The 115,343-nt window shown below is 42.0% G+C and carries 89 protein-coding genes, 1 tRNA gene and 1 pseudogene (1 of these 91 running past the window's edge); 42 read left to right on the top strand and 49 right to left on the bottom strand.

The genetic code is table 11. The features are described 5' to 3' along the window. From LC608_RS08445 to psbM, 5 genes are all read left to right on the top strand, one after another. A protein-coding gene (locus tag LC608_RS08445) for a hypothetical protein (RefSeq protein ID WP_229553103.1) crosses the window boundary here: on the top strand, positions 1 to 240 show its 3' portion. It extends 213 nt beyond the left edge of the window; 240 of the gene's 453 nt are visible here — the last part of the coding sequence; its start codon lies beyond the left edge, outside the window; the stop codon is at positions 238 to 240. 233 nt (positions 241 to 473) lie between these two features. After that, a complete protein-coding gene (tgt, locus tag LC608_RS08440) occupies positions 474 to 1,622 on the top strand; it encodes a tRNA guanosine(34) transglycosylase Tgt (RefSeq protein WP_229553102.1) in 1,149 nt (382 codons plus the stop codon). Positions 1,623 to 1,707: 85 nt separating this feature from the next. Beyond that, entirely contained in the window at positions 1,708 to 1,845 is a 138-nt protein-coding gene (locus LC608_RS08435; RefSeq protein WP_006195022.1) for a photosystem II reaction center protein K, read from the top strand. A gap of 185 nt (positions 1,846 to 2,030) precedes the next feature. Continuing rightward, complete coding sequence (locus LC608_RS08430) at positions 2,031 to 2,327, top strand: 2Fe-2S iron-sulfur cluster-binding protein (protein ID WP_190732583.1); 297 nt, start codon at positions 2,031 to 2,033, stop codon at positions 2,325 to 2,327. A 160-nt stretch (positions 2,328 to 2,487) separates the two neighbouring features. After that, on the top strand, positions 2,488 to 2,604 hold the full coding sequence (gene psbM, locus LC608_RS08425; protein WP_100901506.1) for a photosystem II reaction center protein PsbM: 117 nt from the start codon (positions 2,488 to 2,490) through the stop codon (positions 2,602 to 2,604). A gap of 77 nt (positions 2,605 to 2,681) precedes the next feature. Here the strand turns inward: psbM and LC608_RS08420 are convergent, their stop codons facing one another. The 7 genes from LC608_RS08420 to psbZ all read right to left on the bottom strand — a co-directional run bounded on the left by LC608_RS08420 (position 2,682) and on the right by psbZ (position 9,120). Further along, positions 2,682 to 3,533, bottom strand: a complete 852-nt coding sequence (locus LC608_RS08420; RefSeq protein WP_229553101.1) for a universal stress protein — start codon at positions 3,531 to 3,533, stop codon at positions 2,682 to 2,684. Positions 3,534 to 4,058: 525 nt separating this feature from the next. Then, entirely contained in the window at positions 4,059 to 5,630 is a 1,572-nt protein-coding gene (locus tag LC608_RS08415; RefSeq protein ID WP_229553100.1) for an alkaline phosphatase, read from the bottom strand. A gap of 408 nt (positions 5,631 to 6,038) precedes the next feature. Beyond that, positions 6,039 to 7,304: a glutamate-5-semialdehyde dehydrogenase gene (locus LC608_RS08410; protein ID WP_229553099.1), complete on the bottom strand. Its 1,266-nt coding sequence runs from the start codon at positions 7,302 to 7,304 to the stop codon at positions 6,039 to 6,041. A 4-nt stretch (positions 7,305 to 7,308) separates the two neighbouring features. After that, positions 7,309 to 7,716: a hypothetical protein gene (locus LC608_RS08405; RefSeq protein ID WP_100901502.1), complete on the bottom strand. Its 408-nt coding sequence runs from the start codon at positions 7,714 to 7,716 to the stop codon at positions 7,309 to 7,311. Between the two features lie 254 nt (positions 7,717 to 7,970). Then, positions 7,971 to 8,042: transfer RNA gene (locus LC608_RS08400), tRNA-Gly, on the bottom strand. A gap of 123 nt (positions 8,043 to 8,165) precedes the next feature. Then, on the bottom strand, positions 8,166 to 8,744 hold the full coding sequence (ribH, locus tag LC608_RS08395) for a 6,7-dimethyl-8-ribityllumazine synthase (RefSeq protein WP_094346524.1): 579 nt from the start codon (positions 8,742 to 8,744) through the stop codon (positions 8,166 to 8,168). Between the two features lie 187 nt (positions 8,745 to 8,931). Beyond that, entirely contained in the window at positions 8,932 to 9,120 is a 189-nt protein-coding gene (gene psbZ / locus LC608_RS08390; protein WP_229553098.1) for a photosystem II reaction center protein PsbZ, read from the bottom strand. 571 nt (positions 9,121 to 9,691) lie between these two features. Between psbZ and LC608_RS08385 the strand changes: the two genes are divergently transcribed. After that, entirely contained in the window at positions 9,692 to 12,418 is a 2,727-nt protein-coding gene (locus tag LC608_RS08385; protein WP_229553244.1) for a CBS domain-containing protein, read from the top strand. Positions 12,419 to 12,473: 55 nt separating this feature from the next. Here LC608_RS08385 and LC608_RS37215 read toward each other — a convergent pair whose 3' ends face one another. The 3 genes from LC608_RS37215 to LC608_RS08370 form a co-directional block, all read right to left on the bottom strand. After that, positions 12,474 to 12,764, bottom strand: coding sequence for a type II toxin-antitoxin system HicA family toxin (locus tag LC608_RS37215; protein WP_308189851.1), 291 nt, complete (start codon positions 12,762 to 12,764; stop codon positions 12,474 to 12,476). Further along, positions 12,692 to 12,916, bottom strand: a complete 225-nt coding sequence (locus LC608_RS08375; protein ID WP_229553096.1) for a type II toxin-antitoxin system HicB family antitoxin — start codon at positions 12,914 to 12,916, stop codon at positions 12,692 to 12,694. The genes LC608_RS37215 and LC608_RS08375 overlap by 73 nt, the downstream gene beginning before the upstream one ends. Positions 12,917 to 13,020: 104 nt before the next feature. Continuing rightward, on the bottom strand, positions 13,021 to 13,764 hold the full coding sequence (locus LC608_RS08370; protein ID WP_229553095.1) for a Uma2 family endonuclease: 744 nt from the start codon (positions 13,762 to 13,764) through the stop codon (positions 13,021 to 13,023). 493 nt (positions 13,765 to 14,257) lie between these two features. On the opposite strand from LC608_RS08370, the gene abc-f reads away from it, so the two are divergent. From abc-f to LC608_RS08345, 5 genes are all read left to right on the top strand, one after another. After that, a complete protein-coding gene (abc-f, locus tag LC608_RS08365; RefSeq protein WP_229553094.1) occupies positions 14,258 to 15,883 on the top strand; it encodes a ribosomal protection-like ABC-F family protein in 1,626 nt (541 codons plus the stop codon). Between the two features lie 151 nt (positions 15,884 to 16,034). After that, complete coding sequence (locus tag LC608_RS08360) at positions 16,035 to 16,361, top strand: DUF6825 family protein (protein ID WP_229471514.1); 327 nt, start codon at positions 16,035 to 16,037, stop codon at positions 16,359 to 16,361. Between the two features lie 215 nt (positions 16,362 to 16,576). Next, positions 16,577 to 18,262, top strand: a complete 1,686-nt coding sequence (locus tag LC608_RS08355; protein ID WP_229553093.1) for an AarF/ABC1/UbiB kinase family protein — start codon at positions 16,577 to 16,579, stop codon at positions 18,260 to 18,262. A 28-nt stretch (positions 18,263 to 18,290) separates the two neighbouring features. Next, positions 18,291 to 19,016 carry a Stp1/IreP family PP2C-type Ser/Thr phosphatase gene (locus LC608_RS08350; protein WP_229553092.1) on the top strand — a complete coding sequence of 242 codons (726 nt, stop codon included), beginning with the start codon at positions 18,291 to 18,293 and terminating at the stop codon, positions 19,014 to 19,016. Between the two features lie 660 nt (positions 19,017 to 19,676). Next, on the top strand, positions 19,677 to 19,874 hold the full coding sequence (locus tag LC608_RS08345; RefSeq protein WP_041565841.1) for an NblA/ycf18 family protein: 198 nt from the start codon (positions 19,677 to 19,679) through the stop codon (positions 19,872 to 19,874). Positions 19,875 to 20,337: 463 nt separating this feature from the next. Here LC608_RS08345 and LC608_RS08340 read toward each other — a convergent pair whose 3' ends face one another. From LC608_RS08340 to LC608_RS08320, 5 genes and pseudogenes are all read right to left on the bottom strand, one after another. Next, positions 20,338 to 21,891: a serine/threonine-protein kinase gene (locus tag LC608_RS08340; protein WP_229553091.1), complete on the bottom strand. Its 1,554-nt coding sequence runs from the start codon at positions 21,889 to 21,891 to the stop codon at positions 20,338 to 20,340. Between the two features lie 340 nt (positions 21,892 to 22,231). Further along, positions 22,232 to 23,813: pseudogene (locus LC608_RS08335) on the bottom strand (group II intron reverse transcriptase/maturase). Positions 23,814 to 24,985: 1,172 nt separating this feature from the next. Further along, a complete protein-coding gene (locus tag LC608_RS08330; RefSeq protein WP_229553090.1) occupies positions 24,986 to 25,999 on the bottom strand; it encodes a glycosyltransferase family 2 protein in 1,014 nt (337 codons plus the stop codon). Between the two features lie 214 nt (positions 26,000 to 26,213). Continuing rightward, positions 26,214 to 26,660, bottom strand: a complete 447-nt coding sequence (locus tag LC608_RS08325; RefSeq protein WP_229553089.1) for a hypothetical protein — start codon at positions 26,658 to 26,660, stop codon at positions 26,214 to 26,216. Positions 26,661 to 26,778: 118 nt separating this feature from the next. After that, positions 26,779 to 28,068, bottom strand: a complete 1,290-nt coding sequence (locus LC608_RS08320; RefSeq protein WP_229553088.1) for an anhydro-N-acetylmuramic acid kinase — start codon at positions 28,066 to 28,068, stop codon at positions 26,779 to 26,781. A 712-nt stretch (positions 28,069 to 28,780) separates the two neighbouring features. Here LC608_RS08320 and LC608_RS08315 point away from each other — a divergent pair. The 4 genes from LC608_RS08315 (at position 28,781) to LC608_RS08300 (ending at position 34,292) form a co-directional block, all read left to right on the top strand. After that, positions 28,781 to 29,584, top strand: coding sequence for a hypothetical protein (locus tag LC608_RS08315; protein ID WP_229553087.1), 804 nt, complete (start codon positions 28,781 to 28,783; stop codon positions 29,582 to 29,584). Positions 29,585 to 29,848: 264 nt separating this feature from the next. Then, the gene (tnpB, locus tag LC608_RS08310) at positions 29,849 to 31,084 is read left to right on the top strand and encodes an IS200/IS605 family element RNA-guided endonuclease TnpB (RefSeq protein ID WP_229553086.1); all 1,236 of its coding nucleotides are present in this window, start codon (positions 29,849 to 29,851) and stop codon (positions 31,082 to 31,084) included. 174 nt (positions 31,085 to 31,258) lie between these two features. Continuing rightward, positions 31,259 to 32,674, top strand: a complete 1,416-nt coding sequence (locus LC608_RS08305) for a folate/biopterin family MFS transporter (RefSeq protein ID WP_229553085.1) — start codon at positions 31,259 to 31,261, stop codon at positions 32,672 to 32,674. Positions 32,675 to 32,795: 121 nt separating this feature from the next. Then, positions 32,796 to 34,292, top strand: a complete 1,497-nt coding sequence (locus LC608_RS08300; protein WP_229553084.1) for a carotenoid oxygenase family protein — start codon at positions 32,796 to 32,798, stop codon at positions 34,290 to 34,292. Between the two features lie 227 nt (positions 34,293 to 34,519). On the opposite strand, the gene kdpC is transcribed toward LC608_RS08300, so the two are convergent. The 4 genes from kdpC to kdpA all read right to left on the bottom strand — a co-directional run bounded on the left by kdpC (position 34,520) and on the right by kdpA (position 39,695). Then, positions 34,520 to 35,122: a K(+)-transporting ATPase subunit C gene (gene kdpC / locus LC608_RS08290; protein WP_229553083.1), complete on the bottom strand. Its 603-nt coding sequence runs from the start codon at positions 35,120 to 35,122 to the stop codon at positions 34,520 to 34,522. A gap of 43 nt (positions 35,123 to 35,165) precedes the next feature. Beyond that, the gene (kdpB, locus tag LC608_RS08285) at positions 35,166 to 37,271 is read right to left on the bottom strand and encodes a potassium-transporting ATPase subunit KdpB (RefSeq protein WP_308189850.1); all 2,106 of its coding nucleotides are present in this window, start codon (positions 37,269 to 37,271) and stop codon (positions 35,166 to 35,168) included. A gap of 67 nt (positions 37,272 to 37,338) precedes the next feature. Next, positions 37,339 to 37,545: a hypothetical protein gene (locus tag LC608_RS08280; protein ID WP_229553082.1), complete on the bottom strand. Its 207-nt coding sequence runs from the start codon at positions 37,543 to 37,545 to the stop codon at positions 37,339 to 37,341. Between the two features lie 464 nt (positions 37,546 to 38,009). Continuing rightward, entirely contained in the window at positions 38,010 to 39,695 is a 1,686-nt protein-coding gene (gene kdpA / locus LC608_RS08275) for a potassium-transporting ATPase subunit KdpA (RefSeq protein WP_229553081.1), read from the bottom strand. Positions 39,696 to 40,325: 630 nt separating this feature from the next. Here kdpA and LC608_RS08270 point away from each other — a divergent pair. Both LC608_RS08270 and LC608_RS08265 read left to right on the top strand, forming a co-directional pair. Continuing rightward, positions 40,326 to 41,429 (top strand): sensor histidine kinase KdpD, encoded by a 1,104-nt coding sequence (locus LC608_RS08270; protein ID WP_229553080.1) that lies wholly within the window; start codon positions 40,326 to 40,328, stop codon positions 41,427 to 41,429. A 105-nt stretch (positions 41,430 to 41,534) separates the two neighbouring features. Beyond that, positions 41,535 to 42,209 (top strand): response regulator transcription factor, encoded by a 675-nt coding sequence (locus tag LC608_RS08265; protein ID WP_229553079.1) that lies wholly within the window; start codon positions 41,535 to 41,537, stop codon positions 42,207 to 42,209. On the opposite strand, the gene LC608_RS08260 is transcribed toward LC608_RS08265, so the two are convergent. Both LC608_RS08260 and priA read right to left on the bottom strand, forming a co-directional pair. Further along, positions 42,206 to 44,113 (bottom strand): Ig-like domain-containing protein, encoded by a 1,908-nt coding sequence (locus LC608_RS08260; protein WP_229553078.1) that lies wholly within the window; start codon positions 44,111 to 44,113, stop codon positions 42,206 to 42,208. The two genes, LC608_RS08265 and LC608_RS08260, sit on opposite strands and share 4 nt — an antisense overlap. A 1,033-nt stretch (positions 44,114 to 45,146) precedes the next feature. Continuing rightward, positions 45,147 to 47,798, bottom strand: coding sequence for a primosomal protein N' (gene priA / locus LC608_RS08255; protein WP_229553077.1), 2,652 nt, complete (start codon positions 47,796 to 47,798; stop codon positions 45,147 to 45,149). Positions 47,799 to 48,597: 799 nt separating this feature from the next. Between priA and LC608_RS08250 the strand changes: the two genes are divergently transcribed. Next, positions 48,598 to 49,770, top strand: coding sequence for an RpoD/SigA family RNA polymerase sigma factor (locus LC608_RS08250; protein WP_229553076.1), 1,173 nt, complete (start codon positions 48,598 to 48,600; stop codon positions 49,768 to 49,770). Positions 49,771 to 50,094: 324 nt separating this feature from the next. Further along, the gene (locus tag LC608_RS08245; protein WP_229553075.1) at positions 50,095 to 50,601 is read left to right on the top strand and encodes a GNAT family N-acetyltransferase; all 507 of its coding nucleotides are present in this window, start codon (positions 50,095 to 50,097) and stop codon (positions 50,599 to 50,601) included. Positions 50,602 to 50,819: 218 nt separating this feature from the next. Here the strand turns inward: LC608_RS08245 and LC608_RS08240 are convergent, their stop codons facing one another. Both LC608_RS08240 and LC608_RS08235 read right to left on the bottom strand, forming a co-directional pair. Then, complete coding sequence (locus LC608_RS08240; protein WP_229553074.1) at positions 50,820 to 51,044, bottom strand: hypothetical protein; 225 nt, start codon at positions 51,042 to 51,044, stop codon at positions 50,820 to 50,822. 42 nt (positions 51,045 to 51,086) lie between these two features. Beyond that, positions 51,087 to 51,509, bottom strand: coding sequence for a hypothetical protein (locus LC608_RS08235; RefSeq protein WP_229553073.1), 423 nt, complete (start codon positions 51,507 to 51,509; stop codon positions 51,087 to 51,089). 358 nt (positions 51,510 to 51,867) lie between these two features. Here LC608_RS08235 and petJ point away from each other — a divergent pair, with 358 nt between their 5' ends. Continuing rightward, on the top strand, positions 51,868 to 52,203 hold the full coding sequence (gene petJ / locus LC608_RS08230) for a cytochrome c6 PetJ (protein ID WP_229553072.1): 336 nt from the start codon (positions 51,868 to 51,870) through the stop codon (positions 52,201 to 52,203). A 491-nt stretch (positions 52,204 to 52,694) separates the two neighbouring features. Here petJ and LC608_RS08225 read toward each other — a convergent pair whose 3' ends face one another. Beyond that, positions 52,695 to 53,321, bottom strand: a complete 627-nt coding sequence (locus LC608_RS08225; RefSeq protein WP_229553071.1) for a Uma2 family endonuclease — start codon at positions 53,319 to 53,321, stop codon at positions 52,695 to 52,697. A gap of 185 nt (positions 53,322 to 53,506) precedes the next feature. Here LC608_RS08225 and LC608_RS08220 point away from each other — a divergent pair, with 185 nt between their 5' ends. Together LC608_RS08220 and LC608_RS08215 are read left to right on the top strand one after the other, a co-directional pair. Next, entirely contained in the window at positions 53,507 to 55,600 is a 2,094-nt protein-coding gene (locus LC608_RS08220; RefSeq protein WP_229553070.1) for a TonB-dependent siderophore receptor, read from the top strand. Between the two features lie 405 nt (positions 55,601 to 56,005). After that, positions 56,006 to 56,302 (top strand): hypothetical protein, encoded by a 297-nt coding sequence (locus LC608_RS08215; protein WP_229553069.1) that lies wholly within the window; start codon positions 56,006 to 56,008, stop codon positions 56,300 to 56,302. A 17-nt stretch (positions 56,303 to 56,319) separates the two neighbouring features. Here the strand turns inward: LC608_RS08215 and LC608_RS08210 are convergent, their stop codons facing one another. Next, positions 56,320 to 56,478, bottom strand: coding sequence for a hypothetical protein (locus LC608_RS08210; RefSeq protein ID WP_229553068.1), 159 nt, complete (start codon positions 56,476 to 56,478; stop codon positions 56,320 to 56,322). Between the two features lie 122 nt (positions 56,479 to 56,600). Between LC608_RS08210 and LC608_RS08205 the strand changes: the two genes are divergently transcribed. Further along, positions 56,601 to 56,990 (top strand): hypothetical protein, encoded by a 390-nt coding sequence (locus tag LC608_RS08205; RefSeq protein WP_229553067.1) that lies wholly within the window; start codon positions 56,601 to 56,603, stop codon positions 56,988 to 56,990. A gap of 236 nt (positions 56,991 to 57,226) precedes the next feature. Here the strand turns inward: LC608_RS08205 and ptsP are convergent, their stop codons facing one another. After that, a complete protein-coding gene (gene ptsP, locus LC608_RS08200; protein ID WP_229553242.1) occupies positions 57,227 to 59,743 on the bottom strand; it encodes a phosphoenolpyruvate--protein phosphotransferase in 2,517 nt (838 codons plus the stop codon). A 94-nt stretch (positions 59,744 to 59,837) separates the two neighbouring features. Further along, positions 59,838 to 61,034: a phosphodiester glycosidase family protein gene (locus LC608_RS08195; protein WP_229553066.1), complete on the bottom strand. Its 1,197-nt coding sequence runs from the start codon at positions 61,032 to 61,034 to the stop codon at positions 59,838 to 59,840. A gap of 606 nt (positions 61,035 to 61,640) precedes the next feature. Between LC608_RS08195 and eis the strand changes: the two genes are divergently transcribed. Continuing rightward, a complete protein-coding gene (gene eis / locus LC608_RS08190) occupies positions 61,641 to 62,819 on the top strand; it encodes an enhanced intracellular survival protein Eis (protein WP_229553065.1) in 1,179 nt (392 codons plus the stop codon). Positions 62,820 to 63,056: 237 nt separating this feature from the next. Beyond that, positions 63,057 to 63,317 carry a hypothetical protein gene (locus LC608_RS08185; RefSeq protein ID WP_229553064.1) on the top strand — a complete coding sequence of 87 codons (261 nt, stop codon included), beginning with the start codon at positions 63,057 to 63,059 and terminating at the stop codon, positions 63,315 to 63,317. A 43-nt stretch (positions 63,318 to 63,360) separates the two neighbouring features. On the opposite strand, the gene LC608_RS08180 is transcribed toward LC608_RS08185, so the two are convergent. Together LC608_RS08180 and LC608_RS08175 are read right to left on the bottom strand one after the other, a co-directional pair. Beyond that, on the bottom strand, positions 63,361 to 63,681 hold the full coding sequence (locus LC608_RS08180; RefSeq protein WP_229553063.1) for a hypothetical protein: 321 nt from the start codon (positions 63,679 to 63,681) through the stop codon (positions 63,361 to 63,363). Further along, complete coding sequence (locus LC608_RS08175; protein WP_229553062.1) at positions 63,678 to 63,896, bottom strand: transposase; 219 nt, start codon at positions 63,894 to 63,896, stop codon at positions 63,678 to 63,680. Before LC608_RS08175 ends, LC608_RS08180 begins: the two co-directional genes overlap by 4 nt. Positions 63,897 to 64,668: 772 nt before the next feature. Between LC608_RS08175 and LC608_RS08170 the strand changes: the two genes are divergently transcribed. Further along, entirely contained in the window at positions 64,669 to 65,991 is a 1,323-nt protein-coding gene (locus LC608_RS08170) for a serine hydrolase (RefSeq protein WP_229553061.1), read from the top strand. A gap of 68 nt (positions 65,992 to 66,059) precedes the next feature. Here the strand turns inward: LC608_RS08170 and LC608_RS08165 are convergent, their stop codons facing one another. Further along, positions 66,060 to 68,342 carry a cytochrome-c peroxidase gene (locus LC608_RS08165; protein WP_374108383.1) on the bottom strand — a complete coding sequence of 761 codons (2,283 nt, stop codon included), beginning with the start codon at positions 68,340 to 68,342 and terminating at the stop codon, positions 66,060 to 66,062. A gap of 281 nt (positions 68,343 to 68,623) precedes the next feature. Between LC608_RS08165 and LC608_RS08160 the strand changes: the two genes are divergently transcribed. Then, the gene (locus LC608_RS08160) at positions 68,624 to 69,547 is read left to right on the top strand and encodes a DMT family transporter (protein ID WP_229553060.1); all 924 of its coding nucleotides are present in this window, start codon (positions 68,624 to 68,626) and stop codon (positions 69,545 to 69,547) included. Positions 69,548 to 69,942: 395 nt separating this feature from the next. Then, positions 69,943 to 71,718, top strand: a complete 1,776-nt coding sequence (locus LC608_RS08155) for an alpha/beta hydrolase (protein ID WP_229553059.1) — start codon at positions 69,943 to 69,945, stop codon at positions 71,716 to 71,718. 150 nt (positions 71,719 to 71,868) lie between these two features. On the opposite strand, the gene LC608_RS08150 is transcribed toward LC608_RS08155, so the two are convergent. Next, positions 71,869 to 72,177 (bottom strand): type II toxin-antitoxin system RelE/ParE family toxin, encoded by a 309-nt coding sequence (locus LC608_RS08150; protein ID WP_229553058.1) that lies wholly within the window; start codon positions 72,175 to 72,177, stop codon positions 71,869 to 71,871. Further along, entirely contained in the window at positions 72,174 to 72,440 is a 267-nt protein-coding gene (locus LC608_RS08145; RefSeq protein WP_229553057.1) for a type II toxin-antitoxin system ParD family antitoxin, read from the bottom strand. The genes LC608_RS08150 and LC608_RS08145 overlap by 4 nt, the downstream gene beginning before the upstream one ends. Before the next feature lie 309 nt (positions 72,441 to 72,749). Between LC608_RS08145 and LC608_RS08140 the strand changes: the two genes are divergently transcribed. The 5 genes from LC608_RS08140 (at position 72,750) to LC608_RS08120 (ending at position 79,844) form a co-directional block, all read left to right on the top strand. Next, positions 72,750 to 75,131 carry an ATP-binding protein gene (locus LC608_RS08140; protein ID WP_229553056.1) on the top strand — a complete coding sequence of 794 codons (2,382 nt, stop codon included), beginning with the start codon at positions 72,750 to 72,752 and terminating at the stop codon, positions 75,129 to 75,131. Between the two features lie 52 nt (positions 75,132 to 75,183). Further along, positions 75,184 to 75,639 carry a response regulator gene (locus tag LC608_RS08135; protein ID WP_229553055.1) on the top strand — a complete coding sequence of 152 codons (456 nt, stop codon included), beginning with the start codon at positions 75,184 to 75,186 and terminating at the stop codon, positions 75,637 to 75,639. Between the two features lie 277 nt (positions 75,640 to 75,916). Further along, positions 75,917 to 77,674, top strand: coding sequence for an ATP-binding protein (locus tag LC608_RS08130; RefSeq protein ID WP_229553054.1), 1,758 nt, complete (start codon positions 75,917 to 75,919; stop codon positions 77,672 to 77,674). A gap of 360 nt (positions 77,675 to 78,034) precedes the next feature. Beyond that, a complete protein-coding gene (truB, locus tag LC608_RS08125; RefSeq protein ID WP_229553053.1) occupies positions 78,035 to 78,919 on the top strand; it encodes a tRNA pseudouridine(55) synthase TruB in 885 nt (294 codons plus the stop codon). A 76-nt stretch (positions 78,920 to 78,995) separates the two neighbouring features. Then, positions 78,996 to 79,844 carry an alpha/beta fold hydrolase gene (locus LC608_RS08120; RefSeq protein ID WP_229553052.1) on the top strand — a complete coding sequence of 283 codons (849 nt, stop codon included), beginning with the start codon at positions 78,996 to 78,998 and terminating at the stop codon, positions 79,842 to 79,844. A gap of 170 nt (positions 79,845 to 80,014) precedes the next feature. On the opposite strand, the gene LC608_RS08115 is transcribed toward LC608_RS08120, so the two are convergent. The 5 genes from LC608_RS08115 to carA all read right to left on the bottom strand — a co-directional run bounded on the left by LC608_RS08115 (position 80,015) and on the right by carA (position 84,447). After that, a complete protein-coding gene (locus tag LC608_RS08115; RefSeq protein WP_229553051.1) occupies positions 80,015 to 80,317 on the bottom strand; it encodes a DUF1816 domain-containing protein in 303 nt (100 codons plus the stop codon). 86 nt (positions 80,318 to 80,403) lie between these two features. After that, entirely contained in the window at positions 80,404 to 81,564 is a 1,161-nt protein-coding gene (gene rlmB, locus LC608_RS08110) for a 23S rRNA (guanosine(2251)-2'-O)-methyltransferase RlmB (protein WP_229553050.1), read from the bottom strand. A 92-nt stretch (positions 81,565 to 81,656) separates the two neighbouring features. Then, a complete protein-coding gene (locus tag LC608_RS08105; RefSeq protein ID WP_229553049.1) occupies positions 81,657 to 82,136 on the bottom strand; it encodes a Mini-ribonuclease 3 in 480 nt (159 codons plus the stop codon). Between the two features lie 576 nt (positions 82,137 to 82,712). After that, complete coding sequence (locus LC608_RS08100; protein ID WP_199326607.1) at positions 82,713 to 83,063, bottom strand: STAS domain-containing protein; 351 nt, start codon at positions 83,061 to 83,063, stop codon at positions 82,713 to 82,715. Positions 83,064 to 83,280: 217 nt separating this feature from the next. Beyond that, a complete protein-coding gene (carA, locus tag LC608_RS08095; RefSeq protein WP_229553048.1) occupies positions 83,281 to 84,447 on the bottom strand; it encodes a glutamine-hydrolyzing carbamoyl-phosphate synthase small subunit in 1,167 nt (388 codons plus the stop codon). Positions 84,448 to 84,695: 248 nt separating this feature from the next. Between carA and LC608_RS08090 the strand changes: the two genes are divergently transcribed. Continuing rightward, positions 84,696 to 85,751, top strand: a complete 1,056-nt coding sequence (locus tag LC608_RS08090) for a TIGR02281 family clan AA aspartic protease (RefSeq protein ID WP_229553047.1) — start codon at positions 84,696 to 84,698, stop codon at positions 85,749 to 85,751. Here LC608_RS08090 and trpD read toward each other — a convergent pair. The 3 genes from trpD to LC608_RS08075 form a co-directional block, all read right to left on the bottom strand. Next, positions 85,681 to 86,796, bottom strand: a complete 1,116-nt coding sequence (gene trpD, locus LC608_RS08085) for an anthranilate phosphoribosyltransferase (RefSeq protein WP_229553046.1) — start codon at positions 86,794 to 86,796, stop codon at positions 85,681 to 85,683. The genes LC608_RS08090 and trpD overlap by 71 nt on opposite strands. A gap of 80 nt (positions 86,797 to 86,876) precedes the next feature. After that, on the bottom strand, positions 86,877 to 87,758 hold the full coding sequence (locus tag LC608_RS08080; protein ID WP_229553045.1) for a DNA adenine methylase: 882 nt from the start codon (positions 87,756 to 87,758) through the stop codon (positions 86,877 to 86,879). Between the two features lie 271 nt (positions 87,759 to 88,029). Then, positions 88,030 to 88,941 carry a restriction endonuclease gene (locus LC608_RS08075; protein WP_229553044.1) on the bottom strand — a complete coding sequence of 304 codons (912 nt, stop codon included), beginning with the start codon at positions 88,939 to 88,941 and terminating at the stop codon, positions 88,030 to 88,032. A 233-nt stretch (positions 88,942 to 89,174) separates the two neighbouring features. Between LC608_RS08075 and LC608_RS08070 the strand changes: the two genes are divergently transcribed. Further along, on the top strand, positions 89,175 to 89,354 hold the full coding sequence (locus LC608_RS08070; RefSeq protein ID WP_229553043.1) for a high light inducible protein: 180 nt from the start codon (positions 89,175 to 89,177) through the stop codon (positions 89,352 to 89,354). Positions 89,355 to 89,563: 209 nt separating this feature from the next. On the opposite strand, the gene LC608_RS08065 is transcribed toward LC608_RS08070, so the two are convergent. The 4 genes from LC608_RS08065 to LC608_RS08050 all read right to left on the bottom strand — a co-directional run bounded on the left by LC608_RS08065 (position 89,564) and on the right by LC608_RS08050 (position 96,811). Next, complete coding sequence (locus LC608_RS08065; RefSeq protein WP_229553042.1) at positions 89,564 to 90,655, bottom strand: hypothetical protein; 1,092 nt, start codon at positions 90,653 to 90,655, stop codon at positions 89,564 to 89,566. Positions 90,656 to 90,827: 172 nt separating this feature from the next. After that, positions 90,828 to 93,803, bottom strand: a complete 2,976-nt coding sequence (locus LC608_RS08060) for a molecular chaperone (protein WP_229553041.1) — start codon at positions 93,801 to 93,803, stop codon at positions 90,828 to 90,830. Between the two features lie 218 nt (positions 93,804 to 94,021). After that, positions 94,022 to 94,216 (bottom strand): aspartate aminotransferase, encoded by a 195-nt coding sequence (locus tag LC608_RS08055; RefSeq protein ID WP_229553040.1) that lies wholly within the window; start codon positions 94,214 to 94,216, stop codon positions 94,022 to 94,024. 54 nt (positions 94,217 to 94,270) lie between these two features. Next, on the bottom strand, positions 94,271 to 96,811 hold the full coding sequence (locus LC608_RS08050; protein WP_229553039.1) for a proteasome protein: 2,541 nt from the start codon (positions 96,809 to 96,811) through the stop codon (positions 94,271 to 94,273). Positions 96,812 to 97,957: 1,146 nt separating this feature from the next. On the opposite strand from LC608_RS08050, the gene LC608_RS08045 reads away from it, so the two are divergent. Together LC608_RS08045 and LC608_RS08040 are read left to right on the top strand one after the other, a co-directional pair. After that, positions 97,958 to 100,753: a PAS domain-containing protein gene (locus tag LC608_RS08045; RefSeq protein ID WP_229553240.1), complete on the top strand. Its 2,796-nt coding sequence runs from the start codon at positions 97,958 to 97,960 to the stop codon at positions 100,751 to 100,753. A gap of 295 nt (positions 100,754 to 101,048) precedes the next feature. Beyond that, positions 101,049 to 101,771 (top strand): cyclase family protein, encoded by a 723-nt coding sequence (locus LC608_RS08040; RefSeq protein WP_229553038.1) that lies wholly within the window; start codon positions 101,049 to 101,051, stop codon positions 101,769 to 101,771. Positions 101,772 to 101,912: 141 nt separating this feature from the next. Here the strand turns inward: LC608_RS08040 and LC608_RS37490 are convergent, their stop codons facing one another. Next, positions 101,913 to 102,110, bottom strand: coding sequence for a transposase (locus LC608_RS37490; RefSeq protein WP_374108381.1), 198 nt, complete (start codon positions 102,108 to 102,110; stop codon positions 101,913 to 101,915). A 40-nt stretch (positions 102,111 to 102,150) separates the two neighbouring features. On the opposite strand from LC608_RS37490, the gene LC608_RS08035 reads away from it, so the two are divergent. Next, positions 102,151 to 102,543, top strand: coding sequence for a transposase (locus LC608_RS08035; protein WP_229553037.1), 393 nt, complete (start codon positions 102,151 to 102,153; stop codon positions 102,541 to 102,543). Positions 102,544 to 102,607: 64 nt separating this feature from the next. Here LC608_RS08035 and LC608_RS08030 read toward each other — a convergent pair whose 3' ends face one another. Both LC608_RS08030 and LC608_RS08025 read right to left on the bottom strand, forming a co-directional pair. Further along, positions 102,608 to 104,776, bottom strand: coding sequence for a serine/threonine-protein kinase (locus LC608_RS08030; RefSeq protein WP_229553036.1), 2,169 nt, complete (start codon positions 104,774 to 104,776; stop codon positions 102,608 to 102,610). A 285-nt stretch (positions 104,777 to 105,061) separates the two neighbouring features. Then, entirely contained in the window at positions 105,062 to 106,756 is a 1,695-nt protein-coding gene (locus LC608_RS08025; protein WP_229553035.1) for a serine/threonine-protein kinase, read from the bottom strand. Between the two features lie 209 nt (positions 106,757 to 106,965). On the opposite strand from LC608_RS08025, the gene LC608_RS08020 reads away from it, so the two are divergent. After that, positions 106,966 to 108,480, top strand: coding sequence for a phenylacetate--CoA ligase family protein (locus tag LC608_RS08020; protein WP_229553034.1), 1,515 nt, complete (start codon positions 106,966 to 106,968; stop codon positions 108,478 to 108,480). A gap of 44 nt (positions 108,481 to 108,524) precedes the next feature. Here the strand turns inward: LC608_RS08020 and cax are convergent, their stop codons facing one another. Then, positions 108,525 to 109,646 (bottom strand): calcium/proton exchanger, encoded by a 1,122-nt coding sequence (gene cax, locus LC608_RS08015; RefSeq protein WP_229553033.1) that lies wholly within the window; start codon positions 109,644 to 109,646, stop codon positions 108,525 to 108,527. A 698-nt stretch (positions 109,647 to 110,344) separates the two neighbouring features. Between cax and LC608_RS08010 the strand changes: the two genes are divergently transcribed. Together LC608_RS08010 and LC608_RS08005 are read left to right on the top strand one after the other, a co-directional pair. Next, positions 110,345 to 110,623 carry a hypothetical protein gene (locus LC608_RS08010; protein WP_229553032.1) on the top strand — a complete coding sequence of 93 codons (279 nt, stop codon included), beginning with the start codon at positions 110,345 to 110,347 and terminating at the stop codon, positions 110,621 to 110,623. 236 nt (positions 110,624 to 110,859) lie between these two features. Further along, positions 110,860 to 111,027, top strand: a complete 168-nt coding sequence (locus LC608_RS08005) for a hypothetical protein (RefSeq protein WP_229553031.1) — start codon at positions 110,860 to 110,862, stop codon at positions 111,025 to 111,027. Positions 111,028 to 111,134: 107 nt separating this feature from the next. Here the strand turns inward: LC608_RS08005 and LC608_RS08000 are convergent, their stop codons facing one another. Further along, positions 111,135 to 114,818, bottom strand: coding sequence for a HEAT repeat domain-containing protein (locus LC608_RS08000; RefSeq protein ID WP_229553030.1), 3,684 nt, complete (start codon positions 114,816 to 114,818; stop codon positions 111,135 to 111,137). A gap of 154 nt (positions 114,819 to 114,972) precedes the next feature. Here LC608_RS08000 and LC608_RS07995 point away from each other — a divergent pair, with 154 nt between their 5' ends. Then, entirely contained in the window at positions 114,973 to 115,233 is a 261-nt protein-coding gene (locus LC608_RS07995; protein ID WP_229553029.1) for a hypothetical protein, read from the top strand. Positions 115,234 to 115,343: the final 110 nt, after the last annotated feature.

The following is a 115,343-nucleotide window of genomic DNA, read 5'->3' as shown; positions in this document are numbered from 1 at the left end:
GCGCTATATCTGAATGTTTGTAGTTTTGATTACTTGGAACTCAAACAGTCGTCGCAACAAGAAACCTATTTTGATTTGATGCAAGAAGGAGTGTGTCTGCGGTTGATTCCCCGCTCAACCCCCCTACAAGAGCGACGAGAGCGAACCTTCAATGTCAGCGCCATAGAAGCGATGATGGAGCAAGTCCTCTCAGCCAGGTGGGATGCAGAAATTGACGATGACTGTTCTGATTCTTTTTAAATAACAATTAGTACAGGATATACTCGTAAAATTGGTAACTAGGTTAAAAGTGAACGCTTAAGTGTTCACGAAAACTCAATTGCCAGTTTTTATTTTTGTCCATAATTTAGCCAAATAATATTAATCTTGCCCTAATACCATTTGGTTTTATGGCTGCTAGTTATGGATTTCTGAAACTCTTTACCAATTAGCGTTTCACAATCCAAAATCTAAAATCTAAAATCCAAAATGGTATGAGTGCGAATTTTTCCTTTGAATGTCTTGCTTGCTGTAGTCAGACAAAAGCTAGAGCAGGAGTGTTTTTCACTCCTCACGGTGTCGTAGAAACCCCCAGATTTATGCCAGTGGGAACGCTGGCGAATGTCAAAACTATCACCCCAGCCCAGCTACGAGATACTGGGGCGCAAATGATCTTATCGAATACTTATCATCTTCACCTACAACCAGGGGAAGCGATCGTGGCTGGGGGTGGCGGGTTACACAAATTTATGGGTTGGAATGGCCCAATGCTCACAGATTCGGGTGGGTTTCAGGTGTTCAGCTTAAGCGAGATGCGGAAAATTACTGAAGAAGGCGTTACTTTCCGCTCACCCCATGATGGACGAATTATTAACTTGACACCAGAGCTATCCATTGAGATTCAAAATACTTTGGGGGCCGATGTGATTATGGCCTTTGATGAGTGTCCGCCTTACCCAGCGACTCGCCAAGCGGTTGAAACTGCAACTGAGCGCACTTATCGCTGGTTAGAGCGCTGCATAACGGCTCATCAACGCAGTGAACAGGCGTTGTTTGGGATTGTGCAAGGGGGCGTATATTTGGATTTGCGTTGTCGTGCGGCGGAAGCTTTGGCTAAGTTGGATTTGCCCGGATATGCCATTGGTGGCGTGAGTGTGGGAGAACCGCCAGAAATGATGGCTGAGATTGTGAAAGTGACAGCACCGCTTCTACCGGCTGAAAAGCCGCGTTATTTGATGGGTGTCGGTACTTATCGGGAAATGGCGATCGCCATCGCATCTGGTATAGATTTATTTGATTGCGTCATTCCCACCCGTTGGGCGAGACATGGTACAGCGATCGTGCAGGGCGGACGCTGGAATTTAAAAAATGCTAAGTTTCGTGAAGATTTTACGCCATTAGATGAAACTTGCCCTTGCTACACTTGCCAAAATTTTAGCCGTGCTTACATATCTCATTTAGTGCGATCGCAAGAAATTTTAGCTTATACCTTGTTAAGCATTCACAACATTACCGAACTAATTCGCTTTACGCAGCATATTAGAGAAGCAATATTGAGCGATAGCTTTGTCACAGAATTTGGTCACTGGCTAAACTCATCTGAATCAGCACCAGATGAAGAGGAAATTGCAAATGACAAATAACTATTGACCAATGACCAAGACCCAAAGCATGTTAAGATATTTGTCAAATATGAACGCTGTGTTGGATAGTTGGATTTAAACAAACATGGAAGCAGCACTTTTATTAGCAAAACTGCCTGAAGCATACCAAATCTTTGATCCTTTGGTGGACGTTCTCCCAGTCATCCCCGTATTCTTCTTGTTGCTTGCTTTCGTTTGGCAAGCAGCCGTGGGATTTAGGTAAGTTAATCTATTTTTCAATTTATAGGACAGGTATAGTACCTGTTCTATTTTTTTGTGGTGCTATATTTGATAAAGTTAATATTTATTAATATTTTGTAATGATTTAATATAATAAATAAGATGTGAATCAAGCCATGTCAATATGAAGCCTTGAAAGCCAAGCTTAGAGTCAAGGAGGAATCAGTTATGGGTAATATCAAATTCGTTAAAGAGAATAAAGAAGTAGTGGCGGCAGATGGTGCCAATCTCCGGCTCAAAGCGATGCAAAATGACATTGATATATATAAATTCATTGGTAAAATGACCAATTGCGCTGGTAATGGTCAATGTGGTACTTGCGTTGTCGAGATAGTCGAAGGACTAGAAAATCTTTCCCCCCGCACAGATGTAGAAAATCGCAAATTCAAAAAAAAGCCGGAAAATTACCGCCTTGCCTGTCAAACTTTAGTGAATGGCTCAGTCAGTGTAGTCACCAAGCCTTAAGTTCTCAAATCTGCCACTGCTTCAATTTGTATCCACTCAGTAGTCAAAATACTTACCAAAATTAAGTTTCCTGATTTTGAATTTTGAATTGGTATAACTGTGTCGTCGATGATGCTATCCTAATGTTGTTGACTGGAAATTTAAGAGAGGTTTTCTTGCCATGCAAGTTAATGACCTGGGGTTCGTAGCGAGCATTTTGTTCGTACTAGTCCCCACTGTGTTTTTACTAATTCTGTACATCCAAACTGCTAGCCGCGAAGGTGGAAAAGATAATTAAGAGTTTGTGTATCAAATAAAGAACCCCTGCACCAGTAGTGTAGGGGTTTTTATTTATCAACCACTAATATTTTGACTTTAAGCGATCGTCCGCGCCAGCAATACCGGACAAGTGGCATTGACTCGAACATAGTCAGACAAGGAAGATCCGATGAGTCGGTCTATATCAACAAAACTCTTAGCGATGGATGGACGACGATCTGGAGAACCGAGCAATAATAAGTCTATATTCAACTCCTCTGCCAACCGACAAATTTCTTCACCAGGTTTGCCACTGCTGATATAAGAACGAGATCGGATGCCCTGTTTTTGGGCTTCTGCAACTGCGGCTGCTAAAACTGGATTTTTGTTTGAACTAACTTCAGCTATTTCCGATTTTTTGCCGCCTAAATCTGTGGTAATATTTGCCAAAATTAACTCGCCGCCCTGAATATCTCGCAATAAAAACAGTGCCAATTTCAAAGAGTTTTTTGCGGAATCAGAGTTGTCTATGGCCACCATAATGCGCTTAATTCTTTTGACATAAATATCGTCTTTTACCAGCAACATGGGGCGAGAAGATAGCTGGAAAACATATTGACTGACTGAGTTCGATAAAATGGATTGCAGCCGCTTAAGTCCGCGTGAACCCATAATAATCAAGTCAGCGTCGATTTCATCAGCTACTTGGCAAACAACATCTTTCGGGTCACCTTCGCGCAAAATTGAAGAAACCTGGCTAGGATCTAAGTTCAAAGTTTGAATGGCATTAGCTAAAATTTTACCGCCATTTTCCCATTTAGCTGTCATGGTAGCAGCAGTATTTTGTGCCTGAACAACATGCAAAATTGTCACTTTTGCAGATTGAATTGAAGGAATTTCTCTTAGGGTTTTGAGCATTTCTTCTGCATGTCCCAATCCCGATACAGCCAGCAAAATTTTTTCTATCATTTTACGTGATTGTTGTTAAGTTTACTTTAGTTGTCGCTGTTATTACTTGGCTAAGGTCAGATTTTTACCGCCTTGCTCAACAACCTAGTCAGTAACTTGGCACAAATAAACTTTCTTTTTTAGTATTTAACACTCAAACAAATGACAAAGTATAAAAAGCTCAACAAATGTTTAAGTTCATTTGCACCTATTTACTTAAGACGATCAACTAGACTGCAATTATTAAGCATAGTGTTAATTTAACTTGGATAACCTAACCAATTATGATGTTATTTATCATTTTTTATCTATATAGATTGACTTTTGTTAATTATAAGTTAGTTAAGTATTGCAAAGAAATGCCAAAATAACTCTTCAAAAAGATTTATTTACTGTAAGCCGATACGCTTGGGTTAAGGAAATTTATTTGTTGAAGGACTATAAAGACCTCTCCCTGGTTTTACTACGTAAAACCCTCCCTCTCCCAGTCGCAGAGGGAAAGACTTGAACTTTAGTTGGACTCAGGGAGGGTTTATCGAACTTCCCTTAACTTAGATGCGCTCCTGGTTGTCCGTTTTGGACTACAAATGAAGCTAGGGTTTTGATAGAGGCATTCAAATCAATGATGCTTGATACAACACGGTAGTCACTTTGCCAGCGTTGTGGGGTAAGCTTACAGCGCACGTATCCCCGGTAAGCACCATCAAAGAACTTAGTATGGGGATTGTTGGGTAGGGCAGCTTGAACTGGTGCGATGGATTGAGTGGGAAAGTCAGAGGTAATTGAAGTTCCTACAAACTCAGTGGCTACCGTCGGTGAGTTTGGGTTATTAAAATCAAGCTTCAGGTCATGTACCCAACTAGAATGGATGTCTCCGGTAATCACCACTGGATTAGAAGGTTGACGCTGGTTTAGAAAACTCAAGAGTCGATTACGTGCAGCCACGTAGCCGTCCCACTGATCCATATTAAATACACCTGTACCTGGATTGCTATTAAAATTGTACTGCCCAAGCATGGTCTGTTGAGCAATCACATTCCAGCGCGATCGCGACTGATCTAACCCTTTTCGTAGCCATTGCTCTTGCTCTGAGCCGGTCATGGTAGCATTTGTATCAAAAGCTTCGGGGCAGCGAGGCTTTAGTTCATCATTACAAGGTTGATTAGTGCGGTACTGCCTGGTGTCTAGGACATTGAACTCAGCTAAATTACCGAAAGTGAACCGTCGATAAAGCAGCATATCTGGGCCGTTGGGCAATGAAAACCGACGCAGAGGCATGTGTTCATAATAAGCCTGGTACGCATTAGCTCGCCGTTTCTTGAAAGCCTCTTGGGTTTGGTTATCTTCGGGGGCTAAGTTGGCGTAGTTGTTGTCAACTTCATGATCATCCCAAGTGACAATCCAGGGGAAGACAGCATGAGCAGCTTGGAGATACGGGTCAGTTTTGTAGAGGGCGTGGCGATCGCGGTAGTCTGCAAGAGTGATAATTTCTGGACTATTATGCTGGCGGGGCCCACCAGGTTGTGGCCCGTATTCGTAAATATAATCACCCAGATGAACCACAAGGTCGAGGTTTTCCTCAGCTAAATGCCGATAAGCCGTATAGTAGCCATTTTGCCAGTCTTGACAAGAGACAAAAGCAAAGTTCAGTTGTGAGATAGAGCCATAAAATGCTGGTGCTGTGCGAGTCCGTCCAATGGAGCTAACTTCCCTACCCGCTTCAAATTGATACCAGTACCAACGGTCAGGGTCTAGTCCACGGACATCAACGTGAACTGAATGTGCTAACTCTGGTGTCGCCAGCACTGTTCCTCGCCGCACAACCTGTTTCATGTTTTCATCAAGGGCAACTTGCCACCGCACTGGAACATTTACCTGTGGCATTCCACCTCCAGAGAGTGGATTTGGAGCCAGTCGTGTCCAGATAACAACACCATCCGGCAAAGGATCGCCAGATGCAACACCAAGACTGAACGGATAGCCAGAAAACCTTGAGTTAGCCAATACTGGATGCCATTGGCTAGTGATTGTTAACCCCGTTAAGAATCCTGCACCCAACAAAAAACTCCGCCTTCTGCAACGATTTGCTAGCAGGTGCGTACCATCCATAAGTTCCATATTCACCCCTACCTAGATGTAAGTACAGTTGACATTTAGGAGGGTCATTTGGGAAAAGTACAAATATAGCGGTTCTCAGTTGTATGCAATATACTCTGACCTCTCTCCTTTTAGGAGAGAAGCTTTGAATCATACTCCCCAACGCTAGCTCTTAAGGGGCTGGGGGTTAGGTCTGTATTTAACTCAACCCAGAAGCGCTATAGTGACTTGATTTGACTTGTCTCCTAATTGCTGCTCAACCAAACACAAGGAGCCTAGCAAACCAGGATCAAGCAGTAATTAAGATTTTGTTAAGTTTAAAATTGGATTGGGGCATTAGGCATAGGGGATTTATATCCCCCACTAAAACAGAACTGGTACTACCAGCACTCTTATCAAACCCTTTTGTAATTACGAGTTACAAATTATTTAAAACCTGCCATTTCCCTGAACAATGTGCTTGACGGTAGTTAAGGTTTCCAGGCTTATAAATCCCCGGCGATGACCTTTTTGATTAGACATGCCAAGAAACACTGAATCTCCCCGCGAGGGGTTGCGGGAAAAACGTGGGGAAGTATTAATGTAAGTAGATGCACTGGTAACTCCTAAGGCAAACTGCCGACTTTCTTGGTAGGATTCAGTAACGATAGAGTCGGCATGACCACTGCTGTATTCATTAATCCAGGCGATCGCAGCCTCTAAGCTGTCCACCAATTTAAAAGCTACTGTCTTAGTCAAATAAGGGTTTCCCCATTCGCCTTCCTTCACTAGGTGCAACTGGGGAAAGGCTTCTACTAGTTCTGCATCTCCTTTAATTTCAAAGCCTTTTTCCATCAAGCTGTTCCACAGAACGGCTAAAGATGATGGCAAGGCTTGGCGATGAATAAGTACTTTTTCAATGGCATTAACTTGGTCTGGTTCGCTCTGATGGCTATTAAGAATCATCAAGCGCACCATTTCTAAACTGCTATTTAGCGACCAGTAGAGATAACAGTTACCCATTGCTGATTTTAAGACCGGGCAAGTTGACTGTCGTACTACCTGCTGTATCAAACTAGAACGTCCGTAAGGAATCACTAAATTCACGTACTGGTCTTGCGTGACTAAATCCCGAACCGAAGCACCATGTTCTGCTGTGATCAGTTCTATACAGCCAGGAGGTAGACCAACTTGAGCGATCGCACTTTGCAGTACCTCAGCGATGACCGCGTTAGAATGGCTAGCTTCAGTACTGCCTTTGAGAATTATACTATTGCCAGTTTTGATACAAAAACCTGCTGCGATCGCTCCTAAATCTGGAAACGCCTCATAAATAAATCCAATTACTCCCAAGGGCATTAACTGGGTATAACTCTGGGAATCTTCCAGTTGATAATCAGCCGTTCTGACACGCCGCAGTGGATCTGATAATTCCCCCAACCGTTGCAAAATGTCCACGGTCATCTCTAACCTTGTGGGAGTCAGCTTCAGCCAGTCTAATATCAACTCAGGCACTGCCATTTCCCGACTGGCTTCTAAATCCAAGGTATTGGCTTCTAGAATGTCGTCAAATGAGCGCTCAAGGGCTTGTGCCATTGCCAATACTGCACGACTCCGGTCTGCTCCCTTTGTGATCCCCAACTTTAGGGAAGCATGATAGGCGCGTTGGGCACTAGTAATTGGTTCGGGGTAATCATCCAAAACTTCAACAGTCATTGAGTTAACGTCTGTAGGTAAGCCAGACCATTAGCGCTGGCAGAATAGCCAATAGCACCGCCACCATTGCCCAAGCAACAATGCTGGAACTATTTGCCAATCGCAGTGCTAATGGCAGCCATATAATCACTAGCACGAAAATAATGCCAAGTGCTATAGGCAGATAGCTTTCTCCCAAGCGCGGATGGACAACATGCCAACTATTTCCCATCCAACGCCAAGCCCGCTTGTAGGGATAGGTGGTAGAAAGCTGTTCTAGGACATGACCATTATCTTCTACTACAAAGATTTGCTGACAGCGATCGCAACCAAATGCTTCTGTCAACGTAATCGGAATTAACTGACCCCGGCGCCGACAGGGACAGGGGTATTCGGTATTGAAATCTATTTTTTCGGGTTTTTGAGATTGCACAAGCGTTCTAGTAACTTGAGCGTGTTTTACACGACGATAATATGATCCCTTGGTAAATGCCTGATAAGGCTCTTTAAAGATAATGTGGTTGCGTTTTTGGCCATTTAATTGTGATAACACACAAAGATTGTAGCCAAGCTAATCTATATCTACACCAGTCTAAAGCTGGGTTTTATATTTCTTAGCAAGTGGATAATGCACCCTAAAAATACTAAACCTCTTGGAGTTAAAAACTGCAAGAGGTTTTAGTTGGAAGCGGGTAACGCGATTCGAACGCGCGACATTCACCTTGGCAAGGTGACGCTCTACCACTGAGCTATACCCGCAATCAATCACCATATATGAATATCTCAGATTTATTCCTAATTGTCAACCCCTTAATTTAGTTATTTGGTCATTGGTCATTGGTCATTAGTCATTGGACAAAGGACTAATGACTAATGACTCATTTAGCCAAGTTCTTCTGACTCCGCAGTTAAATTGCCGATGCTGGCACTTTGAAAAGAAGCTGGCAAAGACTGGCTATTACGAGAATATGGCTCTGCCAGGTTAGAACGCAGTTGCCGCATCAGGCTTGCCATTTCTAGGGCATTCAGGGCATAATCCCAGCCATGATTACCTTTGATGCCTGCCCGTTCTAAGGCTTGTTGCATAGTGTCTACTGTCAAAATGCCAAAAATTACTGGCACTCCAGTTTGAAAGCTAGCGGCGGCAATGCCTTTAGAAACTTCGGCGGATACATAATCAAAATGGGGTGTTTGTCCTCGAATAACTGCACCTAGACAAATTACAGCATCATAACGATGGGAAAGTGCTAGTTGGCGAGCTACTAAAGGTACTTCAAAACTTCCCGGAACCCAAACATAGTCTACCTGATTACCTTGGGGGTTAGGATCTACACCGTGGCGTTTCAAGCAATCTTGACATCCCTCTAGCAGCTTTCCGGTAACTAGGTCATTAAATCGACCAATCACCACTGCAAACCGCAAAGGCTCCGTTTGGGTAAAAGTTCCCTCGAAAACTGCCATGACTGCCTCTTAATCAACTATAGTTCTGGTCAATATACATTTCTTATTTAAATGTAGAGGAGCAGGAAAGCACGGTAAAAAAAGGAAATCGGAAAAAATCTTTCCTTTTCTCCTTTAGTCTTTGACCTTGGCTTTTCTGCTCCTCTAGTTCTTATATTATGTGCCTACGCCAGAGTGAAGCCGTCGCCTACACGACAAAAAAGTTTAACAAACCAACTAAAAACACCAAACCAAACCAGGCGGCGGAACCAACCCAGAGCAGTTTTTTAGATTCAACCCAATTTTGGGGAGTGGCGTAAGCAACGGGGACGCCAACAACCAGGACAAAGGACAATAGAACTAGGCTTATCAAAGCGAATTGGAATATTATGGTCATTTTTGCTTCTCCCAATACAGCGAAATAGTGATATGTCTTACACTAACAGTAAGGTGTACAGTGTAGGCAACGAGCGTGACTCCTGCTATTGCATAGGACATTTCCAGAAGCTCTGGACAGAAGCTCTGGTTTTATGTCCTCGTGATCCCCCACGGTCAAAAATTTGATTTTTTCTTCCTTTCGTACCCCACAAATTTTACGACACAGGATGAATTGCTTATGACTTTTGCACTGATGTGTCAACCAATGGTAAATTTGCATTCTTTGAAAGGATGCCTACTCGTTTCCCGTTGTCCAACGTTTCACGTAGGTTTCCCAGAGGGCAGTAAGCGAGGTGTATCAATAACCGTGGTGGCGAGTAACTACTTAAATCATACAACGCCGCGATCATGTATTTCAGAATATTTGACAATTAGGGCGCTGACTCTGAGGGTTAAAGGGTGAGGCTTTTGTCCATTTTAGCTAAATGGCAATATTGATACTTTTTTCTTGTTTTTTAGTTACCAAAAATTACAATATTTTAGTCATTTGTCCTTTGTCTAAGCACTGATGACCAATGACTCTCAATACTATGGATTTAATTCTTTGCCACACAACAGCAGATTTTGACGCACTAGGGGCTGCGGTAGGGTTAACACGCTTACTACCGGGAAGTAAGATTGTACTAAGTGGTGGTTCTCACCCTCCTGTAAGGGATTTTTTAGCATTGCATCGGGATGAATATCCGCTAATTGAACGCCGTTCGGTGATTCCAGAAAAAATTCGTTCTCTGACTGTGGTGGATACGCAACAGCGCGATCGCTTGGGTAAAGCTGCTGAGTGGTTAGATTTACCCTATGTTAAAGAGATTATAATTTATGACCATCACTTAGGACAAGAATCAGATATTCCGGCTACCGAATCATATATTTCTTCAGTAGGAGCAACCACAACTTTAATCGTTGAGCAATTGCAACAACAGGAAATTTCCCTAACTTCTGCCGAAGCAACTGTGATGGCTTTGGGTATCCACGTTGACACTGGCTCTTTGACTTATGACCAGTCCACACCACGGGATGCCCTAGCTTTGGCTTGGTTGATGCAACAAGGTGCGAGTTTATCGGTAATTTCCACCTACCGTGACCCCGGATTATCTCCGCAATTGCAGCAGTTATTAACTGAATCGCTGGAAAATTTAGAATATTTTTGTCTACATGGATATACGGTTGCTTGGGTAACTTTGAAAACAGATGGTTTTGTGCCTGGGTTATCGAGCTTGGCATCGGAACTCGTGGAATTAACCGAGATTGATGCCCTACTGTTGGCTAATGAATATGCTTTGGATGAAAGTGATTCACGCTTAACTGTAATTGGGCGATCGCAAATTCCCAAAACGAATCTTAATCTATTATTCCAACTTCTAGGTGGCGGCGGTCATTCACAAGCCGCATCGCTAAATCTAAGAGGAGTTGATTCAGAGGCAATATTAAAACAACTCCTAGACGGGGTAAAAGCACAAATCCCCCATCCCCTCACCGCTAGGGATTTGATGTCCTCTCCTGTTCGCACAATTCTGCCTGAAACCACAATTGCCGAAGCCCAGCGCATTTTATTACGCTATGGACACTCTGGTTTATCTGTAGTCGATGCCCAAGGGCAACTAGTAGGTATTATTTCACGCCGGGATCTTGATGTTGCCCTGCACCACGGATTTAGTCATGCGCCAGTTAAAGGCTACATGACGACGAATCTTAAAACGATCGCACCAGATACAACACTGCCACAAATTGAGTCGCTGATGGTGACTTATGATATCGGGCGTTTACCAGTATTGGAGAATGAGCAGTTAGTTGGTCTAGTTACTCGTACTGATGTCTTGCGGGAATTACATCAAGAAAGGGATGAAGACGAAGAAGGACAAAAATTCAAAATTCAAAATGACGCTAACGTTGCGCTAACAAAATTCAAAATTCCTCTCAGCACTGAGTTACAAAATCGCCTTGCTCCGCAATTGTGGCAATTACTCACCACAGCATCGCAAGAGGCAGAAAAACGGGGTTGGCATCTTTATCTTGTCGGAGGTGCAGTGCGAGATTTACTGTTTGCTGAAGCAACATCAGGCACTTTGATGATTAAAGATATTGATCTTGTGGTTGATGGCTTTCACAAATCAGCAGATGTTGGTGCTGGTGTGGAATTAGCAAAAGCACTCCAACAACTTTACCCTGCGGCTCGTTTAGAAATCCACGGGGCTTTTCAAACTGCGGCTTTGCTGTGGCACAAAGACCCAGAATTAGATTCTCTATGGGTAGATATTGCCACCGCTAGAACAGAATTCTATCCTTATCCAGCAGCAAATCCAGAAGTTGAGGCGAGTTCTATTCGTCAAGACTTGTATCGTCGAGATTTTAGCATCAATGCCCTTGCTTTGCGCCTCACTAATCCCCGTGGTGGTGAATTACTCGATTTCTTTGGTGGATTACTAGATTTACAAGCCAAGAAAATTCGGGTTTTACACCCCAACAGCTTTATCGAAGACCCCACCCGAATTTATCGTGGCGTGCGCTTTGCTGTGCGCTTCGGATTTCAAATTGAACCGCAAACTGAAGAGTTTATCCGCTATGCCATCAACAGTGGTGTTTACGATCGCACTGCTCAAGAGAATAGCAAAACTCCAGCCCTGCAAACTAGACTAAAAACAGAATTAAAACACATCCTAGAAGCCCCCTATTGGAAATCGGCTTTACAGTTACTCGATAATTTAGGGGCATTGCAATGTATCCATCCTACCCTCAACCTAGACGCAGAACTCCTGCGACAATTACGTTTGTTAGAACGCTGCTTGCGGCGATTTGATGCTGAACAAACCCTCATCCATTGGGAAATGCGTTTAGAAGCGTTAATCGCCCATCTAGCACCACAATATCGGGCGAAAGTCGCAAAGAATCTGCAACTGCAAGAGGATACTATTAAATGCTTGCAAAACTTGGCTTCTGCCCAAACTAAGGTGATGGAATCTTTGCCTAAGTGTCAAAGTCCCAGTCAAGTAGTGCAGTTGCTGCGACACTACGACTTACTAACGCTGATTTTAATTGCTTTGCAAAGTCCGCGATCGCTTAGACATCAGATTTGGGAATATTTAACTGTTTGGGCTAATGTGCAGCCACTATTGAATGGCAATGATTTAAAGAAACTTGGTTACAAACCAGGGCCGCAGTATCGGCAAATATTAGATGATGTAGTTGCTGCTACCTTAGATGGAGTGATTAAAGATAGGGCTGAAGCTGAGGAGTTTTTAGTACAACACTATCCTAAATGAATTAATGAAGCGATCGCTCATATATTTGTGGAGTGTTGAGCAATAAATTACAAATTCAGGTTTCATCATAAGGCGGATCATTTTCATCAGGTTTGATAGCTTGTATAACCTGTTGAACTATCTTTGGGTGTAATACTTTTCCCGAATGAAAAGGAATGACAACCCTGATATTTTCTAGGCGATAGACTCTGTGACTGCCTTTACTTCTAATCTGGATAAAGCCAGCATCCAATAATAGTTTTTCCGCTTCCTTGGCATTTAGGCGCGGTAGTTTTAGGCAACCTGAACCTCCAAATTCATAGTCAGAATTTCCTTCTTTAAAAGTTCCTCTTTCTCTGACTCTGATAGAGTTTCTAGGTAAACTTCAACAGCTTCTTTGATATTTGAGCTTACTTCTTCCAAAGAATCACCTTGACTTTGACAGCCTGGAAGTTCTGGAGAATAAGCGTAATAGCCATCTTCATTTTCTTCGATAATAATATTTACTTTGTAAAACATAAAATAATGAAGTATCTGATGATAATTCAATCTTAACATTATTCTTAAAATAGAAATCGTACTATATTTATTGACGCTTTAGAAAAACAGGCGATCGCAGTAATCTAAATTGTATCTGGATCGATATTCAACTCTCGCAATTTTGCTGCCAAACGTTCTGCCTTTTGTTCTGCTTGTTCTGCCTTTTGTTCTGCTTGTCCTGCCTTTTGTTCTGCTTGTCCTGCCTTTTGTTCTGCTTGTTCTGCCGTTTCTTCAGGTGTTGGTACTAGTTGACCATCTCGTGTAAAAAACCGCAATAATCCCTGATAAGCTCCCAAATATAACCCTAGTTGTTGACTCCACAAATATCCTTGTTCACTTGCTTGTAGAGGTTGATATTCTCCATCTACTAAATGAAATCCCGCAAATTCTTGTGTGTAAGGGTCGAACCAAAAATAATCCAACGTGCGGAAAGTATTTTGATAAATTTCTTTTTTTAAACCTTTATCAGTATTAGCTGTTGAGTCAGACAAAATTTCTAAAATTACATTCGGATATTTGCCATCTTCTTCCCACACTACCCAACTTTTGCGGGTTTTACGTTCAGTTCCCAGCACTACAAAAAAGTCTGGCCCTCGGAAGTATTCTGATTTGCGTTGGCGTGGACTGTAGTAGATAGTCAAGTTTCCCGCCGCATAAAAATCATTTCTATCTCGCCACAACCATTCCAAACAAGTTAAAAGTAGGATTATTTGCCGTAAATGCAGTTCGCTTTCCAAGGGAGGTTCGTCACTATATAAATCACCAGGAGGAAATATAACATCTTGGCAGATGCCTTTTTGATCATCTAATTCTTGAGCTATGGTCATAGAATGGATATGGCATCAAGTAGTTATGCATTTATTTTAGCAGTGTTGTAGTTAGCGATCGCTTAGTTATAGGTACGAGGCATCCTTATCAAAATTCCTCCTGAACCTCTGCGTTCTCTGCGTCTCTGCGGTGGAAAATTTTTATTAACCACAGAGGCGCAGAGGGCACAGAGAAGAAAAAGCGATCGCTAGCCTTCCGAAATACCTTCATGCTACACTGTAGTCAATATCAAACCTCATCACAACTCCAATGAGATAGCACAAATGAAGTAGTACCAAACACCTGTTGCGTCAAAGCAACAAATGTCAACGAAGAATAAACGCAACTAGTTTGACAGGGTTACTTCACATAGTCATGTACTAAAAATATTGTCATTACTCCTATCTATATTGAACCGCTTGGCAAGTGTCTGCGGCTAGCTTTTTGTGTCTAATCTACCCGTAATTGTTATGAATACGCGGGTGGAACTTTGCGAATTGAGGTTTGAGAATAATGCCGAAAAAATCAATATTATTAGCTGAGAATTTAGCCTACGAACTCAGCTTGGATAGAACTTTGTTTCAAAAAATTCAGGTGAGTATTGAAGCAGGCGATCGCATTGCTTTAGTAGGTCGCAACGGTGTAGGGAAATCAACCCTACTCAAGATACTTGCAGGTCAAATTAGCCCCAGCGCTGGTTCAGTTTTACGTAATGGTATTGTCTACTATTTGCCACAAATCAGCACTATTAGGCAAGAAATTACAGTAGATACAGTACTGAATCTTTTGATTTGTACCTCTGATGAATGGTGGAAAATTGAGGATATTTTGCAAACACAATTTGATACAAATATTGATTTGTATCTACCAATTACTAACTTGAGTGGAGGAGAACTCACAAAACTATTTCTAGCGATTGGTTTAGCTCAAGAAGCAAATTTGCTGTTGCTAGATGAGCCAACCAACCACATGGATTTGCAAGCGTTAGAAAGTTTAAGGCAATTTCTCCAAAATTTTACTGGCGCCTTTGTGATTGTCTCGCACAAACCTTTTTTCTTAGATCAAGTAACACAAGTTACCTGGGAACTTACACCTGTTGGAATAAAGGTATATGGAGGTAATTTTTGTCACTATCGAGAACAAAAAGAAATAGAGTTAGAGGTGGCTATACGATCGCACGAAGCCGCCAGAAAGGAACTCAAACGTACCCAAGCCACAGCTATGCAAGAACAGCAACGCGCAGCCCAATCTAGCCGCAACGGTCGCGCCAAGTTTCTTAATGGCAGTATTGATAGAATGGCAGCAGGGCTGATGAAAACCAAAGCTGAGGTGTCTACTGGAACTGCGAAAAAGAAACATGAAGCAGCAGTAGCAAAGGCTAATCAAAAGGTTGCAGACACGAAGGTCAAAACTACCAAAGTAACTAGTATTCAGCTAGAAGAAAAAAATCAAAAGCGCCGAAATCTCATTAATATCCAGGGTGCAAATCTTAGGGTATCAGAACGTCTATTGATTCAAAATATTCAATTGCATGTATCATCTGGCGATCGCATAGCCATTATTGGCTCAAACGGTTCTGGTAAATCGAGTCTGGTAAAAGCAATTTTGGGGATGGAAAACCAAACCGCAGTTTTGGAATCAGGTGAGGTTTTGCTTGCACCAGCGATAAAAGCTGTATATCTCGATCAAACCTACGAATTGGTAAATCGTCGATACACACTTTTGGAAAATATGCAAGCTGCCAATCCTGATCTCAGCTATCAGCTTTTGCGTCAACAACTAGGACACTTTCTGTTTAAATATGATGACGTTCACAAAAGCGCCTCTGTATTGAGTGGGGGTGAATTAGCAAGATTAGCAATCGCTATGATCAGTATCTCAGAAATCGATCTGCTGATTCTCGATGAGCCAACTAACAACCTGGATATCGAAACTGTTGAACAAATGGTAGTAGGTATCAATGACTATCAAGGGGCACTTTGGGTAATTTCCCACGATCTAGACTTCCTGTGCCGAACTAACATTACTCAAAGTTTTAAGTTGAGAGAGCAAGCCTTGCAAATGACAACCTATTTACCCAATACACTAGAGCAATATTATCGAGAATTACTCGAAATCTCTGAACCAAGATCGTTGTAGCTCTTGCTTGCGTGTCCGTAAACTTTGCAAGTTCTATTCACTAAGGCTGAAAGTCGCCCATCCTGCCACGTAAATTTCTAACTCTACAACAGAAGCCGTAAAGCATACGGGCAAGTTATAATTCTCTTGCGGTGCAACGTAACAAAAATTTATGAGTAACCCCCTTGTGCAAGCCTTTTTCGTAGGCAGAGCAGTAGCTGAAGTAGTTAATGAGCGTTTAGAGGTCGCCTTGACCGATGCTTTGAGCGATCTGGGCAAATTTGATGCAGAAGCTAGAGAGCAGCTGCGCCAGTTTACAGACGAAGTTCTAGAGCGGGCAAATCGGGCAGCAGAAGCTGCTAATGGTGGCCAAAGTACCACAGGTACTGGACAAGGCAGTTCTGATTCCGGTGACTTACAAGCAGATATTGATGAATTACGAGCAGAAATTGCCCTGTTACGAACAGAATTGCAACATTATCGTAGAACTTCTGCATAAATTTTAGTCATTGGTCATTAGTCACTTGTACTGAACTTTGCCGTAAAGCCTGCGGCATAGCTACGCCCTAAGCGTAGCCTCTCCAAGAGTTGTATAGGTCAAAAATTATTATGTACAAATGACAAATGACAAAGGACACTAAAAAAAACAGTTTAGGAATCAGAGTGTCTTTTCTTTCAAGGGATTCACTTGCAAACCAACGGTAAACAAAGTATATGGAACAAGGTTATTCAGATAAAGCATACCGTTGGAATCGGGAAAAATACTCTAGCAGACGGCGTTTTGTGGACATTTGGTCTTTTGTTTTGACCTTAATGTTCAAACTTTGGCTATACAACAAATCTTGGAGTTATCCGGGTGGTGTGACTGAGGCAAAGCAAGCCGCAAAACGCAAAACCCAAGCGGTGTGGATTCGCAATACCCTGCTGGATTTAGGCCCAACCTTCATCAAAATAGGGCAATTATTTTCTACCCGTGCTGATATATTTCCAGTTGAATATGTAGAAGAACTAGCCAAGTTACAAGACAAAGTACCGGCATTTAGCTATGAGCAAGTAGAAGCGACCATTGAGAGAGAACTAGGCAAGAAAATTCCTGAACTTTTCCATAATTTTGAACCGATTCCTTTGGCTGCTGCTAGCTTAGGGCAAGTACACAAAGCTGTGCTGCATAGTGGAGAATCGGTTGTTGTCAAGGTGCAACGTCCTGGACTAAAGAAGTTATTTGAAATAGATTTACAAATTCTTAAGGGAATTACCCGCTATTTTCAAAACCATCCCAAATGGGGACGGGGGCGAGATTGGTTAGGTATTTATGAAGAATGTTGTCGCATTCTTTGGGAAGAAATTGATTATCTCAACGAAGGTCGTAACGCTGATACTTTTCGCCGCAACTTTCGCGGCTACGATTGGGTGAACGTCCCAAAAGTATACTGGCGTTACGCCTCGTCTAGAGTGTTGACTTTAGAATATCTCCCTGGAATTAAAATTAGCCAATACGAAGCTTTAGAAGCAGCAGGTTTAGATCGAAAGTTGATCGCTCGTCAAGGCGCTCAAGCCTATTTACTACAATTACTCAACAGTGGCTTTTTCCACGCTGATCCTCATCCAGGCAATATTGCCATTAGTGCAACTGGTGCTTTGATATTCTACGATTTCGGCATGATGGGGCGGATTAAGTCAAATATCCGTGAAGGACTAATGCAAACACTGTTTGGCATTGCCCAAAAAGATGGCGATCGCGTTGTGCAGTCTCTGATCGAGTTAGGCGCGATCGCCCCAACCGATGACATGGGCCCAGTCCGGCGTTCCGTCCAGTACATGCTGGATCATTTCATGGATAAGCCATTTGAAAACCAATCGGTGGCAGCAATTAGTGACGACCTTTATGAAATAGCTTATAATCAGCCATTTAGATTTCCAGCAACCTTCACTTTTGTGATGCGAGCCTTTTCTACCTTAGAAGGGGTAGGCAAAGGTTTAGATCCAGAGTTTAACTTTATGGAAGTTGCCAAACCGTATGCAATGCAGCTTATGACCGATATGAATGGTTCTGAGGGGAATAGCTTTATTAACGAATTAAGTCGTCAAGCAGCTCAGGTAAGTAGTACCGCCTTTGGTCTACCACGTAGATTAGAGGATACCCTAGAGAAGCTAGAACGGGGAGACATGCGCCTGCGCGTTCGGTCTATCGAAACTGAACGCCTATTGCGCCGACAGAGCAGTATTCAGCTCTCAATAAGCTATGCTCTGTTAATCAGTGCTTTCACCCTTTCAGCTACGATCTTAGTGGTTACCAATTATGTATGGTGGGCACTAGCGCCTGGTTTAATTGCGGCAGGGCTTTTAGTGATCATGATCAGACTACTTTTACGCCTTGACCGTTACGATCGTATGTATTAATTGTTGCAAAAAGTTGCAAAAATAATTTATGAAACTTAATTTCACGGGTTTTAGCGATCCGGGACTTATTCGTTCTAATAATCAGGATGCTTACTATATCGACCCAGAAGGGCGATTTTTCGTTGTCGCCGATGGAATGGGTGGTCATGCAGGAGGTGAGGAAGCAAGCCGCATTGCCACTGGAGAAATTCAAGCGTATTTGCTGGCAAATTGGGAATCTTCTAAATCTTCCCAAGAATTACTAGAGCAAGCTTTGTGGGGTGCCAATGAAGCGATTTTGCACGATCAGCAAAATCATCCCGAACGCGCCGACATGGGTACAACGGTTGTAGCGGTAATTTTTCGCGCCCCAGAATCCCCCTGGTGCGCTCATGTTGGCGATTCGCGGCTATATCGCTTTCGAGAGTCGCATTTAGAACAAGTAACAGAAGACCACACTTGGGTAGCACGGGCAATCAAAATCGGTGACATTACCTTAGATGAAGCACGATCGCATCCTTTTCGTCATGTATTATCGCGCTGTTTAGGGCGTGAAGACTTGCATCAGATTGATGTGCAACCACTAGATGTCAAAGCTGGCGATCGCTTACTCTTATGTAGTGATGGTCTAACAGAAGAACTTGTCGAACAGAAGATTGCTAGCTGCCTCCAAGATACTCCTTGGCTTGATAAAGCCGCCATCTCTCTAGTTGAGGCTGCCAAAGACCACGGAGGGCACGATAACATCACAGTTGTAATCGTCTCACTCGACTAAATAGTTATTGGTCATTGGTCATTGGTCAGAAGTTATTAGCTATTGGACAAATGACAAATCTGGTAGATATACTCAGCAATTTGTTCAGCATGAGCATTTTTACTTTTTACAATTTGATACAAATATTTTTAGCCTCTAAAGTGACTTAAAAGAGGCTAAATTTGCATAAATTGCTAGATTTACATCTTGCACGTAATAACGTAAAACAACTATAATTCACGCTTATTACCATCCATTCTCTAACCTCCTGAAAGTCCCAATCCTCCGAAGCTTCTTCCATATTGGGAGGAAACAGCATCTTAGTTTTTCTCAAACAGGGATAACTTGTGTAGGATTTAGGAAAAAATTTGCTCATCTCCTCAGAGGAGAGTTATGCAAAGCAAAAAGGAATCAAGAGGTAGTTATATCTATCCAAGACCAAACAGAGAAGAATATTTTCCGGAATATGGCTTGGCTAACTTGGGTAGTATATCACTAGGATTAGGTGCAAGATATCAGACCAGAAAAGTTCCACACTTTGGATGTGGGCAATGTGTCAAACACTTGTTATCTTTCGTAATACGGAGGAACAAATGTTGGACAGATATCAGTCCAATTACCATCCAATTTGGACTTCTGTAAGCGATATCACCTTTATTCGTTGTTTTTTCGGAGTTAATTATGAATCAACCAATGAAACTATCCTTGGAACAGCAATTCAGCATCTGCTCATTTGCTACTCAGGTGCAAAACATGAGCCACGATCAGGCTAAAGACTTTTTAGTAAAGCTCTATGAGCAAATGGTCGTGCGCGAGGCAACTTATCAAGAGCTTCTTAAGCATCAGTGGGGCTTAGATTCCGGTTCCACTATGGCATAGAGTCGTTCTACTGTCGCAGTGGACGACCTCCTTCTCTTGCTTGGTTCCAAGGAGGAAAACAGCTGGGGATGTCGGGGCGTCAACTTCGATAAACAATTCTGGAAAGGTTGGACAAAAATTAAATTCAAAAAACTAACAAAGAGTAAACTTTTCGACGATACATCTGCTAGAGTCTAAACTTACTTTAATTTTGTAGTACAAATCTACTTTTGGCTTTAGACAGACTTGCTTTTGGTACGTCTAACGTGAGATTTAACATCCGTAAATTTACAATCTCCCGGAATATATACACAGAAAGATTGAGAGAGAATTTAAATAGCCGTGATTTGGCAGTTACTTTTTTCACTCTTTATACATATAACTAGAACTTACATCTTTATACATATTTTGTTTATAAAAGTTTACATTATTCAAGAAAAACCCCTTAGTTACATATAATACATGTAATATAAAGAAATTATTCCTAGTTGGAAAGATCGTATGGAGAATCTGTATCAATACTTTCCAGTTTTGCGAGAATTTGAGGCTTAATCTTTTCATACTCACTTTTGAGTAAGCTTTTACTAATTTGCGAGTCAGCAGAGGAGATCAATGTGTTGCTCATTGCGAGCCACTCTTGCAATCGTTGGCGCTGGGCAGAAGCGATGCTGGAATGTAAAATATGGGTACAGCAATTTGGTGTTTCTCGTGCAAAGAACAACAGACGATAGTAACCTGTGTGCTGTAGTAACCGGGAAATTTGTTGACCAAGACTGGTTTTGAGATCAAGGTAGTAAGGTAACCATTTAGCACCATGTTTGCGGTTGTAGATGACAGTAATCCATAGCAGCATGGGATGGGGAATAGAGATAAAAAGAAATTGGTTATAGCGGGTACAGAGTAAGCGCTTTTGAATTTCCTCTTGCGGTAGCATCACCCACAGAGCGGGTAAAAGCTCCCCATTGTTATTAATCGGCTGGGGGAAAACAATATCGGCAACTGGTTTATTCTGGGGCCAGGAAATGGCACGAGCGATTTCATGGTTTGCCGAGGATACCCGCGAATCGCCTTTTGCCTTTTGTTCAAGCTCATTGCTTACTCTAGTCACAGGAACTAGCGACTGGATGTCTTGCTTAATTTTGCGTGTATGCTCAGGCTTTTCTAGAGATGCTAAAACCTTAAGGATTTCAGTGATATTTTGGGGGCGATCGCGTGGTACTTTAGCTAGACAACTCATCACCAAATTTTCGATTTCTTTTGGTAATTCTAATTCGGGCGCAACCTCAGCAAAAGAACGTGGTTTTTGATAGTGATGTATTTTATACCATGCTCCAAATGAGTGAGTTGGTGGCGCCAGTGGCATTTTGCCTGTGAGCATCTCAAACATCATGACGCCCAAACTATAAATATCAGAACGATTGTCTAATTCCTTACCCTCCATTTGTTCGGGAGAAGAATAAGCCAATGTCCCCAAATAGAATTTTGTATGGTCGCCATCTGACTGTAATAATTTAGCAATACCAAAATCTAGAACCTTGACCAATTCTCCGAAACTGGGATCTTGAATCACCAGCATATTACTTGGCTTGATATCGCGGTGGATAATTGGGCAAATATGGCCCTCAACTGGGATGCCATCATGAGCGCACTTTAACCCTAGGCTGAGTTGACGCGCCATACTCAAAAATCTTGGTAAAGGCAATCGTTGCTTGCGAATAATATTGTTCAGGCTTTGTCCTTGTAGGTATTCCATGACGTAGAACGGGGTGTTATTGTCATCTACGCCATAGTCCATGACTCGGACAATGTGAATGCTTTTTTGCCCTAGTAAAGCACAGGTTTTTGCTTCTCGCTCAAAGCGGTCTTGCAATCGCATCTTTTCATTTTGGATTGATAACGCCAGAAACTTAACCGCAACAGGTACACCTCCCAACAAAGTATCTTTAGCACGATAAACTCGACCCATTGCTCCAGTACCGATTAACTCCTGGAGTTGGTAGCGTTTGCTGAGTAAGCGACCAATGTTGGGGTCTGACATAGGGAATTTGAATCCAAAAGCAGGTTGTAAGTGTTTAGAAGGAAAAGTGCATTCAAACTGATATTTGATTATTGCGCCTATAAATGACTTTCTAGGCTGATACCACAAGGAGGAAGTCAAAAGGATGCGCCCCTGCGTTGCCGACTTGTACCCCTACGGGCATCTTGCTACGCTCTTAGCGTTAAGGCAGGGTAGCAACTGGCTTTCAAAAGTCAAAAGCCAAAGAAATTTTATTCCGAGCTTATTGCACTATTGGTTGAGTCGATGGGGGATATTATTCCCCGCACCTCTCAATTAGATCCGTGCGTACCCGTTTCCGTGTACACGGCTCCCAATGTTCTCAGCTTGCGCTTTTGCTCATGTGCTTGTAATCGTGGCAACTCTCATGAATTGCTTCAAGATTATTTCTCTTCCAGTTGGCGTGATTTTCGTCGATGTGGTGCAGTTGAACCTTTTCCTCATCGATGAACTTTAAGCCGCAGGATGCACATTTATGGTTTTGCTTCTTAAGAGCAATAGAAGTTTCGCCGTCGTAGAGCTTACTTTTACGTTCACTCCAATAGGCTATATTTCCGTCATAGGGGGATTTTATTCCTTGAACCATGACGTGTTTATTTTCGGAGTAGGAAACTGCTGGGAATGCCTTTTTAACTAATTTCTCGCTAGTGTGGCGAGTTTGCTTGGTTTCCCTGTTGAATACCGTATATGCTCTGTGATTTATGAACCAAAGTGAAAACTTTGAGCCGTCCATCTTGCAGAACTTATGGTAATTTCTCCACCCTCTAACTATCGGGGCTAATTTCTCAGCCTTTGTGGTAGCTCCATAATTCGAGTTGTTGACGATGTGTTTTACTTTCTTACGGAACGCTTTGAAGTTGTCCACTGAGGGAGTACTTTTGAATTTTCCGTTATTCTGGACTTTAAAGTGCCAGCCGAGGAAATCAAACCCATCTGTCGCTGCGGTCACTTTGGTTTTCTTTTGGCTTACATTCATTCCGCGTTTGCGGAGGAACTCGCTGATTCTTTCAAGTATCTCTGTCGCATTGTCTTCGGGACGTAGTATTATGACCATATTATCCGCGTATCGGATTGATGGCTCGACAATTCTTTTTGCCGATGTTTTAGGTGTTATCCTTCTACCCTCTTTATATATTGAGTGGTATCTGTGTATACTCTCAATCCCGTTGAGCGCGATGTTAGCTAATAGTGGGCTGACCACTCCCCCTTGTGGGGTTCCCTGTTCAGGAAATTCTGGGTTGACTCCAGCCTTGAGGCATCGGAATATTCCGAGTTTTAAGCCCTTGGGGGCAATGAGTTCGTCCATTATTGCTGAGTGGTTAATCCTGTCGAAGCACTTCTCGATATCGAGTTCTATAACTCGTTTTTCTATTCCATTGGTTCTGGAGCTAAGGTTTAAGAAGATGTACTTTTGTGCATCATGGGCAGAGCGCCCCGTTCTGAACCCGTAACTCCTAGCGTGGAAGGTGGCTTCGTGTGCTGGCTCTAGCGCATATTTTGCTAGGCATTGCCAAGCTCTATCCGCGATGGTTGGTATCTTTAACATTCTGGTAGTCCCGTCCTTCTTGGGGATAGGGATTTCCCGTAAGCCTTGATGCTTCCAATTTCCGTTGTTCATTCTCAGTAATTCTTCAAGGTTGAAGCGTTCTTCAAATGAGAGGGATTTTTTACCATCAATACCAGCCGTCTTTTTGCCAGCATAAAGCTTGTGATACTTGTCTTATTGCAAGAAATCGAGCCGAGGTGGATTTTAGAATAAGCTTTTGGAGGAACCTAGCTTTCCGCTTGTCTCCAACTTGAACCGCTTTGTACACACGCTTTTGAAGGCGGAAAAGATTTCGGCGGAATTTCTTCCACGGTAAGGCTTTCCAAGATTCACTAGTTTTGTAACTGTGTCTAATCATTTTTCTCTTCTAGAGTTTGTGCATTCTGAACACCTCAGACCAATTACGGTCTGTCCTACCCGAATTGTGGGGCTTACTCCTCTCGTCTGGTCTACATGGGGTTCGACTGCCCCTAGACCCACAACTAGTTTTTATTCGTTCCCTCGGATAGATTGATAGTTCCCTTAGATGTAGCCAATTCAACTACTGGATTCCCTGGACTCAAGCCGATTTCAATTCAATTGCGGCGGGAATCAACTCCAGTGTGGTCAGGGTTTTTTTATGTTACGCCCTCGCCTTATGACTAAGTTGCTTTTTTAGGCTCTGTTTCATCGTAGGAACTCCCTATTAGCGCCAGTGTCAACCCGTAACGGTCGTCTGTTTGCGCCCAGTTAAGAGCTTCACTCTACAAGAACCGAGCTTGTTCGGTGTGGGCAGATAAGGAGTCAATTCTGAGTCTGAATGGCAAGACTTGCACTTGCATCTGACCGAGAGTTCAACCTTTAATGACAGTCATCTGCTGTCAGGTTGGATTAGTTATGTACGGACTTACACCGTGATTCACTAATCAACGAATCGCACTGAATTGGTATATTTATTTCCGCGCTTGCTGTACTAGCTTTTTTCAATCCTCTTTTAGAAGATTGAAAGCATAATCTAGCCGTTTGCAACCGAGGCGGTTATTACACTGGTGCAACATTTCAGATCAAACAAGCAGAAAGGGTAGATTTATAATGACGCTTTGTACCATTTTACACTTTCATTGTGGTGTAATTTTAGTTTGCCCAATTTTAACTAAATAGATAACTCTAAAATCTGCCAAAAAATTTAAAGGGAGAGGTTCGTCAAACTCAGGTTATTTTAGTGAGCAGTGGTCTACAACTAAAGTTTTGCTTAATTTAGTACTTTCGTCCTACCTCCAGCAAGGCTGTACTCTGCATTCAGGGCAAACGCATCTAAAGTATAAGAATCCTTTAATAGCAAGGGTTTCAGCGTTTTTAAATTTAGCCTATTTTTTCGTCAAGATCCTTATCCAGCAGGGGTTTCAGAAATGCCGTGCGTTCGCCCTGACTCTGCATTTATTTTGTAAGTAGGGATAATTAAAAATACTTATTACCTTACTAAGTTTTTGACCTTTAGGCTGATTCCGACTACGTAAGGATGAATTATTTATTGAGAAAAATATGATAGTACTAATTGCTAGTTTTTCGTTCTCTCTGTATGTTATAAGAAATGTCAAAAACTGATTTATTACCCATTACATAGTATTGAATTCGACGTTCTATAATATTGTTCAATCGGGAAATAAAATCATAAAAGAAGTACGGATTTTTACCCATTTCTGCCAATGCTTTTAACCATTTTCCTTCCTTGAGAGGCTCTACAACTTGAAGGTAAGCTAGATGTTTTTTATAGACTGAATTATTGTAATACATAGCACGCATTAAAGCTGGATTTTTTTTCACAACTTCTTGTTGCATGAAAGAATTGCTAGCATTCAAATATTGATTTAGACGTGACAATTGGCTTTTATGTACAAGAGATCCGGGGCGTGAGCGGTAGTAATAATAGGGTTTTGGCTCAAGGAAAAAGCGTGCTCCTTTGATTAAGCATTTCATATCAATCCAAAAATCTTGACCCATCCTGATGGCATCATCGTACTCGATGCCGTGTTTAACCAGAAATTCTCGTTTGAATAGAGGCTTGCTTATACCAAGATGCAATCCTGGTTGTCCATATACATCAGTTTCTACAAAATAAACGATATCAATTTGGAAAATTTTATCTATACTTTGTTCACTTTCTTGAATCAATGTACTCCAAGGAGATGTTTCACCATCGTTGATTAAATAAAGATCGTCAGCAATCATGTCTGCATTTTTTTCATTTGCCAGTGACACAAGCTTGGACAATCTTTCAGGAGCATACCAATCATCTGAATCAAGCACAGCAATCCATTCTCCTTGGGCTGCTCTTAGGGCACGATTACGTGCAGCAGCAGCCCCAAGGTTTTGTTGATTAACTATTACTTTGAGACGTGGGTCAGTAAAACTTTTAGCGACTTCTACAGTTTTATCACTTGAAGCATCATCGACTATGATAACTTCAATATCTGTGAGCGTTTGTTCTAAGACTGACTCTATTGCCTTCGCAAGATAAGCTTCAGTATTGTAAGCAGGGATAATTACAGAGACTTTAGGATTCATGAAACTGGACTCCAGACTACACGGTTCGGTAAAAATACTATAAAGCCTAAAAATAATTTGATAATTTCTTATTTAGTATACAACTCAGTAGGTCTGTGAGAATAAACGATGACTCCTTGAGGTCAGGCATGAGATATTAGGCTTTGAAGAAGCAGAAGCAATTGGGATTGTTTGAGCGACAGGCTTCCAGCCTAGACGGACAACAGCGCTACCTTTAGGTTGATTGACGCTCTAGGCTAGCTTCCATTGTGTTAGTTAAAAAATGACCAGCCAAGATGCCACTACTGAGGTAATATCTATCTTCCGAAATTCGGTGCAGGGTTTCAAAGCCACTACGACGCTGACGATCGCCTATTACCCAGTAACGCTGCACAATTGTATCTAAACCAATCCAGCCTTCACCTTCAATCTGCCCCAAAGTATTATGCTGGAGTAAAAAAGTATACTGACGCTCTCCCTCATGAAGCCGCCCCTTATATTGCAGAGAGATTTCTGAGCGATCGCTACCAGGAAATATCAGTTTTGTAGCCATAGTAAACCAGTTATCTCGATTCCAAGCTACCAAGGTCATACCCTTGACACTGATTGGCATACCATTACGTTCCAGCCAATTTCCTTGCATTGTCCAGCGTCCTGGTTCCAATAAAAAAGTATGAGCCACCTTGTATATTCCCTGCCTTGATCGAGTGCCGCCAAGACTACAGTTATAGCAGTGCTAAGTTGCGTTAGCGATAGCGGGGTGTTGAGCCAGTGCTGAATGAAGAAATTTTTTATCTTGTTTATTGTTCCTGTCTCAGCACTGAGTACTGATTTTGGTGAATTTCTCCCAAAAGCACTTCTTGAGGTGCCCCAGTCGCAGTAGGTAGGTTGCCAGGAATACCTAAATGTCGCCAGTAGGCTAAAACTGCAAAGGCGATCGCTTCTTTAAAATCTGCACTTAAACCAACTTCATCTGTAGTCAAGACTGGTATTGATGGCAACAATAACTCTAATCGACGTTTCAAATAGAGATTGCGACTACCACCGCCACATAATAGTACCCTTTGTGGCATTTCCGGCAAAAAAGTGCGGTAACTATGAACAATTGAAGTAGCTGTAAGTTCGGTGAGAGTTGCTAGTAAATCGGCGGCGTTGAGTTCGTATGCTTGAGCATCTTCTAAAGACTGATGCAAGTAAGCTACACCAAATAACTCTCGACCAGTGGATTTAGGCGGCGGCAGATGAAAATAGTCTTGGTTGAGCCATTGTTCTACCAATGAATCACAAGGAGTACCACTCGCTGCCCAATTGCCATCTTCATCGTAAGTTTTAGCACCAGCGCTTAAATGCTCCACCGCTAAATCCAACAGACTATTTCCTGGGCCAGTATCCCAAGCGCGAATTTTTGAGAGCCAGTCGCCATGTCGAGGTGGAATATAAGCAACATTACCAATACCACCAATGTTTTGAATACAACGCCCTTCTTCAGGATGACTGAGTAAATAGGCATCTACTCTGGGCACGAGAGGCGCACCATGACCACCAATAGCGATATCAGCAACGCGAAAGTTGCTCACCGTTGTAATGCCTGTAATATGGGTGATTAATTCACCGCGCCCTAGTTGGAGACTGTAACCCAAGGCAGTGCTGTTAGCGATAGCGGGGCGTTTAGCCGGTGAGAAGTTAGAAATTAAGATTTCTCTCCTGCCCTGCTCCCCTGCTCCCCTGCTCCCTTGGTCCCTTGCTTCCCCAGGTGGTCGGTGATAAACTGTTTGACCGTGGGAGCCAATGAGAGTGGCTGGCTGATGACCAATTTGAATATTTTGGGCGGCTTGGGCAAAGGCAATGGCGATCGCATCATCTATTTCTGCCAATTCTGCCATTGAGATGGCAACGCCTGCGCCAACTGCCAAGATTCTTTCTCTGAGTTCGGCTGGATAAGGATATGTTGCCCCGGCTAGCAACTCAATTTTGAGATCCAATTCTGTACCGGAAATCTCTACCAACGCAGCGTCTATGCCATCTACGGATGTGCCACTAATTAAACCGATAACGCGAGTAGGGACAACAACTTCTTCGGTTGGATGCATTGATCAAGACTCTTTTGTTGCAAGAGGTAGTTTAATTCATGTTACTACCGATGTCAAAAAAGCTCAGGTGGCATAGTTGACTGAAGAAAGACAAATTATCAGGGAAAGGGTGAGAGGCAGCCGACAGCTACCTGTCAAAGAAAGTGCTATTTCTTTGAAGCAGAAAGAAGAATTAAATATGAAATTATAGCAATTCTAGAGTTATGAAAGGTATTAGAATTATCCTGGATACCATTGTGATTGATGCAATCGTTTTTCAGAAAGAGATTGTGTAGTTAATGACTCTAGCATTATGCAGATTATGTAATTACTTTAAATCAAAACCAAGATAATCTTGAGTGTAAGGTTGAAAAACTATTCAGCCAAAGGATATGCACAGGTTTTCAAGAAATTGGCATAGCACAACGCCTCATGCCTTCTTTACCTAGACCTCTAAAAATATGAACTGCCTGCGAATCACAAAAGGGAACTTGTTATAAATAAAGTTTGTTTATAATTTACCACTGATAGCTTCGTGCTTTCTACATAAAGCGATAAATATTACGGAACATAATATCAGTAATTTTCTCTAAATCCAGCCCAATAACTTACATTTTAATCTAAGTAAAATCAAATAAAAAAAGTAGTAATCCCTCTGATGTTGGAACTTATAAGTACATCGCACAATGAGGCATGAACGCGAAATTTTTTAAAACCGAGAAGGATTTGTAAAATGAAAAGTCTTCTAATTAAGTCCGCGATCGCTTCTAGTGTCGTTTTGTCCTTAGCTACTGTTACCCGTCCTGTAATGGCTGCGTCTTTTACGATATCAATAGAAGACCCAACCATACAAACCGCAAATTACTCAAATCTTGTTAATACTCGTGTACAAAATTTTGATGCACTAACAACAGGTTACAGTGCAACAGGCTTTACATGGGTTGATGGAGGAACAAATATTGGTAGCTATACGAATACTCTGCTCGTGGATAAAGACCAATATGGTGGTGCTGGTGGCACAGGCAAATATTTTGATGTAGATACGAACAGATCGGGTGCTAATAAGCAAACGGCTTCTACCTTAAATTTAACAACCGCACAAAGTTACTTTGGACTTTGGTGGTCTGCGGGAGACGCTAATAACGTACTTGAATTTTATTCAAAAGGTAATCTTGTAGAAAGAATTACTACTGCTGATGTGGTTAGTTATATCGCAAAGCTACCAAATAAAACCAGCTACTACGGTAATCCTAATTCAGCATTCAAAAATCAAAATTCTGGAGAACCCTATGCATTCATCAACTTCTATGATGTTGCCGGAACTTTTGATCAGGTTCAATTCACCAATATTGGCGGAACTGGTTTTGAATCAGATAATCACACAGTCGCCACTGGCTACAAGAGTATCACCGGTAATGTCATTAGAGCAGTTCCTGAGTCTTCTTCTGTATTAGGAGTTTTTGTGATTGGTTTTGTGGGTGTTGCTTCAGTTCTAACTCGTCAAGTTAAGAAAAAGTTAGTTTTGGAATTGTCATAAGTAGATGCCTAAGCCAGGAAGTCTCCCTTCTGACTCGGCTACAAAACTAGGCTTCACGTTCGTGTAGCGCTGTAGGCAGAATTTCAAAACTTCCGATAACAATTCAGTTAAATACACGTTAGGGCGAGCTTACTTATGGTAGGTTCGCCCTAATCTTTTGATGCCTTCAAGCCGCACACTCGTGACTTCCAGTCATGAGTTAGGCGCTCTATATTAGGTGATACTTTATGTTAAAATTGAATGATATTCAGCAAATTCAAGAAATTGTCATCCATCCAAAAAGCATTTAAAGTTACTCTCATACCCACGCATAATCAAGAAGTCTTAATCAACAAGACAATTGGTTGTGCCAGATATGTGTACAACCGCTTTTTGGCACTAAGACAGGAGTTATATGCCACGGAGCAGAAGACTTTAAACTATAATGCTTGCAGCCAGCAGCTAACTCTACTCAAAAAGGAGATTGAGTGGTTAAAGGAAGTAGATAAATTTGCTCTGCAAAACTCACTCAAGAATTTAGAGACAGCATACAAAAACTTTTTTACTGACTTGAAGAAGTCTAAAAATAAAAAAGGTGTCGGCTTCCCCAGGTTCAAAAAGAAGCATGCTTCCAAGCAGTCTTACAAAACAAATCTTACTAACGGTAACATACAGGTAATAGAGAATCGTTTAAAGCTTCCGAAGTTAGGTTGGGTAAGGTTCCACAAATCCCAAGACATTACTGGGAAGCTTGTAAACGTTACCATTAGTCGCACTTCATCTGGCAAATATATTGCTAGTATCAATAGCGAAACTGAGATTGAGAAACATCCCCAAGTTAGTCAAAATATTGGGATAGACTTAGGCATAAAATCTTATCTCGTTACTAGTAATGGGGAAGTTGTAGAAAATCCAAAATATTACAGAACTCAAACTCGTAAGTTAGGCAAGGCACATAAGAAACTATCCCGCAGTGTAAAAGGTAGTAGTAATCGAGTCAAAGCGAAAATCAAGCTGGCTCGTACCTATGAACGAATTACCAATCTCAGAGATGACTTTCTGCATAAATTGTCAACTCGTTTAATCAAAGAAAACAGCATTATCTGTATTGAGGATTTACGAGTTGCCAATATGGTGAAGAATCACAAGTTAGCACTGAGTATTTCAGACGCTAGTTGGTCGAAGTTTGTCGCTATGCTTGAGTATAAAGCTTTGTGGCATGACAGAATTGTGCAGAAAATCGGTACATTTTACCCCTCATCTCAGACTTGCAACTGTTGTGGTTTTATTAATCCACTAGTTAAAGATTTAAAGCTGCGTGAATGGTCTTGTCCTAGTTGCAATAGCTATAATTTGAGGGATAAAAACGCAGCACTGAATATATTAAGCGAAGGTTTGAGATTATTAACCGCCGTCGGTACGCCGGAGGTTATAAAAAACGCCTGTGGAGAACTCGTCAGTCCAGAAGTAATTCCGGCAGAGATCGTTGAAGCAGGAATCACGCGACTTTCAGTCGTGTGAGGTTCAATTAGGATTGTTATACAAATACGTTGGTAGGGGTAGAAAAATGCTTTTCGGTATCAATTTAAGCAATTAAAAATTAAATTTGCGGAATTTACGGATACATAAACAAAGCCCACTTCTGAAGAATCGATATGATAGAAAAGTAGATAAAACTTAAAAAATATTTATCGAATGGTGCTTCAATCATCTGGCTTGTCCAAGGTCAAAGACTCATTAACACAAAAAATCTTCTTGGGTAATGAACCTAATGCGGAGTTAATTGCAATTCTCACCGTTTATTTTGTCCAAGGAATTTTAGGATTATCGCGTCTAGCCGTTAGCTTTTTCCTCAAAGATGAACTGCTGCTGAGTCCCGTTCAGGTGTCGGCGCTGTTGGGAATCGTCTTCCTACCTTGGATGATCAAGCCGGTGTTTGGTTTCATTTCTGATGGCTTGCCTATCTTTGGCTATCGGCGGCGTCCTTATTTGATTTTATCCGGGATACTGGGAACTGCTTCTTGGGCGAGTCTGGCTACAATAGTTCATACTAGCTGGGCAGCTACATTAGCGATCGCTCTTAGTTCTCTCTCTGTCGCCATGAGTGATGTGATAGTTGACTCGCTAGTTGTGGAACGAGCTAGAGGCGAATCCCAAGCAAAAGCCGGTTCATTACAATCTCTGTGTTGGGGTGCTTCTGCGATCGGAGGTTTGATAACAGCATACTTTAGTGGTTTGCTGCTTCAATACTTTAGTACCCGTACTGTCTTTGGAATTACCGCCTTATTTCCTCTCATCGTCTCAGGGGTTGCTTGGTTAATTGCTGAGTCCCCCGTTAGAAAAGATGCTGAAGATAGTAATCACACCAACCCTTTACCAATCAAACATCAACTGGGGCAGCTACGCCAAGCCATTAGCCAAAAAAGTATTTGGCTACCAACGGCGTTTATCTTCATCTGGCAAGCTACCCCAAATGCTGACTCAGCTTTTTTCTACTTCTCTACCAACGAACTCCACTTTGAACCAGAATTTCTGGGGCGGGTGCATTTGGTGACAAGTTTCGCTTCTTTAGCAGGCGTTTGGATTTTTCAACGTTTCCTCAAAAGCATCCCTTTTCGCGTAATTTTTGGTTGGAGTACCGTCCTTTCGTCAATTTTAGGAATGACGATGCTGTTATTAGTGACTCACACAAACAGGCGGCTAGGTATAGATGACCACTGGTTTAGTTTGGGTGATAGTCTGATTCTCTCTGTAATGGGGAAAATTGCCTTTATGCAAGTCATGGTTCTAGCAGCAAGGCTTTGTCCGTCTGGTGTGGAAGCGACATTATTTGCCTTGTTAATGTCGGTGTTTAATTCAGCAGGAACAGTTTCCCATGCATTCGGGGCATTAATCACCTATTGGCTGGGAATAACTGCAACGAACTTTGAATCACTTTGGCTATTGGTGCTAATTACTAACCTCAGCACGCTGTTACCCCTACCATTTATCAACTGGCTACCTGCTGCTGAGGAAGAAACTGAGACATCCAAAGATGGGGAACAAGCGTTTTTGCCAGATTTAATGTCTGAGTTGGTACTAAGAGAACCAGAGTCGAAAATAGTCGAATAGTGGAATAAATCTCACCCTGAGTTGAGGTAGTTTGCTGCCTTCGCGTTGTAGTAAAGCTGCAAAAAAATCCTTTTTAGCTGTTACATATTTTTGTCCAAAATAACAAGAAAGAACAAAGTATATGCGTTTGAAAAGCCAAGAAATCCCAGTTACAGAAAAATCCTACAGCCGTGCAGACTGGCAAGGAGGATATCAATCTCTAACCCAAGAGTTTGATTATTGGATTGATGATATAGAAGGGCAAATTCCTAAAGAATTACAAGGTACGCTGTTTAGAAATGGCCCTGGTTTGCTGGATGTGAATGGGCAACCTTTTCATCACCCGTTTGATGGGGATGGGATGATTAGCAAAATTACCTTTACAAACGAGCGTGCCCATTTTCGCAACCGCTTTGTCCGCACAACTGGCTATTTGGAAGAACAAAAGGCGGGAAAAATTCTTTATCGCGGTATTTTTGGCACTCAAAAGCCTGGCGGTTGGCTAGCTAATATCTTTGATTTCAAACTCAAAAATATCGCCAATACAAATGTTATCTATTGGGGCGGTAAACTGCTAGCAATGTGGGAAGCGGCTGAACCATATCGCCTCGATCCTTATACTCTTGAAACCTTGGGCAATGAATATTTTAATGGTGCTTTGTCAGCAGGTGAAGCTTTCGCTGCACATCCCCGCGTGGAAAACAATTGTAACCAAGATGGGGGCGCACCTTGCCTGGTAAACTTCTCGATTAAGCCAGGATTATCTACCACAATTACTATTTTCGAGCTAAATCCAGCAGGTGAAATTATCAGACAGCACGCTCATAGTGTTCCTGGTTTCTGTTTCATCCACGATTTTCTTATTACTCCTAATTACTGCATCTTCTTTCAAAATCCTGTCACCTTCAATCCCATACCTTTTGTCTTGGGAATACGTGCGCCGGGAGAATGTATCAAATTTCAGCCAAATCAGCCAACTCAAATTCTAATTATTCCCCGCTTCCCCAAAGAAGGGCAAGAAGATATCAAAATTCTGGAAACTAAGTCTGGTTTTGTCTTCCACCACATTAATGCTTTTGAGGTAGGAGATGAAGTTTTAATTGACTCTATTTGTTACCAAAATTTCCCCGAAGTAGAACCCGAAAGCGATTTTCGACAAGTTGATTTTGAGGCAATTTCACCTGGGCAACTTTGGCGATTTTGTCTGAATCTAAAGGATGGGACAGTCGGGCAAGAATTGATTGAGAGCCGATGTTGTGAATTTCCCAGTATACACCCGGCGAATGTGGGACGCCCTTATCGATATCTATATATAGGTGCGGCTCATGCAGAAACTGGTAATGCTCCCTTACAAGCATTGTTGAAAATCGATTTAGAGTCTGGAGAAAGACAAATTTGGAGTGCTGCACCCCGTGGTTTTGTTGGCGAACCGATTTTTGTCCCGCGCCCAGGTTCTGAAAAGGAAGATGATGGTTGGGTATTAGCTTTGGTTTATGATGCTGCCCATCACCGCTCAGATTTGGTAATTTTGGATGCTAGTGATTTCTCTAAAGGAGCGATCGCTCGCCTACATCTCAAGCATCATATCCCCTATGGTTTGCATGGAAGCTTTACTTCTGAGGTTTTTGGGGAAATTTAATTCCCTATTTGGGTGAAACCATTTTTTCGCTGGCAATAATATGCAAATCTATATTTTTGAGCAAACGTACTAATTTTTGCGTCAAAGATCCTTTGAGGAGCATTTGCCAGCGCCTTAGCAAAGCGCCTCCAAAGGAGGTTCGCTGACTCTCTCCGATTACAATCTGAGTAACAAAAAAGTTATCTAAAGTTATTTATCTATTTATTCCTAACTCCCCACTCCCCATTTTACTGATTTGGCTGACGATTAAAATCTTGCAAGTCAAGAGCATAATTCAATCGGAGAACATTGACTCCTGGCTCGCCAAAAATCCATAAAAATCTGCCGTCAGTATATCTATTAATTAAACGTAGGATTTCCTCTTCTTTTACTCCCCGTGCACCAGCAACCCGCGTCAATTGCTGCCGTGCTGCTTTGAAGGAAATATGGGGATCTAAACCAGAGCCAGAGGTATAAATTATATCAGCGAGCGGTTGAAGATTTTCGTCTCGCAACTGATTTGCCTGTTCTAGAATCCGTTTTAGTAGTTCTGGATTGCTAGCAGCGAGATTGCTGGCTCCAGAGATGCCAGTTGGCTTGGCTTTTCTGCCTTGGCTATATCTAACAGTACTGGAACGGGGATGGAAATATCGCTCAGATGTGAACAACTGACCAATCAAAGCCGAACCAATTGGTTCATTATTTAGATTCAGCATAATGCTGCCATTAGCTTGGTAGGGCAAAAAAACTTGACCCACTACAAGGATTATCAGAGGATAGATGATTGCAGTCAACAACCAAAGCATTAGAGTTATGAAAATTGCTCTGATAGTTTCTCGAATAATAGCCATAAAATTTTTCCAATTGCTGCTAGTATTTTATTTTTTACTGTCTTTAAGCCAAGCCCACAATTGTAATCAGTAAATCTATCAATTTAATGGCGATAAACGGCGCAATCAGCCCACCTAAGCCATAAATTAAGATATTGCGTTGCAGTAGCTGATTAGCTGTCAGCGGCCTAAACCGTACACCCTTCAATGCCAACGGAATCAAAGCGGGAATAATCAAAGCATTATAAATCAGTGTTGATAGAACAGCAGAATTAGGGCTAGTTAAATTCATAATATTCAAGCTTTGCAAATTAGCAGCGACAAATATCACTGGGATAATCGCAAAGTATTTAGCAATATCATTAGCGATAGAAAATATCGTCAATGCCCCGCGAGTAATTAATAATTGTTTGCCAATGCTAATTATATCGATCAGTTTTGTGGGATCGGAGTCCAAATCTACCATGTTGGCAGCTTCTTTTGCAGCTTGCGTCCCTGTATTCATGGCAAGGCCGACGTTAGCTTGTGCTAATGCTGGAGCATCGTTAGTTCCATCTCCTGTCATGGCAACTAATTTACCTGCTGCTTGTTCTTTCTTAATGACGCTGATTTTGTCTTCTGGTGTGGCTTCGGCGATGAAGTCATCAACTCCAGCTTCTTTGGCAATGACAGAAGTTGTAATCCAGTTGTCTCCAGTTAGCATGATGGTATGCACTCCCATCCGTCGCAGTTGCTCAAAGCGATCGCGGATACCAGGTTTAACTATATCTTTAAGATAAATAACCCCATAGATTTCGTTATCTAGGCTGACTGCTAGGGGTGTACCTCCCAAGCGAGAAACTCGTTCGTAGGTAGCATCCAATTCTGGTGTATCGCGTCCGTTGCGGGAACGGACAAATCCTTTGATGGCTTCTACTGCCCCCTTCCTCGCCTCATACCCACCAGGCAAGTTTGTACCACTCATCCGTGTTTTGGCAGAAAAATCAACTCCTTCTGCCTGGTTGAAGTCAAAATCAAACCTTGCGCCTAACTTTTCTGCCAGTCGCACAATAGATTTACCTTCTGGTGTATTGTCAAATACACTAGCCGCCCAGGCAATATTAGCAATTTCCGATATTGAATGACCGTTGATGGGAATAAATTCTTCCGCCAAACGGTTGCCGAGGGTAATTGTACCTGTTTTATCAAGAACTAAAGTGTTGACATCTCCACAAGCTTCGACTGCTCGTCTTGAAGTGGCAATGACGTTAAATTGGGCAACTCGATCCATCCCAGCAATGCCGATGGTACTTAGTAAGCCGCCAATGGTTGTAGGAATTAATGCTACTAATAGGGCAATCAAAATTGGCACACTGACTGGACTGTTGACATAGTAAGCAAGTGCGGGCAGAGTTACCACGACTAACAAAGACACTAAGCTAAGAACTGCCAGCAATACTGTCAAGGCAATTTCATTGGGTGTTTTGCTGCGTTCTGCCCCTTCTACTAAGGCAATCATCCTGTCAATAAAGCCTTTACCTGGATCATTAGTGATGCGGATAATTAGCTCATCTGAGATAATCCGCGTCCCACCAGTGACGGAACTGGCAACGTCGGAACCTGATTCTTTTAATACTGGTGCGGATTCCCCAGTAATTGCCGATTCATCCACTGAGGCGACACCCATAATTACCTCGCCATCGGCGGGAATGATATCGCCAGCAATGACGTAGATGTTATCGCCCTGTTTAAGGCTTGTGGATGAAACTTCACTAATTATGCCGTCGGCAGCAATTTTTTTAGCGATCGCTTCTGATTTGGTTAATCGTAAGGCATCGGCTTGGGCTTTACCCCGCCCTTCTGCAATTGCTTCGGCAAAATTGGCAAACCAAACTGTAAAGAATAAAATCCCCGATAACAAGCCGTTGAAAACTTGCGGGTTCTTTTGCAGGGCTGGGCCAAATAGGTTGGGATCAATTGTTAGCAATAGGATGATGATTGTCCCCACCCAAACCACAAACATCACTGGATTTTTGATTGCATACTTAGGGTTGAGCTTGACAAAAGCATCTTTCATTGCCCTTAAGTACAGCCACTTATTAATTGTTTTGGCCTTTTTACGTGCTTGGCGGCGATCGCCAGAACGAGGATTTGGCCGTCTAGCTTTGAAGTTAGTTGCCACTTGATTTATGAATTAAGTTAGGAGTAGAGATGCGATTAATCGCGTCTGTACAAAAGTCAGGAGTAGCGCTCTCAAGCTAAATCTTGTATTCATTACGAGCTTCTGAACTCGGAAGTTGAGCCTTTGAACTCGGCACTTGAGCCTTTGAACTCGGCACTTGAACCTCTGAACTCGGCACTTGAGCCTTTGAACTCGGCACTTGAACCTCTGAACTCGGAAGTTGAGCCTTTGAACTCGGCACTTGAGCCTCTGAACTCGGAAGTTGAGCCTTTGAACTCGGCACTTGAGCCTCTGAACTCGGAAGTTGAACCTCTGAACTCGGAATTTTCAAAATTCTAAAAGAACAAGTGAAAATTTTGTTTGAACGAATATGAAATTTAAGCTACATATCACCTTGACAAGGCTAGAGTTAGGAATTTTATTACAATACTGCTCGGTTAAGTTTAAAAAAGCACTACTTGCTAGGTTGGGTTGAGGAACGTAGCAAGATACTGCCGGGTAAACCAAGATTTTTAGGGCTTTGTCGGGTTGAAAGAAACCCAACCTACAAATCTTTTTAACTGAGAAGTATTGGGAGTTATTAAGAACTTCCAATAAAAAACAGATCCAATCTGTAGAGTGTGTTACTAACACACCATCTCATGAAGGTGCGTTACGCGATCGCTAACACACCTTACGAAACGGAATAATTTATTTTTTAGTATTCTCGTTATATTCCAAACTTATAACTCATAACTCATAAATTTTCTAACTACCAGATGCTAATTTCATACCCTCGGCTATGGGGCCTAAAGCCAAAACGGGAAAGAAAGTCAATACTCCCAAAACCAATGTCACTCCAGCAGTGATACCAGTAAATACTAGAGAATCCGTTCTTAGAGTACCAGGCGTTTCGGGAACTGGTTGTTTACGAGACATGCCATCAGCTAACAAGAGGATGGCAATTATCGGAATGTAGCGTCCTCCAATTAAGCTAACCAAAGTACTCAAGTTCCACCATAGGCTGTTATCCTTCAACCCTTCTAAGCCGGAGCCATTATTTGCTGCTGCTGAGGCGTATTCATAAACTACTTGAGAAATACCGTGATAGCCAGTGTTGCTAATTCCAGATAGGGAGATAGGATAAGCCAAGGCGATCGCACTGGGAATCAAAACTAAAATTGGGTGAATCAACAGCACGACGCTGGCGAGGATGATTTCCCGCTTTTCAATTTTGCGTCCCAAAAACTCTGGGGTGCGCCCTGCCATTAGTCCGGTTAGGAATACTGTGAGAATTAAATAAATAAATAAGTAAGCTGTTCCAGTTCCTTGCCCACCCCAGATAACCTGAATAAACAAGTTCAATAGTGTCGAAAATATTCCTTGTGGCATTAAAGAATCGTGCATTCCATTCACTGCACCAGTCATAGTAGCGGTAGTCATAACTGCCCAAAATGCCGTTTGTGCCCAGCCAAATCGAACTTCTTTCCCCTCTAAATTGGGCTGTTCTAATCCAAAGGCGTTATTAACAAGGGGATTACCTTGCAGTTCTCCTACGGCTGCCACTCCTATCAGAACTACAAAAATCACAAACACCATCCAGAAAAGTAGCCAAGCTTGTTTGATGTTGTTAGCAAATATACCGTAAGTGTAGATTAAGGCTGCTGGTATAGAAATCATGGCGATCATTTCTATCAAGTTAGAAGCACCATTGGGATTTTCAAAAGGATGGGCTGAGTTTACGGCAAAAAAGCCTCCGCCGTTGTCGCCCAAAAGTTTGATCATTTCAAAGGATGCCACCGGGCCTCTAGCAATATATTGCGTTCCGCCTTCTAAGGTTCTCAGAACTAAAGTCTCTTTTAATGTTTGTGGTACACCTGTTACAAGTAAAGCGATCGCTCCAATAATCGAAATTGGCAGTAAAATTCGCGTAATTCCACGGACAAGATCGACGTAAAAGTTTCCCAACTTTCTACCTGTCAACCCGCGAATAAAAGCAATACCCACGGCTAACCCAGTGGCTGCGGAGGTGAACATCAAAAACCCTAAAGCCGCTACCTGGCTAAAATAGCTTAAAGTTGTCTCACCAGCATAGTGTTGCTGGTCGGTATTGGTCACAAAGGAAATGGTTGTGTGTAATAATACATCCCATTTGATAGCACCGAAGCCGTTAGGATTCCAGGGCAAGAGTCTCTGAAAATATATCAGTAAATAGACTGAAATACCCATTATTAAATTAGTAAAAATTACAGCCCGGATATACTGCAAACCCGTCATATCATCTTTCCTGCGGACACCTGCTAGTACGAACATACTTCGCTCTATCGGGTTCATTAAAAAATCAAGCAGTGTTCTTTCTCCCAAGAAGACACGCGCTATGTATTTACCTAGTAACGGAGTGATTGCTATGACAATACACAGCGTTAAGCCAATTTGCAAAAAACCTTGTCCCATATATTTCGCGCTCAATTAAATTTAAGTGCTAGCAAGCCAATTTTTAGAAATAACAGATTAACTGTTGTGGTATTTGATTTCGAGGGATTTGGTGATATTTCATGTCACCGTCATTTTTAAATCTAGATATAGTATTTTCAGTTATTACTATCCAGATACTTATTCAATTTATTGTTAAGAATATTTAATTTTTTATTCTTAATTCATTTATAGTTATCCAATTTGATTTTTGAACAAAATTAGGTATTTGTAGGGTGCGTTACGCGGAATGCTAACGCACCAAACCCTTAAGAATGGTGCTGTACTCTCGCAGCTATATACAATTATTTGTTTATACAATAGATTATCGAAGTTTGCTACTTTCAAACAATATAAATATCCCAGAGAATTTTATTAAAGAGATTACGGATTAGGACGGTTGTGGTAAATACTCTACCCCTTATGGGTAACTACTTAGTACCGCAGAGCGGAAGTCAAAAGGAACCAGTCGCCATTTTTGCATCTGGATAATTAGAGTTTTCGGGTTAATGGTCAAGTTAACATTTGCAGATATACATTGCAGATAAATCATAATCGCTGAATTAAATAATTGTAAAGATTGTAGGATAACGATTTTTTAGTAAATGAGAAATGAAGATATTAAATCGATTAGTGGCTACGAAAGAAGCTATAAACGAGCGTGGGGAGACTTATGGGCTACTAGCGATCGCCTTTGCGATCGTGATCAGCTTGGAATATTTAACACCACCTGAGTACGTATTTGGCTACCTCTACACAGGGACGATTTTGTTAGCAGATTCACGGTTGAATCGGGGTGCTGTGTTGGGAATCACTCTTGCAGCTACAGGATTAACATTATTGAATTTGTTTGTTCCCGGAGGAGAAATGATTAATTCCTCAACGTTGGCAAATAGGCTGATTGCAGTTTTGGCATTGGTGGTAACGGGTTGGTTAAGCGACCGCAACCACCGAAATGAAGAAGCGATCGCTTATACGCAAGCACAATTACGCTCCCAAGAACAACTTGCTACGATGCGTGAAGATTTTGTTTCTACCCTAACCCATGATTTGAAAACACCCCTATTAGGAGCAATTGAAACGCTGAAATATTTGCAAAATGAGCAATTTGGTGAAATCACGCCAATGCAAGCAAAAGTCTTACAAACAATGGCTCGTAGTCATCGGAGTACACTGCAATTAGTCCAAACACTTTTAGATGTATACCGCAATGACGCCGAAGGACTGAAACTACAGTTATCACCTGTTAATTTGGCAACTGTAGCGGAGGAGATAATAGCCACCCTGACTGAACTAGCCAAAACACGCCAGGTTTATATTTCTCTCCACTATGGCGAATCAGATTTTCGCAGCTTTATTTGGGTAAACGGCGATCTTTTGCAACTGGGGCGAGTCTTCACCAATCTGCTGAGTAATGGTATAAACCATACCCCTCGTGGCGGTAAAGTAGAAGTAGTACTTGAAAGTTATGCTAGCGATCAAGTAGTAAAAATACTCGATACTGGTTCCGGCATTACCGAAGAAGAGTTACCCCACTTGTTTGAAAGATTTTATCAAGGACATAGCGATCGCCATGTCTCAGGATCTGGACTAGGGCTTTATTTAACCAGGCAAATTATTACCGCTCATGGGGGTACAATTTGGGCGGAGAATCGCTCACCACGAGGCGCACTATTTGGTTTCCGCCTGCCTGCTTGTCCATCACCGGGGAGATGAGGAGCAAGGGGCAGGGGAGGCAGGGGAGGCAGGGGAGGCAGGGGAGGCAGGGGAGAATAATAACTAACTCCTGCCCAATGACTAATGCCCAATGACAAATGACAAATGACAAAAATCTTACTTGTTGAAGATGATGAATTGTTTCGGCTTGGTCTGCGGATGCGGTTGCAACAAGAAACCACTTTGGAGATTGTTGCAGAGGCAGAAGATGGGGAACAAGCTGTAGAATTAGCAAATCACTATCCCCTGGATTTGGTCTTGCTGGATATAGGTTTACCGGGGATTGGCGGGATTGAGGCATGTCGCCAAATCAAGCAAAAGCACCCAAATTTACCAATTCTTGTTTTAACCTCTCGTTCTGAAAAACCCCTGATTTCGCGGTTAATTGCCGCCGGGGCCCAAGGTTACTGCCTCAAAGGGATTCCGGCTGAGTCTCTAATATTAGCAGTGCGATCGGTTGCAGCAGGGGCTTCTTGGTGGGATCAAACCGCAACTACAGAAATTAGAGCAGCTTTTGAGGGCAATTCTACTGTGGTGCTGCGTGGAAAAACTGAGGAATCCTTAGAAAATCCCCTAACCAAGCGGGAGCAAGAAATTTTAGCACTCGTGGCAACTGGCAAAAGTAATCAAGAAATTGCTGAGGTTCTCTACATTGCCCCTGGTACAGTGCGGGTTCATGTCCATACTATTTTACAGAAATTAGAAGTACGCGATCGCACTCAAGCCGCAGTTTTAGCTATCCAAAAAGGATTGGTAGCACCAGAACTGTTAATCAATTAATTGAGTGGACGCAGAAGTGTAATTTTGCCCATGCCAGTCCCTTCATTGAGCTGGGCCACATAGAGATATCCATTTGTAGGATTCTCAACCAAATCCAATGGACTTGGGTTAAAACCGGTGAAGCCAGTAATACCCGTTTGGGAATTTACTATATCCAAGTTTTCCCCACCTGGTGTTAGGACAATGATATCTTTGCCACCACTGTAACGGATCACCAGGAGTTTACCTTGTAGCTTGCCACCTAAAACATTACTATGGTACTCAATGATACCGTTGGGTGAAAAATGCTCTCCGAAATCGAAGGCACTACCTTTCCAATTCCGGTCAGGTAGAGTACCAATAGGATATTCTTTTACCTGAGCTGGGTCTGTACCAACTGTAGGATTTCCACCACTCAACACCCACTCACAACGTTTAGGATTGGGGTGACCATAATAACCGTTTTTAACAACCCGAAAGAGATAATCTCGCTGCGTGACTATATTTCTGAGGTCAGGTACGGTTGGACTGGTATAAGCGCCATTAGTAGCTTTATCGATACGGTTTTGGCAGGCAAGAGGTAGCGGGATAGGTGTATTTGGCGTATTGCCACCAGCTGCTGAACCATTTGTTGGTACATACAACTGACCATTGGTGTGCCAAACCAGATCGTAGGCATTGCGTATACCACTGGCAAAGATAGTTACAGCTGCTCCTGGCTTAAAGGGGTTATAAGTACCTCCACTCTCCGTTTTAATGCTTAAAGGAGGTGAGGTGATTTTGGACAGGTCAACTCGTAATACAGCAGCACTTAACAACTTCTCAGGACGATTACCCCAGACATTGTTTGGTGCGCCCGTACTACTATTACTACCCTGTAAGACATACAGCACTTTTGGCTCATTGGGCTTAAATTCAATGCTGTTGGTTAGATGATCCCGGATTGATCGTGGTAAATCAACCACATAGTCTTTTACTGTCTCTAAATTGGAACCACTCAACCGAGTAATTTTACCAGTCCACTCTGGCGCATTAGTTCCATTCCAGTAGTAGTTGTTTGTTACCCATAGAATTAGGTTACTAGCATTTGTTGAGGAAGGATCAAAGTGCATACCAATGATAGTTCGATTACCATGATTGGCAGTCTGTAATGAGGTAATGGTTTGTGGCGTACCTAGAGTGCCATTAGGATTGATCGGGAAGCGCAAAATCTCACCTTGTAAGGTGGCAGCATAGAGTTTATTGTCAGGGCCAATCAATACTGTGGTGTAAGGTTTGGCAGGGACATTCGGTAGTGAGATTTGCTCAAAACTAATATGGCTTCCTCCCTTCCCAAGGGTGCCTGTTGTGAAACTGATGCTATAGGGTAAGAATGCAGCATCATTGCTGTCTTTTACTCCGTCGGTGATTTTTAACAGATATTTGGTATTATTCTTGAGATGATTTATCGGAGACACTACAATCACATCTCCGCCACCCGAAGTGTTGTAGTTGGCAGCGACTTGTGTATTAGTGCTGCTATCGATCAGTTTGATAGTTGAAGCTGAAAGGCTATTAAGCGCAATCCCACTGTTGGGGAGATTCACGTCTGCTGTAATCGAGATATCTGGCGACACATTTCTCTGATTATCAGTAAGATTGCTCATTCTGACCGAGGGACGGTTAGCTACTGCGATCGCAATATAGTTGAGTTTGCTATTTTTAGCACCTTTAGCAAAGCTATCTTCATGCACCCAACCAAAGTTCCGAGTATCATTGTAGGCTTGACCAGTGTCTTTAATATACCCAGATGCTACAGGAGCGTTATTTGGTTGAAAATTAATCGCTTGAGCAATTGCTAATACCAGTATTTTGGGTCTGATGTTGTAAATCATATATACCTTGCCGTTGTAGTCGTAGTTGATACGTGAGTAGTCCATTGACATGGGGCAAGTATCTGCAATGATTATTCCTGGCGATCCTTTACTGTCCAGAAACGAAGATGATGACCGCAAGGCCCAGGTAAACCATTGTTTTGCTCAGTTGTCTGGTTACTCTTAATTCGATCACTCCACTCACCAACGCTAGAGCGCACACTATTCTGCTAGTGAACAAGGCAGTCCCAATGAAAAAACTTCACCACGAAATGTGTGTGAAAAAGTCAAAAGTCACGTCTCTATTTGCAGAGAAGTAAGATCGGAAAAAACTCCCCGCAGCAATGGACTACCAAAGCTGCATTTTTTAGTGGGGGACTCAGACTCTTGCTGCCTTCGGGTCGTTAGAATTTATAAGCGCTCTTAATAACAATTCTTCCTTCTGCTCTTTCTCCTCTACGAGAAGCTGCACGAACGAATTTCTACCTTTTTTGTTGAAAAAACTGTATTTTTATTGCCTGAGTTGAAGCTGGTGGAGAAACCATAACCTATCTTCCAGACTATGTAAAAATTATTTAGCAAATACTTAAAATTACGTGATTACTGAACTTCTGATTTCAGGTAACTTCCTCATCAATTTGGTGCAGTATGATTACGTAATAAGCAAGAAATCTTCAAAGTTATTACCGTAAATCGTTAACTGCTGCTGGCAAAGTTCATTTTTATTTATGCTGTCAATATCCAAGAAACTTTGCAGAAAATCAGGACTTTTAAGGGAACTATCTAAATCATCAACTTTGCACAGTATGATTACGTAAAAAGTAATAAATCTTTAAAAGTATCACCGTAAACTGCTGCTGGCAAAGTTCATTTTTGTTTGTACTTTCAATATGGAAGTAACTTTGGCAGCAAATTATGAAAGATTTTTTTTAATATGTATGCCTGAACTTTTTTGATGGATGATACTTCAATTTACTTCATCTATCTGAGGGTTGATAATGCATAGATTGACTCAATTACTACGTTTGAGACAAACATCAAAATCAGCTAATTCTGGGGAATAGGAAAAAAGATTTTTATGCGTAATTATATACGCAGTTCATGGTCACATAATATTTAATGGGTCTACATCAATAGTTAAACTCACAGACGAAGGACAAAGCGATCGCACTTCTTCCCAATCTGGCAATTGTGGTAATGCATCGGGAGCAAATTTAATCAATATCTGCCAGCGATAACGATTAGCTACCCGCAAAATACTTGCTGGTGCTGGGCCTAATATCTCAAATTCTTCTTCTGTACTTAAGGTTGTGGCAATTATTTGCGCGGTATTTTGCACTTGAATAGGATCGAGACTACTTAAGCGCAATAAAATTAACCGCCCATAAGGGGGATAATTGAGAGCTTGGCGTTGTTCTAATTCAGCTTGGGAGAAAGAGTGATAATCGTGCGATCGCACTGCTGCAATTACCTGATGCTCTGTAGTGTAAGTTTGTACAATCACCCTCCCCGGATCGTCGCCTCTACCAGCACGTCCAGCTACTTGAGTCAAGGTTTGAAATGCCCGTTCACTGGCGCGATAATCTGATAAATTTAGCAATCCATCGGCGGCGACAACGCCCACAAGTGTCACCTGTGGTAAATCCAATCCTTTGGTGAGCATTTGCGTACCCACTAATAAATCTGCTTCGCCGTTGGCAAATTGAGTGAGTAGGGTACGGTGTGAGCCTTTGTTGCGGGTGGTATCGCTATCAAAACGAATCAAGCGTAACTCTGGGAACTGTCGCGCTAGTTCCTGCGTTACTCGCTGAGTACCGCTACCGAAAAATTTTAGGTAAGGGGAACTACAATCAGGGCAGAATTTGGGATGCGATCGCGCATAATTACAATAATGGCAGCGCAATAATTCCGGCGCTTTTTCTTCCGTGTGGTGATACGCTAACGACACGTCACAGTGCGGACATTCCAGTACATATCCACAACTGCGGCAAGATACAAAAGTACTGTGTCCCCGCCGATGAATAAATAAAATTCCCTGCTGTTTTCTCTCTTGCAATTCTTGCAAAGCTTCTTGCAGAGATCTACTAAATATAGAACGATTTCCCTGCTGCAACTCTTGCCGCATATCCACTATTTCCACCGGCGGTAAAGGGCGGGAGTTAATCCGTTCGGGGAGTGAGAGGTAAAGAGTGTTAAGTGAGGAGTTAGGAGTTAGGAGTGAGGAGTTAGGAGTTATGAATTCTCCTTCTGCTCCCCCTCCCCCTCCCCCTGCCCCCTGCCCCCTGCCCCCTGCCTCCTCCCTCCTCACCCTTACCCAACTCTCCAACGAGGGCGTAGCGGAACCCAGCAGCAAGGGGCAATTTTCTAATTCTGCTCGCCATTGGGCGACGGTACGGGCGTGGTAGGTGGGTATGGGGGAGTCTTGCTTAAAACTGCTGTCGTGTTCTTCATCTAAAATAATTAAACCCAGGTTGGGCAAAGGGGCGAAAACTGCACTGCGCGTACCAATGACAACTTGAGGTTCTCCTGTGAGCATTTGTCGCCAAGTGTCATAACGTTCACCATCGGAGAGGGCGCTGTGATAAACGCTAACTTTATTACCAAAACGGGCGCGAAAACGATCAGTTAGCTGAGGTGTGAGTCCAATTTCTGGGACTAAAACAAGGGCGGATTTGCCTTGGTTGAGTAAAGGGGCGATCGCTTGCAAATATACTTCTGTTTTTCCTGAACCTGTCACCCCATGCAATAAAACTTCAGCAAACCCATCTAATGTCTGGATTGTTTCTAAGGCGCTAGCTTGAGCAACAGTTAAAGATTTAGCCCCATCGCCTGCTAATGCTGGCCCCTGTTCGGTTCGTAATACTTCCCGTTCTTCGATGACAATGTAACCCTTTTGTGTCAACGTCTTGAGGATAGAAGAACTAGCATTACAAATTTGTAGTAATTCATTTTGCCACAACTCGCCATTATGCCGCCGCAGCACTTCCAAAATCTCTCTTTGGCGAGTAGTTAATTCGTGGTCAATTGTACCTGTAAGCGTGACTGCTTTTTGCAGCTTTGGTCGAGTTAGTCGCGGCGGTTCTAAGTAGCTTTCTACTAAACCAAATCGCAGCAACTCCCGAATTCCTCGATAGGCAGATTTAACTTTTTGTTGGAGGTAGACAAAACTGTAGTCCCCAGCCGGCTGCGCTTGTAAAAGTTCCCAAACTTGCCGTGCAGTAGGAGTCAAAAAAGCTAAAGGATCAGGAGATGCCAGCAAATAACTACTTCCCCCTGCCCCCTGCCCCCTGCCCCCTGCCCCCTGCCCCCTGCCCCCTGCCTCCCCTCCTCCAACAAGGCGGATACGACGCTGCGATCGCCCCAGTAACCCTGGCGGCAGAGCAACCCGGATTACTTGAATTAGGGGCGTATAGTAATATGCAGCGACTCGATTGAGTAATTCCCAATAAGCACTTGGGAAAAATCCCACGCTGACTATATCTTCTACTTCCCGGATTTTTTCTGGTGGTAAATCGACATTTGGTTGTGCCAGTAACCGAATTGCGATCGCTCCTAATTGTTGTGCCCCAAATGGCACGCTCAAAATATCCCCTGGTTTTATTTCTAACTGAGCTGGCAATCGATAAGTAAATAGTCCTGTACTTCCTGGACAGTCTACCAATACTTCAACCCACCTATTAACAGTTATACCTGACTGGTATGATTGGCTAGGTTCAGATACTAATAAAGGAGATAATTTTACGTCATTAATATACATAGTTTATGACTTTATAGTTAGATATTTACCTCACATAGCTGGTCAAAAATAACCTAGCTTAATTAAGTCTAATTTTTTATTTTGTTAGACTTAAATGGTATTTGCCAATACTGTTATCCTTCATAATACTTGATAAGTTTCCTCTTATGTAATCTACTAGACAAATTCGTATCAACTATACATGCAATAAATATTTGGTACCCACTATACAAATAAAAGCATGTCAGCCCTTCCTGCAACAGTTGCTCTATCTACTAAATAGGGAGTAGCCTTTTTCCGCCTATCGATAGATATTCAACCCTTTCTGTATATGAGATGCTTTTATACAAATAAGAATATCTTGAAATTAAGCTGCCATTATTATAATTTCTCTCATCTGGGTAAATTGAAATCAGGAATGCATAACTCCAGCACCAACTTTTTAATTTATCCAATGATTTCCAAGCTATAAACATTAAAAATATTTATAAAAATATATGAAAGTTTAAGATATTTGGATGGTTAGCTAAGATTTCTATGTTTGTTAAGGTTGAGAAAGTTTGAGGGGGTTTGACATATTTGGTAATTAAGAAAAAAATGAAGAATATAATCTGTTAGGAGCCTGAGAAGAAAGTTTTGTTGGGTGCGAAGGCCAGTTTAGTTATAGGTTGTATCTAACTGTAACGTATATGTGTTACGTAGATGCCGATTTTCATTCCTGAAGAAAAATTAGCATAAGCCTGAATTTCGCTATATAAACGGGTGCATTCGTCCCTTAGGGAAAACTACCAAGCCTCAAACGAGTAGCTGTAACTAAATTATGTACCAAACAAAGCAACAATGCCTAAAGGAAACTATGAATATTGTTGAATTAGGAGAAATGGAAATACTGGAGAATACTGCTGATATTGAAGAACCATTACTCGATATTTTAGAAGCAGTAGCAGATGAAGAGCCTCCAATTGTAGTAGAAAATCTGGAATCAGACGAACGCGACGGGGATGATATGGCGGCAGCCCGTCCTTCGGGATACAATAAAACCGAGCATGATGATGCCGTTGGTGCATTTTTTAAAGAAATGGCGCGTTATCCCCTTCTAAAAGCTGATGAAGAAGTAGAGTTAGCGCGGCGAGTTAGGTTTCTAGAAGAAGTTAGGGAATTACAAGCAGCCTTAGAATTAAAACTCGGACAGGAACCTACTAAGGTAGAGGTGGCTTCCGAGCTAGAAATGACGGAAAAGCAATTAGAAAATCGCTTGTATCAAGGTAGAGTAGCGAAACGTAAAATGATTCGCTCGAATCTGAGATTGGTAGTTTCTATTGCTAAACGATACCTGAATAGGGGAGTGCCTTTCTTGGATTTAATTCAAGAAGGAGCAATGGGTTTAAATCGCGCTACAGAAAAGTTTGATCCAGATAAAGGATATAAGTTTTCTACTTATGCCTATTGGTGGATTAGACAAGCGATTACTAGAGCTATAGCTAACGATGCGCGGACAATCCGGCTACCTATTCATATTGTTGAAAAGCTTAACAAGCTGAAAAAAGCACAACGAGAACTCAAGCAAAAGCTTTGTCGCAATCCTACTGAAGGAGAAATGGCAGAAGCTTTAGAAATTAGTGTGCAACAACTACGCCAGCTACAACAACTACGGCGTCAAGCACTTTCTCTCAACCACCGTGTCGGTAAAGAAGAAGACACGGAATTGATGGATTTGCTAGAAGATGAAGATAACCTGTCTCCAGAAGCAAAAATGAATGAAAACATGATGCGTCAGGAGATTTGGGAAGTCTTGGGTGACGTATTAACGCCACGGGAAAAGGATGTAATTTCTCTGCGATATGGTTTGACAACCAGCGAACCCTGTACCTTAGAAGAAGTTGGCAACATGTTCAATCTTTCTCGTGAGCGAGTGCGACAAATTCAAAGCAAAGCCATGCGAAAATTGCGCCGTCCCCACATAGCCAAACGTTTAAAAGGTTGGTTGATTTAATTACATCTACGAAGATAGATTAGCTTCATTAACGAACATGGATCAAATAAAGTGCAAAACTTTAAATCTAGGATGGTGCGTTATTGCGTACCATAACGCACCATCCTAGATTTTAGGTGCGTTAGGACAAATGCCCGTAACACACCTTACAAAAGTTACTCTTTATTAAATCCACATGCCTAATGAATGAAGGCGAGCTAGTATCTCGCAAATTGCAACAACAGGGCGTTTTGTACCTTTTTTCGGCTTTTCTTTAATCATTAGTCAAAAAAACTTGTACAGTTGCCTATAGACTATGGACTATGAACTATAGACTATAGACTAATGACTTTGCATAGCAATTTAATTGTGCGTTTTGCTGAACCAGCTGATTACAGCGTACTGTTTAAATTAATTCAGGGGCTGGCTGAGTATGAAAAATTATCTCACGCTGTCACTGGCAATGCTCTGGAACTTAAAGAGCATTTATTTGGATCGCACAAATATATAGAAGCGATTTTAGCAGAATCTGCGGGTCAAGCTGTTGGTTTTGCCCTATTTTTTCATAATTATTCAACATTTTTGACTAAGCCAGGAATTTATCTGGAAGACTTATTTGTTTTACCAGAATATCGCAGGCAAGGTATTGGTAAGGCTCTCTTGACTAAATTAGCTCAGATAGCTGTAGAACGTGACTGTGGGCGCTTAGAGTGGAGTGTGCTGGATTGGAACGAATCAGCCCAAGAATTCTACCGTAGTATGGGAGCATCTATATTAGATGATTGGCGAATTTGTCGTGTTACAGGAGATGCGCTTACTCAGTTAGGAGCTGTTGAAAGAATTCACAATTGATAATGACCCTCTTACCTCGCTTAGACGTTATTTGAAAAGTATTTCGCTGTGACTTTGGGCACTTTTAGATTCCCCCTAACTCCCTTTAAGAAGGCTACCGTGTATACACAAGTTTTGTCGCAGCCATATCTTTATTAATAAATCTCGCACTACGTTTTTATCCCGCCTCGGAATGAATTCCGAGTCTCATAGCTAAACTCCACTAAGCGTGGACTGAATTAATCATTTAGTCCACTAAGCGTGGACTTCAGGTATGAGAGTAAACTGACTTCCAACAGCAAATCTGCCAGCACCCGTTGCCCTAAAGATGCTACTACACCTACTTCAACCGTTGTAGTAACATCTTTAGGGCGAATCAAACTATCATCTGCAAGATTTGTTGGAGTAGTTAATTGGCCGTATAAATATTGATTTGTTATGTTGTTTACATTTAGTTGAACCATAATTTTTCTCCGATACTTTTTGTTTCATGTTTGAGGAATTGCTCATCGAAGACCACCGCAGTTCCGCGAGTAGTTTTCAAGGCGAGTTTCTACTGTTTCGATCTTGCCGTTTTTATTCAAATAACGTGCATGGAAATTAATCACTACAACATCGCCCGAATTATATCCAAGAATGCGATCGAGAAATTCTTCAGGAGAAACTTCATAAGGGCCGCCAGGATTGACGGAACAGCATTCTGGATACAATGCTATATATTCATCAAAGCTTTTATACTTGATGTGCTTAGGATCTGGGAAGTTTTCTATCGGTAATATATCCCGGCTATTTTGGTAATCAAATTCTGCTCTAATTTTTTCTTCATCACTTATGTAACGCTTTTCTGCAAAACAGAAGCCAGAATAGTTTAAACCAAAATAAACAAAAAGAATTAGCAGCACGCCACCGACAAATAAAAACCTTTTCATGATCAGACCTCAATGCTTGTGAGCCTCACTTATTTTCACTATTTTCGGTCGATGTATATAATTTTTAGCGATTGATTTTTCCTCGATGTAAACGACTCGTATTTATTACCTGTATAAACCCATTTGAAAATATCACATTGGTAAATTTTCTTACTTACTTGATCCGAGTCATTTAAAACTTGTAATATTTTTTGTAACATCTCGCTGGTTTCTCGTCTACAATTTTTAAATCTGTTCAGCGAAACTTTAAAATAACGAAGTTTGACAGGTTGTCATTTGACTATAGCAGCGCCTCAACTGACAATTATGGAGGATATCGCAGCGAATAAGCCGTTATTGCAGAGAGAGAGAACACGAAATGAAAAAAATTATTACGGTGATGCTGTTAGGCATAGCAATCTTCACCTTTGCCTTCAGCAGTCCAGCTTTGGCAGCAGATGCTGTTAGTGGAGCTAAAGTATTTAGTGCTAATTGTGCCTCTTGTCATGCAGGAGGTAAAAATCTGGTTCAAGCTCCTAAGAACCTGAAGAAAGAAGCTTTAGAAAAGTATGATATGTACTCAGCAGAGGCGATTATCGCCCAAGTTACAAAAGGTAAAAATGCCATGCCTGCTTTCGGTAGCCGTTTAAAAGCTAACCAGATTGAAGATGTAACTGCTTATGTGCTTACACAAGCAGATAAGGACTGGAAGTAGATAGGACTTACGCACGAGTTACGGAATAACGTAGACGCTTCGGCTTGCCGCAGGCTACCGCAGAGGCGCAGAGGACACGGAGAAATCAGAGTTTGAGAGATATTTTGCGTAAGTCCTAGTAGACTAAAATCTAACTTCAATAATTAACAATTCACGGGGCTTTTTGTCCCGCTAATTTTAGTGCTGCCGAAATTGTCCAATAGGATACTGATACCAATTTTGGATTTTAGATTTTGAATTTTGGATTAAAGTTTTTACAAAAACACTGTTCCAAGAATATCAAATAATACTCCCTATCCTCATTTGGTATTATGAGTTATTTTTGGCGATTATTTCTCAGTGTAGTTATTGCTTTACCGCTTACTTTTCTGATACCTGCACATTCAGCACTCATTTTAATTACCCTTACGAAAAACTCTAGATTTACTAAAGAGTTTGCGACAACAAATTTTGTCTGTAACGGAAATCGCTCTTTTCTAATAGTGTAAGAGTTATACAGAGTATCCACCGACTTGAAAAATCTGTTCGGGGGTTAAATTTAATTCGGGGAACAGAGGTGAGATAATGCGATCGCTACCTCGAAACTGGCTGACTTGGTATTCTCCATCAATTAAAGTGTAGAGCGAAACAGTTGGTTGTTTGGGGTTGCCAATAAATCGCCTACCGCCTAAAGCAGCATAGTCTACAATCCAGTATTCTGGAATGCCTACAGCTTCATAATCAGCAGCTTTTTTTAAATAATCATCACGCCAATTACTACTCACTACCTCAACTACTAAGGGTATTGATTCTGTTTGGCTTACAGTAGATTCTTTTTTCCACAGAGGTTCGTTTACTAAATTGGGGCGATTTAATATCAGCACATCTGGTGAGTAAGCAGATTCATTTTCAGGCGGTTTGACTAATGCTGTTTTGGGTATGAAGTAGGGGAGATTTAAACGAATACACTCTCTAGTAACTTCAAAGGCTAAAAATCCAACTACCTCTTCATGATCGCCTGTGGGTTGGGACATTTCAACTATTACTCCATCATGCAATTCATAACGTTTTCCAGTGTTGTCAGGGTATTTAGCAACGAATTCATCGAATGTAACTAATTTGCGTAAGGTTTGAATCATAATTTATTGTCTTCTATAGTGTTTGTGAAGCGTTCAGTTTTCTCAATGCTAACGTAATTCGTAGTTGCTACGTAGTAGTAAATATATGAGACTGTGGAAATATGACAGCGTGTCTTTTGACATGATTTTACTATTACAGCAACAATACTAGGTGGTGACTGTTTTTATTTGGTGTGAAAGAGAACGTGAAAAAGGATTTATTGTTGCTAACAGTTGCTTTACCGAGTTTACTGATAGTGTTTCCTGGCTTTGCTGCTGAAAGTGAAATTAAGCAGAGAAATACTGATAAATCAACTGAAGTCATTTTAAATATTCCGAGTTTGAGTGAAATTGAGCTACCCGTCACTAATGCCGAATTATTAACTCAACAATCTGCACCGAGTGAAGTTAATCCAGATCAGCCAGAAACAGAGCAAACTCCGAGTGATGATGCAGATATTTCTATAGAAGTAATCGCCGAACCAGACAACTTACCTCAATCTACTCCAACTTACGTAATTGATAAAGAAGAAATTCAAAAGCAGGGCGCTACAAGTTTAGCCGATATTTTAAAAAGAATGCCTGGTTTTGCTATCAATGATGTAGGTCATGGTGCAGATACTCACACAGGTACATACTATCGGGGAGCCTCAATTAATCAGTCTGTATTTCTGATTAATGGCAGACCAATTAACAATAATGTCAACACTTATCATGGTGGAACTGACTTAAATAGCATTCCTGTAGAGGCTATTGAACGAGTGGAATTATATAGCGGTACAGCCTCCGCTTTATATGGTTCTTCAGCCTTTGGGGGAGTTGTGAATATTATCACCAAGGAAGGTTATGGCAAACCTAAATTGAGCGCTAGTGCAGAATTTGGCTCATTAAGTTTAAATAATCAACAAGTAACCTATGGTGGTTCATCTGATAATGTCAAGTACAACTTTAGCTTTGAAAGATTCTTTACAGATAACCGTTACCGCGTCCCTGTAGGTGCTGCTAATCGTGATGAACAAGGATTTTTATTCAATGCAGACACAGCTACAAGTACCTATTTTGGTAGCATTGGAGTAGATTTAGATCAGAAAAATTCTCTGAATTTAGATGTTACTGCACTCAGCAGTCGTCGTGGTTTAATTTATTTCGGTTTCCCTCTGCTGCAAAGAGATAGATTAGACCACGATGGTTTAAATGTCGGCTTATCTTGGAAAACTCGACTAGGTAATGGGGAAAGCTCTAATCTTACAACTTCAATTGGTTATAACCAAGATTACTTTAGTACTTATGGCCCTACAGGAGCATTTTACCGTACAGGAACTTTAGATACACAACAACTCACAGCCAGAGTAGATCATGAGTGGAAAATTACTTCCAATAATAAATTGCGTTGGGGATTAGATTTAAAAAACACCGATTTAAACGGTGATGTTTTTAGTACAAATCCTAGTAGGATTGCCACTAATGAAACTGAAGATAGAAGTTTGTTCAATACAGCTTTATTTGCTGTCAATACTTGGAATATTAGCGATAATTTTCTGATAGATTTAGGACTAAGGCAAACCTTTGACAGCCAGTTTGGAAATTATCTCAATCCTAGTGTTGGGTTACGTTATGCCGTCACACCAATAGTAGCAGTGCGTGGAAGTTGGGCAGGGGCACAACGCAATCCTGGGTTAGATCAGTTGTATGTTTATGATACAGTTCATGGTTGGGAACCTAATCCTGATTTAAGTCCGGAAACTGGCTCTACTTGGAGTGCAGGAGTAGATGTAAATTTTTCTCAAAATCTAATTGGACAGTTTACTTACTTTGGTAGTAGTATAGGCGATCGCTTGGGAGTCATCGCCGGAAGATGGGAAAACATTGGATTAGTAGATACCAATGGTTTAGAAGCAGCTTTGCAATTAAGAATTGCTTCAGGCTGGTCAACTTTCCTCAACTATACTTATACAGATGCTCAAATAAAAACAGGTACAGACAGAGGTTTACAGTTAGGTTTGATTCCCTACTCTGTACTTCAAACTGGCGTAGGTTATGAAAATGCGGGATGGCAGGCTAACTTGTATGTTACCTACAATAGTGGCGCTCGTAGATCCATCTTTGCTAACCCTGGTGATAAGGCTACAGATTTTGCACCATCTTTCGTGAATTTAGATTTCACCGGTCGTATACCTTTAACTACCAATTTAGGACTGACAGTTTACTTAGAAAATCTACTGGGTGAGCAATATGAGCGAGTTAATCGCATATATAGCCCTGGATTCACTTTTCGTGTGGGTTTAAGTGCCAATTTTTAACAAGGAAGGAGATTTTGCAAAGGAATCTCTAGATTATTAGAAACCATAAACTGCGTAGGTTGGGGAACTGCAAGGACGCACTGGCTTCTCTGTGCCTCTGCGGTTTAAAAGTTATTTATTGAACTACAGAGGCATAGAGAACACAGAGAAAAGATAAAGACGACGCACCGCCCAATACGGTTCAGTTAAGCCAGAAAAATAAATTTGCGTAGGTTGGGTTGAGGAACGAAACCCAACATTTTCGGGCATTTGTTGGGTTGAACGAAGTGAAACCCAACCTACAATTATCCTTAACTGAACCGTATTGACGCGCCGCCAACATGGTGCGTTAGGCTAAAGCCGTAATGCACCATACTTAAAATTTACTTTTAATCTAAAATCTAAAATCCAAAATCCAAAATTTACATGAGAGCCAAAATTGAAAATCAAATACTTTTTATTCATCACGAAGATTTACCAGAGTTTAAGAAGGGTGGTTCGGTGGTGCGGAACTCTTATTTCTGGGCGCTACGTTCAATTGCTGGTAAAGCTTCGCGTTATCGTGATTGGGAATACGAACCGGAGGTTTGGCTAGCGCTTTCACGAATGCTTTTGTCGTTTGCTGAATCTGGATATTTGGGTCTTAGAGAAACCTTGCTGGAGTTTCCTTTATCTCAAGGGGAAATTCCTAGTTTGCTGCGAGATGTATCCACTTTTGAGTAGAGTTGCTGCCGTGAGTATCAAGCTTGTTTGGCGATCGCATTTGCTTTGGTACTCCTTTGGAGAACCCGTTTGCTGTCTTCGTCTCCATTAGAAGAAGGGTAAAAACTGTTCGCGATCGCGTCTCCTGCTGTAACTAATATTACATGACTAAAATAATGCTTGAACTCATCGGGCACTCAAATGAGGTTCAATCCGTCACGACTAGCCATCATGGCCAAACTTTAGTTAACAGTAGTGTTGAAGTAAGGGCAGTTGTGAGAAGACAATTAAAACACACTAGTTAGTGGAAGAAAATAACGTGAAAATAGCGATTATTGCTAAAACATTACTTACACCTATATGTTTGTTAGCTTTATTTACCCCAAGTCAAGCATCGGCTCAAGTTATACCGCAACCTTGGGTTTCAGTCGGTGGAAAAGATGGTGATGTAACTTATGCTGTAGGAGCTAGGGCTTTAAATTTTGGCGTTGAGCTAGGAACTGGCCCTGATGGTGCTACGGGAGTAGATGTTTTAAAATTTATCAGCTTGCCTGTAATTTCACCTTATGTAGGAGTTGGACTTTATTCAGAAGATAAAGGTGTTGCAGTTTCAGGTGGCGTTCAGGTAAGTGCTGCTGATAACGTTTTTGTCGGTGCTGGTTACAATTCTATTCGTGGCTTTAACGGGCAACTGGGAATAAGATTTTAACAAAACAGAATTCAGCAGTCAGAAGCCAGAATTCAGAATTACAGCAGATTTCAAGTTAGTGAAGTACACAAGCTAAGTTTCAAAGCCAGATATAAAGCCTGTTTTACTTCTGAATTCTGCTGTAAATTCTGTGCAACTGGTGGATAGTGCAGCGTAAACTCTTTGAGAGATGCTAACGCGCAGCGTCTCGCAGAGAGCGTTTTGATTCTGAATTCTTATTCAATTACGAATTAGTATTATGCAGGGGGGATAACTGAAGTTGAGATTAGTTTTCTGACATTAACTGCGGAATCTTGTTGTAATGCTGATGCCACGATCGCTTCACTTTCAACTATACAAAACCTAGCGATCGCCTGTTTCACTCCAGGTATACTTTGAGGATTCACGCTCAACTCATCCAGCCCTAAACCTAATAAAATTGGTGTTGCTAAAGTATCTGCTGCCAATTCTCCACATAATCCTACCGAAATCCCCGCCGCATGAGCAGCTTGGATAGTTTGCTGCACCATTCGTAACACTGCTGGGTGTAGCGCATCAACTAAATTTGCCACGCGCGGATTAGTGCGATCGCTAGCCATGACGTACTGACTCAGATCATTAGTACCTATACTAAAGAAGTCTACTTCAGCAGCTAACTGATCTGCGATCGCAACTGCTGCCGGAACCTCCACCATAATTCCTACTTTCATCGCTGCATCAAAGGAAATACCAGCTTGATTAAGTTCAGCCTGCACTTCACCCAAAATTACTTTAGCTGCGCGTACCTCAGTTACACTAGCAATCATTGGCAACATGATCTTAATTTGGTGTCCTACACTGGCTCTCAAAATTGCCCGTAACTGAGTTTTGAACAAATCCAAATGATCCAAACAAAAACGAATTCCCCGCCAACCTAAGAAAGGGTTAGCTTCGGGAAACCCTACTCTCAGATAAGGAAGTGGCTTATCACCACCGACATCTAAGGTACGAATAATTAGCGGACGATTATCTAAAACTTGCGCGATCGCCTGATACACTTCTAGTTGCTCTTCTTCAGTGGGGGCGCTTGTCCTATCCAGATAAAGAAATTCAGTGCGGAGTAATCCCACACCTTCTGCACCATTAGCCACCGCAACTTGCACATCATTTATACTACCAATATTGGCGAAGACGCTAACTTGCCGACCATCACGAGTAATTGCTGGCTGATGTGCTGTAGCTCGTGCTTCCTGTTGGGCAGTTTGCCAAGCTAACTGCTTTGCTGCGAGTAAATCTAGGATGTGTGATTCTGGTTCTACCCAAGCTTTGCCACTTTCACCATCAAGTGCCATAAGTGTACCATCTGCCAAGTGCAACACCTGGGCATCTACTCCCAAAACTGCGGGAATACCCAATGTTCGGGCGATAATTGCGCTGTGAGATGTGGCACTACCTGAAGTCGTACAAATACCTAATACCTTTTTCGGATCTAGTCTAGCCGTATCTGAGGGACTTAAATCAGTCGCCACCAAAATTGCAGGTTCCTCAAGATGCAGGTTAGCAGGGGCATTCCCAGCTAATAATCGCAGCACCCTTTGTCCGACATCCACAACATCGTCAACTCGCTCTTGCAGGTAAGAATCCTCAAGTGTGCGGTAGGAAGTCGCTACTTCATCAACTACGGCTTGCCAAGCGGCTTCAGCATTTATATGGTGTTCTAAAATGCGTTGGTGAGCCGCTTCCAGCAATACTGGATCTTCTAAAAATAGTAGTTGGGCATCGAAGATGGCGGCTTCAGCGTCACCAATTTGCAGAGAAGCTTGGGAGAAAACTGCTTGCATTTCTTGTCTGGCGGTGTGAATTGCTGCTTGTACTCTTTGCCACTCTGCATCAGGATCGTCTACGTGGTATTCCGTAATCGAAATGTGTGTGGGTTGATAATGAACAACAGGTGCGATCGCTACTCCAGCAGAAGCTGCAATTCCCAAAAGTTCGCCGTGAATTGCTGGGGTAACTTCATGGTGCAATGCAGGTGGAGAATTCAAAGCAACATTATCCTCACCAAAATTATTTGCGAATAATCCCTGTAATGCTGCCAGTGCTTCATCTGCATCAGAACCGGTGGCAGTAATCAGCAATTCGTGTCCTTGACGCACCCCTAAAGTTGCAACTTGGTTAATACTGTCACCCCTAACTAGCTCAGTATTTCTCGTTAAATTCTGCACCAAAATTTGCGATTGAAACCGGGCTGCGGTTGTCACAAACTGCGCTGCGGGACGGGCGTGTAATCCTAAGCGATTGCTCACAATCAGCCGGATTTCTCGCGTTGGTGATTCTATATTAGTTGTTGGGGTGTTGTGACTGACAAGTGACAACGGCCTACTAACTACACCCAATTGAGTTGCTTTTGCTAAAAGTGCGCCGCGTGCTTCTGCCATGACTTGCTGAATATCTCTACCAGCCGCCACAGCTACTACAGCAGCGATCGCACCTTCTACTAGAGGTGCTTCACATAAATATACTTTTTGCTGCTGTGCTTCTGGCAAAAACTCTATTGCCATTTCTGCACTCAGCAAAGCACTACCCAAATCCATTAATACCAAGACACCATTATCAGAGAAAACAGAAGCGATCGCTTCATAAACCTGGATGGGATCTGTACCCAATGGGTTGTCCGGATCTTCAATACCTGCTGCAACAGCAATGGGAACTTGGCCCTGAACCATTTGCGCGGCGAGTTCCCGCACACCCAGAGCTAGTTGTTTACTGTGAGAAACGATAACAATTCCGATCACTGCCACACCGCCAAACTTGTTGAGAGGTTTGCGTTTAGCTAGTTATCCCTTTCATTTTCCCATTCCGCACCGCTAAAAACAGGGTTTATTTTAATTACAGTTGCAACTGCCCGAAAATATTCCGGTCTTTCCAGCTAGAAATCCGAATAAAATAGCCTTCTTTTAAAGAAATACGTGGTGTCCACTCATAAACTCCATCGCTAGCGGTACGAGAAGAAATGTTTTGGATAAGTTTGTTTCCATCGTACAACTTAATCGAGACATCGCCGTTAAGATTATCCCGCCACAATATTAAATAAGGCTGATCCTTTTTTGCAAGTACTTTATTCACTGGCTGACTGATCAATATTTTTGGTGCAACCTGATTTTTGGTTTTCTTACGGAATCCCAAATAATGAGGTAAGTCTCGGAAGGCAGGATTTTCTTGTGAATTAGACAGTTGTGGAACGATAATATTTCCGCTCTGGGAATTAAATAAATAAGTTGATCTGCCCCCATCAACAGTAATGATATCCCCTTTAACTCCTAATTTCCGTAATAAATCGGCTGCTTCATCCAGAGTCGCTTGGTTCACCGTCATAATCAACAAAAGCTCGTCGCCTTTAACACCATCTTTGTTCAGAGTACCGATAACTTGATACTTATTCGCTTGGTTTTGGGCTAATACTTTTGCCGGATGATCGCTGTATCGGTAAGTAACGATTGCATTCTTCACTGCGTTTTGGTTGAGAGGCGAACCGCTAACCTGGTTGTAATCGGTAATGTATGCCTGCTTACTGTTCCAGACTAGAGCTTTGAGGTGAATATTACTATAGTATTTATCTTTTGGTTGCTTGATTGGCCCATAAGGGCTATTGCCGCCACTGATAACTACACCATTGAGTTTAATTGGAAAAGATAATTGAGTACTAGATTGGTATTGCTCAAAAAAAGAACAATTAATCATCGAAAAAACCTTGTTTTTGTAAAGTTTTTTATATTCGTCTGTTACTTCCGAAAACAACTTATTTTTGAAAAAAGGGCTGTAATGTCCACCTTCCCCTTTATAATATTTACCTTCATTTAGACCCATACTATCTACCTCTCCGGTAATTTGGTCTATCTGCATTTTGCGAAGATCAATAACTTGTAAATATGCTTCGTTCCCATTTGTTAATTGTTTTTTATATAAAGCTGCCCCATCTATAGTTTGGAGAGTTTGATAAGAAGATAGAGGGTTGAAAACTTGGGCAATCAAAAGGCTACTCAGAATCGGCAGCAGAAAAAGCAATAAATTGATTACAACATTCATAGTCTCTTGACCACAATTGCACAAAAAGTTGTCGTTATCACTTTAAGGCTAATGAGTTGCGATCGCATTTACAAAACTTTAGTTAATTTCACTAAGAAAACTTTTTAATTTGAGCTAGTAATACCAATTCTGTATGAAGATGAACATAATCAGTCCCCCCAACACATCGGGGGGACGGCGTAGCCGGGGGGTAAATAAATATATGCAGCTTCACAAAGAAACGCTATAAACAGATTTATAAGTTCATTGCAATGATTGCTGCAAATGTTAAAGCGTTTCTTATACATCAAGCAACATTAGCTGCAAACGTTAAAGCGTTTGCAACAACAACTTATACATTTCTTGCAAATGCTTAATTTTTTCTTATATATGAAAGAGCAATTGTTGCAAATGTTTAAGCATTTGTTGCAACTGCTTATAGCTGACCTGCAAATACTTAAGCCTTTCTTATACATCAAGCAACATTAGCTGCAAACGTTTAAATTTTGACAACTAGTGTTTAAATAAGAGCGATGTCTACAACGGGGTACAAAAAATATAGTTGGTGAAGCATAGAGACAATGCTTGCTGTAGCATAATTGTGGTTTTGTACTAATGGTATAAGAGATGACGCTTAAATTTGAATACAGCACTCTTGCCCATCCCCAGGATATTCAGCAGCTTGCGAGTATCTTTGAGCAGTGTTTTATCAGTGGACTTGGTGGCGAGGAAGCTTACATCAATCTCCTTGGCGTAGAAAATTTCCGCATTATTCGTGAGTCAGAACAATTAATTGGTGGATTGGCAACTCTTGATATGGGCCAGTGGTGGGGTGGTGTGCGTGTACCAATGACAGGAATTGCCGTAGTCGGCATTGCTCCAGAGTATCGTGGTTCGGGAGCTGCGATCGCTCTCATGCAGCACACCCTCAAAGAACTTTATGCTAGGGGTATACCGCTCTCTGCTCTTTATCCAGCAGCTCAAAGCTTGTATCGAAAAGTCGGGTATGAGCAGGGGGGTAGCTGGTGTAATTGGGAAGTTCCTACTAAAAGTATCCAATTGCGAGAGCAACCCTTACCTTTGCAACCAATATTTCCAATCAATCATCAAGTCTTTCATGAACTATATCAGCAGCAGGCCAGATTAACGCATGGATATTTAGACCGACATCCCGCAATCTGGGAGCGCTTAATCCAACCAGATGATAAAGAAACATTTTACGCATATTTTATCGGTACAAAAGAGAAACCCGAAGGCTACATCCTCTTCAGCCAACATCCAGCAGAAGATGGCGCAATTCTGCGAATAAAAGATTGGGTAATTCTCACAGATGCGGCTGCACAATCATTCTGGTCTTTTCTTGCTAGTCATCGCTCCCAAATTGACAAAGTGCGATGGAGGAGTTCTGCTATTGATTCCTTGACATTGCTGCTACCAGAGCAAACTGCCAAACTCAGGCATACAATGCGTTGGATGTTCCGGGTAGTAGATGTAGTCAAGGCGCTGGAGATGCGGGGTTATCCATCGGCAATTGAAACTGAACTGCACTTAGATATTCAAGATAATTTGCTGGATGCAAACAATGGTAAATTCATCCTTTCTGTTGCCAATGGACGCGGTGAAGTTACAAAAGGTGGAAAAGGTGAGTTGCAGCTAGATGTCCGAGAACTAGCACCAATATATACAAGTTTGTTCACACCCTACCAATTGCAAGTAGCCGGAAAACTGCATGGGACAGAAACAGCTATTTCAACAGCTACGCAAATATTTGCAGGTAGTTCTCCTTGGGTGGCTGATTTTTTTTAATGTGAGATGTCAACGAACCTTTCCCTGCGTTGAACTAAAGTTCAAGTCTGTTCTTCTTTCCCCTTGCAAGAAAGTCAGTTTTAACAAATAGCTCACAACTCATCCGTATTTCCCAGTTCCCATTTAATTCGCTTTGTTAAAATTACTGTAATTTCGTATCAACCCTCTATAATCCAGTTTTAGCTGATACATAATATATGCAGTCCATAAACTCGCTTGATGAGTACAAGGAGTTATATGATCAGCAAAATCAAAGCTCTAACAACTGACAAAGAAAAAAACCTGCAAGCTCCAGTCGAAATGGAGGAACTATCAGACGGAGAAGCTATTAACGTAGTAGGGGGAGCTACGGTCGCGCAGAAAAAAGTATCCCCCGAAAAACCGTCGGGAATCCAACAAAAAGTATCCCTCGATAAAATTAAAAAGTATTATGAGATACTGAAAAAATACAATTTTAGGTGGTGGGATACAATGGTTTATTTTAAAGTGGAGGAGTAAACTTGCATTGGTTGTTTTTTGTTGTTCACCCATACATAATAGCTCACACCCGCAGATCAAACCTACAACCTCGATTTGCTAGAACAAATTTCTGTACCACTTCTGCTAGTTCGGGGCTTTCCGATACCTGGCACTGCCCAATATTACAAATTGGCAATGCTAGTTGACCAGGTGAGCATTTGCGCTTGCCCTTATGAACCTTCTGACCAGCCAGCAGCTTACTACCCCAGTAGGACTTGCTGGCTGTTTTTAGTTTCGGTTTATACCTTTGGCAAAACCCGCGATACTTTTTGGCACATTCATCTAATGTTTTACCTAATTGTAAAAAAGCAGGATGCCAGAGAGTTAAGCAATCATTAGTCAACCCATCGTAACTACCGTAATTGCTGAAATCGTAAAAAAACTCTGCCGCATTTGTGCAGCCTTGGGGTTGCCATGAATGTAGCGTAGGGTATTTAATGCTCGCTGGGTATTTGTGGGAGGAAACCCATCACAGTAATATCGCTTCTCCCAGAAATGTCCAGTACGATTTAACATTTTGTTAAAACACATCGCTGTGTACCAATTCAAGAAATGCATGATTTTGGGCAAGTCTTGGTGGGCGGCAGGTTCTATGAGATATTTGCGTGAGGTACACCCGTAGGGGCACAGAAAAAGCCCATTGGTGTCAACTTAAGCTCAAATGCATGTCCCACAGGCGTTTTACCCCCCTTAATCCCCCCTTGTCAAGGGGGGAAACAAGAGAATCTCGTTCCCTCCCCTTTACAAGGGGAGGGTTAGGGTGGGGTGACGCCGATGGTCATGGGAAGCCAGTTATTAGTTGACACGTATGGGCAGTGCCGCCCCGACGCGAAATATATATAGGACTCATATTTGATTTTTGAACAAAACTCAGTACACCTTTATTCCTTCTTCCTAGTCCCCAGTCCCCAGTCGCCAGTCCCTTACCTCTACGAGTGATTCAGAAATCAAAGACGCTCGATAGCGCAGCGTTAGCGACGCAGGAGCGTCTGACTCGCTACCGCTTCGCTATCGGATTGCTATATATGTATTAGGGTTTTACTTTCTCTCTATACAAAATATAAGTTGGAAACATAATTAATCCTTTGCTCGTCCTTCGGCTAGATTAACAATTTCTGTTGTTGTCAACTCACACCACAAATAAAACTGTCAGCGATTTACTTTTAATAAGTAATGATGATTTATCGTGCTTATCCAATCCCAAATATCATCTCAAAAAATAACTCAACGGGATTTATGACTTTTTCTCCGGAAGTTCAGCACAATCATCAGAAAAAAATCTAAGTAAAGCTGATTAGTCGCTCCTAACTTGCACACCCACAATCACAACATGAAATCACATCTACTAGCGATTGCTTTAAGCAGTTTGGTTCTAGTTGCAGGACAAGCTAAAGCTTCACAATTACAGTCTTGGTACTATGATACTAGCCAAAACCAATTAGACTTAACTACCACTTCGGGAATAGAACCAAAAGCCTTTATATTAGATAATCCTAGCCGATTGGTAATTGACTTACCTGGAACTAATTTTAATTCTGATAGTGTCAAACAAAGTTTTGGCAAGGCGGTGAAAGAAATTCGCCTCGGCAAACCAGACTCTCAAACAACTCGTTTTGTCGTAGAGTTAGCTCCTGGTTATGATGTTACCTCCCAAAATATATCAATTAAAGGAGATTCTCGTTCTCATTGGATTTTCAAATTCAATTCATTTGACCGCCAAAACAATCCTATTGTTGGGGAAAATCGAGAAGATATCGCTATCAAATCTACAGATGCATCTACATTTGCTGGAGTTGTGAATCTTGGTCAAGAGATGGTTGGTATCACTTCTCAAATTCGCACTTTGTTAGCAAGTTATAAAACATTAAATCCGGGAATCTTTTTCTTAGATTTAGCTACAGGTAACTATATAGATATTAATGGTGAAAAAAGATTTGCTGCTGCTAGTACAATCAAATTTCCCTTATTAGTGGCTCTTTTCCAAGAAATAGACGCTGGGAGAATTAAACTCACCGATAAATTAGTGATGCGGCGCGATTTAAAGGTTGGCGAATCTGGAACTATGCAATACAAACCCATAGGAACTAAATTCAGCGTCCTAGAAACTGCTACCTTAATGATGACAATCAGCGATAATACCGCAACAAATCTAATTCTCGATCGCTTGGGTGGTGCAGCAAAAGTTAGCCAACGTTTTCGTAGTTGGGGATTGCAAAATACAGCACTTCGGAATCTACTTCCAGACATCGCTGGCAAAAATACAACCAGTTCCAAAGATTTGGTCAGATTGGCGGCGTTAGTTTATAACAATCGTTTGCTATCGCCAAACAGCCGCAATCAAGTTTTAGGTATTATGCGCCGTGTTAAAACCAATAGTTTACTACCAGCTGGTATTGGTCAAGGAGCTAAGATCGCACACAAAACTGGTACATTGAGATTTATCATTGGTGATGCGGGTATTATTCAAATGCCCAATGGGAAAAGCTATTTAGCAGGTGTTTTGGTGCAAAGACCAAACTACGATCCCAAAGCTGGAGATTTTGTCCGTGAACTTTCGAGAAGAGTCTACAATTACCTAGACAATACCAAAGTTAGCAATATAGAACCGATAGTTGGCGATGCCTCCGGCGGGCTACGCCTACCCACTCCTTAATAAATGTAGGGGCGTACATCTGTACGCCCCTACATATCTATCGGTATCAGCTATTTCGTGAAATGGTATTAGTTCAAGAAATTTCGTATAGCACTACCACCATTCCTACCAACAGCAGGAATTTCCAGTAAGCTATCTGTAGCTTTGCCCGTACCATCGTCATTAACGGATGTCTGATTACCCGGATGTCCATTGGGAACGAAAAGTTGCGGATGATCAAAAGGCGCTTTCTCTAACCTAACTCGGTCATCAGTCAGTCCCTTTAAAAAGGCGACCAATTGCTGTTTTTCTTCTGGTGAAAGATTCAGTGCGGGAAGAGCGCCAAAGTCACCACCTCGATTGTAAAAATCAATCACTTGCTCTAAAGTCGCTTGACCTCCATTGTGGAAGTAGGGACCAGTGAGTTCGACATTGCGAAGTCCAGGCGCTTTGAAAGCTCCGTCTGCAATCACTTTTTCACTAGAAGTCAACGGTGGATTGAGGGTGGGGGGGTTTTGGCCTAGGAGAAGTTGAAATTTCCCTAACTGAGCCAATCGTGCCTCTGAAAGCGGATTATTACCTTGTAAACCGTCATTAGCACCCAAACCGGGGTCGTCCGTAACAGGTCGAACGCCGATATTGAAGAAGCCATTGTCTTCAGGGGATTTTGCACCAAACGGCGCACGTTTGATTCGTCCGTCTTTAGCTACGCTGCTCACTGAAGCAGCTGTTAATTCTGATCCAGCATGGCAACCAATACACAGAGCTTTGCCCTGAAACAGGTCTTTACCTAGTTGCTGCTGCTGCGTAAGGGCTGTGGTGTTTCCTGCCAAGAAGCGATCAAAAGGCGTATCGTTGGCAATGAGTGTAGACTCGTACAACTGAATTGCCAGCCCAAAGAACAGCGAGAAGTTATACTCCAACAGTGTGTACTCATCGGTTTGAGAAGAGTTATCAGCGCTGTTGACAAAAGTCCGTTTACCTTCAGAATCAACTTGGATGAGTCGATTAGACTTCCACCACTCTGGCTTAAAGGCATCTTTAATCAGCTGGTCGTAGGTTTTATCCTTCAGCCCGGGCTGAGGCGATCTACTGTCTGCACCTAAAACGCTGTCTTGTGGATGCACAACCTGTTTGCCTAGCGGTCTGAGGCGAGATAACTTTTGCCCCAGGACTCGGGGGAGCTTTGTACCTCTAATTGACAGAACATTTTGCAGCAGTGTGCTGATAGATTTACTGTTGCCAATTTGCGCCAAATTACCAGTAAGTTCATCAACCGAATTGAGTAGCGGGCCAACCAGAGTATCAGCAAGATTATCTACATTATCTACCGACAGTTTGCTGAAAGATTTTTTGTTGTCAATTCGCCCGAACTTATCACCAATTTCTTGAAAAGTGCGACCATCAGCCGACAACTCGAAGGAACTCAGTGGCGGCCCAAGCGCCTGAGAAGCCAAAGACGAATTATTTAGTCTGATTTTGACAAATTTGAGTTGATTTGGGTTTTCTGCTTTCACTACAGAGGCGTTAGGGTCTCTTAAACCGAAGGGATTCACCCCATTAAAGATGTTCTCTGCCCTTCCATCCCAAAAGTTGCGAAAGTTGAATGCTGCATTAATCACCGTTGGGGTGTTACGCGGCTGGACGCGGCGCACATTTGTACCTCCCACGTTAAACACCGGATCTAGCTCGTTTTTTACTTCGTCTTCCGCGCTACCAGGTTTAACATCAACAAACTTAGCATTGAAGACCCCCTGAGAGGAACTGACATCATTTCGGTCAGATACAACGGTTTTAGGATCATTCGGGTTTGACAGTTTGTGGAAGGGAAAATCTCCCGGTTTAAGCTGGTAGTTTGGCCCACCACCTACATCAAAAACTGTATCCGGGTTCACTGTACCATTAGCGTTAATCCGCAAAAGCCCAGGGGAAATCTGATTTTTGGATCTATTGTCAGCTCCAGCATGGAAGTGACAACTAGCACAGGAGGTCTTTCCGTCGCTGCCAACTTGCATATCCCAGAAAAGAGCCTTTCCTAACTTGATTGCAGCTACTTTGTCTTTTACAAAGTCTCCTAGATTGTTAGGCTCTGGAACCGATACGCTTTTGAGCGAAGTTAGAGGCGGCGGCGTAACCTGGGCGGATACAGTATTTCCAGCTATTACTGCTGCCAGAATAATGGCAGCAATTGTTATAGTCTTTGAAAATCTTGATCTCAGGTAGTTAATCTTGTTATTCCTGAATTTCCACCCTTGGCGTTTTATTTTTGTCACCAAAGATTTAAGTAAAAACCGACCTCTTGAGGTCAGTAGCAAATAAATTGATAAGCTAGTAATAAAGACTACTAAGCTTATTATGGGTATAATCCCCATAAGTTTTTTTTGGTAAAACAACAGCGACAAAATTATACATCTTGAATGAAATTTCAAATGTAATATTCCTGTAAAGTAATTAGACAATTTACAAATTTTATGTGATCAAAAAACGCTATCAGACTATAAATAAATTCAGTAAGGTAGGTAAGATATTCTACATTTAACTTGCATTCACCAGGCTATTAACATACTTTATCTACAAGAGCTTGATAAAATTTAGCTATACAAATTCGATACGTTTAATTTATCATCAGCCCTACTTTGGGTAAAATATTGGAATGCCACTACATCAAAGTTCTGGTCGCTGGCGCTTAGGGCTAGTGTTATCGCTATTAACGGTTTTATTGTGGGGAATTTTACCTATTGCTCTGGCGATCGCTCTGCAAGTACTTGATGTCTACACAGTCATTTGGTTTCGCTTTTTGATATCTTTTTTACTGCTTGCTGTGTATTTAGGAATACGCGGTAAATTACCAAAGTTAGAAGAACTGCGTTCTGCTTCTTGGAAATTATTAGCGATCGCTACCCTCTTCTTAGGGATTAATTACTTTCTCTTCATGCAAGGTTTAGCACTAACATCACCTGCTAACGCTGAAGTTCTCATTCAATTATCTACCCTTTTATTAGGTTTCGGAGGGTTAGTGATTTTTAAAGAACGTTATCGGCTGTATCAATGGATTGGTGTCAGTGTAATGATTTGCGGTTATGTTTTATTTTTTCGAGAACAACTAGCAAATTTAATTACAGCGCCTGGCACATACATACTAGGTAGTGTCTTGATTGCGCTAGGAGCAACGTCATGGGCTATTTATGCTTTGGCACAAAAGCAGCTATTACAATCTTTATCTTCCCCTAGCATCATGCTGATTATTTATGGGGGCTGTGCTTTATTATTCACTCCTTTAGCCAAAATTCAATCACTTTTTATACTTGATAGCTTCCATTTATTAATACTCGTTTTTTGTGCTTTGAATACTTTAATCGCTTACGGTGCTTTTGCCGAATCATTAGAACATTGGGAAGCATCACGAGTGAGTGCAGTAATAGCTTTAGCTCCCATTGTGACATTAATATCAGTTGCAGTTGTATCAGTTATTGCACCTAATTGGATACCATCAGAAAACTTCACTTCCATCGCAATATTAGGAGCCGGTTTAGTAGTCACAGGTTCAGTAGCGATCGCTTTGGGAAAAGCTAATTAATAAGAATACTTTTCAGGATTAGTACTGGGTTTTTCATCTAGTAAAATCGTGCCATCTTCAAAGCTACAACATTAATACTGAGGCAGAGCATTTTTTATTTGTTATGATTTACTAGTGAAGGCAAACTACGGGGTCAGCCTCTTATAAGATGGATACTTTAACCATCTGTGTGACTCTGTAGGATCTGATTTTTGAATTGATAGCCAAGAGAAAATTCTTGAAGAAGAATTCAGAATTCAGGAGTCAGAATTAATTACTACAAGATTCTAACTACTGACTCCTAAATTCTGTTTTGATAAAATTCAGGCTAATAACTTTAAGTAAACCAAGCAGGGCGCCAGAATAACTACCAAAGCCAACACCTGATAAAACCAGAGTACCGAAACAGTTGAGCGATGAATAGTTTGTTTGGTAATTGGGCCAGCACCCTGAGAAAAAACTCTCTATTGCTGGTTCTTTCAATGGTGCTGCCAACGTTTGGAATTAGCAATTCTATCTTGGCAGCAGAGCGGATTTATGCATCTTATTCAGCTTTAGAGCTTTCCATTTCAGTCACTACTTTAGAAAACTATGCCAAAACAGGTGTAATTAACGAAGACTTGGCAGCCTATCAGCAATATCTGCCTCTTCAAGAGCTTCAAGAATTGCGGCAGATTTTACTTAATCGTGTGAAAGTTAGTCCGGTAGTAGTTTCACAACTTCTCTACACACCCCAAGGAGAGTTGTTGCTGCATCGGTTGGCGCAAATTATCAAAACCAGTCATTCAGAACCAGGATTTGGTGCTTTGCGTTCGGCGCTAATTTTAGCCTCTGGTGAATCGGAAGGCTTGACACTATTGAATGTGTTGCGTAAATATCCCAGCAGCAGCATTCGCCTTGACGTAGCGCAGACTTTAGAAATAGCTACGGAATTAGACAAACTTGTTAACCAAACTCATCGGGCGATCGCAGCAGTTTCGCAAAAGTCTAAAATAGAAGCTGTTACCATCAAAGAACCAAATTTATCGCAATTACCCGATTTAAAGGTTCCGGGAAAGTTTAAGTCGCAAAAATACACCCAAAAGTTTTTTGACTCAACGCGCAATCGGCTTTTATTAACTGATGTTTATATTCCCAATGTCCAGAATGCTGCACCCGTAATTGTGATTTCTCACGGCTTGGGTTTAGATAGCAGCAACTTTCAATATTTAGCTACGCATCTAGCTTCTTACGGATTTGCCGTCGTCGTTCCCAATCATCCTGGTAGTGATGCTAAACAATTGCGTTCTCTATTAAAAGGACGCGTCAATGAAATAGCAGAACCAGGTGAATTTCAAAACCGACCAATGGACATAACATATATCTTGAATCAATTGGAAAAAGGTAATCAATCTGATTCACGGTTTAAAGGTCGGTTAAATCTGCAACAAGTCGGAGTATTTGGTCAATCTTTGGGAGGCTACACAGCCTTAGCCCTGGCAGGCGCTAAAATCAACTTTGAACAGCTAAAACTTGACTGTCAACCAGCAGCACTGCAAAATACCTGGAATATGTCTTTAATGCTCCAGTGTCGCGCTTTAGAATTGAGCATCAGCAAGTCTGGCAAAGATTATAACCTGCGGGATGAGAGAGTGAAAGCTGCGATCGCAGTTAATCCCATTACTAGTTCTATTTTCGGCAAAGCTGGCTTAAGTCAAATCAAAACTCCAGTGATGATTGTCAGCAGTAGTGATGATACAGTTGCACCAGCTTTATCCGAGCAAATTTTACCTTTCTCCTGGTTGGCGAATTCACAAAAATATCTCGTCATGCTTGTAGGTGGCACTCACTTTTCCACTATTGGCAATGGCAACCCCACAAATCAACAAGTAGCATTACCTGCCGATATGATTGGCGATGCTTCCCAAGCGCGTCGTTACATGAATGTTTTGAGTTTACCTTTCTTCCAAACTTATGTTGTAGGAAGACCGCAATACACGCCCTACCTTAACGCCGCCTACATTCAAAGCATTTCTAGTAAGTCGCTTGGTTTGAGTCTCGTCAAGTCATTAAATACAACTGAATTAGCACGATTGCTGGATATTAAAGAAGCCAAACCTGCAAAAGAAAAAGTTCCCAACACCATAGTCAGCTTCGGATTTTGGATGTTGGATATTGGTGTTGCATTGCTGCATGTGATGATTTTTATTTGACTATAGGAATCGTATTTGATTTTTGAAATTATCTAAGCAAGTGGGCGGGGAGTAGAGAGTAGGGAATAGGGAATAAGGAATTAGGCTTTTCGATGTGTACCGAGTTTTTTCAGAAATCAAATATTAGTCCTATATAAACAAACTAATTGTTTATTCTCCGGCGAGTTCCCGCGCAATGTCCATGTTTGCTGCGAGTACACGCACGATTTCAACAGGGTTTTCACCTCGGTATATCAGGAAATATCGAGGCTGCACCAACCAGAACCGGACAGGAAGCGGAGTCAAGTCGTAACGGTACTGTCCTATTCCGGAGTTGTCTGTCAGTAATTCACAGGCAGAAAGAAGCTTGTCTAGAATCCGTTCGGCAGCATCTGGATTATCTCGCGCGATATAGGCATAAATTCCCGCAAGGTCGTTCTCTGCTTGCGGCGAGAGAATATAAAGTTTTGGGTTTGTCACAACGATTTTTTGATCAATTGTCGCGCCTTGTTGCGGATGCGCTCTCGCGCACCTTCTTGGGGAAGACCTTGTGCATTATCAAGCTCTGAAAGACCGATAGCAATTTGCTCATTGAGCCACAATTTATATTCCTCGGAATGGTCATTAAAGCGTTTTAAAAGACGCAACCCCTCCCGAATTACCTCGCTTTGAGAAGCGTACAAGCCGGACTCAACCTGTATTTGGACGAAGGCTTCCAACTCAGGAGTAAGCGAAATATTCATGTGTCTATTTCTTTATAACAATAATAGACATTATAATAACAATCTTTGTTATTACTAGCCAGTGGAACTTTTCGCAAAGAGCAGAAGCAAAGGGCTAGTACGCGACGGCGGAAATAGAGCAACCATTAAAAATCCCTAAAGAGCTGCAATTAATGCTGAATACAGAAATTACTCAGTCGCAGTAAATACCCTTGTTTTGTGAATAACATTTACAAAATTTCTTCGCATTCATCCTTATCGGCATATACTTTAAAGAAATGTGACATTTAATTGCGCTATTGTAAAAATCAGCTTTACATAAGTTGATTTATGAGCCAGCCTGAAACTACTACTACCCAAGCTACTGCTCTGACTAACCATGATCGCAAACCTATTCACATACCTGGCTTTATTCAACCTCATGGTGTTCTACTGGCACTCAGTACTCAACTAGAGATACTGCAAGTTAGCAACAATACCCAAGAACACTTGGGCAAAGAACCAGAAGAGTTGTTTGGCAAACCATTGAGCTATTTACTAGAAGCTCAACAAATAGAAACTGTAAAGCAGTGCTTGGCAAAAAAAATTGGCATTCCTAATGCTTTCAAAGTATCAATAAATACTTTGCATCGGCAACGAGATTTTGACGCTATTGCTCATCGCACAGAAGAAGCTGTGATTCTGGAGTTAGAACCGACAGACTCAAAATCTGAGGTGAGTTTTTTAGGCTTTCATGCTTTGGCGGGTGAAGCGATCGCCAAAATGCAAAGAACATCAAACCTGATAGAATTTTTGCATATAGTGGCACAAGAAGTCCAAAAAATCATCGGTTTTGATCGGGTAATGGTCTATAAATTTGACCAGTCGGGAGCGGGTTCTGTTATTTCAGAAGTCAAACGAGAAGATTTATCACCTTATTTAGGACTCCACTATCCCGCTACAGATATTCCAGTGCAGGCTAGGGAGTTATACACGCGCTGCCTTCTACGATTTCTCCCCGATTTGACAGCCGAACCTGTTAAACTAGTTTCACCGGAAAATCCGACAACACATCAGCCTATTGACTTAAGTTACTCTGTACTACGAAGTTTTGATTCGTGTTGTGCTGAATATCATCAAAATATGGGAGTAAAGGCTCTTTTGGTGATTTCGCTCATTCAAGAACAGAAGCTTTGGGGATTAATATCTTGTCATCATTTAACACCAAAGTATATTTCTTATGAAGTGCTAAAAATGTGCGAATTTTTAGGACAGATTGTGTCTTCTGAATTAGCGCACAAAATTAGTTATTCGGAATGGGACTATAAGGTAAAACTCAAATCTCTACAGTCTGATTTCCTTGAGTCCATTTCCCAGGCAGATAATTTTATTGATGCTTTAATTAAACCTGAAATCCGTTTGCTCGATCTTGTCAGTGCTTCTGGGGCAGCAGTTTGTCTGAATAATGAAATTACCCTTGTAGGAGCAACACCGAATATTCATGAAGTTCGGGCGTTAATTGAATGGGCGGATACCCAAGTTAGTGATAACCTGTTTTCCACCGATTCTCTGCCCAAGCTTTACCCAGAAGCGCTCATATTTAAAGATACTGCTAGTGGCTTGCTGCTACTGCGGATTTCTAAAATCCGGCGTTATTATATTCTTTGGTTTCGCCCCGAAGTTATCCAAACGGTAAACTGGGCAGGTAATCCCAACGAATCCATTCAAGCTCAGGCAGATGGTAGCCTTATCCTATGTCCACGAAAATCCTTTGAACAATGGCAAGAAACGGTTAGATTAACTTCTTTACCTTGGAAAGCTTGTGAACTTGAGAGTGCGATCGCTCTGAGTAATGCGATCGTTGGTATTGTACTATCTAAGGCGGATGAGTTAGCTAAAATCAATCTGGAATTAGAGCGCAGCAACCGGGAATTAGCCTCTTTTGCCTACGCTGCTTCTCATGACCTCAAAGAGCCTTTGCGGGGAATTTATAACTTCTCGACGGTGCTGCTAGAAGACTATGCCCAAGTATTAGATGATGAGGGAATTGAGTGCTTGCAAACAGTAATTTCCTTGTCTGTACGCATGGAAACTCTAATTAATGCTCTACTGCGGTTATCGCAGTTAGGACAAGCACAACTGCGAGAGCAAGCAACTGACCTCAACGAATTAGTTACCCAAGTGATTGAAGTCTTTCGTGCTAGTCGCCAAGACTCTGGACTTGTGGATATTTGTATTCCTCGGCCTTTACCAACAGTTCAATGTGACCGAGTTCTCGTTAATGAAGTCTTCAGTAATCTCCTGGGAAATGCGTTTAAATACAACGACAAGCCAGAGCAATGGGTTGAGATTGGCTACCTTTCTCAAGAAGAGGAGCAGGGAGCAGGGGGAGCAGGGGAGCAGGGGAGCAGGGGGCAGGGAGCAGGGAGCAAGGGAGAAGAGTTTTCCCCTCTGCTAAGAGCACCCCGCCCCTCTGCCTCTTTTCCATGCCCAATCCCCAATCCCCAATCTCCAATCTTTTATATCCGAGATAACGGTATTGGAATTCCACAGCATCACCTAGAAGAAACTATCTTTCGACTATTTAAGCGGCTCCACTCTCAGGAAAAGTACGGTGGAGGAGCAGGTGCTGGACTAGCTATTGTTAAGAAGATTGTTGAGCTTCATAACGGCCAAATTTGGGTTGAATCTACCATAGGCTTTGGCTCAATTTTCTATTTCACGCTGGAATAGTTTAAGATAATAACCAAATATATATTTTTGTTAAGCTCTTTTAACACTACGAATGACAAAAAAACTTCATGAACCTCTGCTCGTTGTTGAGGACAGCAATGAAGATTTTCGGATGCTACAACGTCTGATGCGGCGCATGTCCGTCCAGAACCCCATACATCGTTGTACTAATGGGGATGAGGTTTTAGACTTCCTCTATCGACTAGGAAGCGAAGCCTTACGCAACTCTAAAGTAGCACTAAGACCTTCTGTTATCTTGCTCGATCTGAATTTGCCAGGTATTGATGGCCGTGACATTTTAGATAGGCTCAAGCAAGACAATAGTTTCAAGGAAATCCCCATCGTTGTTTTTACCACATCATCTAACCCCAAGGATATTGAATTGTGCTACCAAAAGGGCGCAAATGGATATCTGGTAAAGCCGATGGATGCTGAGGAATTAAAAAAGACGATTCAAGCATTCGTGGACTATTGGCTTGAAGCCAATATGCCGCCAGCCTTGGATTAATTTGTTTATTCTCTGTTGATAAGGCAGTAGGGAAAAAAGGATAACAAAAGAGACGGCTCAGAGGACACAGCGACATTTTCCTCTTTGAGTCATTGTGTCTGCTTGTCTCTTTTAGATGCGTTGTCCCATTTTGTTATTTATCTTACTGCTTAAATTACTTTAGAATTTCTAAAGAATTTAGATTTTATTTACACTTATTTTATATTATTTTTAGAATTATGCAATAAAAAATCTGGATAAAAGGGATCTACATGGCTCCCCAATCCTCATACTTAATATGTTGGACACATGGACGCTACTCATCATCGATGATTGTGCAGCAGATCGGAAAATTTATCGCCGATATCTTTTGAAAGATCCGCACCAGTCATACCAGATTTTGGAGGCAGACTGTGCAGAAGAAGCACTTGCTTTGTGCCAAAAAATGCGCTTTGATGTCATCCTGCTAGATTTTTGCTTACCTGATATGAGTGGGTTAGAACTCTTCGATCAGATGCAGCAGCAGATATTTGAGAGTTCTGTGCCTGTGATTATGCTGACAGGGCGTGGTGATGAAGAGATAGCTGTGCAAGCAATGAAACGGGGTGCTTTGGATTATTTAGTCAAGCAACATCTGACACAGGATGTACTGCAACTAACAGTCCGCAACGCCATTAAGCAATCGTGCTTGCAAGCACAACTCCATAAAACCCAGGAGAAACAGCGCTTAATTGCCACGACTGCTTTAAGAATTCGCCAATCTCTTAACCTAGAGCAAATTTTGAATACGGCTGTAGCTGAGGTACAGCAACTTCTGAAGTGCGATCGCGTGATGGTGTATCAGTTCGCCCCAGATGCCGACGGTAAAATAGTTGCCTCCTCAGTTGAGCCATGCCGCACTGTACCATTGTGCGATCGCGTTGGGACACTGGAGGAAGCAGGGGAGCAGGAAGCAGGGAGCAGGGAGCAGGGAGCAGAGGAAAGAGATAAATTAATTACTGATTCTCCCCCTTGCACCCTACACCCTGCACCTCTACCTCTTGTACCCAATGCCCAATCCCCCATCCCTTATATCTATGAGCTTGGCTTGTGTAATTGTGTTAGCCTAAAAGAGCAATTTAATACTAAGGCAAATCTAGTAGTTCCCATTAATCTGAGCAACAATGGGAACCCAACCCCCAAGCTTTGGGGTTTGTTGATTGCTCACCATAATTCCGGGGAACGACAGTGGCAAACTGATGATGCCCAAATGCTCAATGAAGTTTCGGTGCAACTAGCGATCGCCATCCAACAAGCTGAATTGCTAGCCCAAACTCAAGCATCACTTGCCAAAGAAAAGCAACTCAATACATTTAAATCGCAAATTATTGCCACGGTTTCCCATGAGTATCGAACGCCCCTAACTTCAATTCTGGCTGCCGCATCAACTTTGGTAAAACATAGCCAGCAACTAGATGAGTCTAAACAACAGAGGTTCTTGGGAATCATTGAACACAAAGCCAGGTATATGTCCAAACTTGTGGATAACATGCTTCTGGTTAACCAATTTGAACTGGAAAAACCTAAATTTAAGCCAATACTACTCGATTTACTGCAATTTTTTTCTGAATTGATAGAACAGGAGCGAGAAACAGTAGGCGATCGCCACGAATTAATTTTTCAAATTACTGGTAATAACCAGGATTTTTGGGGCGATCGCGGACTTTTGCAGCAAATTTTTACTAATTTAATATCCAATGCAATTAAGTACTCTCCAAATGGAGGTAGTGTAGAATTCCACCTCATTGATAAAGAATCACAAATAATTTTTTACATCAAAGATCAGGGAATTGGTATCCCGATGGCTGATCAAGAAAATTTGTTTCAATCCTTCAGTCGTGGAAGCAACGTTGACACAATCCCCGGTACAGGATTGGGGCTAGCGATCGCTAAAGCTTGTGTTGAGTTACATGGTGGTGATATTACCTTGTCTAGTGAAGTGGGACAAGGAACTAAAGTTACAGTCAGCTTACCGAAGATATGCCCAATAGGTCAACTATCCCCATCATCAACTTGACTTGTAGCAGTATTATAGTGCTTTAATATACAAAACCTTCGCTCTGCGACTCGCAGAGGAACCATCGGTAATAGGTTGTTAAAAACAAGCGTCTTTTGTGAATCAGCTTATCGATGATTGTTGTGGTAAAAGCATTTTATGTGTTTTTACTTATATTATAAGTGACAAAGTGGTATTTACTGTACATGCTCGGCGTTATCTGGATTTTGTGTGTATCATTCTGTAAAGTGCTTACAGGATGTCTTGAAGCTAGTTAATGTGTATAAATTAATGCTTGATTAAGCTTTAATTACCAAATATTAATGCTTTGAGCATTAAATAAGTATTTAATAGAGTTTAGAAGCTGTAAGTATTGATTTTGTGTTATTTCAAGGTTTTCTCAACTTAAACAAACCATTTGACTGGACTTCCCACGACTGCGTAGCGCGGGTGCGAAAATTGTTGCGCCTCAAACGTGTAGGACATGCGGGAACCTTAGATCCAGCCGCTACAGGGGTTTTACCAATCGCCCTTGGTAAAGCCACAAGATTGTTGCAATATCTGCCAGAAAACAAAGCGTACATTGCCACTATTCGTCTGGGTGTGCGTACTACAACCGATGATTTACAAGGCGAAATCATCACTTCTCAACCTTGTGCTGGATTGAGTTTGGCACAGGTGAAAAGCGTATTACCACAATTTGAAGGCAAGATTGAGCAAATACCACCTAGTTATAGTGCAATTCAAGTGGATGGTAAACGCCTTTACGACTTAGCACGCCAAGGTAAAACGGTGGAAGTTCCAGTGCGGACAGTAGAAGTTTTTCAGATAGATATTTTGGACTGGAGAGAAGGGGATTTCCCCGAATTGGATGTTGCGATCGCCTGTGGTTCTGGTACATATATTAGAGCGATCGCTCGTGACTTAGGTGCAATTTTAGAAACTGGTGGCACTCTTGCCGCTTTGATTCGTACCCAAAGCAGTGGTTTCGATCTAACAGATAGTCTGACTTTGACCGACTTAGAAACTAAACTGCAAGCCGATACATTTCAACCGATTTCCCCAGATGCAGCTTTACAACATTTGTCATCTGTTACTTTACCAGCAACATCTGCTCAAAAATGGTGTCAAGGTCAGCGAATTTCTCTAACTTTTGATGTTCCTGAAATAGTTCGAGTTTATGATGAAGAGACTCGCTTTTTAGGTATAGGGCAATTACAAGATGAAGTGTTAATTCCCCAAATGGTTTTTGAACCGATTTCTTAAAACTGTGATAATTTGAAGGTTTTAATTTGAACACATTTGGCTATCAAGTATGGCGGAAGTCTCGTGGGGGTGCTAGATGAGCGATCGCTATCCTACCACTGCTGCACGTCTCAATGTCTACATCCAAGGTCAAGGATTCCCCATTCTGGGCTTACATGGTCATCCTGGTACTGGTCGTAGTCTATCTGTCTTTACCAATCATTTATCAAAACGTTATAAAACTTTTGCCCCTGATTTACGTGGATACGGCAAAAGTCGCTGGAATGGTAATTTTAATATGAATGACCATTTGATTGATTTAGAAGCGCTGCTAGACCGCTTTGAGATTGAAAAGTGCCTAGTATTGGGATGGTCACTTGGGGGTATTCTGGCAATGGAACTGGCATTACGTTTGCCAGAGCGCATTACAGGGCTGATTTTGGTGGCGACAGCCGCAAAACCCCGTGGTAGTCATCCTCCTATCACTTGGCAGGATAATTTATATACTGGCGTTGCTGGCTTAATAAACTATATAAAACCGAGTTGGCAATGGAATATTGAAACTTTTGGTAAGCGATCGCTTTTTCGCTACTTAATTCAACAACATACATCTACCACTTACAAGTACATCGCCACAGAAGCAGTACCAGCTTATTTGCAAACCTCTCCTGCTGCTACTCGCGCCCTCTATAGTGAAATTCAATCGGGATACAACCGACTTCTAGATTTGCCACAAATAGAATGTCCTAGTTTAGTACTTGCTGGTGATCAAGACCGCCACATTACATCTAGTTCCAGCTTAGAAACTGCTCAACACCTCAACAATTCTCAATGGCAATCCTATCCTAACACCGCCCATCTTTTTCCGTGGGAAGTCCCCCAGCAGGTGCTGAATGACATTGACCATTGGCTGGAAGTTCATCCGCAGGTAATTAGTAGTCAATAGTCTAATATTAAAAAAAATTTTGACTATTGACGAAGAATAAATCGAGAGTGAAGATGTGGTGACGCGGTGAGTGAAAAAGACGCATTAACGCGGTAAAAGAATTCTCAGTCTCTCCGTGTCTTTGCGTCCCCGCATTCTCGCATCTTTTCCCTTCTCTGGCCTAAGTTAACTTAAATTTGACCGCCAAAGGCAGGCTGTACTTTGCGGTCAAATCTTTCCCCCAAGTCTTCAGCGATTGTTAAGTTATTGGGTTTGCAGCGCTTGACATTCACAGCAATTCCCGTAGCTCCTTCGATCTCCAAATCTTCTATATATCCAATGCTTGACAATTTTGCATCAGAAGAACTCAGAAATGGCCCGAAGTAGTACGTACAACGGGGATTTTGCGTCACAATCTCTACCCACCAAGCCAAGCCGATGGAATCGAATGTGTTAATTAACACTTCCTTGAGGTTATGCCAAATGGTTTTCATGGTTTTCGCCAATTTATAAACGTCTACAGGGTGTTAAATGATATGTTGCTTTATTATCTTTTACATTTCTTTATACTCTGTTACTGTCACTTTTTCAAAGAGATTTTTTGTAATTTATCTAGGTGCAGGGTATTTTGCGATCGCTGGCGATAAATTTCATAAAGCGTCATACCTGCTGCTACAGAAGCATTGAGGCTGGGAGTCTTACCTTGTAGAGGAATCGATACTAAGAAATCACAGGAGCGTTGAGTCAACATACTCAGACCTTCGCCTTCTGAGCCGATTACCAAAACGATTGGGCCAGTGAAATTCACTGTATGCACAGGCTCGCTTCCACTTGCAGCAGTACCGTAAATCCAATAGCCAGCTTCTTTTAATTCTTCTAAGGCGCGGCCGAGGTTGACAACTCTAGCTACAGCAAAATTTTCTAAAGCGCCTGCTGCCACTTTCATCACAGTAGAAGTGATCCCAGATGCCCTTCTTTGGGGAATCACCAAACCTTGAGCGCCTATTGCTTCGGCGGTGCGAATAATTGCTCCCAAGTTGTGGGGATCAGTAATTCCATCAGCCACGACAATTACGGGATCGGTTACAGCTTTTGCCTGTTCAATTAGATCGGGCAATTCGATGTAAGCGTAGGGAGCAACTTGTGCAGCCACACCTTGATGATTGGCTCCATTGGTGAGATAGTCTAAACGCTTGGGTTCAACCTCATCAATAACTGTGCCATTTTCTTTGGCTTGCAAGAGAAAATGGTGAAAGCTGGGGTCGTAGCGCAGACGGGTAGTAATCCAAAGACGGTTGAGATTGCGCTGATTTTGTAATGCACTCAATACTGGATGACGACCGTAGATGAGATCGCTATCTTCTTCTGTCGGTGTAGATACAGGCGGCTGCGAGAAGTTGCTATTTCGTTGGCGGGAGTTGTCAATGGGGTTGCTATCTATTTTCCTGGGATTGCCAGTCGGATTAGCAACATCTATTTTCCTGGGATTGCGAGTCGGATTAGCACCAGAGACAGGGTTGCTATCTATTTTCCTGGGATTCCGAGTCGGATTAGTACCCGAGACGGGGTTGCTATCTATTTTTCTGGGATTACGAGTCGGATTAGTACCAGAGACGGGGTTGCTATCTATTTTTCTGGGATTACGAGTCGGATTAGTAACAACACGCTTACCCTGAATTTTTACGGGTTGCCCACGATTGGATTCGTTAGAAGTTCTGACTTTTCTAGGTTTATTCTGCATTTGAGTTATAGATATAGCGTATGGTTGGTCGTCATAATTACGTCAATTTCTTGAACCAAATCTACTGCTGTGGCTACTTTAAAATTAAGTTCTCACTCTTTTTCTACATGAAGCATTTGCAACAGTTCGGTTAGACGCTGGTAATCGGTGAGATATAAGTAGCCAATTAAGGTTTCTAGACTGGTTGCCTGTTGATAAATTTCGGGATTAAGTCGCTTAGGGCGTCCTGTAGCGGCGTTTCTACCCCGTCGGACAATTTCTAATTCGGTGTCCGTGAGATGAGGAATCAGCGATCGCAAATGTAGCGCTTGTGTTTCCGCTCTTACCTGCTCCACTACCAGACGATGGTAAATTCCTGTTCGCTGCAATGGCAGCAGATAGAACATTCTAACATACAACTCATAAATTGCATCCCCCAAATATGCCAAAGCAGTAGGAGAAATTTGTTGCACTTGTGAGAGGGAAATCTGTTGGAATGGCGCTGTGGTTGTCAAGAGTGCTTGAGTCCAAGATAAAGTCTGTTTGGGAGTTTCATCTTGTCCATCTAATAGCTCTTCCTCCTGTGACTTCACAAATAAATCATTCCTTGACGGGCTACATTTGGCAGGCATTCTTTGCAAAGACTGATTTTTCTGAAGTAAGCCATAATACTATACTTAGCATAATCAATACTATCAGAAATACTTAGCTAATTCTATCTTTTTGATTGAGAAGAAAGCATTTTAGATCACCCTGATGTCAACGCCCATAAACCCAATTTTGCCTACTTGTGGTCTGTGCTTAAGATAGGGTAAAATTTTGACATCAAACTCACCCTGTTACTTGATCGCATTGTCATGCTTACTTAGTAAGCGACAATTTTTAACTATACACTATCAAGTCAAGTTTACCTATAAACAAATCTGCTGGCTTTGTATTTCTTACAAATTTCTCAGACTTGATTGTTTATCCGATGAAAATCCAAAAATTACATACCCAAGAACTGGGTGTCTATATATTTATTATTGCTCAACTTTAAACATAATAGCTTAACTGGCTGTGTGCCTCTCCCACAAGGAGAGAGGTTTTCTGCCAGAAGTTTTAAAAATTAAGCTATCCGATGTTGAATCTGGATAGCCGAATTGATCTCTCGGTTCAAGCAATCAAGACTACTTGACGTTTTCTAGAGCTTCTTCAACTGATTTTTGCAGGGAGAGAAACTTCTCTAGGCGAACAAGCTTGACCGTTTGAGTTACCCGGGCATTTGTGACGATTTGCAAAGTGCCTTCAGCAGTTTGAGCCTGCTTGGCTAGCTGCACCAAAGCACCCAAGCCAGAGCTATCAATAAAGTCGATTTGTGAGAGATCCAAAATGATATGCTTAGGGCCCTCGTCAATCTTACTGCCAAGTACCTTGCGAAATGTCGGCTCAGAAAAGGCATCTAACAAACCTGTGAGGCGGAATAGCTGACAGTTATCCCGGACTTCACGAGTGCCCCTCAGGCTAACGGTTAGATTCAATGAATCAGCAATAATTCCCTCCTCATGAGTTAAAGTGAACGCTCAAGTATAGATGGTTTTGGAGCAAGTTGTCTACAATCTGCTGAAGTAGGGGATTGGGTACTGGGTACTGGGTACTGGGGATTGGGGATTTGGGATTGGAAGAAAATAGTATTTTTAATCTTATTTCTTAGTCCCCAGTCCCCAGTCCCTAGTCCCTAGTCCCCATTCCCTATTTTTACCTCACTTCGGCTGTCTCGGCTTGACGTGCTGTTCGCATGGATTGAACAAATTGCTCAAACAAGTAATCAGCATCGTGAGGGCCAGGACTGGCTTCTGGGTGATATTGGACGGAGAATACAGGTAGAGATTTGTGACGTACCCCAGCAACGGTGCGATCGTTTAAGTTCAGGTGGCTGATTTCCACAACTGCCGTAGGTAAAGAATCTGGATCAATAGCAAAACTATGGTTTTGGCTGGTAATTTCTATCCGTTGTTGTAAACCGGCAGGCTGATTTAAACCACGATGACCAAATTTGAGTTTATAGGTTTCTGCCCCTAGTGCATGACCTAAAATTTGGTGTCCCATACAAATACCAAAGATGGGCTTTTCACTTAACAGAAGCGCTTTGGCAGTTGCAATCCCTTCAGTGACGGCAGCAGGGTCGCCAGGCCCATTAGAAAGAAACACACCATCTGGATTATAGTTGAGGATTTCTTCTGGTGGTGTATCAGCAGGCACAACAATTACCCGACAACCATAACTTGTTAAGCGACGCAAAATATTGCGTTTTACGCCAAAGTCAAGGGCAACAACGGTAAAGGGTTCTCCAAGATTTTCCGCAGTTTCCGAGTTGAATTCCCAAGCTGGAATTGTGGGATCTGACCATTCATAAGCCTTTGCGGTGGTAACTTCCCGAACGAGATTTAAACCTGCCATGTTGGGAGCCGCTTGTACCTGCTCTAGTAATTCCGCCTCATCGAGAATGGTTGTGGAAATGCCACCGTTCATGGCTCCAGACGTCCGAATTTTGCGGGTAAGGGCGCGGGTATCGATGCCGTAGATCCCTGGTACTTGGTTTTGTTTAAGGTAGTCTGGTAAGGATTGTGTCGATCGCCAGTTACTCGGACGGTGACAAATATTCCGAGCGATCGCACCCCTAACTTGGGGGCCATCTGATTCCTCATCTTCAGAATTGACGCCAGTATTGCCTAATTCAGGATAGGTAAAAATGACAATTTGACCTCTGTAACTTGGGTCGGTTAGTACTTCTTGGTAGCCGGTCATACCAGTGTTGAACACCACTTCTCCGATCGCGGTTCCCGTAGCACCGAAAGACCAACCGCGATAAGTGGTTCCATCTGCCAGGACAAGTAAAGCAGGTATTGCGTCAGACAGGGGCATAGTAAATTGGGGAGTGGGGAGTGGGGAGTGGGGAGTGGAAGAGGCAGAGGGAAGGGTGGAGAGGAGAGGAATTTTCCCCCTGCTCGCTGCTCCCTGCTCCCCTGCTTCTTCCCCATTCCCCAATACTGCGATTGTTAATTATCCCATGAGTTGAGTAATTGGGAGTTTTTAGAATAGTTAATTAAAATTAAAAAGGAATTAAATTAGCGGGAGTGGCTTTGGCAAAGCTTGGGTGGTTAAAATTAATTATGCTTCAGTCTTTTTTATCCCGTGCAACCCTAATTTTTCTATCAAGCGCTCTAGCGGTTTTGTGTGTTGCCTGTAGTGAAGACCAACGGAACACTGCGACTGGTGGCAATGAGCAACCCGCGCCAATTGGGGAGCAGGCATCAGTACAGCCTGTCGTTGAACCAACAACACCAGCAGTTACCCCTACCCCAGAAGCACAACCGCTAGAGCCATCTGAAAGTGAACCAAGTCTTTTTGAGATGGGGCTAGATAAAGCCGTTGGCGCTTGGAGTATCAGCCGATCTGCTCAATCTCCAGGTGATTGGATTTTGGTGGCGAATCAGTACCAGGATGCGATCGCGCTGATGCAAAGAGTCCGGCGACAAAGCCCAGAATTTGCGATCGCTCAAACCAAAATTACTGAATATCGTCGCCAAATTAAATATGCCCAACAGCAAGCTAATCCTCGCCCTGTGCGCGTTGCCGAACCGAAGAGGATAATAGTTGTGGTTCCCCAGACAATAACCACACCAAAGTATACCTCACCTCTATCGCCTCCACAAGAAATAAACCCGTTACCACCAAAACCAGCTTTGCCCTCATCAGCAGTGGTAATTCCAACTCAGGAAGTATTTACAGCCCCGATTAAAAGGCGAATTGGTGGAACACCAATTGTCGAAGTTACCTTTAATGGGCAGCAACAATTTGACATGATTGTGGATACGGGAGCCAGTGGCACTGTAATTACCCAAGAGATGGCAAATACCTTGGGAATAGTGCCAGTGGGGAAAGCTAAGGCAAATACCGCGAGTTCCAGGGCTGTAGAATTTCCTGTAGGCTACGTTAATTCGATGGCAGCTGGCGGGGTAACAGTGAATAGAGTAGCAGTTGCGATCGCAGGTACGGAACTAGAAACTGGACTTTTAGGACATGACTTTTTTGGTAACTACGATGTCACCATCAAACGTAATGTGGTAGAGTTTCGTCCGCAATTGCGATCGCAAATTAATTCCCCAGAAACTCAACTAACTGCTCCAACTTCGTCCAAGCAGCCCCACTTTGTAGGATATCCTTAGCGATTTTAATCCCCTCAGCGTGATCGAGGAATGCGATCGTACCCGCTACTTGCAGCGCCAACGACGCATTCAACGCTACTGCATCTTGTTGTGCCTGAGTTCCCTTACCTTGGAGTACCGCCTTGAGAATCACCGCATTCTCTTGGACATCTCCACCTCGAAGCATACCTATGGAAGCAGGCGTTAGATCCAAATCTAGGGGATTAATGCTAGTTAACTGCACTTCTCCGTCTGATAACACCGCCAAATCAGTTAAATCTCCTAACCCAGCCTCATCAAGTTTTTCTCGTCCGTGCAGCACAATCGCCTTTTCCTTGCCCAAATTCTGTAAAGCTTCGGCAACAGTTGCCAAAAGCTTAGGAGTATATAAGCCTACTACCTGCCCAGTTGGACGCAAGGGATTTACTAGCGGCCCGAGCAAATTAAAAATTGTTCGCACCTTCAAAGTCCGCCGTAATGAGGCAACCGCCTTGAGTGCTGGATGCCAACCAGGGGCAAACAAGAAAGTGATCCCGACTTCTTGTAGTGCGGCTTGCACTTTTTCACTGGATGCGCTCAAGTTTACACCCAAGGCTTCCAATACATCTGCACTTCCTGTGAGACTTGAGGCTGAACGATTGCCGTGTTTGGCGACAGGTATACCAGATGCTGCGGCGACAAATGCAACGGCTGTGGAAATATTAAAGGTTGATGATCCATCTCCACCAGTGCCACAGGTATCAATTAGGGGGATTGGGGATTGGGGATTAGGGATTGGGGATTGGGTAGATTCTTGCCCAGTCCCCAGCCCCCAGTCCCCAGTCCCTAGTTTTGATTGAGATTGTAATACTTCAGCCATGCCGGTCAACTCGTCGGCAGAAATGCCTCTAAAGTTCAGCGCTGTTAAAATAGCCCCTGATAACTCTGGGGGAACCGCTTCAGTGAGCCAACCTTGCATCAATTCAGCAGCTTGAGTACGGGACAAGGATTGGCCATCTATTAATTGTTGCAGCAGGATATACCAGCTAGTAGAGGATTCTTGAGCAGGGATTGGGGAAGTTATCATAGCTAAGGTTTGTATGTTGTAGCTATATTGAGAGCTATGGGGTTATCCTACCGGAAAATTGGAAGCTATCAAAGTTAGGTTTAAATCTTAAGGCTTAATTGCAAAGCTAGATTAGCAAGATTCTGAACTTGTGGTTTTTTTTCCAAATCAAGTTTAACTTCGTAGTTAGTAATGAATAACTCTTTTCCTTTAGCCGCACCACTTTGCTTATAGTTATTCATCCCATACTGTAATTCCCATGCTGAGATATTAGCCCATTTAAAATTGTCTCGAATGTGCGATGAGTCATCATAGGTTATTAACCAGCGATGATGACATTGTTGCAAAAGGTTAGCAAATCTCTGATGTTCAAAAGAAGTGTGCAAGTCACCGTCTTTACCATATAGCTTTGATTTAGTAGCACTAAAATATGGGGGATCTAAGAATAAAAATACATCTTCCCCGTCTGATTTTAATAGGTGGCTGTAATCTAAATTAGTAATTTGGACATTTTCTGATAGAATGTTTTCTAACTTTTCTAGCCGTTCTATTGAAGAATCAGTAAATCTTTTATGGAAAGCTTGTTCCGAAAAACCGCCTGATTCTACAGTTCCTGAAAAAGTAATTCTATTGAGTACGAAAAAGCGAACTGCTCTTTCTAAATCAGATAAATTATTTACATCTACACTAGTTAATTCCGTAAATAGTGATTTACCATCTGTATATCTAATTTTAATATGTCGAATTTCTTTAACTAACTGAGCTATATCAGATTGGGCAAACTTCCAGAATAAGAAGAGTTCGCGGTTTAAATCGTTAATCCAAATTTTGATATGAGGAAACTTTTGTCTTAAATAAATAAATACAGAACCACCACCTACAAAAGGTTCTCGAAATTCCGAAAAGCTCTCTGGCAAGTATTCGACTATCTGATTAATTGCTTTTGACTTACCACCAGGATAACGGAGTGGGCTTTTGATCATAAATTATTACTTTCATTGTTTTTTTTAACGTAGAGGGACGCAAAATAAAGGCATAAGGTATAGAAACTTTTTCAAAGATAATTAATTCGCTACAACCTAATAGGGTATGTACTTATTCTATTGACAATATACTACCTTTTAATGCTAACTTATGTTTGTCTAGACTTTAGCGCCAAGACATCGAGGAGAGCTTTTGAGTATACTTGTAAAAAAGTAAGTTTTGTTAAAATATATTGATTTAATTATTTCGAAATTTGCAAAAAAAGACTATTTAACTATCTGTAAAATAATCTGAATCTATCTTTTTTATTTCATAAAATGATACTGCTGATACCCCTACATTATTGTCAATCATCAATTGTGCTAATTTTTGCCCATCTATCAATACAACCTTTATATCTATTCCCAACACATAACTTTTTGCATCTTGAGTAAAATTAGAAGTTGTAATAAATACTCCTTTTTTTGCTCTTTGCCCATATAAAGCGCCAACAAATTTTTGAATTTCTGGTCTGCCTATGACATTAGTATCCCATCTTTTAGCTTGGATATAAACAACATCTAATCCTAATTTATCTTCTTTAATTATACCATCAATACCACCATCACCACTTTTACCAATTGCTTTTCCAGCATCACGCCTTGAACCTCCATAACCCATTTTGATAAGTAAATCAATGACAAGTCTTTCAAAAAAATCTGGCGAAATATTTTTAATCCGATTAATCAAATCTATTTCCAATTCCTTACGGATTTTTTGGTATCCTAACTCCATAGACTCTTGCGGAGTTATTTCTGAGATTTCGTCAAGTTCTGAACTAATTTTCTCATCTTGCTTTTTTGAACTTTTGAACTTAATAAAATCAGGGAATTGGCTAAGAAACTGAGTATTTATCTCTTTTTGAGATTGCCTAGCTACGTTTATACCTTCTTCTGTAATCTCAAAATATCCTCTTTTTGGGGTTGCTAATAAACCTGCTTTTTTTAAGTATGTTCTTGCCCATCCTACCCGATTATCAAATAACGGTTGTTGACCGCTAGGTAATAATTCTTTTCGTTCGTCTTCACTTAAACTAAACTGGTCAGCTAAAGCTCCAATGACTTCTCTCATAGAGTGTTCTTGACCATCAAGTGCATATTTCAGCAACGGAAGCATTATCTTTTGATAATCAGGTATTGCCATTTTTATCTATTTAAAAGTTTAAAAAAATCAAACTATAGGCATTTTTAACATCCTTTCCAGAAAATTGGTGAAAAATGAGATTAAGATCGCAAACCTACTAACATAAAACTACGTGTCCGTAATATCCACTACTGAATTTTATCTTGAGTTTATGTTGCATTTTAGTAAAAACCTGTTACATTACTTTACAGGCAGTTATAACTGTTACATCATAAAAGCTCGGAGTATTATTTATGGCAGACGTTAAGAAGACTACGCCTTCGGTTTCAGAAGATCGTAATGCTTTGCGCTGGGGCTTCACTCCTCAGAGCGAAAACTGGAACGGTCGTTTTGCAATGATCGGTTTTTTATCTGCCGTTGCGCTTGAAGTGTTTTCTGGCCAAGGGATTCTACACTTCTGGGGCATTTTATAAATTTAAACGTTTTTATCTTCATTAGATTATGAGGCAAGGTGGGGATTGGCAAAATCGTCTGCCTTGCCTCATAATCTCAAGAATTAGAAAACTCGCCAGCAAGTAGTACGCCACAGCGTAAATAGAGCAACCATCTAAAATCCCTAAAGAGCTTATTTCATAATACTTTTGACTTTTGATTTTTGATTTTTGACTTCCGCCTTGCGGTGCTAGCGTGATGAGCGAAATATTACACGACCTGGAGATTCTTCTTGATTAATTCGCGCATATACTCGAAGACAAGTTAAGACTTCGCCAGGAATACCACCACAGTCTAGTTGCAAGTCATCCTTGGATGAAGCACAGATATCTGCATATAGTCCCGATAATTGGCGAATTCGCACTTCATTACCTGCATTAATAGCTTCGTCAGCGACTTTCTTCAAGATGCGCCGTGATTCATGTTGTAGCTTTCCCCACCAAGAATAGCGTTCAGCCGGTGGTACAAATACTAGGGAATGTATTGCTTCGTCCATGTCAATCCAAGCACGGAGAATTGACAGGGGATCAGTGTTTTTCTCTGCTTTTTGGGTGCGTTGAAAGCGATCGCTTAAAGCATCAATATATTGATCGCGCTGTTCTGCTTTGGAGTGTAAAGAAATGACATCGAAGCTAAAAATGCTCTTTAAAGCATGATGTAAATCTGGGTCTATTTCAATAAAATTCATATATAAAAATAGGAATGCTGCTGGTAAATCGGATGCATTACCTTGAGTATTTTGAGAATTTGAAAGTGCTTGTTGATATAAGCTCAATCCCTGAGTTTGAACAGTACCACTAAGTCCGGGGTAGATAATTTCATCGCGGATAAAGGGAAGTTGATAGAGGTTAGAATTATCTGCGATCGCACCAACTTCTTGGGCTAAATCTAAGGTGCGCGATCGCCAAGTTGCAGCTAAATCTTCTGGTACTCGCAGCAGTTTGCGTTGAATCTCATTCCACAAATCAGAGTCCGTTGTGCTTTGCAATTGGGAATTACCCAGATAATAATTAAGTTCTGAGTCAGAATCAAAAGCTTCCCGCAGGTGACTTAGTTTTAAATCATCTGGCGCATCTTCCCAACCAATATTTTGCTGTGGAGGTGAAGGTTCCAACAGGCTATGAAGTTCTTGCAGCACCTCATCGCATATTTTAGATCCTGGATCTAGTGGTAATTCTGTGCGAGCCTGATTTAAAGTCGCCTCTAGTCCATACAAACTAAACCGCAGTAATTGGGCTAACTCTGAGTTTTCTATCTCTAATAATTGACGCAAGTGCTGCATGAATCTCACCTCCAAATATTACTTGTATGTGATTCGTAGCGAATTAAACTTGGCAAACCTCTGCGCCCCTTAGCGTTTACTCCGCGCCCCTCTGCGTTTAAAAATCTTAAATTTTTTCAACGCAAAGGAACGCATTCGCAAAGCGTCTCGTAGAGAAGGTTTAATGCAAGAGTTAATGTATGCCGCAAAATGGATCGCGTTCTTTATCAACTTCGTTGGGCTGCAATTCTAATTCAGCAAGATAAACGCATCCTTCTTCTTTGAGGCATTCTTGATTGTTTGATGTCCAGTAAGGGACTTCACCGGCGTGCATCCGTAGAATACCTTGATCGTCGAGAGTTACACGATATTGGCAAGGGTAATCTGTTGTTACATCTGGTTTGCTGAGTGCGCCAATTCGTATCCATTTTTTGCTGTTAGTTTCGGCATCTGTTTGATAAACATAAAAGGTGTGTTGGCCAGTTTGCGGGAAGGGAGGTAAGGGATTACTAATTAACCCAATTCCTGGTTTCGTCACGCCATCGCGCAGATAGTGAAATTTTTGGAACAATTTACTACCATCATTTCCTACTTCAAACACAAGATGATAGGCATCTGGTTGATCAACAGTTGCAGACTCAAGAACATTGACAGCAATATCACCATCATTTAAATCTTTGTTGAAGCGTTCCACAGCAATATTCCAGTTCAATTTACCATCAGCAAATAGCGTTGAAGTTTCGGAAACTACCGATTCCAAATCAATGCCAGGTATGTCAATTAAATAATGGGGATTTCCTTGACAAAGCAACACACTAAATTCAAGAGTTTGGTCAATCTCAAACTGGACTTTAATTTTTTTTAGAAACTCTGCTTCTTGCATTCCCAGTTTATTCATGAGGTTTTTGCCGTCGAAGCTACCCCATAGTCGTAAATCTCCATCCTCGTAGTCTTGACGGTAAATAATATTAGTTAATTGAATTCCTTGCCATGCAGTACGAACTTTGGCAACAGTTTCCGAAGGTGCTAGTTGGTAGAGTTCTTGCCCAGCCTTGAATATGGTGAGCAAATCATTACTTTGAGTTTTGCGTTTGAAGTTGCAGGGTAAATAATAAAACAGATTTTTGACATCAATTTCTAGCTGGTTGGCTCCCTTACGCAGCAAGCTTTTAGACTCTTCTGGGTCGAATCTTAATCTTCGCAGTTTCTCGGCATAGCAAGCACCGGCGGAGGTGGCTAATTTGGTAAATTCCAACACAAAGGTAATGCGTTCTGGATTCCAGACAAAATATGGAGACTTACTAAATTCTTGGTAGATTTGGCGTTGCACTATGTCTAAATTACAAGTTTTTCCAGACAAAATTAACCAATCAACTTTTTGGGAATTCCAAGAATCTTTGGTGATATCATCGAGACGCAAGCGACTTTCCATTAATCCTTTGGCAATCCCGATCGCTTCTTTAATTCCTGAAACGGCGGCTCGTTCAAATTGCTGGTTATCTAGGGTAATGCAGATGTTATTTGGATCTTGAACTTGCAATTTAACGGCGCTTTGGGTGAGCAGTTCAGAAATTTGCTGTTCAGAAAGTGTGAAGGTTAATAGAGAATTATCTGCTGGTACTTTTTGCCCAAGCTTCAGTTTAGCGGCTTCCGCATGATCCCAGAGGATATAAAATGATTGCAGGCGTTGGGGTGCTTGTTGCCAACGCGTGGGTAATACTTTCTCGGCAGTATCTAGGGCATCTTTGTAAGCAACATCGCCTTCTGGATTCTCTTTATCTAGACATTTTAAAAGGCTACCAGTTTTGAATTTGCCTTGTTCTAAAAAGCGCTCGTTTAACTCAGAGTTAATTAAATCTTCTAGCTTTTCACTTTCTATATTCCCTGATGTAACTGCTGTTAAGAGAAAATCTGCGATCGCAACTTTTAATAATCTAAAAATTCGCAGTGTAATTAACTCACCACCTAACTGTAAATGACCAGATGAGCCTAATAGTTTGGGGGTAAGTTTATAGTAACGCCCTCCTAAACCTCGGTCTTCATAATCGGCAAAGGTAGGGGTTTTATCTTCTAAAGTCAGTTCAATTAAAGCTAAGTCTGTGGTTCCCCCGCCAATATCCAAAACCAGAACATTTTGTGACCATTTGTTTCCTGCTTGGCGACAACGAGTTTTGAATGACTCGATGCCAATGTTGAGATTACCACCAAATTCTCGCCATAAAAAGAATATCGCCACAGAAACAGCTTCATCATAAGCAGTTTGTACATCATCGATCCCCAACTGCTCAACTAATTCCTTAACTTCCTTGCGAACAACTGGTGGGGCGACAGTGGGGTAGGTGACAACTGCTGTTAAAAAATCTCCTTCTGAAAACCTGCGTTGGGCGCGTTGGCGGTAATCTTCAGTTAACTCGATTAAATGCGCCCAAGCAGATTGGATCAGTTGGTTAGCGGTAATTATTTCTTCTTCACCATCCAAAATAACTGAAAACAAACGATCCTGGCCAAAATAGCGTTTGGGTGAATGGTGAAATCTGCTGATAATTTCCTTTAAAGAACCGCTTGTACCTTGAGCGATCGCTTTTTTTCGGTTATCTCTGGCTTCCCTTCCCATCCGCAGTTTTAAATCGCTTAACTGCGAAATTTCCGACTCGCTAGGAATTTCCGTATCGCGGCGATCGATATCAAGCACAACTGGAATCAGATTTTGCGACTCTAGGGTAGGGACGCGGAACACCTCATGATAAATTTGGTAAAGTTTTTTGCTGACAGCACGGCGGAATCTCTCACTGTTTCCTAAAGAAAGTTCAATTTGGCGAATTGCTTCTAAAAATCGCTCTTTATTGTCACTTTCAAATACTTCACTCAAACTGCTGGGTTCTATCTCCAGATTTCTGCTAATTTCTGCGATAAACTTTTCCCAATCATCAGCACTGACATCTGGTAAAGCCACTGATGCGGGAGAACTCAGCCATTGTGATAAGCGATCGCGCAACCGCATTTCCTGTTCTTTGGGTAGAATTTCTGCGATCGGTACTTCAATTGGATCGAAGAGTGTAACGGTGGAATTCGATGTACCAAAATCTAAAGCAAACCATCCCGGAAATCTTTTTTGTTGTTTCTCGCTTGGTTCTTGCTCGCTATATTTGTTGAGTTGAAAAGGGTTCATTATAGTATCACTTTCTGTTGTTCGTTTTATAGCTGGCTAAAAACTGTAATGTTCTATCATAAAATTACAAATTTAGAGAATCTTTGGTCTTGTACCACTGATTCTCTTTAGCAGTGGCGTTTTTATTTGGCGCGATATCTACGTTGGGCTACGCTTTTATATGAAAGGGCATAGGCGTAGCCCAAACTAGGCGATCGCTATGAAAATTACGGCAGTTACTAAGTTGATGTTGAAGATTCTTCCTCAGTTGCAAGTCTTACTTGTTCGATGGTTAAACTAAGTAACTGGGCAACATCTTCCATCGACATACCACGAGCTAAAAACTGAGGTACAAGTTCAAGCTTTAGTTCTTTTCGTCCCTCTTGTTTAGCTTCTTGATAAACCCTAGTTTCTTCTAACTTAACTCCTAACATTGCCTCTACCTCTTCACGACTTAAGTTGGCAAATTTATAAACTGCAATCGTTGCTCATCTCAAATCATCTAAGTAAGAAACAGCAGCAACTTCTGAAATAATCTGCAACCAAATAGGAATTGCGATCTCAGATGGCAATTCCCCAGCCGCCAAATATCTCAGCAAAGTTTCTTTTTTTGAAAGGTTTTGTAAACTAGGAATAATTTGATCCAAAATACCTTCAAGTTCGGAATTTATTTGCTGATTAACTTCGCTAACATACTGCACAAGATGGAGGCTGGCGCTAGCAGTGATTTCATCTCGCAGTCGCAGTACTAAAAGTTGGTGGTTGCTCGATCTAGGTAAACCTTGGCTTTTTTCTGGTGCCCAGTCAAAGATTTGACCAACGTTGTGTTTCTCGTCTTTACGTGCTAAAGGAAAGATAATTTCGGGTGCAACGGTTTTGTCTTTACTAGTGATTTCGGAAATGATTGCTTCTTTCCATTCGTTAGGATCGCATCCTAGTAATAATTTGAAAAAGAGATCAGCATCTTCAAAACCAAATTTTTCTTCGATTTCTTGTTCCATATCTGGATGGAAAAATGCCTGCAATTGTTCGCGTTCTGGGGCTACATAATTTGACAATTGATTCAGCAAATCTACCACTGCTTGATGGATGCGATCGCGGGCAAAATCTTCTACTTCTTTAACGGTTTTCTCAAATACCGGATAAAAATCATCACTCTTAGTTGGAAGGGAACTATTGACGCGATTTCCCCGATCAAATAATTTCCCCGCTGCACCTTTAGATTCTGCCAGAGCGATCGCTCCATTGTTGGCTTTGTTGAAGAGTAAAGTCCACTGGTTCCAATTCAGGATTCTAAAGGTAAGTTCGTCTTTTACTACATCGCTGACGACAACACCGCGCCGGTCTTTGAGTGGTTCTTTCCCTAAATCTTTTTGAAAATTCCTATAGATTTTATCTAAGCTTTCGACCACAAAGCGCAGCTCGACAAAGGCGGGACTATCACCTGTAGGGATACCTTGCTCGTGAATTTCATCTATGATGTCTTTCAAGTGATCTTGTTGCTGACTCACCACATCAGCCGATCTCCGAGTATCTTCATACAGTTGCTTTAGACCATGAGTCGCTACGTGAATTTGAATCAATTCCCGCAGCTTACTAAGTCCCCCATCTTGACTAAAGTAACCTAGCTGTCTGCCCAAATAACTGCGAGTGTTAGATTCTAATAGTTGTTCACTTAATCGCTGCCATTTTTCTTGTAGCCGTTTAGACCGATCTAGAAAATCAGGATAGTCTAAGTTAGCCAAAAACTCTGTTGAGCCTGCTTTCACGGTACTAGAACGTTTTGCCAATTCAGCTAGTCCCAACAGTGGCGATAGTAAAACGATGCGGTCTTTTTGAGTTGTAAACGCTTCTGCACCGTCAATGGTAGTTTGCAAAACTTTGAGTTTTTGGAAAACGGTTTCCTCTTGTAAATGTCTATCTTCAATCAGTTGGTCAAGTTCTCTTTCGCCACCTTCGCTGTCTAGGGGTAGTTGATCAAAGCGACCCACACCTACGAGAATTAAATCTTTCAGGTCTTGTCCCGGTCGCTGCTGCTGCATCATCGTAAAGATTTTATTGGCGCGATCGCTCCCAGGAGATTTACCATTTAGCAATACCAAAATTGTTTGTACTTCTGCCAATTCTCGCAGCGACAAAAAGGTATCCCTAGCCCCCGAATTAGCAGCCCCTAATCCCGGAAAGTCAATAAGAATAAATTTAGCTGCACCTGCAAAATCCCAAATTTCCCGTGAGATTTTCACATCAATATCTACGCGGCGAATGAGTGGGAAGCTGTTTTGCAATAACTTCGTTGGTAGCCTCTGGGGTGGACTCGGTAATCGGATATGCGCTGGAGGTAAATCTTCAAATTTCAGAGTTTGGATTGCCATTGGCTGTTCGACTAGCTGTAGCCCCTCGCGGGCGGTAGTAGCATCAATCTGGTAACGCCCACCACACATAACTTCCCCATAAGCTTGATAAGCCCGGAGAAATAATACCAACTCCCGGAGTAAATAACGTAGCTCTAAATTGTTACTGCTATTCCATGCTTCTTCACACCAGCCAATAATATCTGTGCCAGAGTTGAGTTTCGATACTGGTATAGGAGGGAGACCTGCTGCTGTCGTCCGTTTATTGGCTTCCCCTAGCATGAAGCGTAGACACTCGTGTACCCCTTCATGAGAAAGATAATCTACCGTAAAATTACTTAATTGTGTAGTGGCAAAGTCATCTTGCGGTATGATATGTATGGCAGTAACATTACCTGTAGTGGGGTTTTCGCTGACCGGCAAAGCATCAGCATATCCAATTAGACTACCTAAAAGTAAAGTTTTCCCACTACTGAATTCCCCCATCACCCCAATTTTGACAGGTGAAGTTGCCAGGTCTACAGTTTTCTGGGCAGCTGACCGCAGACGCAGGAGACAGTCGTCAAGACTAGCTGGAACCCAATCTTCTCGTTTTGAAGGGTGCTGGGGCACAGAATCTATCTTTCGGAGGATGAATTCGCCGTACTCCTTAAAACGGCCCAGTTTATCTGGTTCCATAAAGTAGTTTCCGCCTAACATTAATTTCTGTGAGCTTTATAACATATAAAATGCGATTATCAGCCATTGTTGCAAGGTGTTGATATCACATTTAGCATTTCTCTCATTTAATTTGCGATTTTGGTATGGGGCGTTTTGAACGGTCAAGACAATTTTGAAAAATCGGGTTTGAATTGGAAAATCGAAGAAGGATTTAGAAGTCAGAATGGGCTAAACCTTAGCTATCCGCTAACAGGAGCCACAATGAATAAAGTAGAGTTTTATACCACAATTTAATTAGAGACTCCTTAGTAGAGACGTGGCTATTAAACCCTTTTATAGCCTTTATTTTAAGAGGATGTCCGAAAAGTATTAGGTGAATATAATTCGCTACTACATTAGCATTGTCTACCTATGCCCAAAACATAAAAAATCAAAAATTTCCAACCCACGAAGGTAAGTTTTGTCTCTAGAGCCAAGCTAGTACCGCAAGGCGGAAGTCAAAAGTCAAAAGTCAAAAAGCTTGTGTTGTCAGCTTTTCCCTGATTGTGAATGGTATCTCTATTTACGCCGTGCTGTGCTAGTGCGTTGGGTGGCTCTGCCGACTTGTACTCCTAGGTCGAAGCAAGCTATGCGTAGCGTCTCCGAACAGGAGAAGCAACTGGCGTGCGGCTTATAGTCTCCAGGACTCTAATTCATGCTGAATTCTTCTTGACAAAAAATCAATATTTATTTGATATGAAATTTCTGATTATTGTGAATTTCTGATAAAGATGTAAGCGCCTCATACTGAATTATATATTTCCCGTGAAGCTAAATTAGGTTTTTGAGCAATGTGATTACATAGCTAAGATGGATGTTATGGGGAATTTTAAGAACACACAAACTCAAACAAGTTTACTGACACATAGCTAGCTTAAATTTCACCAAAAGTTCTGAACTTAATCTTAATGATAACTTTAGTATTTTTTTCAATTTATTTACAGTAATAAAGGAATTATTTTAAATATAAAACTAAATAAAGTATTAAGATAAATAGGAGATTGATATATATAATTTATATATCCATTAAAAAATCTTATTTTTAGACTATTACCTTAATAATTTAGGCAGAGCAGGCAGGCAAAAGTGTTTTCTAAAAAGGTGCAGAGCAACATTAACCAAATCATGGTAGAAGAGGAAGAAATAGAACAGGATGAAAAAGTATTTTGCCAGCAGGCGGATACTGCTCCTCTGATGATTTGGATGGCTGGATGCAATACACTTTACTGTTACTTAAATGCAAATTGGCTGGAATTTACTGGAATATATCTAACAACAGGCGCGTCTGTATCTGCGCGAGGAGAGGAGATAGGCAATATCTGGGCTTGCAGCGTCCATCCAGAAGATAGACAGCAATGTGAAGATATATACCTGAGGGCATTTACGGCGCATGATTCGTTCCAGAGGCAATATCGTCTGCGTCGGGCTGATGGCGAATATCGCTGGATTTTAGATACAGCCGCGCCACGCTTTGCAGCAGATGGTAGCTTTGTTGGTTACATCGGTTATTGCATGGATATAACAGAAGTGCCATCTACCTTAAGAGAAAGTTGCTCGGCACCTACAAATTATCAACAAAAACAGACGGCAGAATTAGCAAAAGCAGTAGAACAACTACAAGCTGAAACTGCAAAACGCCAAGAAGTTGAAGCACAATTACGCCAAAAAACATCAGAATTTGCAGCGATTTTGCAAGTGCTTCCTGATTTATACTTTCGTCTTGATGCTGATGGGAGTATTCTGGATTACAAGCCAGGGAAGATGGATCAATCGTATATCCCAACAGGAGATTGTCAGGGCAAGAGCTTGCGAGAATGCCTACCGATTGCTGTAGGCGATCGCTTCTACCAGGCAATAACTCAAGTACTTGAAACTCAATATGAAGTCAGTTTTGAATATACCTTAGCGCTATCATCCGGGAAAAATAATTTTGAAGCTAGGTTATTACCATTACCAGACCAGCAAATCATAGTTCTTGTCCGTCACACCAGCGACAACATCCAAGCAGCATTCCTAGAAGGTGATGCCAAGTTTCGCAGCATTGTCGAAAACGCCAATAACGTTATTTTTGCGCTGACACTTGAAGGGATATTTTCCTACGTTTCTCCTAACTGGACTGAAATTTTTGGACATGAGGTTGCAGAGGTTGAAGGCAAATCCTTTGTTCCCTTTGTACATCCTGACGATGTGCATATCTGTGCCGATTATTTTCAAAGAATTTTGACAACAAGTGAGAAACAAGACGCAATTGAATATCGCGTAAAACACAAAAATGGTAGTTGGCGATGGCATACAAGTAACTCATCTGTTATTAAAGACGCCAATGGTAATGTTTTAAACTTTGTTGGTATTTGCTATGACACCACAGACCGCAAACAAGCAGAAGTTGCACTCAGAGAAAGTGCCCAACGGGAAGCCCTACTCAATCGTCTTTCTAACCAGATTCGAGCTTCCTTGGATCTCAATTACATTGTGGAAACCGCAGTGCAGGAAATTCGCAACTTATTCCAGATCGATCGCTGCACCTTCTTTTGGTATCGGCAAGACGCTGATGTATCCTACTGGGAGAGAGTATATGAGGCGAAAAGTCCCTCTTTCCCCTGTTTGCTTAACCAGCAAGAAGCAACTAATGCAGAAATCGAACTAATCGCAGCCAAAACCTTGAACAAAGAAATCATCCGCATTAATGATGTTGAGACTGTCAGCGATGGCACTGCACAGCAGTTTTTGCAGGATTTTGGTTTTACTGCTTTTATGTCGCTCCCCGTACACACCCAATCTGGGGAAATTGGCACATTTAGCTGTGGTTCTTGTAGTGGCTTCCGGCCTTGGCAGGACAACGAAGTAGAATTATTACAAGCAGTTACAGTTCAACTAGCGATCGCCATTGACCAAGCAAAACTCTACACCCAAAGTCGCATCGCTGCCCAAACAGCCCAAGACAAAGCCCAGCAACTAGAAGCGGCGCTGCTAGAACTTCAACAAACCCAAGCACAACTGATTCAAACTGAAAAAATGTCCAGTTTGGGACAATTGGTTGCAGGTATTGCCCACGAAATCAATAATCCCGTCAATTTTATTTACGGCAATATTACCTACGCCCGTGAATACACCAAGAATTTGCTGCACTTGGTAGACCTTTATCAACAGAACTATTGCCCACCAACACCAGAGATTCACGAACAAGTCTACGCCATTGATTTAGACTTTCTCAAGCAAGATTTGCCCAAAATCCTAGATTCTATGAACATGGGAGCCGAACGCATTCGGCAGATTGTCCTATCTTTACGCAATTTTTCTCGCCTTGATGAAGACGGCACAAAGCCAGTGGATATTCACGAAGGTATTGATAACACCTTGCTGCTGTTGCAAAATCGCCTGAAAGCCAAATCAGGACATTCCGAAATCCGAGTAATCCGAGACTACGGCAACCTGCCACCATTAATGTGTCACGCTGGACACATGAATCAGGTGTTTATGAATCTGTTGACAAATGCGATCGATGCTCTAGAAGAGGGAGTGGGGAATGGGGAAGAAGCAAGGGGGCAGGGAGCAGGGAGCAAGGGAGAATTTTCCCCTCTGCTAAGAGCACCCCGCCCCTCTGCCTCTTATGTACCATGCCCCATGCCCCATGCCCAATCCCCGATCCCCACAATTCGCATTCGCACCCTCATCCAAGAAGACCATGTAATCATTGGCATTGCCGACAACGGCGCAGGCATGGCTGAGGAAGTACGCAAACGCGTATTTGACCCCTTCTTTACTACGAAACCCGTCGGTAAAGGCACGGGTATGGGGTTATCAATTAGCTACCAAATTGTTGTCAAAAAACATGGTGGGCAAATCCAGTGTATTTCAGCACCAGGAGAAGGTGCCGAGTTTGCGATCGTGATTCCATTCAAGCAACAACCCGATTTGTGAATATTACGCAATTTTAATCAAAATTTAATCAAATGTTAACCTACTGGTTGTTAACTAAGATTAATTCACTTTTTGCTGCAACATTTGAACCCCCCAACAACCTGAAAGTTACAGGGATTGGGGGATTATTTCTTCTAATACAGAGAAATAGGAGTAGAAATGTTGCAGTTTAATCGTTTAAAAAACGTTGTAATGGTAGTCTTATTTTTGCGTAGGTGTAGCCCTAATACCATTCGGTTCAGGATATTTCTCGGTTGAAGCAGTTCGGGAATAGAAGCAGGGGGAGAGAAGAATTATGATACAACCCCAAAATCAAAATAGTATCACCTACACACGCGTTATCCACCTAAGTCATGTAATTGACATAGATATTCCCCAATGGTCTGGCGACCCTCCAGTTGAATTTGAAACTGTGGCTGAACTGAATAATGATAGCTATTACCTGCGACGTTTCTCTTTGGGGGAACATAGCGCTACTCATATCAATGCCCCTAACAGTTTTCATAGTTATGCTGTGGGAATTGACCAATACCCCGCCCAGTCTTTGGTTGTACCTGCGGTGGTCATAGATATTCGCCAAGCCACAGCAGTTAATCCTGATTATGCCTTGACTATTGCTGATGTTCTGGCTTGGGAAGAAGAATACGGTGAAATTTCTGGCGGCTGCGTAGTTATACTGAATACTGGTTGGCAAAAAAAGTGGTTTGATAAAAGTGCATTCCTAAATCATGATTCTCAAGGAATTGCCCACTTTCCAGGCTTTGGCAGCGATGCAACTCAATTATTACTGAATGAACGAAAAATAGCAGGGGTAGGAATTGATACTCATGGTGTCGATCCCGGACAGGATAACAGTTTTGCTATTAACCACTTGGTGTTGGAGAAACCGCGCATTGTATTGGAGAATCTTACCAATTTAGATCAACTGCCACCTAAAGGTACTACTCTAGCGATCGGCATTCTCAGGTTGCGTGGTGGTTCTGGTTCTCCTGTCGGGGTGTTAGCATTAGTGCCTTAATTTTTATTCAATGTGCGTAAAACCCGGTCCCCTGGTGGGCGGGGATGTAAGCGCAGTTAAATGGTGGGGTGAGGCTCGTTCCTCTCTACGAGACGGTGCGCGAACGGTACCGCAACGCTTTCGACACCCCATCATTTAACACTATCCGCGTTGCTTGTGAGTTGCAATATATTGTTTAACTGCCTCCCCTGACGCACCACCCACAGACGAGTAGAACGTTCCGTCACTCCACAATCCAGAACCCCAAAACCTACGCTTTTTCAAATCTTTGAACGTGCTGAATATATGCACAGCAGAGATTGATTTCATTGTTTTGGCAATTTCAACTGGCCGAATCATTGGTAAGTAAAAAGCTAGCCAACCAAGCGTAGCGGTTTTTGTGCTTGAGGATTTGTCTAGCGTTCGTACCCACAGACGCGGCAAAAAGATCAATAAATGGTTGGGTAGCTGGGCATTTTACCAGCAAGAACAGTTCTTAGCTTACAAGGCAGAAGCTTTAGGGAAACGAGTCGTACACCAAGATCCTAGATACACTTCCCAGAAATGCAATATTTGTAAGCACATTAAGAGGACAAATCGCCATAAGTCCAAGTTTCATTGCAGGAATTGTGGACATCAAACTCACGCGGATCTTAATGCTTCTAAGAATGTCCGCGATGACTATATTCTCTCCTCTACCCAAGGGACGGAGGAGCAGGGGTCAGTCAATACCCGCAACGAAATACAAGCGAATTGCGTTGCGTTTAGGGGTTGTGGACAAGGGGTAATTTGAAGCAGGGGGAGCAGGGGGAGAATTTTGGAAGTTGCGAAATTATGCCGCAACTATGCAACGCCCTTTACTGAGGTGCTGTCTCTGGCGTTGGTGTTGATGTAGGAGTGGGGGTTTCTGTAGGAGTTGGTGTAGGAGTTGGCGTTGGCGTGGGTGTTTGGGTGGGCGTTGGTGTTTCTGTGGGCGTTGGTGTTGGCGATGGGGGAGGGGTGGGATTTTCTGCTGTAATGCTGAGTTGATAATCTATTGGTTTCGATGCTGTGGAAACTACGACAAACTCGTAAAATCCATTTTCTGGTAATTTGGTTGACAAACTTCGCTCTTTAGAATCTTCTAAAAATTTGATTTTGCCAGAGGGTGAATAGACTGATAACAAAACTTGGGAATTTGCTTGTAGCTTCAATCCCAAAGATTGCTCTTTGGCAAGTCCAGCAATGAATACTTTACCACCACCAGGTTGGAGAGTACCACTGACTGTTTTGCTGATAGCGCCCGGATCAAAGACAAGTTTCTGGAAAGCGCTACCGGCGAGGATAGCACTGAGTTGATCGCTAACAAATCCATACCAGACTTGTCCAATGGGCTGATCTCGAAAATCTTTACCACGCTGTTCAGGGAATACACTTAAAAATGCTGCATCTCCCAAATCATACAAAGAACGGCTACCAACGTTGATTTTGTTGACTTCCACTTTCCAGCGATCGCGTTCAGCACTTGTATAACTTCCCAGTTGTCGGCGTGCATTAGAACTCAGTGGCGCTAATTTTTCCAGCAATTCTGAGGCTGTTTTATCCCATTCTGCCCGTAAACCTTCATCTTCAGGGCCATCGCTGAGAGTGCGTTCTCGTAAACTGGGATTTCTGTCCCAAAAAACTTCATTCACCAAGTTCACGTAAAAGTTAGAGTTAATACCCAACTGTTGACGGCGATCGCTTAATCTTTCTTTACGCTGCCGTTCGGCTGGTGAATATTGCGCCAAAGGATCGGTCGGTTGCTCACTGGTTGGGGTTGGGCTGGCTATAGGATTAGGTTTATCCGCTACATATCGGTTACTATTCAATCCCCACCAAAGTAATCCAACAGTACCGGCTACTACCGCCGCTACTAAGAAGGTTTTTGTTGGTGTCCACCAGCTTGTGGGCTGGAGGGATGGGGGAGATGAGGGGTATGTAGCTTTAGCTTCCCGCAGGGTAGGGGATGGGGGAGGTGGAGAGACGGCGACAGTGGCGGCTGTGGGTTGTGGTGGGGCGGGGTATTGAGTTGGGGGAAAGTTAGCTGGGGGCGGGTTGATAGCTTGGAGGACTTGATGGGCTGATTGATAGCGATCGCTTGGTCTAGCAGATAACATTTTATCTAATACCTGTCCCAAAATCGGACTCAAGCTTACTTCCCGTCGCCACTGCCAGGTCAGATTGTAGGTATCAATTAATTCTTGGGGTTGTTTCCCTGTCAGTAAAACCAACATTGTTGCGGCCAAAGCATACAAGTCGCTGTGGGGAGATACTAACCCAGTTTGCATCTGTTCTGGGGGTGCAAATCCTACCTTACCCAATAGGGTTGGTGATGGGGAAGATGCAACCATACCGGGTTGGTAATATTGGGAAGCAACGGTTGCTACTACTTGTTTGACACCGCCAAAATCAATTAATACTGGCAGTTTGTCAACAGTGCGAAGCATTAAATTATCTGGAGATATATCTCGATGAATAACGCCTATGGAGTGGATATACTCCAATACTGGCAAAATTAAAAGCAACAATTGGCGCACTTCTGCCTCTGTAAAGCGCAAACCCTGTTGTAGCAGGGTATTTAACAAAGAATTGTAAGTTTCCCCTTCCACATAATCTTGCACCAAAAATAGATATTCTTTCCCCCCTAAGTTCATGCGAAGCAGTTCTCGGAAGCGGGGAATTTGGGGATGTTGCAGTTTATAGAGAACACTGGCTTCTCTCTCAAACAGTTCTTCAGCTTTTTGGACAACGTAGGCGGTTTGAACTTGGGGGGAAAATTCTTTTAAAACACAAAGTTCGCGGAAACGATTGACATCTTCAGCTAAATAAGTGCGTCCGAAACCACCTTGGCCAATTTGACGTACAATCACATAGCGATCGCCTAAAGTTAGTCCCGGTTGGATACTATAACTTATGGGCCTATCCAACAACTTTTCACCACACTGGAGACAAAAGCGACTAGCTGGGGAATTTTCATGTCCTTTAGAACAATATATTGAATTCATTGGAAAGTTAAAAGTTAGGAGTTAGGAGTTAGGAGTTAGGAGTTGGGAGTTGGGAGTTGGGAGTTGGGAATTGGGAATTGGGAGTGAGGAGTTAAAAGTTAGGAGTTAGGAGTTAGGAGTTAAAAGTTAGAAGTTAATAGTCAACAGGGAGTAGAGAGTAGCGTTTTTCAATTGATTAAACTACACTATTCCGTGTCTTCAACCGTGGTCTATAAAGAAAGGAAATTGCCGTAATTCATAACTCCTCACTCATAACTCCTAACTCCTCACTCCTAACTTTTAACTCTATTTTTGTACTTTACTGACTTGATCGGCTGCGATCGCATACCAAATTTGACCGAAAGTCTGTTGATTGAGTTTCCCACGCTCCTGATCGGGAAACAACCGATCAAATTTTTCATTTGTATCTTTGGTCAGCTGATCAATTGTATAGTTCCCAAACTGCCCCGATCGCGCTTGCCGTCTCCATGTTACATAATCTTTTTGACTATATTTACCCAATTTTCGACGAGCTGCTGTACTGAGGTCAGCCTGTTCTAGTTTATTCAATAAATCGTCAGCAATACCAGACCATTCATCTCGTAAACCAGCGTCTTCAGATTTAGATGTGAGGCTACGTCTGTTTAATTCTGGTTTCTTTGTATAAAATACATCATCTACAAAGGGAGTAAAAAATCCTTCAGTAATTTCTAGCTGTTGACGACGACTGATAATTTCCTGGAGATTGCTATTTTTTCCTTTGTCGCTGACTGGTTTACCGATTGGATTTGGGAACTGTGGAATTTGCGGTAATGAAATTGATGGGATAGTAATTGAAGTTACGCTCCGAATGACTGCATTTACCACCGCCAAAGTACCTGCACCAGTTAAAACAATTAAAGCTGTTCCCCCTAAACTCATCACAAAAGGGCGAATCCAAACAGGCCAAGATATCGGTTTCGCTATTGCTTGTGTTTTGTTCTGGAATCTACTCATAACAGCACTGGCGCCTTGTCTTCCCGGAGCAACTACCATCGTCTTAATCTTGGTAGTAATATAATTACCTGTGGATTTAGTCGCAGTTGGTGATGGTAAATCTTTGAGGATTTGCTCGGCTCGTTGATAGCGATCGCTCGGTTTATAAGCCAGCATCTTTTTTAACACCGCTTCCAGTTGCGGACTAACTCTAATTTCCTTTCCCCATCCCCAAATTCCCTGATAGCTGTCGTATAATTTTTGTGGCTCTTTGCCTGTAAGCAACACTAGTGATGTCACCGCTAAAGAGTAGAAATCACTACTAAAAAATGCTTTTCCCTGGCGTAGCTGTTCTTCTGGGGCGTAACCCTTTTTACCCAGCAAAGTGTTATTTCCAACTAACTTGGTGCGCCAAAAACCTTGAGAAGCTGGCAATTGCTTGACACCACCAAAATCAATTAATACTGGCAGATTATCAGAACGCCGCCAAATTAGATTATCAGGAGATATATCACGGTGAACTACATCTCGTGAGTGGATGTAGGATAACACGGGTAAAATCTGTTGCAGTAAGGTAATTATTTCCTCTTCACTGAAAGTCTTTCCTTGAGTTTCACGCTGTTCTAATAGTTGGGAATAATTATCACCATCCACATAATCTTGCACTAGAAAGAAAAAATCTTTAGTGCCTATCTTCACTTGTAGCGAGGCGTGAAAACGGGGAATTTGTGGATGCTGGAGTGTTTTCAGGACATTTGCTTCTCGTTCAAATAACTCTTTAGCTTTTTGTAAATCTTGATGTTCTTGTACTTGGGGTGCAAATTCCTTCAGCACACAGGTTTGATGAGCTTTTGTTCTATCTTCCGTCAAATAGGTGCGTCCAAAGCCACCCTGCCCTAAATGACGGATAATTTGATAGCGATTATCCACCATTTGTCCCACAGCAAGAGGTAATGGTTCACCACAATGGGTACAAAAGCGGTTACTACCATTATTTGTGTGTTGTTTACTGCAATAGAGCTGCATGGTGCTGAAGGATAAATTAAGGTTTTATTGAATGACTACAATCGCATACTCTCATTTTCGGATATTTTAGAAAATGTTAGGGAGTGGGTATTCCTATATTAAATCCGTGTTGCTAAGAATCACTGGGGTTTTGGGGGTATTAGATAACAGCTAAAATACTGGCAGCAAGTAACGGTGTTGGTTCTACTTCAGGATAAACAACAAGCGTCATGTACCAGAAATCAAGACAGCAGCAAGTAATTAAAGCATTTGAAGATTTTTTGTCTACCCCCCTAGAAACGATACTGCAACGGCATCTCAACACTCAAACTTCGGCAGCTTTGAGTTTATTTCACGATGTAGCGGCGAATGTACCTGCCTACAAGGCTTTTTTAGCAGAAAGGAAAATTAATCCCGCGACTATTCAAACTTTAGAGGAGTTTCAAAAACTACCAGCGATCGCTAAACAAAATTATATACTGCGCTATCCTTTGGCTAACTTGTGCCGCAACGGACAATTAGAAGGGTGCGACATGATAGCTGCTTCTTCCGGTTCTACTGGTAAACCGACATTTTGGCCTCGTTTTTTCACAGATGAACTCCAAATCGCCACACGTTTTGAACAGATTTTTCACGATAGTTTCTATACAGATACCAGACGTACCCTAGCAGTGATTTGTTTCACTTTTGGCACTTGGGTAGGTGGAATATTTACTACTAATTGCTGTCGTTATCTTGCTAGCAAAGGTTATCCCATCACTGTAATTACCCCTGGTAACAACAAAGAAGAAATCTTACGAGTTGTGCAAGAACTAGGTTCAGCGTTTGAGCAAGTGGTGTTACTAGGATACCCACCATTTTTAAAAGATGTCATTGATACTGGTATCGCTTCTGGTGTGGAGTGGCAGCAATATCAGATTAAGTTAGTTATGGCGGGAGAAGTATTTAGTGAAGAATGGCGGAGTTTAGTTGGTGAAAGAGTTGGTTCACAAAATCCTTGCTATGATTTTGCATCACTTTACGGTACTGCGGATGCAGGAGTTTTGGGCAATGAAACACCGCTAAGTATCTGCATTCGCCGTTTTTTGGCAGAAAATCCCGATGCAGCTAGAGCTTTATTTGGGGAATCGCGTTTACCCACGCTGGTACAGTATGATCCTTGCAGTCGCTTTTTTGAAGTTCAAGACGGCAGATTGCTGTTTTCAGGAGATAACGGTATTCCCTTAGTGCGTTATGACATCTTGGATACTGGCGGAATAATTAGTTATGATGCCATGCTGCAATTTTTAGCAGAATGGGGATTTAACCCGCTCGAAAATCTCCGTTCTGACACTCAACAATCACCTAGAGGTATTCATCAGCTACCTTTTGTTTATGTCTTTGGGCGTTCTAACTTTACAGTTTCCTACTTTGGTGCAAATATCTATCCCGAAAATGTGACGGTGGGATTAGAACAACCAGGAATTCAAAAATGGGTGACGGGTAAATTTGTGTTGCAGGTGAAGGAAGATGCAGACAAGAATCGATTTTTATCTGTGGTTGTGGAATTAGGAGCAGGGGTAGAGGGTAGTGAAGATCAAAAGCAAGCGATCGCATCTTCTATTCTTTCACAACTGCTCCGCTTAAATAGCGAGTTTGCTAATTATGTTCCCGCAGAATATCAAACACCACAAGTTACATTAGCCCCAATGGGTGATTTTGAATATTTCCCGATTGGGGTGAAACATCGTTATACGCGTCAATAGAGTTTGGTTTCGCTTTCATCTCCAAAAAGCTGCCCGATTAGCGCTCAAACTGGATGGAAGTAGAAGGCAGCGCCTAGTATAGCATAGGTTGCTAGCAGCAACATCCCCTCTAACCAGTTAGAGCGACCATCCAAACTAATTAAGTTGGCAATAACCACTGCAATGATCACTGCGACAACCTCAAACAAGTTAAAATTTAAATCCATTGGTTGTCCAATTACCAGCCCAACTAGCACAAGGAGCGGCGCAACCAACAAAGCAACTAGTAGACTCGATCCCATTGCTACAGATACTGCCAAATCCATATTGTTCTTAATCGCTACTCGGACAGCAGTTACATATTCGGCTGCACCTCCAACTAGTGGTAATAAAATTACTCCGGTAAACAAAGGTGTCAATCCTAGTCCTTTTGTTGCTTCTTCAACCGCACCAACAAAAATCTCAGACACGAACGCTATACCAATCGTTGCTACAAGCAAAACACCAACCCAAAGGCTCAAGTTTGGCTTTGAATGTTTATCTTGCTCTGTGGCGGCCTCGTCTTCAGAAACACCTTCTAGTTCTACAACCCCAACATCGTAGAGGTAGCTGTGAGTCTTCAAGGAGAATAACAGCGTAAAACCATAAACTACAATTAAAATGACTGCTACAAAAATCGACAGATTAGTAATAGCGCTTTGCTCGACCACATTAGATGTAGTGATCACCATTGCAGGCAGGACAATTGCAGTTACTGCTAGTGTCATTGTCGAGCCATTGACTCGCGCTGCCATTGGCTGAAAAGTCTGCTCTTTATAGCGTAACCCTCCCAGCAACATAGATAGCCCCATTACCAGCAGTAAATTACTGATAATTGTCCCAGTAATGCTGGCTTTAACAATATCTACCAAGCCTGCTTTGAGAGCTACTAGAGCAATAATTAGCTCAGTTGCATTCCCGAAGACTGCATTTAACAAGCCTCCGATAGAAGGCCCTAAAACCACAGCAATTTCTTCTGTCGCCTGACTCAGCCAAACTGCTAACGGAATAATTGCGACTGCTGAAAGTCCAAATACTGTTAATGCATCCCATTCTAACTTTTCTGCCACAATAGCAATAGGAACGAAAACTAGCAAACCTATTGAAATTAGGTTTTTAGTTTGTATATTTTTGAGTGCGGTTGGCATAAGTATAGAACTCTAATAATGATAAGTATCGTTTAATTCATCGGAATAATTGCACAATAGAAGCAATTTTCCTTGTCTGTAACACTTACTAAAGAACTTACAGTATATAAATTTCCTTTTCCTAAAGAATTTTATCTGCTGCGAGAAACTTTGCTAACTGGCTAAAGATGGATGAGGCTGGGAAATAAATTAATCCCTTTGACTGCTGTAATTGCTACTTGTTACAATTAACGCTATTTTTTACCCCTCCCTAACCCTCCCCTTGTAAAGGGGAGGGAACCGGATTTTTCTTGTTTCCCCCCTTTATAAGGGGGGACTAAGGGGGGTAACAACGTAATTAAAATCACAGCCAAACACTTTTCAAACATTCTCTTAGGAGAGCGTTAGGGATTTTCAAGAAATCAATTAGCCAAATAAACTAACCGCAGAGACGCAGAGAACGCAGAGAGAGGAGAAATAGAGAATATTTTTGCGTCAGTTTTGGAATGTTTTTTTATTTGGAAGTCTTTTAATTAACTCATCACGGCGCTCGCAAAAATGATGCCTGCGGCGGGCTACGCCTACGCATTCTCATTCTGTTCACAATATCTGTTTTATTAGGTGCGATCGCCTCTGCCACAGTTTCCCCTAAGATAACCAAAGCACTTGGAAGATTTGATGCATAATAAAAACTAAACCTTGAAATTCTGAAGTAGGCAATGAATACTACCGATAATTCTCCGATGGATGATGGGTCATCAGCAGATTTGATCTCTGTCGCAGAGTTACAGCAACAGCTTAATGACTTACTCCAGCAACTATCTCCAGAGCGATTACAGCTGCTGACTGATTTTGCTGCTTATTTGGCAAATGCTGAAAGCGAAGCTGCAACCCAAGAACTTTTGGCAATTCCTGGATTGTTAGAGCGAGTTAAGCAAAATCAAGTAACGCCTAAAGCCCAATACACCGCCTGGAGAACTCTTCGCTCTGATGTATGAAGTTATTCTTCATCCCGATGTCCAAGAAGTTTATGTCAATGCTGACAAAGCTTTTGCTAAGAAAATTGCCCGATGTTTGTAGCAGCTAGAACAAACTCCTCGATCGCACCCCAACATTAAAGCCCTGAAGGGAGATTATGCAGGTTACTATCGCTAGCGAATCGGAGATTACAGGGTCATTTATTCTATAGATGATGAACTTGTGCAGGTACTTGTTGTGGTGATTGCTCATCGCAGTGAGGTATATAAACCGTAAAGGCGATCGCTTAATCAATTCATCGCGGCGCGATCGCAAAAACGGTCGCATTCCCATTCTGTTTACAATATCTGTTTTACTAGGTGCGATGTCTGCGACGGGCTACGCCTACGCATTCCCTGGATTGCGGAAAGATCAGACGCGATAGATTTACGAGACGCTTACGAGATGCGATGAATCGCGTCTTTACAAGGGATTGCTGCTTCCACATTTCCCTTATGTTTTGGCTGAAGGAAGTATTTTTCTTTCGTACTCTCAATCTTTCACTTTCTCTTGTTGATGCCAAGCTTGATAAAAAGCTAGGTAGGTCATACTTTGGGCGCACTTCCAGATAATTTCGTAGCAATTATCAAATCGCTTAAAGTCATTTTCGTAAGTTTCAGGTGATAGGTAATCCTTCAACACGGTGACAACATTCGGCATCTGTTCCTCTAACATAATTTTCCCTAAGCTTTCTGCCGCTAGCGATCGGCTATAATTATCCAGTTGTGGTTTGCCGATTAACTCTACCAAAGCATCAGTCGCTTTTTGATTGCCAGAGCCAATTTGCCCTAAGCTTTGTACAGCCTGTCTTTGGGTAGAATCATTCAGTTGTGGTTTGCCAATTAACTCTACCAAAGCACCAGTCGCTTTTTGATTGCCTGGGTCGATTTTCCCTAAGCTTTCTACAGCTTGTCTTCGGGTAGAATCATTCAGTTGTGGTTTGCCAATTAACTCCACCAAAGCATCAATCGCTTTTTGATTGCCTGGGTCGATTTTCCCTAAGCTTTCTGCCGCTAGCGATCGGGTATCATCATCCAGTTGTAGATTGTCGATTAACTCCACCAAAGCATCAATCACTTTTTCGTTGCTAGAGCCAATTTGCCCTAAGCTTTTTACAACTGGTCTTCGGGTAGAATCATTCAGTTGTGGATTGCCGATTAACTCCACCAAAGCAGCGATTGCTTTTTCATTGCCAGAGCCAATTTGCCCTAAGCTGTCTGCCGTTAGCGATCGGGTATCATCATCCAGTTGTGGTTTGCCGATTAACTCTACCAAAGCATCAATCGCTTTTTCGTTGCCAGAGTCAATTTGCCATAAACTTTCTGCCGCTAGCCATCGGGTAAAATCATTCAGTTGTGGATTGCCGATTAACTCCACCAAAGCATCAATCGCTTTTTCGTTGCCACAGCCAATTTTCCCTAAGCTTTCTGCCGCTAACCTTCGGGTAAAAACATCCACTTGTAAATTGCCACTTAACTCGACCAAAAAATCAATCGCCTTTTCGTTGCCAGACCCAATTTCCCATAAACTTTGTGCCGCTAGCAATCGGGTAAAATCATTCAGTTGTGGATTGCCGATTAACTCCACCAAAGCATCAATCGCTTTTTCGTTGCCACAGCCAATCTTCCCTAAGCTTTCTAGCGCTTGCCTTCGGGTATCATCATTTAGTTGTGGTTTACTAATTAACTCCACCAAAGCATCAATCGCCTTTTTGTTGCCTGGGTCAATTTGCCCTAAGCTAGATGCTACTAACCATCGGGTAAAATCATTCAGTTGTGGATTGCCGATTAACTCCACCAAAGCAGCGATTGCTTTTTGGTTGCCACAGCCAATTTTCCCTAAGCTAGATGCCTCTAGGAATCGGGTAAAATCATCCAGTTGTGTTTTGCCAATTAACTCCACTAAAGTATCAATCGCTTTTTGGTTGCCACAGCCAATTTTCCCTAAGCTAGATACCGCTCGCCTTCGGGCAGAAAAATACAGTTGTGGTTTGCCGATTAACTCCACCAAAGCATCAATCGCTTTTATGCGATTTGTCTGAGGTAGTGCTGTCGATGCTCCCTCTGCGATTGGTGTAAGAAATTTTACCCACTCGTTTTGTTCAACTTTAAACTCGCCAAAGCCCCATTTAACGATTTCCGTCACAATAGCATCTGCGTTGACAGAATTTTTCCACTCATCAACCCCCGCAGCAGCGAGAAAATAAGCGCGAAACTCGTAAAATCCCTTTCTGACTCTATCAATAACTCTGTATTCTCCGCACCCATCATCAAATTCCACCAACGCCTGAATAAACTCTTCCTTCTCCTCCCTCTCCACATCCTCACGTCCCAACCACAGCAAAATCACCTCTTTCCACTGCGGGGCTAAAATGCGATAAACGCCTAGCGCGGGGTTGTCGGGAACATGATTCAGAAACTCGTGCCAATCAGCGATCGCCAACGCTGCAAAATATTCCTCAAATGTGGTGTGGTAAAAAGCGTAAACTTCCTCTTCAATGTCAGATTCGGCAGCCAGTCCAACTTGATTTAGCCATCCCAACTTTAGCGCCAACCAAAATAGAGAACCCTCCTCTTCTGGATCGCCCAATTCATTACTTACAAACTCATGGCGCAACCGAAAGCGAGAAGTTTCTGTGTCAATTGCCCGCTTTGCCAAACGTCCCAGTGCTGCGTTTAGTTTTTGTCGCTGCTCTTGAGTCGTGCGAAAGCGATTTTTTTTCCAAGTGTAGAACCGCTTAACAAACTGCTGATAAAGCCCGGCTTTAGTTTCCGGTAAACCTTTATCGGAACCTTGCCAAGTGCTACACAAGAGCGCTAACCGCAAAGGATTTTTAACTAAATCTTGGATGCGCTGACGTTCAGCTTTATCTAATTCCTGCCATAATCTTTCCCCTTTGTCTGCATCCTTGTTGTGAAACCAACGCCCAATAAACTCTTGCACTTGTTGCGGATATTCAAAATTGAGTAACCGATACGTCTGAAACTTTTGTAAGGCGCCCGCGTTTGCTTCCCAAACATTCACCCGACAAGTCAGCACAACCCGCGCATCTTCCACCCATCCCGTCAACTGCTGGGAAATCTCAGTTAATGGTTGGGGTGAGGACATTTCATCTGCTGCATCCAACAACAACCATACACAATTATTCTTGAATAATTTTTCTAAAGTGTCTTCCTGTTCTTCTGTTACACGCACAACTTTTAAAGCATTCTTCAGCCAATCTTGAAGCAGATAATTTTCTACACTCTTTCCTTGTAAGTCTGCCAAAGAAATCCAAATTGGTAAACCCAGATTGTTGTTTAATATCCAAAAAGCTATAGTTTGCAACTGAGTAGTTTTTCCCGCACCCGGTTCCCCAATTAAAGCGATACGGTATCCTTGAATTTTACCAACACCATCACGGATAACTTGCTCTAAAAAAGCCTCATGTTCAAATCGCTGCTTTTCTTCATAACTCGGTTCGTAAAGTTGCGAACCTTGTTCTGCGGAAATATTCTCGCTGCACTTCTTCGGTTTGTTACGCTCCACCAATGCTAAAGGGACATGAATTGCCTCTAGCTCAAATTTCATCTCATCATCAGCAAACAGCAACTCATTTGTGGTAAGACGCTTGTGCTTTTCCAGCATAGCGCCGCAGATTTCTTGCCAATCCAAGCTATTATCTGTTGTTTCTACTTGGGATGTTTCTTTTAAATTCGTCTTTTGGTATTCGTTCCACTTCTGCTTAACTACCTCCAGATTATCTTTTATCGTCACTGTCTGATGTTTTAGCGTCAGGGTAAATTTCCAATAACCTTTATTATTCGCAGCTTTTTGCGGTTCTCGCACTCCTAACTCCCATAGCCAGTCAAGTGCAGTTTGAAGCTCTTGTAATTGTCTGTCTTTCTGAGAAACATTAGATTCTGCTTTTTGCCGGGGAAGTTTTAAACTTTTACCAGCATCTTTAATCTGGTTGAGTAAATATTCCTTCTTTGTACCAACTTCAGTTGTTTTGCTTCTGTTTCCTCTTGTTTGTTGGCTTTTATATCCGGTAATTCGCAGCTTATCAGCATCCCAGACAAGGCAAAGTGGAAGTTTGGATTCACAATCTTGCTCTACCGACAGTTGCAGCAATGCTTCTACCAGACTGAGTACATTCTCTAAAGCTGATTCATCTCCACGAATATTTCTTGACATCAGTCAAATAATTTTGAATTACCCAAACAAACAAGCTTCCCCAAGCTGGAAAACCTGACGATACAAGCATTATAGATGTTGCGTGGGGGATGTGTCTGCGGAAATACCCAAAAAAATAATTGACCTTGTAAACCTAAAAACAAGGTGAATTCAGATGTCATTTCAAAAACGTGGTAAAAGTGCAAGTCAAAGAGCGATGTCTACGACGGGCTACGCCTACGCTTTCTTACTAATTCTGCAAACAATATTAATTGGCGTAAATGCCGAAAACCGCCTTCAGCAAGGAGACTCACCAATCGAGGTTTTAATGTGGATGATTAACCAGTGTATTCCAGTCCTGAAACAAGCCAGCAGTTTGCAAGAAAAACACAAAAAGAGCCTGTTACCCAAACATCGCCGTTCTGAGGATCAATAATATCACAAGCCCCTCTTTGCTCGGTGTATACACAAGTCAAATTACCCCCCTCAATCCCCCCTTGGAAAGGGGGGAAGCCGGAAAGAAATCTAGTTCCCTCCCCTTTACAA

The organism is Nostoc sp. XA010 (assembly GCF_020829625.1).
Classification (GTDB): domain Bacteria; phylum Cyanobacteriota; class Cyanobacteriia; order Cyanobacteriales; family Nostocaceae; genus Nostoc.
Note: the sequence above shows the minus strand (reverse complement) of the source record. Positions and strands in the feature narration are given on the sequence as shown.

Bases quoted from the DNA above. Each gene is read 5' to 3' on its own strand.
- tgt (WP_229553102.1), top strand. From the start codon at position 474: ATGAGTGCGAATTTTTCCTTTGAATGTCTTGCTTGCTGTAGTCAGACA.
- LC608_RS08435 (WP_006195022.1), top strand. From the start codon at position 1,708: ATGGAAGCAGCACTTTTATTAGCAAAACTGCCTGAAGCATACCAAATC.
- LC608_RS08430 (WP_190732583.1), top strand. From the start codon at position 2,031: ATGGGTAATATCAAATTCGTTAAAGAGAATAAAGAAGTAGTGGCGGCA.
- psbM (WP_100901506.1), top strand. From the start codon at position 2,488: ATGCAAGTTAATGACCTGGGGTTCGTAGCGAGCATTTTGTTCGTACTA.
- LC608_RS08420 (WP_229553101.1), bottom strand. From the start codon at position 3,533: ATGATAGAAAAAATTTTGCTGGCTGTATCGGGATTGGGACATGCAGAA.
- LC608_RS08415 (WP_229553100.1), bottom strand. From the start codon at position 5,630: ATGGAACTTATGGATGGTACGCACCTGCTAGCAAATCGTTGCAGAAGG.
- LC608_RS08410 (WP_229553099.1), bottom strand. From the start codon at position 7,304: ATGACTGTTGAAGTTTTGGATGATTACCCCGAACCAATTACTAGTGCC.
- ribH (WP_094346524.1), bottom strand. From the start codon at position 8,744: ATGGCAGTTTTCGAGGGAACTTTTACCCAAACGGAGCCTTTGCGGTTT.
- psbZ (WP_229553098.1), bottom strand. From the start codon at position 9,120: ATGACCATAATATTCCAATTCGCTTTGATAAGCCTAGTTCTATTGTCC.
- LC608_RS08385 (WP_229553244.1), top strand. From the start codon at position 9,692: ATGGATTTAATTCTTTGCCACACAACAGCAGATTTTGACGCACTAGGG.
- LC608_RS08375 (WP_229553096.1), bottom strand. From the start codon at position 12,916: ATGTTTTACAAAGTAAATATTATTATCGAAGAAAATGAAGATGGCTAT.
- LC608_RS08370 (WP_229553095.1), bottom strand. From the start codon at position 13,764: ATGACCATAGCTCAAGAATTAGATGATCAAAAAGGCATCTGCCAAGAT.
- abc-f (WP_229553094.1), top strand. From the start codon at position 14,258: ATGCCGAAAAAATCAATATTATTAGCTGAGAATTTAGCCTACGAACTC.
- LC608_RS08360 (WP_229471514.1), top strand. From the start codon at position 16,035: ATGAGTAACCCCCTTGTGCAAGCCTTTTTCGTAGGCAGAGCAGTAGCT.
- LC608_RS08355 (WP_229553093.1), top strand. From the start codon at position 16,577: ATGGAACAAGGTTATTCAGATAAAGCATACCGTTGGAATCGGGAAAAA.
- LC608_RS08350 (WP_229553092.1), top strand. From the start codon at position 18,291: ATGAAACTTAATTTCACGGGTTTTAGCGATCCGGGACTTATTCGTTCT.
- LC608_RS08345 (WP_041565841.1), top strand. From the start codon at position 19,677: ATGAATCAACCAATGAAACTATCCTTGGAACAGCAATTCAGCATCTGC.
- LC608_RS08340 (WP_229553091.1), bottom strand. From the start codon at position 21,891: ATGTCAGACCCCAACATTGGTCGCTTACTCAGCAAACGCTACCAACTC.
- LC608_RS08330 (WP_229553090.1), bottom strand. From the start codon at position 25,999: ATGAATCCTAAAGTCTCTGTAATTATCCCTGCTTACAATACTGAAGCT.
- LC608_RS08320 (WP_229553088.1), bottom strand. From the start codon at position 28,068: ATGCATCCAACCGAAGAAGTTGTTGTCCCTACTCGCGTTATCGGTTTA.
- LC608_RS08315 (WP_229553087.1), top strand. From the start codon at position 28,781: ATGAAAAGTCTTCTAATTAAGTCCGCGATCGCTTCTAGTGTCGTTTTG.
- LC608_RS08305 (WP_229553085.1), top strand. From the start codon at position 31,259: ATGGTGCTTCAATCATCTGGCTTGTCCAAGGTCAAAGACTCATTAACA.
- LC608_RS08300 (WP_229553084.1), top strand. From the start codon at position 32,796: ATGCGTTTGAAAAGCCAAGAAATCCCAGTTACAGAAAAATCCTACAGC.
- kdpC (WP_229553083.1), bottom strand. From the start codon at position 35,122: ATGGCTATTATTCGAGAAACTATCAGAGCAATTTTCATAACTCTAATG.
- kdpA (WP_229553081.1), bottom strand. From the start codon at position 39,695: ATGGGACAAGGTTTTTTGCAAATTGGCTTAACGCTGTGTATTGTCATA.
- LC608_RS08270 (WP_229553080.1), top strand. From the start codon at position 40,326: ATGAAGATATTAAATCGATTAGTGGCTACGAAAGAAGCTATAAACGAG.
- LC608_RS08265 (WP_229553079.1), top strand. From the start codon at position 41,535: ATGACAAAAATCTTACTTGTTGAAGATGATGAATTGTTTCGGCTTGGT.
- LC608_RS08260 (WP_229553078.1), bottom strand. From the start codon at position 44,113: ATGTCAATGGACTACTCACGTATCAACTACGACTACAACGGCAAGGTA.
- priA (WP_229553077.1), bottom strand. From the start codon at position 47,798: ATGTATATTAATGACGTAAAATTATCTCCTTTATTAGTATCTGAACCT.
- LC608_RS08250 (WP_229553076.1), top strand. From the start codon at position 48,598: ATGTACCAAACAAAGCAACAATGCCTAAAGGAAACTATGAATATTGTT.
- LC608_RS08245 (WP_229553075.1), top strand. From the start codon at position 50,095: ATGACTTTGCATAGCAATTTAATTGTGCGTTTTGCTGAACCAGCTGAT.
- LC608_RS08240 (WP_229553074.1), bottom strand. From the start codon at position 51,044: ATGGTTCAACTAAATGTAAACAACATAACAAATCAATATTTATACGGC.
- LC608_RS08235 (WP_229553073.1), bottom strand. From the start codon at position 51,509: ATGAAAAGGTTTTTATTTGTCGGTGGCGTGCTGCTAATTCTTTTTGTT.
- petJ (WP_229553072.1), top strand. From the start codon at position 51,868: ATGAAAAAAATTATTACGGTGATGCTGTTAGGCATAGCAATCTTCACC.
- LC608_RS08225 (WP_229553071.1), bottom strand. From the start codon at position 53,321: ATGATTCAAACCTTACGCAAATTAGTTACATTCGATGAATTCGTTGCT.
- LC608_RS08215 (WP_229553069.1), top strand. From the start codon at position 56,006: ATGAGAGCCAAAATTGAAAATCAAATACTTTTTATTCATCACGAAGAT.
- LC608_RS08195 (WP_229553066.1), bottom strand. From the start codon at position 61,034: ATGAATGTTGTAATCAATTTATTGCTTTTTCTGCTGCCGATTCTGAGT.
- eis (WP_229553065.1), top strand. From the start codon at position 61,641: ATGACGCTTAAATTTGAATACAGCACTCTTGCCCATCCCCAGGATATT.
- LC608_RS08185 (WP_229553064.1), top strand. From the start codon at position 63,057: ATGATCAGCAAAATCAAAGCTCTAACAACTGACAAAGAAAAAAACCTG.
- LC608_RS08175 (WP_229553062.1), bottom strand. From the start codon at position 63,896: ATGCATTTCTTGAATTGGTACACAGCGATGTGTTTTAACAAAATGTTA.
- LC608_RS08170 (WP_229553061.1), top strand. From the start codon at position 64,669: ATGAAATCACATCTACTAGCGATTGCTTTAAGCAGTTTGGTTCTAGTT.
- LC608_RS08165 (WP_374108383.1), bottom strand. From the start codon at position 68,342: ATGGGGATTATACCCATAATAAGCTTAGTAGTCTTTATTACTAGCTTA.
- LC608_RS08160 (WP_229553060.1), top strand. From the start codon at position 68,624: ATGCCACTACATCAAAGTTCTGGTCGCTGGCGCTTAGGGCTAGTGTTA.
- LC608_RS08155 (WP_229553059.1), top strand. From the start codon at position 69,943: ATGAATAGTTTGTTTGGTAATTGGGCCAGCACCCTGAGAAAAAACTCT.
- LC608_RS08145 (WP_229553057.1), bottom strand. From the start codon at position 72,440: ATGAATATTTCGCTTACTCCTGAGTTGGAAGCCTTCGTCCAAATACAG.
- LC608_RS08140 (WP_229553056.1), top strand. From the start codon at position 72,750: ATGAGCCAGCCTGAAACTACTACTACCCAAGCTACTGCTCTGACTAAC.
- LC608_RS08135 (WP_229553055.1), top strand. From the start codon at position 75,184: ATGACAAAAAAACTTCATGAACCTCTGCTCGTTGTTGAGGACAGCAAT.
- LC608_RS08130 (WP_229553054.1), top strand. From the start codon at position 75,917: ATGTTGGACACATGGACGCTACTCATCATCGATGATTGTGCAGCAGAT.
- LC608_RS08120 (WP_229553052.1), top strand. From the start codon at position 78,996: ATGAGCGATCGCTATCCTACCACTGCTGCACGTCTCAATGTCTACATC.
- LC608_RS08115 (WP_229553051.1), bottom strand. From the start codon at position 80,317: ATGAAAACCATTTGGCATAACCTCAAGGAAGTGTTAATTAACACATTC.
- rlmB (WP_229553050.1), bottom strand. From the start codon at position 81,564: ATGCAGAATAAACCTAGAAAAGTCAGAACTTCTAACGAATCCAATCGT.
- carA (WP_229553048.1), bottom strand. From the start codon at position 84,447: ATGCCCCTGTCTGACGCAATACCTGCTTTACTTGTCCTGGCAGATGGA.
- LC608_RS08090 (WP_229553047.1), top strand. From the start codon at position 84,696: ATGCTTCAGTCTTTTTTATCCCGTGCAACCCTAATTTTTCTATCAAGC.
- trpD (WP_229553046.1), bottom strand. From the start codon at position 86,796: ATGATAACTTCCCCAATCCCTGCTCAAGAATCCTCTACTAGCTGGTAT.
- LC608_RS08080 (WP_229553045.1), bottom strand. From the start codon at position 87,758: ATGATCAAAAGCCCACTCCGTTATCCTGGTGGTAAGTCAAAAGCAATT.
- LC608_RS08075 (WP_229553044.1), bottom strand. From the start codon at position 88,941: ATGGCAATACCTGATTATCAAAAGATAATGCTTCCGTTGCTGAAATAT.
- LC608_RS08070 (WP_229553043.1), top strand. From the start codon at position 89,175: ATGGCAGACGTTAAGAAGACTACGCCTTCGGTTTCAGAAGATCGTAAT.
- LC608_RS08065 (WP_229553042.1), bottom strand. From the start codon at position 90,655: ATGCAGCACTTGCGTCAATTATTAGAGATAGAAAACTCAGAGTTAGCC.
- LC608_RS08060 (WP_229553041.1), bottom strand. From the start codon at position 93,803: ATGAACCCTTTTCAACTCAACAAATATAGCGAGCAAGAACCAAGCGAG.
- LC608_RS08055 (WP_229553040.1), bottom strand. From the start codon at position 94,216: ATGTTAGGAGTTAAGTTAGAAGAAACTAGGGTTTATCAAGAAGCTAAA.
- LC608_RS08050 (WP_229553039.1), bottom strand. From the start codon at position 96,811: ATGGAACCAGATAAACTGGGCCGTTTTAAGGAGTACGGCGAATTCATC.
- LC608_RS08045 (WP_229553240.1), top strand. From the start codon at position 97,958: ATGGTAGAAGAGGAAGAAATAGAACAGGATGAAAAAGTATTTTGCCAG.
- LC608_RS08040 (WP_229553038.1), top strand. From the start codon at position 101,049: ATGATACAACCCCAAAATCAAAATAGTATCACCTACACACGCGTTATC.
- LC608_RS37490 (WP_374108381.1), bottom strand. From the start codon at position 102,110: ATGATTCGGCCAGTTGAAATTGCCAAAACAATGAAATCAATCTCTGCT.
- LC608_RS08030 (WP_229553036.1), bottom strand. From the start codon at position 104,776: ATGAATTCAATATATTGTTCTAAAGGACATGAAAATTCCCCAGCTAGT.
- LC608_RS08025 (WP_229553035.1), bottom strand. From the start codon at position 106,756: ATGCAGCTCTATTGCAGTAAACAACACACAAATAATGGTAGTAACCGC.
- LC608_RS08020 (WP_229553034.1), top strand. From the start codon at position 106,966: ATGTACCAGAAATCAAGACAGCAGCAAGTAATTAAAGCATTTGAAGAT.
- cax (WP_229553033.1), bottom strand. From the start codon at position 109,646: ATGCCAACCGCACTCAAAAATATACAAACTAAAAACCTAATTTCAATA.
- LC608_RS08010 (WP_229553032.1), top strand. From the start codon at position 110,345: ATGAATACTACCGATAATTCTCCGATGGATGATGGGTCATCAGCAGAT.
- LC608_RS08000 (WP_229553030.1), bottom strand. From the start codon at position 114,818: ATGTCAAGAAATATTCGTGGAGATGAATCAGCTTTAGAGAATGTACTC.
- LC608_RS07995 (WP_229553029.1), top strand. From the start codon at position 114,973: ATGTCATTTCAAAAACGTGGTAAAAGTGCAAGTCAAAGAGCGATGTCT.